Below are 113,521 nucleotides of genomic sequence, written 5' to 3' on the forward strand. Positions count from 1 at the left end.
ATCGCCCAGCGGCGCGACGCCCGCGGCGAGCGCTATCTGCTCGCCGCCGGCAACGGCGCGCGGCTCGACCCGGCCGATGCGCTCACCGCCAGCCCCTATCTGGTCGTCGCCGAGCTCGACGCCCAGGGTCGCGACGGGCGCATCCGTCACGCCCTGGCGATCGACGCCGACACCCTGCACGCGGTCTGCGCGCAGCGCATCCACACCGAGACCCGCTGCGACTGGGACGCCGAGCACGAGGCGGTGCGCGCGCGCGCGCTCACCCGGCTCGATGCCCTCACCCTCGAGGCGCGCCCGCTGCCGCTGCCCGACGACCCGGCGGTGCTCGAACTGCTGCGCGAACAGGTGCTCGCCGACCCCGAGCGGGCGCTGCGCTGGGACGATGGCGCCACGCAGTTGCGCGCCCGCATCGCCCTGCTGCGCGCCCACGACCCCCAGGGCGGCTGGCCCGATCCCGGCCCCGAGGGACTGCACGCGCGCGCCGCCGACTGGCTCGATCCCTGGCTGATCGGCAAGTCGCGACTGAGCGAGACCCGGCGCCTGGAGGCGGCCGAGCTGCTGCTCGGCCTGCTCGACTGGGACCAACGCCAGCGGCTCGACCGGGCCGCACCGACCCATCTGCGCACCCCGGCGGGCAACCAGCGCCGTCTCGACTACGCCAGCGACGGACCACCGGTGCTCGCCGTGCCGCTGCAGGAGCTGTTCGGGCTGTGCGAGACCCCGCGGGTGTGCGACGGCCGGGTGGCGGTGCTGCTCCATCTGCTCTCCCCGGCGCGACGCCCGATCCAGGTCACCCAGGACCTCGCGAGCTTCTGGGCCCAGGGCTATACGGACGTGCGCAAGGAGTTGCGCGGGCGCTACCCCAAGCACCACTGGCCCGAGGACCCCACCGCCGCCGACGCCGTCACCGGCGGACTGCAGCGCCGGCGGCGGTAGCGGGCACGGCGGACCAGCGAGCAGCCCTCGGGCACCAGCGTCGTAGGTTGGGTAGCTGCCGCCCACGCGGACCTTCCTCGGGGATCGGCGTCAATCCCGAGACCTTGGCGCAGCTGTCGGGTTGCCGCGCAGCGGCAGCCCAACCGACGGGGCTGGAAGCGCGTTATCCCTTTGGGTCTTTGCACTCCGACAATCCCCGGCGATCATCTCGCTGGAGGCTGGAGGCTGGAGGCTGGAGGCTGGAGGCTGGAGGCTGGAGGCTGGAGGCTGGAGGCTGGAGGCTGGAGGCTGGAGGCTGGAGGCTGGAGGCTGGAGGCTGGTTCAAACCGCAAAGACGCCAAGCACGCAAAGTTGATCGAGGGTTCTCGGTCGCCAGCCCCAGAGCGGTCGAAGACAACGGCTGACTGACCGCTGAGGACCGAAACCGAAATCCTTTTTCCTTCGCGTCCTTCGCGTCTTGGCGGTTCACCCTCCTCCCGCGGAACCCCGCTCGGCGAGGCGCTCGAAGGCGAGCACGGAGAGGACGCCGAGGAGACAGGCGACGAGGGTGCCGATCAGCAGCGGGTCGCCGTGGTAGGCGCCGGGGAGGACGTTGCTCTCGGCGATGATCTTGTGCGGGGTGAGACCGTCGGCGCTCAACACCACCTGGCCGTCGGCGCCGCGCAGCCAGTCGACCGGGTTGCGCCAGGGGTAGATCTTGTTGAGCGAGCCGACGAGAAAGCCGGTGAGCAGCGCCAGGGTCTGGGCGTGGAAACGATGGAAGGTCCAGGAGAGCAGTCGAGAGAGGGTCATCAGCCCGACCGCGCAGCCGAGCGCGAACACCCCGAGCACCAGCAGCCGCTCGGGACTGTAGTCGACCAGCAGCCCCTTGAGGGTGTCGTGAATGATGAACTGGTACATGCCGAGCAGGAGCAGCATGAAGCTCCCCGAGATCCCCGGCAGGATCAGCGCCGAGATGGCGATGACGCCGCAGCAGAAGACGAACCACAGCGCCTCCGAGCCCTGCGCCGGGGTGAGCACGGTGAGCGCGTAGGCGAACGCCGCGCCGAGCACGAGCAACCCCAGCCCGGTGGCATCCCAGCGCTCGATGCGTCGGGCCATGTGCAGGATGGAGGCGAGGATCAAGCCGAAGAAGAATCCCCACACCAGCGGCGGATGGTGCTCGAGCAGCCAGGAGACGGTGAACAGCCCGGTGAGCAGGCCGACGACCATGCCGGCGAGCAGGAGCGTCAAGAAGTTGCCGTCGATCGCCCGCCATACACCCGCCACCCCTTCGCGGCGAGCAACCCCGATCAGTCCCGGACCGACGGCCCGGATCGCCTCGATCAACCGTTCGTAGATCCCGCTGACGAAGGCGATGGTGCCGCCAGAGACCCCGGGGATGATCTCGGCCACCCCCATCGCCGCGCCACGCAGCACCACCCCGGCGCGCCCGATGTCGGTCGCCGGCGGATTGCGCATCGCCCCGCTCACAGCTTGAAGCGCTCCAGCCGTTCCTGGAGCTGCGCGGCGAGTCGCGCCAGCTCGGTGCTTGCCGCCGCGACCTGCGTCGATCCGGTGGCGCTCTCCTCGACCACGTCGGAGATGGTGTGGACGTTGCGGTTGATCTCCTCGGCCACGGTCGCCTGTTGCTCGGCGGCGCTGGCGATCTGGGTGTTCATGTCGTTGATGGTGGTGATCGAGCCGTTGATGGTGCGCAGCGACTCACCGGCGCGGCGTGCCTGCTCGACGGTCTGCTGGGCCATCGCGCGCCCCTTGTCCATCACCTCGACGGCGCCGTTGGCGCCGCTCTGCACCCGCTCGATCTTCTGCTGGATGTCCTCGGTGGAGCGCTGGGTGCGGTTGGCGAGGGTGCGCACCTCGTCGGCGACCACCGCGAAGCCGCGCCCGGCCTCGCCGGCACGCGCCGCCTCGATCGCGGCGTTGAGCGCAAGCAGGTTGGTCTGCTCGGCGACGCCGCGAATGACATCGAGGACATCGCCGATCTCGCGACTGTCCTGGGAGAGTCGACCGACCACCTGGGCCGAGGATTCGAGCTCCTGGGCCATGGCCTCGACCGCGGCGATCGCCTGCTCGACCACCTCGCCGCCGGTATCGGCCTCGCGGTTGGTCGCGCGCGCTGCATCGGCGGCCTCGCCGGCATGACGCGCGACCTGCTCGACGGTGGTGGTCATCTGGTTGATCGCCGCGGCCACCTGCCCGGTCTCGGTCTGCTGGCGGGCGATCTGCTCGCGCGCCTGGGCGCTGGCGGCCGACAGCTCCTCGGCGGAGGTCGCCACCTGATTGCCCACCGAGGCGACCTCGCGCAGCAGGCGACGCATGTTCTCGACCATCACCGAGAAGGCGGCGAGGAGGCTGGTGGTATCGCCCTTGCGCAGGGTGATGCGGGCACCGAGATCGCCCTCGGCGACCTGGTTGACGACGGCGAGCGCATAGGCCGGCTCACCACCGAGACGGCGCAACACGTCGCGGGTGATGAACAGCCCGAGAGCGATCGACAGCACCAGCCCGATGCTCATCAGGATAGAGCTCACCATCACGGTATGCTCCGAGGCATCGATCGCCTCGGTGACGGCATCGTTGGCGAAGCGGTTGTTGATCATCACCATGGACTCGACCATGGCACCGAGCCGGTCGGAGATCGGGATCATCTCCTGGACCTGATGCATGTACGCGTCGCGCACCTCGTCATAGACCGCCTGCGCGTCGACACCTTGACGCTGTGGCGCCTCGAGCATCCGCCGCATCAGCGTGTCGAGCTTGCGGTAGATCGCCCGCCAGGCATCGTACTCGGCGTTGAAGGCGGCAAAGATGGCAACCTCGTCCTCGGTCTTCTCGAGCGCGGCGTAGCGCTCGAGGACCGTCTCGACCTCACGCCAGGAGGCCTCGCGCTGGCGCAGCACCTGCTCGAGCAGCTTGCGCGTGCCCTCTGTCCAGTCGGCGTGCATCTGCGCCTCCAGCGACTGGCCACGGATCTGCACCCGCTGATAGTTGAGATGATTGAGCGCGATGATCGCTGGCAGTCGCACCTGACCGATGCGCACCACATCGGTCCGCATGGTGTGCTCACCCTGGATGGCCCTGAGTCCGATGGTCAGGACGATTGCTGCCACCAGCAGGAAGCCGACGAGTAGCTTGGTCTTGAGTGAGATCTTGTCCAGCATGCACGCTCCGGGTCGGGAAGACTGGCCGCTTATTGTGACACATCTCAGGTGTGTGTCATTCAGCCAATTTACAGCACAAAACGCTGATCCCTTTCGCTATTTCCCCGCACGGTCAACGCAACCGCGCCCCGAAGCGGCGAATCAACACAGCGGCAGCTGCTGCTGAGTGGTCTCACGCACCATCGCGCAACCGCACCCCGCCCCCGCCAGGGTGCGATTGCGACCGGCACGTTTGGCGGCATAGAGGGCCTCGTCGGCCTGGGTGTAGAGTTGGTCGAGATCCATCCCCGGGCGGTGGGTCGCCACACCGATACTGGCACAGACCCCGACACGCACCCCCTCGGCGGTCTCGGACGAGCAGTGCTCGATGGCCAGGCGGACGCGCTCGGCACACTCCATGGCATGCGTCAGGTCGGTCCCCGGGAGCAGGATCACGAACTCGTCGCCCCCCATGCGCACGCACAGGTCGGAGGCACGTGTCGCCGAACGCAGCCCCTTGGCCACGGCCTGGAGCAGCCGATCCCCCTCGGGATGACCGAACTGGTCATTGATACGCTTGAAGCCGTCGAGATCGAGCACCAGCATCGACAGCGGTCGCGACTGGCGCACCGCATCGGCCAACCAATGCGCCCCTTCACGAAACAGTGCGATCCGGTTGCCCAGCCCGGTGAGCGGGTCGGACTCGAGCTGGGTGAGCACGGTCTGATAGGCCAGGGCATTCTTCAACGCCGGGGCGGCGAGCCCGAGCAGCGCCTCGATCCGCTCCTGCTCGAGCTCCGAGAACCGTCGTCCGCGCATCAGCACCAGCCGGCCCATCTCGCCCCCCCCCAGGGAGAGGTCATATTCCAGGCGGTGACGGTCCGGCTGTCCACCCTCGAAGGCCAGCCCCTCGGCGGCATTGAGATACTCCCAGCCGCTGTGACAGACCAGATCGAAGAGGAAGCGGTTGAGTATCGTCAGCACCCGATCGAGATCGAGCGAGGCGGTGATCGCCTGCAGGAATGCAACCGGATCGACACTCTTCGGCTCCGGCTGGGTGACCGTCTCGGACGAGGAGACAAGGGTGAGATGCGGCGTATCGGCTTGACTGATCGAACTCACGGTGGCGCGCCCCTGTAATCGTTGTTTGTCTAGTAGCTAGCGAAAATCACGCCACAAAATAATCGCCTTGAAAAACAACAACTAAAGCAAACCACCTAATAGACCTCAAGCAGCAAGACAAAATCTTGACGCCCATTGACCGCAGCGCATCCGGATGCCCTGACGCGGATTCGTCGAAAAATCGACACCCGTTCTCGGCGGCGCGCATGGACACCGCAAGCGTGTCTTCTATCGATATGGGGAAGGTCCGGAAAGGACGCCCGCCGCACCGGGGAAGCGAACGAGCGTCCTGAAATCCGGCAAGGCGTTATTACTGGCCGAGACGCTCGGGGATTTCGTCCCAACCCGACTTGATGGTGCGGAGCAGCCCCGAAACCTCGTCGAGCGCCTCGGGTTCGTTGCGCGCGTTGCCCTCGAGCAGGCGACGCGACATGTAGCTGTAGAGGGCATCGAGGTTCTCGGCCAGCTCGCCGCCCTTGTCTTGATCGAGAGCGGCGCGCAACGACTCGATGATGTTGATCGCCTTGCTCAGCTGTTCGCCCTTGGTCTGCAGATTGCCGTGCGTCATCGCGCCGCGGGCCACGGCGATCCGCTCGATCGCGCCCTCGAACAGCATCTGGATCAGACGATGCGGACTGGCAACCGCAACCTCTGCCAAAGGTCCAGCCTGACGGTACTGGTTGAGTTCCTTACGCATCGCATACATGGTATCGGCCACTCCCGACGAATAGTTGCAATTTTTAGAGAGTGATCAGCGAATCGGGTCAGGCCTCTTCGGTCAACCCGATGCCGCTGATGCCGGTGCCATCGCGCATCTGCGCCATCAGCTTCAAGGCATGTTCCGGCGGTATCTGGCGAATCACTTCGTTGCGCTCGGCATCCTTCACCGTGACCACGACCTGACCGGAGCCATCGTCGAGGCTGAATTCCAGCGCACGCTGGTTCGCCTGCAGGTAGTCGTTGATCGACTCGACCACCTGCTCGAGCATCAGGGTCGAACTCTTTTCCTCCCCCTCTGCCGGTTGGCGTTGCGCCTCGGCCTGGCCGGTCCGCTGCTGTTCCTCCAGCGGGTTGCCGCCCGTCACGGTCTCCACACCACCCGACGACGCCTTCTGCTCACTGGCCTTTGCCGCCTGTTGACGGTCACCGCGAGCCGCCGTCCCGACCTCATCCTGCGGATGCGTCGGCTGTGAGCGGATCATCACGCCTGCTGGAGCTTGGGTCGATTCAATCATCACTGTCTCCCCGGTTCCCTGCAGCAGGACGCAGCAATCGTAGATGCCTGCCCGGTACGGCTTCCCCTGCCTTCCGGTCGCGTCGCGGGTGCCACCCTAAAGGGTCTGACTCCCGTTGCAGACCTTCGCCAAAGGTCTGCTTAGCTGACACCATGGATAACGGCACCCCTGCTGTTTTCTTTAACCTGACCATGCAATCTTTTCTCACCGTCAGTTCTGCGCCGTATTGGGCAAGCGGTCGACAAGCCCCTCGAGCTGGCTGCCAGTGGACTGGAAGGTACTGACGATGGACTCCATTGCGATGAACTGCGACAGCAGCCTGGCCTCGACACCCTCCATGCGTCGATCGAGTGTCTCGCGCTCTTCCCCGAGCTCGGTCAGTTGATCCTGGATGTTCTCCTTGCGCATCTCGATCGTCCCGGAGCTGCTGAGGAACCCATCGACCAGCCGGCTCAGTTCGCCGGCGAAACCGCGCGAGAAGGAGATATCGAAGGCGCCCTGGCTGCTCGCACCGGCGGCCACGCTGAAGTTCAGACCGTAGGCGGGCGAATCGAGCGCGGGCAGCAACTGATTGCCGGCACCGAAGCCCTCCACGCCATTGATGGTGCCGGCGACATCGATCCCGGCGGTCCCGGTCAAGCCGGTGTGCACACCGAGATCGGCCATCGACGCACTGGCCTCGGTGAAGGCCACCGTGGAGACCGAGCCGTACTCGCGGGAGACGAAGCTGAAGCTGTCGGTGGCGTCGTCGTAGAGCACATCGACCTTGGTGCCGGTCGCCTTGAGTCTCTCGTCGCTGTTGATCAGCGACTGCAGATCGCTGCGCAGCTGCTCGGTGGAGTCGTAGGTGCCGCTGAGGGCGATCGTTCCGGACTCGATACCGTCGACCGCCACCTTGAAGCTGTAGCCGCCGCCGGAGGTGTCGAGCGCGGTGGTGAAGGTCTCGGTGGCGCCGTCGAAATCGGCCTGGGTGATGGCATCGGCGAGCAGCTCGCCGCGGGTCGGGTCCTGGGTGATCTCGACCTCGAAGCTGCCGGCATCGACCCGCCCGGCGAAGGAACCCAGGTTGACCGAGACGGCGCTGTTCATCGAGGCCGTCTTCAGCGCGAAGAGGTCCTCCACCAGCTGGAAGTTGTTGCTGAAGGCTGCGCTGAACTCGGCTTCCTTGCCGAACTCGTCTTTCGCGATCGACAGCGACCCATCGCGTTCGGTGCGGATCCCCAGGTTGGTCAGCGCGGTGAAGCCGCCCTCGAGTCCCTGTACCTCGCCGCCGACGAGTTTGCGCAGACGATCAATCATGGCGCGCGCCGTGCCGTCGCTGGCAAGGTCGCCACGCGACAGCGCGCCGTTCTCGTCGCGCACCAGCTCGCCGGCGTCGTCACGGGCATAGCCGATCAGGCCCTGGGCGGTCGTCTGGAAGTTGTTGTAGGCATCGACGAAGTCGCGCACGGCCTGCTCGGCGAGGCTCTTGTCCTCGCTGATCGAGAAGGTCAGCGACTCGCCGGGACTCGCCTTGTTGAGGGTGAAGTTGAAGCCCTCGATGACATCATCGATGTCGTTGCTCTCGCGCGAGACCTGCAAGCCGTTGATGCGCAGCAGCGCATCACTGCCCTGCTGGACCTCGGTGACATTGGCATGGTTGGCGGCGTTGAAGGCGAAGTCGTCGAGGCTGGCGTCATCGCCGCTGATCTCCAGCGCGTTGGCCGCGCCCGAGGGGGCGGTCAGCATCAGCTGGTACTGGTCGTCGACCTTGAGTACCGAGGCCTGGATGCCGCTGTTCTGCTCGTTGATCTTGGCGGCGATGGCGTCGAGCGAGTCGCTCGCATCGATACTGACGGTCAGCGCCTCGCGCTCGTCGTTGGCGGTGAAGCCCGAGGGCGCGTCGCTGCCGTCATAGGTCCATTCACCGAAGCGGATGGTCAGCTCGCCCGACTTGCCGAGCGCGCTGTCGCGCTCGCTCTGGGCGCCCATGGTCAACGACTGGGCGCGGGCGATGTCCTCGACCTCGATCTGGTAGCTACCGGTCTGGGCACCGACGGCAACGCTGTTGGCGGTGATGACATTGGTGTCGGGGATGGCGACCGAGCGGGCGTTGAACAGGTCGTTGCCCGCCAGCGAGCCGAGGCTGTCCTGCAATTCGCTGAGCGCGCTGCTGAGCTTGCCATAGCCCGAGATCTCGGCCTGCAGCCGCTCCTCGCGCGAGGAGATGCGCTGCTCGACCGGGGCGCGCTCGACCTCGACGAGCTGTGAGACCAGGCTGGTGATATCGATCCCCGAACCGGCCCCCAGACTGGAAATGATGTTGTCGGCCATGTTCGTCGCTCCTCACACGCTCACGCCTGGTCGTTGAAGATCAGCCCCGCCAACCCCTCGACATACTGCGCGAACTTCAGGGTCTCCTCGCTGGGGATCTGCCGGATCAACTCCTCGGTCTCGGCATCCACGACTCGGATCACGGTGCGATCGGCCTCTTTGTCGAGTTCGAAGTTGAGCATCCGGCGCGAGCCGCCAAACATCTCGTTGAGTCGCTCGACGGCCTGATCGAGCTGCTCCCTGGAGGCCTCCTCACGCTCGGCAGAGGTCTCTGCGCCGGCGGGGTCCTGGGCTCGCGTCCGCGTCTGCTGTTCGGTCGCGAGCGCGCCGGGGGCGCGCTCGAGCCGTTCGTTGGATTGCCGCTCCGCGGCGCTCGTCCCGGTGTCGCGCTCGGAGCGCGATGGCGCCGGTGAGGGCTGCTGGATCGGAGTGATATTGCTTAGAGTATAGGATTCACTGGCCATCGGTCTTGCCTCCCTCGGCTCGACCGGGTCGCCCCCCGGTCAGGGGGCGACCCGTTTCCTAGCGGCCGGGACCGGCGGTTACTGCAGCAGCGAGAGGACCTGCTGCGGCGCCGAGTTGGCCTGGGCCAGCATCGCCGTACCTGCCTGCTGCAGCACCTGGGCCCGGGACAGTGCCGCGGTCTCCGCCGCGAAGTCGGCATCCTGGATTCGCGACCGCGAGGCCGAGGCGTTCTGCGAGATGCTGCTCAGGTTGCTGATGGTGAAGTCCAGCCGGTTGTTCACCGCACCGAGGTCAGAGCGCACGTCGTCGACCCGCTCGAGGGCGTTGTCGATCGCCGTCAGCGCCTTGTTGGCCCCCTCGACCGTCGAGATGTCGATGTTCGAGAGCGCCTGACCGTCCTCGCCACCACCGAACTCGCCGACACTCAGACCGGAGAAGCTCAGGTTGGTGTTGGTCCCGCGAGTGATCTCGATCTCCTTGTCCGAGTTCAGAGTGAACTCACCGACATAGGTGCTGGCACCCGTGTTGAAGCCGGCGTTGGCGCCATTTGCAATGTTGGCGACGATGTTCCGCCCATCCGCGGCGACCAGTTGCACACCACCACCGTTGGCGGTCCCGTCCTCACCGGTGTCGACCGCGGTCACGCCGGTCTGATCGGAGATGGCGTTGATCGCATTCACCAGGGACTGGCGGTTGGCGCTGGTGTTATCGGCGCCGGCCACGGTGGTGAAGCCGGTGATGCTGACGCCATTGATCGTCCCAGCGACCGCGGCGGAGGCCGTCAGCTGAGCCGTGCTGTTGTCGGCCCGGTTCTGGTTCACCGTCGCGGTCACGCCGGTCTGGTCGGAGACCAGGTTGACGGCCGCGGCCTTGGAGATGGCGCTGTAGGCATTGCCTGCCGAGGAGGCGGTGTCGTCGTTCGCGTAGGACGGACCCACGGAGACGCCGTTGATGAACACGTTACCCGCGGTCATCGCATCGGTACTGTTGTTCAAGTTCGAGGATAACTGAGTCTGGGTCCCGGTGTAGTCGCCCTCCATGAAGCCAGCATCAGCAGCCGAACCGGTCGCGCCCGACTCGATCTTGATCGGATCGCTCCCATCGGAGACCAGAGTCACGGTCCCCGTGGTGATCGACCCGGTATCCGAAGCGCCGGACAGGCCCAGACCGGTGTTGGCCGCGGTCAGGGCGCCGCCAGTATTGTGCAGCGCGATGTTGCGACCGTCCTCGGCCACCAGGGTGATGCCACCGTTGTCGGTCCCGGTGTCGAGCGCGGTGACCCCCGTCTGCTCGGCCTTGAGGTTGATGGCCTCGACGATCGAGGAGCGCGTGGTGGCCGCGTCTGCGGTCGTGTTCAGGTCGATAGACACGCCGTTGAGGGTAATGGTGCCACTGGTCGCACCGGCGGTCATCGAAGTACCACCGAGCTGGGTCTCACCAACGATGGCGGTCACACCCGTCTGATCGCTCTTTTCGTTGATGGCCGCAGCCGTCGCGAGCGCGCTCGCGCTCTTGGCGTGCGACGAGGCGGTATCGGCAGCGGCGGTCGCGCCGCCGATCGAGATGCCGTTGATCACCAGGTCTCCAGTACCGAGCGCCTTGACGGCGGTCGTCGCAAGCGGGAAGGCGTCGGTAGCAGCACCAGCGCCAGTCCCCGTGCGACTAAAGGAACCGACGCCAGCCGACTCGGCCACGCCGAGCGAGTCGGCGTCGATCTGACCGATGTTGACACTGATCGTCTGACCACCCTCGGAGCCAATCTGCAGATTGACCTCGCCGAGCGACCCGTCCATCAGGTTCAGGCCGTTGAAGTTGGTGCTGGTGGAGATACGGTCGAGCTCCTGGACGAGCTGCTGGACTTCGTTGTTGAGCGTCGAGCGGTTGCCGCTGGTGTAGGTGCCGTTGGCCGACTGTACCGACAGCTCGCGCATACGCTGGAGGATGTTGCTGCTCTCGTTGAGCGCGCCCTCGGCGGTCTGCACCAGGGAGATACCGTCGTTGGCGTTACGCACGGCTTGGTCGAGACCACGCACCTGCGAGGTCAGACGGCTGACGATTGCCGAACCGGCGGCGTCGTCCTTGGCGGAGTTGATGCGCAGACCGCTGCTCAGTCGCTCCATCGCCTGGCTCTGTTCGGCCTGGGACTTCGACAGATTCTGCTGTGCGTTCAGCGACATGATGTTGGAATTGATGACCATTGCCATGGCTGCTCTCCTGTTGGTCTCGAACCGGCGGGCTGTTCAGCAACAGCGGTCTGCCGTCAATGTTAACTGTGCTTCGTTGAGGTTAACGGCCGGGCATGGCGATCGCTTTAATCCTATTTCGACAATCCTCGGGCCCCGGCCCGCACGCAGGTCCCTGAATCCCCGACATGCCTGCGACACCATGGATAACGGTGGGCTGCCGGAAAATTGAAATCCCCAGCGAGCCGAAGCGAGAACCCCATCACACAATCTCTCGCGCAGGAAGACATCTGGACACGCCCCCCTCGCACCAGCGCCGCCACATCGCCCGGTAGGCGTCCTCGATCCGTGCCACCTGCCCCTGCTCGTCACGCCAGGGGCTGGCCTCCATCTGCGCACGCAACCCGGCGCGGGTCGTCGCCAGGGCCTCGGGATCCGCGGCCAGCGCGACCACGCGCTCGACGTAGTCGGCCTCGTCCGTGGCGATCCATTCCTCCCGACCCAGCCCCGAGAGGATCATCGCCCCGATCCGGCCCACACTCGGCCGGTCGGCCAGAGTCACGAAGGGCACCCCCATGTAGAGCGATTCGAGCAGCGTCGTCCCCGAGTTGTGCGGGAAGCAGTCGAGTCCGATGTCCATGCCCCGCAACACGTCCCACGGCGGGGAGTGATAGCCGATCTCCAGGCGCTCGCCGCCGATCCCGTGCGCGGCAAAGCGCTCGGCCAGCGCCTCCTGCTCGGCCTCGGTGGAGAAGTCCCTGCTGTTGACCACCAGCCGCGAACCCGGCACCCGCTCGAGGATCTCGGACCACACCCGGATGGTGCGGTGGTTGACACGCACCCCGCGGGTCAGCGTACCGAAGGTGATGTATCCCCGCTCCAGCGCCGGCAACACGTTCACCGCCCCCATCCCCTCGCTCGGGCGATACATGCCGGCGGGCGCGGCAATCCGCCAGGGCCGCTCGCTGAACAACTCCTCCGCACCCTCCGGCACCAGGACCTCGTCACACAGGAAGTAGTCGATCGCGCTCAACCCCGAGGTGTAGCCATAACCGACCCAGAGACTCACCGACACCGGCACCGGCTTGCGCGCAAACGCCCCCAGCCGATTGCCCGCCGTATGACCGGCCAGGTCGACCAGGATGTCGATGCCGTCGGCACGGATACGTTCGGCAAGTTGGGCGTCGCTCAGCCCCCGGGTCGGCACCCAATGATCGACCAGTGAGCGATAACGTGCGGTCTGGGTATCCTCGCACGTCAACTCGGCATAGGCGTACAGCTCGAATTGCGCATGGTCATGGCATTCGAGCAGTGGTTCGAGCATGTAGCGGATCGCGTGGGAGCGGAAGTCTGGTGAGAGATAGCCGAGGCGTAACCGCCGCTCTGGCACACGCGTGTTATCGGACGGACGCCAATACGCGCTCGCCGGCTCACCGTAGCGACGGTCGTAATCCCGGTAGACGGTGAAGATCTCCTGCGCCGTACGGTCCGGGTGATAGTTCAGGGTGAACAGCAGGTTGGACCGGGCCTGTGTCAACCCGGGATCGAGCATGCATGCGTGCTCGAATGCATCGATCGCCTCCTCCAATCGCCCCTGATCCTTGAGCACATTGGCGCGGTTGGTATGAGCGTTCACATCCTCCTCGTCAAGCGTCAGCGCTTGATCCAGACACTGCAGGGCCTCGCCCCGCCGTCCGAGTTCATGAAGCAGGATTCCCAGATTGTTGAGTGCTTCGATGCTGCACGGATTCAAGGCCAGGGCACGGCGATAGCTGATCTCAGCGGCCTCCGGCATCCCCAACGCATGCAAGACCAACCCTCGATTGCCGTGCGCCTCGACCTTCCCCGGCACCCGTTCCAATGCCCGATCGAAGCAACGTAACGCCTCGCGCTGATGACCAAGGTCGTTGAGGGTAGCGCCGAGGTTCAGCAACAGATCGGCATCATCAGGCCGCAGCCGCACCGCCTCGCGCTGGCTCACCAACGCCGCATCGACCCGTCCCAGCGCCTTGAGCGCCAGCCCTTGATTGCTCAACGCCTCGACGAAGCCTGGTTGGAGTTCGAGGGCGCGTTCATGGGCGCGCAAGGCTGCCTCGGGACGTCCAAGTTCACGCAGCAGCAGACCGCGGTTATCGTGAGCCCGGGCATAGTCCGGGGTGAGCGCGACTGCCCGGTCACAGCACTCCAGGGCCGCATCCAAGGCCCCTTGCTCACGTAGGCTCATCGCCAGATTGTTCCAGACCTCGGCACGATCCGGGGCGATCCCGAGGGCCAGTCGGTAGTGCGCGACGGCGTCCTCGATCAATCCAAGCCGCTGACAGACATGCCCCAGATTATTCAATAGCTCCGGATCATCTGGCGTGAGTCGCCGTGCGCGCTCGAGTACCGCGCGCGCCTCGTGCACCTCACCGCGGCGGGCCAACAAGGCGCCCAACACCTTCAACCCGAAGGCATCGTCACCGCTCAGCGCGCGCGCGTACCCCTCGGCCTCTTCCAAGCGCCCGGCCTGCAATGCAGCCAGCACAGGGGCATGCCCGCCGGTCGTGGCGGCAGGCGCCGCCGCACGACAGGTCTCGGCCTGTCCCGAAGACCGCTGCCGCCCCTCTCTCCCCCGTGCTTCATGCAAGCGACCGAGCGCCTCCTGCGCCTCGGCGGCGGCGGGATCGAGCGCAAGCACGGCGCGATAGACGGACTCGGCCACGTCCAGACGACCGGCACGGTGATGTGCTGCGGCCGCTTGGAGCAGCAATCGCTTATCCTCGTTCTGGCTCACACCAATGCTCCCACATCGCCCGGTAGGCGGCCTCGATCCGTGCCACCTGCCCCTGCTCGTCACGCCAGGGGCTGGCCTCCATCTGTGCGCGCAACCCGGCGCGGGTCGTCGCCAGCGCCTCGGGATCCGCGGCCAGCGCGACCACGCGCTCGACGTAGTCGGCCTCGTCCGTGGCGATCCATTCCTCCCGACCCAGCCCCGAGAGGATCATCGCCCCGATCCGGCCCACACTCGGCCGGTCGGCCAGGGTCACGAAGGGCACCCCCATGTAGAGCGATTCGAGCAGCGTCGTCCCCGAGTTGTGCGGGAAGCAGTCGAGTCCGATGTCCATGCCCCGCAACACGTCCCACGGCGGGGAGTGATAGCCGATCTCCAGGCGCTCGCCGCCGATCCCGTGCGCGGCGAAGCGCTCGGCCAGCGCCTCCTGCTCGGCCTCGGTGGAGAAGTCCCTGCTGTTGACCACCAGCCGCGCGCCCGGCACCCGCTCGAGGATCTCGGACCACACCCGGATGGTACGGTGGTTGACACGCACCCCGCGGGTCAGCGTACCGAAGGTGATGTATCCCCGCTCCAGCGCCGGCAACACGTTCACCGCCCCCATCCCCTCGCTCGGGCGATACATGCCGGCGGGCGCGGCAATCCGCCAGGGCCGCTCGCTGAACAACTCCTCCGCACCCTCCGGCACCAGGACCTCGTCACACAGGAAGTAGTCGATCGCGCTCAACCCCGAGGTGTAGCCGTAACCGACCCAGAGACTCACCGACACCGGCGCCGGCTTGCGCGCAAACGCCCCCAGCCGATTGCCCGCCGTATGACCGGCCAGATCGACCAGGATGTCGATGCCGTCGGCACGGATACGTTCGGCGAGCTGGGCATCGCTCAGCCCCCGGGTCGGCACCCAGTGATCGATCAATCCCTGGTAGCGCGCCGTCTGGGCGTCCTCGCACGTCAGCTCGGCATAGGCGAAAAGCTCGAAGTCGAGCCGATTGCGATGCATCAGCAAGGGTTCGAGCATATGACGGGTCGAGTGGTGGCGAAAATCCGGCGAGACATACCCGAGGCGCAAGCGACGCCCGGGGTCGCGATCATTGTCGTGCGCAGACCAGTGCGCACGCGCGGATTCACCGTGACGGCGATCGAACTCACGATAATCGGTGAAGATGGCCTTGGCCGAAAGCTCGGGGTGATAATTGAGCGTGAACAAGAGCTTGCTGTGGACCCGGGCATCCGTCGGGTGTTTCGACAGCGCCTGGCGATAGGTCGTGACTGCCTCGTCAACTCGCCCCATCAGCTGCAGGATGTTCCCCAGGTTGGAGAGCATTTCCGCCTGCCCCGGCCGGACTCGAACCGCATGCTGCTGCAACGCCAGCGCCTCGTCGAAACGCCCTTGCTCAGCCAGCGCATTGCCAAGATTGGTCAGGGTCTCGGGATGATCGGGATCGACATCCAGGGCCTGCTGATAGTCGGCCAGCGCCTCATCCGTACGCCCGAGTCGGCGTAGCGCGGAGCCACGGTTGTTATAGCTCTTCAAATGCCGGGGATTGATCGCCAGCACCGCATCGAAATAGCCGATGGCCTCCTCAGCTCGTCCGATCGTCAGCAACAGACTGGCAAGATTGTAGAGTGCGGCGACGAAATCAGGCGAAAGCTTGGCCGCCTGGGCATAGGCGAGACCCGCCTCTTCGAGCCTCCCGACCTGTTCGAGTGCAACCCCAAGGGTATTGAGGATCTGGGGATCCTGATCATCACGCCGCAGCGCCTCTTCGAGCACCGGCACGGCAGCCTCGCCACATGAGCACTGTGCCAGCACCGTGCCCAACATCTTCCAGCCGAAGGCATCCCAGGGTCGGCGCTCGGTCCAGTCACGGGCAAGCTGCTCGACCTCGTCGAACCGATGACGCTCGAACAGCGTGATCAGTGCGTCTTCGTCGCTCGGAGTCGGGGTCGCGAGCATGCGCTGGAGCATTTCTCTGAGGGCATGTGCCTCGGCGCTATCGAGGCCGCAGTCGATCGCCCGCTCGATCACCGCCAACCCCTCCTGCGGGCGATAGGCCAGCATCAGCCCCTGCGCATAAGACTCCCAGTGACGCCCATTCTCGGGATCGAGCTCCAGCGCTCGCAGTAACAAGCCGAGGCCGGAATCGAGATGTCCACGCTCGACCTCGAGTACCCCGAGACCATGATGGGCCGTAGCCTCGTCTGGCTCGGCAGTGAGGCGGGCGCGATACAGTGACTCCGCCTCGTCCAGCCTGCCCGCGGCATGATGGGCGCGTGCCAGTTCAAGCGATTCATCGTTGGAGACCATGGATAGTCGACCCCTTTGTCCTGATCATTGCGATTAGTCGAGGAACGGCCGCCAGCGCTCAACATTCATCCGACACGCAAGTCGCCAATAAATTGACGCGCCCTTCAGCATGCCCCTCACTCGCATGGCAGCAACGATGCAGTGTGGTCATCGGCCGCGAGTCCAGTAACGCGTTCCCCTATCGATGGGGCTGGAAGCAAATAGTAAGCCAGCGTTTGCGAAGCAGGCTGAGTAGGATCTGCGTGGACGCCACTCCGAGCTCTCGCTCCCTGACGCAAACAGCTCGGGGCTGCTGCACGCGCCCCTTTACCAAAGACACAACTTCAGGCAGGGGCGGACGTCGAGTCGCACCAGCGCCGCCACATCGCCCGGTAGGCGGCCTCGATCCGTGCCACCTGCCCCTGCTCGTCACGCCAGGGGCTGGCCTCCATCTGCGCGCGCAACCCGGCGCGGGTCGTCGCCAGCGCCTCGGGATCCGCGGCCAGCGCGACCACGCGCTCGACGTAGTCGGCCTCGTCCGTGGCGATCCATTCCTCCCGCCCCAGCCCCGAGAGGATCATCGCCCCGATCCGGCCCACACTCGGCCGGTCGGCCAGGGTCACGAAGGGCACCCCCATGTAGAGCGATTCGAGCAGCGTCGTCCCCGAGTTGTGCGGGAAGCAGTCGAGTCCGATGTCCATGCCCCGCAACACGTCCCACGGCGGGGAGTGATAGCCGATCTCCAGGCGCTCGCCGCCGATCCCGTGCGCGGCAAAGCGCTCGGCCAGCGCCTCCTGCTCGGCCTCGGTGGAGAAGTCCCTGCTGTTGACCACCAGCCGCGCGCCCGGCACCCGCTCGAGGATCTCGGACCACACCCGAATGGTGCGGTGGTTGACACGCACCCCACGGGTCAGCGTACCGAAGGTGATGTATCCCCGCTCCAGCGCCGGCAACACGTTCACCGCCCCCATCCCCTCGCTCGGGCGATACATGCCGGCGGGCGCGGCAATCCGCCAGGGCCGCTCGCTGAACAACTCCTCAGCACCCTCCGGCACCAGGACCTCGTCACACAGGAAGTAGTCGATCGCGCTCAACCCCGAGGTGTAGCCATAACCGACCCAGAGACTCACCGACACCGGCGCCGGCTTGCGCGCGAACGCCCCCAGCCGGTTATTTGCTGTATGTCCGGCCAGGTCGACCAGGATGTCGATGCCGTCGGCACGGATACGTTCGGCGAGCTGGACGTCGCTCAGCCCTCGGGTCGGCACCCAGTGATCGACCAGTGAGCGATAACGTGCGGTCTGGGCATCCTCGCGCACCAACTGAGCATAGGCAAAAACCTCAAACCGCTCATGATCATGGCATTCGAGCAACGGTTCGAGCATGTAGCGAATTGCGTGGGAGAAAAAGTCCGGAGAGACATAGCCCAGGCGCAAGCGTCGCTCTGGCTCACGCCCGTTACTGTGCGATCGCCAATTCACCCTGAGCGATTGCCAATAGCGGATATCGTAATCCCGGTAGGCGGCAAAAATGTCCTGACCGGACCAGTCAGGATGGTAGTTGATCGTAAACAGCTGATTGGATTCAGCGACAGCAAATTGAGGCTTATCTTTTAGCGCCAGCGAGTAGTAACGAAGCGATTCATCGTGGCGACCAAGATCCTGAAAGATACCGGCAATATTGTTTTTGGCATTGCAGTTACCGGGATCTTTGGCCAAGGCATTCTGATAGTAAGCCAAGGCTTGATGGAGGTGTCCGCGCTCCTTGCAGACAACCCCGATATTCGAGTAAGCCTCGGAAAGACCTGGCTTCAGCGAAAGCGCCTGCTTACAACAGACAATCGACTCATCAAGCTTCCCAAGCGATTTCAAAACAACCCCAAGGCTGTTGTATGCCTCGGCATAATATGGCGAAATCTCTATGGCGCGACGAAAACAACGTTCAGCCTGCGAGTATCTTCCTAGCTCAACAAGGATGTTGCCCAAGGTGTTTAGCAGCTCTGAATCTACAGAATCTATTGCCAGAGCTTGCTGCATGACTGTCAGTGCGGCTTGATATTTTCCAGAATGGAAAAGGGCGGTGCCCATGGCCTTCCACAAAAAGGGATCTCGAGGAAATCTATCACATAGATCACGCGCCTTTGCCAAGGCTTCATCAAAGCGTTTTACCTCTATCAAACCTTTGATCTCAGAGGCATCCGCAGTCGAAATCCGAGGCGTTTCAGTTGTCGCCAACGCCTCCTTCACCTCCACGCCACGATTGACATCAGAAAAGCTTTCTTGATCAATCCCCAAGCGCTTGCAGAGCTGGGCAAAAACGCCCGCACCATCCTCCATGGCGCGCACTTCGCTCAACACGAGACCAGCATCCTTGTGGTGGCCTTTGGCCAGTAGCACGTCGATCAGCAAAGCCAACGCGTTTAGATCCAGTGGCTTGAGCCTCAGGGCTTTCCTGATCAGCTCGGCACTGGCATCGAGATTCCCTTTGAGCTTCGCAATCGAGGCCAGATCAAAAAGCGCAGAGAAGTGGTCAGGATCGACCTCAAGCACGGCACGATAAATCGGCTCAGCCACCTCAATACGCCCGTCACGATAATGACCCAGGGCTATCTCGTAAAGATTGTCATCACCATTCAAAACCGCACCTTTTTAGTAGTGGAGCCGCTGCTGGGCGCCAGCGCCGGGACGACAGCCTGATGCTCAACGGCATCTCTCTGGATTCTGTTCCGAGCTGGAATCACAGCATCAATGCTGAACAACTATCGCACTAAAGGGCTGCAAGCACCTCTTCCGATGTGCCCGAGACGCACCACCGTCGCCACATCGCCCGGTAGGCGGCCTCGATCCGCGCCACCTGCCCCTGCTCGTCACGCCAGGGGCTGGCCTCCATCTGCGCGCGCAACCCGGCGCGGATCGTCGCCAGCGCCTCGGGATCCGCGGCCAGCGCGACCACGCGCTCGACGTAGTCGGCCTCGTCCGTGGCGATCCATTCCTCCCGACCCAGCCCCGAGAGGATCATCGCCCCGATCCGGCCCACACTCGGCCGGTCGGCCAGGGTCACGAAGGGCACCCCCATGTAGAGCGACTCGAGCAGCGTCGTCCCCGAGTTGTGCGGGAAGCAGTCGAGTCCGATGTCCATGCCCCGCAACACGTCCCACGGCGGGGAGTGATAGCCGATCTCCAGGCGCTCGCCGCCGATCCCGTGCGCGGCAAAGCGCTCGGCCAGGCTCTCGACACTCAATGGATCGGCATAGGTTCGGCTGTCGACGACCAGGCGCGAACCCGGCACCCGCTCGAGGATCTCGGACCACACCCGGATGGTGCGGTGGTTGACACGCACCCCACGGGTCAGCGTACCGAAGGTGATGTATCCCCGCTCCAGCGCCGGCAACACGTTCACCGCCCCCATCCCCTCGCTCGGGCGATACATGCCGGCGGGCGCGGCAATCCGCCAGGGCCGCTCGCTGAACAATTCCTCCGCACCCTCGGGCACCAGGACCTCGTCGCACAGGAAGTAGTCGATCGCGCTCAATCCCGAGGTGTAGCCATAACCGACCCAGAGACTCACCGACACCGGCGCCGGCTTGCGCGTGAAGACCCTCAGCCGATTGCCCGCCGTATGTCCGGCTAGGTCCACCAGGATATCGATACCATCGGCACGGATGCGCGTATCGAGTTCGGCATCGCTCAGACCACGGGTCGGCACCCAATGATCGACCAACCCCTGGTAGCGCGCCGTCTGCGCGTCCTGACGCGTCAACTCGGCATAGGCGTACAGCTCGAATTGCGTCTGGTCATGGCATTCGAGCAGTGGCTCGAGCATGTAGCGGATCGCATGTGATCGAAAGTCCGGGGAGACATAGCCCACACGTAAACGACGTTCGGGGTCAGGAGGGTTGGCATATGCACGCCGATGCACACGTGCAGGAGCGGCATGACGGTATTCGAAGTCCTGATAGGCCGCACGGATCGCCTCGACCGACCGATCCGGATGATAGTTCAGGGTGAAGAGCAGACTACTGTCAGCCCCGAAGGGATCCTCGGCCAGTTCCCGGGCCCGAAGGCGCACGGCGATCGAGGCATCGAGATCGCCTAGATCCTGGAGCACACACCCCAGATTGTGCAGGGCGCCGGGGTAGTCTGGCTGAAGCTCAAGGGCCCGCTCGTAGCAGGCGCGCGCCTCACCGAGACGATCGAGATCACGCAAGCTGTTACCCAGATTCAGATGGGCCTCGATCAGGTCGGGCTTGAGGACGAGCGCCTGCCGATAACAGTCGATCGCCTGCTGGGGCTTGCGCTCCAGTTCAAAGGTGTTGCCCAGGTTGCAATAGGCCTCGGCATAATCCGGACGGATCCGAATCGCGGCAAGATAGCTCTGCTGCGCGGCGCCGAGTCGATCCAAGGCCGCAAACGCGTTGCCGCGATTGTTCAACGCCTCGACGTGATCCGGATCGAGCGCCAGGACACGCTCCAGGGTTTCCAGCGCGGTCTCGAACAGGCGGGCGCGGAGCTGGACGCTGGCGAGGTTGTTGAGACTCTGTACGTTGCAAGGGTCTCGTGCCAGCACCCGATTGAACCAATCGGTGGCCTGCGGCAACCGACCGAGCTGGAGACAGGCATTGCCGGCGTTGTTACACGCCAGGAGGAGCCCGGGGTCGATCGCATGGGCGCGGGCATAACACGCCAGAGCCTCGTCGAGCTGGCCAAGCTCGTGCAATGCGAGCCCGAGGTTGTAATGAATCTTGGCTTGGTCCGGGGCGATCTCCAGGGCACGTCGGTAGTGTCTCAGCGCATCCTCGACCCGCCCCAGACGCAACAATGCTGTCGCAATACCGTCATGGATCTCGGGATCGGCGGCATCGAATACCAACGCCCGTTCGAGTACGGCGAGCGCCTCGGCATGGTGCCGACGCCGCACCAGAATCAGGCCCAGCGCCTTGTGGGCGAAGACATCGCCCGGGTAGCAGACGACGAACCGCCGCGCCTCGCGCTCCGCTCCCTCGAGGTCGGCACCAGCCGCCCGCGCGACCCATGCTTCGCGCAAGGACGGTGGTACCCGTTCGTCAAGACGGGGACCAGTCTCGCCCAACTGGCGCAAGATCGCCCGGGCCTCGGTCTGATCGGGGTCGATCGCAAGCACGGCGCGACAGAGCGCCACGGCCACATCGTGCCGTCCGGCGACGAGGTGTTCGTGAGCTTGAGTGAGCAGACTTTCGTTCATACCGAGGTCAGGGTCCCCACATCGTCATCGAGCACCCCGGCGACAGACCGGGTCGTACAGGGTCGCATCACTCAAGCAACGCGCTTGAGAAAACCTCCCCGCGCAACCGTCAGCAACAGCTTGTCGGAGATCGATGCGTCGATCTCGAAACGTGAGTCCCTTGCAAGGAAATCGCGAACGGCCGTCATCGGGTTGTTCCCCTGACTCCAGGGCCGCCCGGGAAAGACCGCGGTCTCGAATTCCTCGATCACCGTATCGAAGACGGCGCAGTAACACCCCGGGGTCACCAAGGGCGCATACAGATCCAACTCCTTCACGACATGGTCATGGGTGTGGCTCGAATCCAGACAGACCATCACCCGCTGCTCGCTGCGGATGGAACGGCGGACCTCGTCGAGGACGGCCGGATCCGTACTGTCGCCCTCGACCATCTCGATCCGCCCGGCCAGCGGATGGCTCTCGACGGCCTGGCGATTGTGCGCGCGGATATCGAGATCGATGCCGACGACCCGTCGCCGATCGGCGACCGGGACGCCCGCACGCTCGGCATCGGTCAGATCGAGCAGCGCCAGCATGGAGGCGCTGAAGATCAGTGAGCCGCCGCGCGCGATCCCGGTCTCGATGATGACATCCGGCCGCGTCGTCCAGATGATCTCCTGCAGCGCGAAGACGTCCTGGGGATACTGGATGATCGGCAGACCGAGCCAGTCGAATTGATACGAGTAACGCGCCCGCAGACTCTCGCGCATGAACCCCTCGGCGGCCTCCTGCAGGGGGCCATCGTCACGATAGTCCTCGACCCGGGCGGTACGTTCGGCAATGAAACTCTCGCGGTCATCTTTCATAGTGAAGTGGCCATAGCAGCAAAACTCCGTGGATTTTGGTGAGAACGGGCGCGAACCCTGCTCACGTCTCGTCCAGCACCCCGATGATGCACGGCGGATCCTGCGGATTATCGGGCCGCGACCCGAAGCGCAAGAGATCGCGACGACCATAACCGTCGGCGACCCGCTCGGCGATCTGGCGTACGCTCTGGCCCCTGCCGGAGCAGATGTTGAACGCACCGCATCGCCCGCCCAGCGCGACCTCGGCGATCATCTCGCCGGCCCGCTCGACATCGAGATAGTCGCGGACCTGCTCGCCACTGCCGAGATCGACAGGCTCTCCGGCGGCAAGCCGGGTATGGAGGTGGGCCACCAGTCGACGTGGATCCTCCCCCTCGCCATACAGATAGAAGGGACGGCACCAGGCGAACTCGACGCCCGCCACTCGCAGCAACTGCTCGAGGACCTGATAGGTCGATGCCTTGCATGCGCCATAGAGTGTCTGCGGCCTCAGTGGCGTGTGGATATCGAGAGACCCCGGCGTCGGGTCGTACTCGGCACAGCTGCCGACACCGACGAAGCGCCGACCGCCAGCGGCGACGAACGCCTCGGCCAGATGCAATGATCCGGTCAGACAGACAAGATTGCGCGTGGAGTCCAGATACCGACCAGGTTCGGCATACCAGGCCGCATGCACCAACATCTCCCCCCCGGCCAGCACGGTCTGCAGCGTTTCCACCGAAGCGGTGAAGAGATCCTCGATCTCGACCAGCTCGACACCGCGGGCCGGGAACAAGACCGCGGCACGCGCAGGATCACGCACCAGCAGGCGCACCCCGATACCTCGGTCGAGCAACGCCTGGACGATGCGGCGTCCGACAAACCCGCTCGCCCCCGTCACGATGACCCGTTCATTCATGGTGTGTCGCCTCAACACTCGCAGAGTCGGGGCACCGCGACGACGAAGCGCGCGCCCCACTCGCGGACATAGCCGAGCTGCGCGGTGAGTTCATCGCGCAGGTTCCAGGGCAGCAGCAGCACCCGGTCGGGGCGGGTCTCACGCAGACGCGACTCGGCGACGATGGGGATGCGGCTGCCGGGGAGATGGCGCCCCAGCTTGCCGGGGCTGCGGTCGACCACATAGTGCAGCAGATCGGGCCGCACCCCGGCGAAGTTGAGCAGGGTGTTGCCCTTGGCCGCGGCGCCGTAGCCGACCACCTGGAGCCCCTGGCGCCGCGCCTGGATGAGATAGTCGATCAGCTCGAGACGCAACCGCTCGGCGCGCGCCTGCAGCCCCCGGTAGGTCGCCGCCCGCTCCAGCCCGGCGGCCAGCTCCTCGGCGCGCAGCGCCGCCACCCGGGGCGTGGTCGGACGCGCGCCGTGGTCGGCACGCTGGGCGAACACCCGCAGGCTGCCGCCGTGGGTCGGCAGGGTCTCGACATCGAACACCGCCAGGCCGTTGGCTGCGCACACCCGCCCCACCGCGCCCAGCGACAGATAGGAGTAGTGCTCGTGATAGAGGGTATCGAACTGGTTGCCCGCGATCAGCCGCAGCAGGTGCGGGAACTCGAAGGTCGCCACCCCGTCCGGGCGCAGCAGCAGGGCGATGCCGGCGACGAAATCGTTGATCGCCGGGACATGGGCGAGGACGTTGTTGGCGACCACCAGATCCGCACCCCAGCCCTCGGCGAGCAGCCGCGCGGCGAGCGCGCGGTCGAAGAAGGCCTCGACGATCTCCAGCCCGCGCTCGCGCGCCGCGGCGGCGACCGCCGCGGTCGGCTCGACCCCCAGACAGGGGATGGCGCGCGCCTGCAGGTGCTGGAGCAGATAGCCGTCGTTGGCCGCCAGCTCCACCACCCGCGAGTCGCCGTCGAGCCCGAGACGCTCGACCATGGTCGCGACATAGCGCTTGGCATGGGCCACCCAACTCGTCGAGACGCTGCTGAAATAGGCGTAGTCGGCGTCGAACAGGGTCTCGGGGCGGGCGAAGTCCTCGGTCTGCACCAACCAGCAGCGCTCGCACACCAGCACCCGCAGCGGGTACCAGGACTCGGGGCGGTGCAGCGCCGCGGCGCTCAGATAGGCGTTGGAGGGCGGCGCGCTGCCGAGGTCGACGAAGGGCAGGCGCAGCGGCGCGCCGCAGTGACGGCAGTTCACGGCGCAATCCCCCGAAACTCGTCGTCGAGCAACGCCAAGGCGCGATCGCGCGCCGAGCGCTCGCCGAGCGGCAGCGGCCAGGGGATGGCCAGACGCGGATCGTCGACGCGCACCCCGCCCTCGGCCTCGGGGACATGGGGCGCGGTGTGCAGATAGAGCAGCTCGCAGTCCTCCGTCAGCGTCTGAAAGCCGTGGGCGCAACCCTCGGGGATCACCAGCGTGGTCGGGCGCTCGGCCTCCAGCCGCTCGGCGTGCCACTGCAGGAAGGTCGGCGAGCCGGCGCGCAGATCGAGCGCCAGGTCCCAGACCGCGCCGCGCAGACAGGTGACGAACTTGGTCTCGGCGTGCGGCGGGCGCTGGTAGTGGAGCCCGCGCACCGTGCCGCGCGCGCGGGTCAGCGAGCGGTTGATCTGGACGATCGGACGCCCGCCGCCGAGCGCTGCCAGATCCATCGCGCAATAGAGCCGCTCGAAGACGCCGCGCGCATCGGCGAGCGGCGTCCGCGCGATCACCTCGACCCCGGCGATCGCGGTCGGGTGACGCACCAGGCGCGCGCTCATCGCGGTGGCTCCGTGGCCATGTAGTCGGCGATCTGCGCCAGGGTGCGCACCTGCATGTCCTCCCCGGCGCGCCAGGCGCGGTGCCAGTCGAGGGTGCGCGCCAGCGCCTGCTCCAGCGGCCAGCGCGGACGCCAACCGAGCGCGGCGCGCGCCTTGCTGCTGTCGAGTCGCAGCACCGATGCCTCGCGCGGCTGAGGACTGTCATCGAGCCGCCACTGCGCCCCCGGCACGGCGGCACACAGCCACTCGACCAGCCAGCGCACCGGGCGCGCGTCCGCAGCCTCGGGACCGAAGTTCCAGGCGCCGATGTACTCGCCATCGTCCGCGCACAGCCGCTCGGCGAGATCGAGATAACCGGCGAGCGGTTCGAGCACGTGCTGCCAGGGCCGGATCGCCCCGGGCGCGCGCAGCACCACCGGCTCGCCGGCGTCGATCGCGCGCAACACGTCGGGGACCAGCCGTTCGGCGGCCCAGTCGCCGCCACCGATGACGTTGCCCGCACGCACGGTGGCGAGCGCCGTCCCGGCCTCCTCGAGGAAGGCGCGACGATAGCTCGCGCTGACCAGCTCGGCGCAGGCCTTGCTGCTCGAATAGGGGTCGTGACCGCCGAGGGCGTCGTCCTCGCGATAGGGCCAGATCCAGTCGTGGTTCTCGTAGCACTTGTCGCTGGTCACCACCACCACGGCGCGCACCCCGGGGTGCTGACGCACGGTCTCGAGCAGGTCGACGGTGCCCATCAGGTTGACCGCGTAGGTCTCGACCGGGTCGCGATAGGCCGCGCGCACCAGCGGCTGGGCGGCGAGATGGAACACCACCTCGGGCGCGGCGGCATCGAAGGCGGCGGCGAGCGCGGCGCGATCGCGCAGGTCGGCGATGTGCTCGCCGGCGAGGCGCTCGCCGACCCGCACCGCCCGGTACAGGCTCGGCGTGGTCGGCGGCGCCAGCGCATAGCCGTGCACCCGGGCGCCGAGCCGTGCCAGCCAGAGCGCGAGCCAGCCGCCCTTGAATCCGGTGTGGCCGGTGATGAATACCCGCCGTTCTCTCCAGAACTGCTGTTCCATCGTCGTCACCAGGTCTTCCAGGGCGCCGCCCCGGAGCGCCACAGCGCCTCGAGCTGGGTGCGGTCGCGCAGCGTGTCCATCGGCCGCCAGAAGCCCTGGTGCTCGAAGGCCATCAGCTCGCCCATGGCGCTGAGCCGCGCCAGCGGCTCGCCCTCCCAGCCGGTCTCGTCACCGGCGATCAACTCCAGACAGGCCGGCGAGAGCACGAAGAAGCCGCCGTTGATCAGCCCGCCGTCGCCGCGCGGCTTCTCGGTGAAGGCGGCCACCCGCGCGCCCTCGCGCTTGATCGCGCCATAGCGCCCGGGGGCCTGCACCGCGGTGACCGTGGCGAGATGGCCGTGGTCGCGATGGAAGGCGACCAGCGCGCCGATGTCGACATCACTCAGGCCGTCGCCATAGGTGAAGCAGAAGGGCGCCTCGGCGTCGAGATAGTCGGCCACGCGCTTGAGTCGGCCGCCGGTCTGGGTGTGCAGCCCGGTGTCGACCAGGGTCACGCGCCAGGGCTCGGCCTTGCGCTCGTGGACCTCCATGCGGTTGTTGGCGATGTCGAAGGTGACGTCGGACATGTGCAGGAAGTAGTTGGCGAAGTACTCCTTGATGACATAGCCCTTGTAGCCGCAGCAGATCACGAAGTCGTTGATGCCGTGAACGGAGTAGTGCTTCATGATGTGCCAGATGATCGGCATGCCGCCGATCTCGATCATCGGCTTGGGGCGCAGGTGCGACTCCTCCGAGATCCGCGTCCCGAAACCGCCTGCCAGAATGACCGCCTTCATCAGTGCTCCTCAATCAGGGTGTCGACCGCAACCGACGCATGCTGCGAATAACGGCACGACCGGCGACGAGATGAGCGATCGCCTCGGACGCCCGCCTCTATCTGGCCCCCATGATAACCAGCACGACGGGGATCGCACAGCATCGCGCGCGCGATACATCACTCCAGCCGCAGCAGTTGCTCGCGGTAATAGCGCAGCTCCTCGATCGACTCGCGAATGTCGTCGAGGGCGAGATGGCGCGAGGCCTTGCGCACCCCGGCGGCGACCTCCGGGGCCCAGCGCTGGGCGAGGATCTTGAGGGTGCTGACATCGAGATTGCGATAGTGACAGAACCCCTCGAGCCGGGGCATCCAGCGGGCGAGGAAGCGACGGTCCTGACAGATGCTGTTGCCGCACAGCGGCGAGGCACCGGCCGGCACCAGGTCGGCGAGGAACTCGAGGGTGGCGCGCTCGGCGGCGGCCTCGTCCTGTGCGCTCAGCCGCACCCGCTCGATCAGCCCGGAGGCGCCGTGGTGTTCGCGATTCCATTCATCCATGCCGGCGAGCTGCGCCTCGGACTGGTGGATCGCGATCACCGGCCCCTCGGCCAGCACCTTGAGCTGGGTGTCGGTGACGATGGTGGCGATCTCGAGGATGCGATCGGTGTCGGGGTCGAGTCCGGTCATCTCCAGGTCGATCCAGATCAGGTTCTGCGGGCTCTTGGTCATGAGCGTTCCTTGAGCAATGGGGCCTGTCGCAAGGCCGGGTGACGGAATCAAGCCGCAGTGTACTGCAAGGAGCGGCATCGTGCGGAGCGCCGGCGCTTTCCCTAGAATAGCCCCACCCCAGCCAGGAGCCCGAGCATGCACACCGACCACCCGCAGCCTCCCCGCCCCACCCCGCGCCAGCCGCGCCGGGTCGCCCGATGACACGGCGGCGGCTGTCGAAGCGACAGATCGAGCGCATCCGCGCGATCCAGGAACGGCGCCGCGAGCGCCTTGCCAACCGTCCCGAGCAGGCGCTCGCCGACTGCGAGGCCGAGATCCCGCCCGAGGAGGGGCTGGTGGTGGTGCGCCACGGCGCGAGCCTGGTGGTCGAGGACCATGCGGGCGAGCTGCACCTCTGTGTCGCGCGCCAGCACCTCGGCCACCCGGTGTGCGGCGATCGGGTGGTGTGGCAGCGCGGCGAGCCCGGTCGTGGGCTGGTCAGTGCCATCCTCGAGCGCCAGACGGTGCTCAGCCGCCCCGACTACAGTGGTCGCGACAAGCCGATCGCGGCCAACCTCACCCGACTGGCGGTACTGATCGCCCCCGAGCCCGAACCGAGCGGCTATCTGGTCGACCAGTACCTGGTCGCCGCCGAGGGCATCGGCGTCGAGCCGATGCTGGTGGCCACCAAGATGGACCTGCTCGACGCCCCGGCGCGCGCGGCCTTCGAGCAGCGCTATGCCCATTATTGCGCGATCGGCTACCGCACCCTGTGGATCAGCCTGGAGCAGCCCGAAACGCTGGCCCCGCTGGTCGAGGCGCTGCGCGACCAGACCAGCATCCTCGTCGGTCAGTCCGGGGTGGGCAAGTCCTCGCTGGTCAAGGCGCTGCTGCCCGATCGCGACATCCAGGTCGGGCGCCTCTCGGCGGCCACCGGGCTGGGGCGTCACACCACCTCGGCGGCGAGCTGCTACCGCCTGCCCGGCGGCGGCGTGCTGATCGACTCGCCCGGGGTGCGCAGCTTCCGCCTCGGCGCCATCGGTCTGGCCGAGCTGCAGTGGGGCTTTCGCGAGTTCCGCCCGCACCTCGGCGGCTGTCGCTTCGCCAACTGTCGTCACGATCAGGAGCCGGGCTGCGCCATCCGCGCCGCGGTCGAGCGCGGCGAGATCGCAGCCGCGCGGCTGGACAACTTCCATCATCTGGCGCGGGGGGTGAGCGCATGACCCACTGGCTGTTCAAGTCCGAGCCCGGGGTCTTCGGCATCGACGACTTGGCCGCGCGCGGGGTCGAGCCCTGGGACGGGGTACGCAACTATCAGGCGCGCAACCTGCTGCGCGATCGCACCGCCGTCGGCGATCCGGTGTTCTTCTATCACTCCAACTGTGCCCACCCGGCGATCGTCGGACTGGCCGAGGTCGCCAGCAGCCCGCGCCCCGACCCTACCGCCTTCGATCCCGCCTCGCCCCATCACGACCCCAAGGGCGACCCGGCGACACCGCGCTGGTATCTGGTCGACGTACGCTATCGCCGTCATCTCGCCCGCCCGATCACGCTGGCCGAACTCAAGACCCACGCCGAGGGCGCACTCGCCGGGCTGGCGCTGGTGCACCGCGGCAACCGCCTCTCGGTGATGCCGTTGAGCCCGGCGCAGTTCGACTTCATCCTCGCGCTCGAACACCGCCCGGCGCCCTGAGCCCGGGCGCCGGGGGCGGCGGCTCAGATCACCCCGCGCGCGGCGAGCAGCTCGACGACCTGCTCGGCCAGGGTCTCGGGGTCGGAGCCGTTGGCATCGAGGCGCAGCTCCGGGGCCTCGGGCGGCTCGTAGGGGCTGCCGATCCCGGTGAAGTTGGGGATCTCGCCGGCGCGCGCCTTCTTGTAGAGGCCCTTGGGGTCGCGCGCCTCGCAGGTGTCGAGATCGGCATCGACGAAGACCTCCAGGAACTCGCCGTCATCGAGTCGCTCGCGCGCCAGCCGCCGCTCGCTGCGAAACGGCGAGATGAAGCTGACACAGACGATCAGCCCGGCCTCGACCATCAGCCGCGCCACCTCGGCCACCCGACGGATGTTCTCCACCCGGTCCTCGGCGGTGAAGCCGAGATCGCGGTTGAGCCCGTGGCGGACGTTGTCGCCGTCGAGCGTCATGGTGTGACGGCCCATGGCGTGGAGGCGCTGCTCGACGAGATCGGCCACGGTCGACTTGCCCGCGCCCGACAGCCCGGTGAACCAGAGCACGCAGGGCTTCTGTCCCTTGGCCGCGGCGCGCGCGCTCTTGTCGATCTCCATCGCATGGTGGTGGATGTTGGCCGCGCGGCGCAGCGCGAAGTCGATCATGCCGCAGCCGACGGTGGCGTTGCTGATGCGATCGACGAGGACGAAGGCGCCGGTCTCGCGGTTGTCGACATAGGGGTCGAAGGGCACCGCGCGATCGAGCGCGAGGTTGCACACCGCAACATCGTTGAGCGCGAGGTGCTTGGCCGCGGTCTGCTCCAGGGTGTTGACGTTGACCTTGTGCTTGATCTCGGTGACCTGGGCGTTGAGCGCGGCGGTGGCGGTGCGCAGCAGATAGGGCCGACCGGGCAGCAGCGGCTGCTCGTCCATCCACACCAGGTGGGCGGCGAACTGGTCGGCGACCTCGGGGCGCGCCTCGGCGCCGGCGATCAGGTCGCCGCGCGAGACGTCGATCTCGTCGTCGAGCACCAGGGTCACCGCCTCGCCGGCACCGGCCCGCTCGCGCTCCCCGTCCATGGTGACGATGCGCGCGAGCGTCGAGCGCTTGCCCGCCGGCAGCACCACCAACGGCTCGCCGACGCGCACCTCGCCGCCGGCGACGGTGCCGCTGAAGCCGCGGAAGTCGAGGTTCGGCCGGTTGACCCACTGTACCGGCATGCGGAAGGGCCCGGCGCGCAGGTCGCGCTCGACATCGACCCCTTCCAGATAACCGAGCAGGGTCGGCCCGTCGTACCAGGGCATGCGTTCGGAGGCGGCGGTGACATTGTCGCCGGTGAGCGCCGAGACCGGGATGCAGGTGACCGCATCGATCCCGAGCCGCGCGGCGAAGGCGCGATAATCGGCGCTGATGCGCTCGAAGGTCTCGCGGTCCCAGTCGACCAGATCCATCTTGTTGACCGCCAGCACCAGATGGCGGATGCCGAGCAGCGAGACGATATAGCTGTGGCGCCGGGTCTGGGTGAGCACCCCCTTGCGCGCGTCGGCGAGCAGCACCGCGGCCTCGGCGGTGGAGGCGCCGGTGGCCATGTTGCGGGTGTACTGCTCGTGCCCGGGGGTGTCGGCGACGATGAACTTGCGCCGATCGGTGGTGAAGAAGCGGTAGGCGACATCGATGGTGATGCCCTGCTCGCGCTCGGCGGCCAGACCGTCGACGAGCAGCGCCAGATCGAGGTTGCCGCTGCCGGTGGTGCCGAAGCGCGCCGAGTCGTTCTCGAGACTGGCGAGCTGGTCCTCGAACAACAGCTGGCAGTCGTAGAGCAGCCGTCCGAGCAGGGTCGACTTGCCGTCGTCGACCGAGCCGCAGGTGATGAAGCGCAGCAGCGTCTTGTCTTCCTGGGCGCGCAGATAGGCCTCGACCTCGGCGGTGGCGCCGGCGTGTTCGGGTGTCTGGGTCATCAGAAGTAGCCCTCCTGCTTCTTGGCTTCCATGGAGGCGCCGGCGTCCTGGTCGATGACCCGGCCCTGTCGCTCGCTGGTGCGCGCCAGCAGCATCTCGCGGATGATCTCGGGGAGCGTCTGCGCGCTGCTCTCCACCGCGCCGGTGAGCGGGTAGCAGCCGAGGGTACGAAAGCGCACCATGCGCGCCTCGGGCCTCTCGCCCGGGGCCAGCGGCATGCGCTCATCGTCGACCATGATCAGGGCGCCGTCGCGCTCGACCACCGGGCGCGGCGCGGCGAAATAGAGCGGCACCACCGGGATCTCCTCCTGATAGATGTACTGCCAGATGTCGAGCTCGGTCCAGTTCGACAGCGGGAAGACGCGGATGCTCTCGCCCTTGTTGATGCGGCCGTTGTAGAGGTTCCACAGCTCCGGGCGCTGGTTCTTGGGGTCCCAGCGGTGGCTGCGGGTACGGAAGGAGAACACCCGCTCCTTGGCCCGGCTCTTCTCCTCGTCGCGCCGCGCGCCGCCGAAGGCGGCATCGAAGCCGTAGAGATCGAGCGCCTGCTTGAGCGACTGGGTCTTCATCACGTCGGTGTGCACCGCCGAGCCGTGGGTGAAGGGGCCGATGCCCTGCGCCACCCCCTCCTGGTTGATGTGCACCAGCAGGTCGAGCCCGAGTTCGGCGGCACGCCGGTCGCGGAAGGCGACCATCTCGCGGAACTTCCAGGTGGTGTCGACATGCAGCAGCGGAAACGGCGGCTTGGAGGGATAGAAGGCCTTGAGGGCCAGGTGCAGCATCACGCTGCTGTCCTTCCCGATGGAGTAGAGCATCACCGGGTTGCGGAACTGGGCCGCGACCTCGCGCATGATGTGGATGCTCTCGGCTTCGAGGCGTTGCAGATGCGTCTGATATGACATGGCTTCCCTGATCTCGTGCACGGATCGTGAGCGCCGACGGCGCACACAGGGCCCAATGGTAACGGTTCGGTGTGAACTGGAGAAAACCGTGACCGATTTCAAATCCCGCAAGGCACCGCTAGAGCAGCCGCTGCGCCGCGCCGCCGCGCAGCCCGAGCACCTGGCGCCCGAGCGTCAGCGCCTGCTCGGCGAAGGCGTCCGGGCCGTCCCAGGCCAGCCCCTCGGCCATCACCTCGTCGAGCAGCGCGCTGACCACCCGCAGCCGGTCGCCCTCACCACCGCGCTCGGCGCAGACATAGAGGCTCGGCTCGCCCTCACCGGCGGGGACGAAGGCGAGGATGAAGCGATAGGGACGCGGATCGGCGCTATCGATCTCGCCGAGCAGGGTCGCCTCGCAGCCGTCGAGGCGGTAGCGACGCTTGGGAATCGCGGTACGGATATGGGGTCGGTGCTCCATCGCCGGTGCTCCTCTCTTGGGTGACGGGGCTCAGCGCCCCCGGTAGAAGCGATTGGGGCGGACCATCACGGTTTCGATCCGGCGGCTGATATCGCGCAGGCTCAACCGACGCACCGGCTGGCGACTGGCGGTACGCGCCGCCTCGGCGGTGTCGAGACGCGCCTTGACCACCCCGGCGAGGCGCTCGGCCAGCTCCGGGCGCGCAGCGACGATACGACGCACGCAGTCGAGATCGACACGGATCAGACTGACATCGCTCTTGGCGGTGAATTCGAGGAAGGAGGGGTCGTTGGTCAACATCGAGGTGATGCCGAAGTGCTTGCCCGGCCCCAGCGTCTCGGTGACCTTGCGGCTGCGGTCCGGGAGGGTGACCACCGCCTCCACCAGACCACCGGCGACGACGTAGAAGGCATCGCTCTGGGCGCCGTCGGCGAGGATCACGTGACCGCTGTCGTAGTGACAGTAGACCCCGCGCGCGGCGACCTCCTCGAGTTCGTCGGCGGTGAGCAGACCACTCACATCCAGCCCCTTGAGCGCGAGCAGGATGCTCGGCGGCTCGGCGTGACTGACATGGGCGCGACGGGTGCGCATCTCGCGCACCTCCGGGGCCATCTCGATGCCCGCGTCCTGGAGGCTGCGATGGATCTCGCGAAACAGCTCCTCGCGGGCGCGGAACATCGCCGGATAGTTCTTCAGATGCACCCAGACCATGTAGACGTAGGGCACCGTGGTGGCCTCGCTCAAGCGCACCACCGGATAGGGGAACTTGAGCACGCTCTCGCAGCGCATCGCCGCCTCGAGCATCAGCGCGGTGGCAAAGCGCGGATCGATCTCGGCGGGCAGCTTGACGAAGTACCAGGGGGCGTAGAGGTGCTGGTCGTCGTGCAGGTTCTTGATCGGCTGCCCGGCCATCTGCGAGTTGGGGATGATGTGGGTGGAGTTGTCCCAGCCGCGCAGCCGGGTCGAGCGCCAGTTGAGATCGATCACCTGACCGACGATGCCGTTGTTGAGCTCGACCCAGTCGCCGAGCCGGAAGGGCCGCTCGACGCCGAGGGCGATGCCCGAGAACAGGTCGCCCAGGGTCTTCTGCAGCGCCAGACCGAGCACCGCCGCGGCAACGCCGGTCGAGACCCAGATGCCGGTGAAGGAATAGCCGCGCTGCCACAGATAGATCGCCAGCCCGAAGAGCATCATCGCCACATAGATCAGACCGACCACCAGCTTGGGTACGCGCTCGGAGAGATCGTCGTCGGCGCGCACCAGCAGCACCACCTCGATCAGCCGCGCCACCGCCCAGCCGGCGGCCAGATGTGCTACCAGCAGGGTCAGCGAGCGGATGCCGGCATCGACGTCGGGCACCTCGAGCACCGCCGCGCCGAGCCTCAGCAGGGTACCGGCGACGATCACCATCCCCGGCAGCACCAGCAGGTCGAGCAGCGCCACCAGCGCGGGGAAGCGGCTGGCCACCGGGCGGTTGTCGACCCGCCAGGTGACGAAGCGGATCACCAGGAAGGCGAGCAGCACGCCGAGGAAGAGGTGCCAGTTGTCCTGCGCCAGGGAGTCGAACAGTGCGGTCATGTCGTGGGTCAGCCTGGATCTTGCGTGGGCTCGGGTCGGTCCGCCCGCCGCCGGGCGAGCCCGGCAACCGACGGCGCATCCGACCGGCGGGATCGTGCATGCGCACGGCGCCGCCGCCCGAGGGCGGCGCCGTCGCGAGCGCCCCGGAGCGGGCGCTCGCCTGGGCCGTTCAGCCCTTGCGCGCCTTGGCGAAGGCCTCGGCCATGGCGCCGCCGAGCGCGGCAGCGCCCTGCCCGGCGCCGCGCTGACGCCGCTCGCCGCCCTGGCGGCGCTCTCCACCCTGACGCGGCTTGTCCGGCTTCGCCTTGGGCCGGGCCGGGCGCTGGCCCGACCTGGCCGCCTCGCCCGCGGCACGCGCCGGCGCCTTGCCGCGCCCGCTCGCCCCGCCCTTGGTGCCATCCTCGTCGCCGAGGCGCCGGGTGAGGGCGATGCGCTTGCGCTCGAGATCGACCTCGAGCACCTTGACCTTGACCAGATCGCCCGACTTGACCACCGCATGCGGGTCCTTGACGAAGCGATCGGCGAGCGCCGAGATGTGCACCAGACCGTCCTGGTGCACGCCGATGTCGACGAAGGCACCGAAGTTGGTGACATTGGTCACCGTGCCCTCGAGCACCATCCCCGGCTTGAGATCGGCCAGGGTCTCGACGCCCTCCTTGAACTGCGCGGTCTTGAACTCCGGGCGCGGGTCGCGACCGGGCTTCTCCAGCTCGGCGAGGATGTCGCGCACCGTCGGCAGGCCGAAACGCTCGTCGGTGAACGCGGCCGGGTCGAGCGCGCGCAGCGTTGCGGTGTCGCCGATCAGCGCGCCGATCTCCTTGCCGGTGTGCGCGACGATGCGCCGCACCACCGGATAGGCCTCGGGATGCACCGCCGAGGCATCGAGCGGCTCGTCGCCGTCGGGCACCCGGAGGAAGCCGGCGCTCTGCTGGAAGGTCTTGTCGCCGAAGCGCGACACCGCCATCAGCGCCTTGCGGTTGGCGAAGGCGCCGTGGTCCTCGCGGAACTGGACGATGTTCTCGGCCAGCCCGCGGTTGAGCCCCGAGACCTGGGCGAGCAGCGGCACCGAGGCGGTGTTGAGATCGACGCCGACGGCGTTGACGCAGTCCTCCACCACCGCGTCCAGGGTGCGCGCGAGCTGACCCTGGTTGACGTCGTGCTGGTACTGGCCGACGCCGATCGCCTTGGGCTCGATCTTGACCAGCTCGGCGAGCGGGTCCTGCAGCCGCCGCGCGATCGACACCGCGCCGCGCAGCGAGACGTCGAGGAGCGGCAGCTCCTTGGAGGCGAACTCCGAGGCCGAGTAGACCGAGGCGCCGGCCTCGCTGACCACCAGCGAGCGCAGCCCCAGCTCGGGGTGACGCTCGATCAGCTCGCGCACCAGCCGGTCGGTCTCGCGCGAGGCGGTACCGTTGCCGATGCTCACCAGCTTGACCGCGTTCTGTCGCGCCAGCTCGGCGAGCCGGGCGATGGCGTCGTCCCACTGCTTGCGCGGCGCGTGCGGATAGATGGTGTCGGTGTCGACCACTCGCCCGGTGGCGTCGACCACCGCCACCTTGACCCCGGTGCGCAGCCCCGGGTCGAGCCCGAGGGTCGGCAGCCGCCCGGCCGGCGCGGCCAACAGCAGCGCCTTGAGGTTGAGACCGAAGACGCGGATCGCCTCGCCCTCGGCGGCCTCCAGCAGCCGCCCCTTGAGCTCCAGATCGAGTCGGGTGAGGAGCTTGACGCGCCAGCACTTGCGCACCGTCTCGACCAGCCAGTCGTCGGCGGCGCGGCCCTGCTGGGCGATGCCGAAGCGCGCGGCGATGCGCGCGCGGCAGGGGGCGTCGGGGTCCTCGCCGGGACCCGACAGCAGCTCCAGCGCGAGCACCCCCTGGTTGCGACCGCGAAACAGCGCCAGGGCGCGGTGCGAGGGGATCTTGGCGATCGCCTCGCGATAGTCGAAGTAGTCGGCGAACTTGTTGCCCTCCTGCTCCTTGCCCTCGAGCACCCGCGAGACCAGGATGCCCTGCTCCCACAACCGGTCGCGCAGCTCGCCGGCGAGTTCGGCGTCCTCGGCGAAGCGCTCCATGAGGATCTGGCGCGCGCCCTCGAGTGCGGCCTCGGCATCGGCCACCCCGCGCTCGGCCTCGACATAGGCCGCGGCGCACTGCTCGGGCACCTGGGTGGGATCGGCGAGCAGCGCCTCGGCCAGCGGCTCGAGCCCGGCCTCGCGGGCGATCTGCGCCTTGGTGCGACGCTTCGGCTTGTGCGGCAGATAGAGGTCCTCGAGCCGCTGCTTGGTCTCGGCCGCGACGATCTCGGCGTGCAGCTCGGCGGTGAGCTTGCCCTGCTCCTCGATGCTCTTGAGCACGGTGACGCGGCGCTCGTCGAGCTCGCGCAGATAGACCAGCCGCTCCTGCAGATGACGCAGCTGGACGTCATCGAGACCGCCGGTGACCTCCTTGCGATAGCGCGCGATGAAGGGCACGGTGGCGCCCTCGTCGAGCAGCCGCACGGCCGCCTCCACCTGCTCCGGTCGGACCGCGAGTTCCTGGCTGATGGTCTCGGTGATGCTGATCATTGACTCTCGTTCATCGTTGCGAAAAGGGAAAACCGGGCGCGGCGTCACGACCACGCCGGCGTCGCGCCCGTGGCATCATACCCGAGCACAGCGGCGGCGATCTCCCGGCGCCGCGCGACAGGACCCGAACGATGACCGACGAAGACCTCCACTGGCAACCGGCGAGCACCGCGCCCGCACTCGGCGACGACGAGATCCATCTGTGGCGGATCGATACCGGCGAGCACCACGGCCAGGCGCTCGAGACGGCGCGCGCCGTGCTCGAGACGGCGCAGCTGGCGCGGCTCGCGCGCATCCGCGACCCGGCCCAGCACGCCCGCGCCGTTCGCGCCCAGGCCGGGCTGAGACGGGTGCTCGGGCACTATCTGGGCGAGCCGCCGCAACTGGTCAAGGGCGCCAACGGCAAGCCCTATCTCGACGCGAGGCAGGCGGCGCTCGCCTTCAATCTCACCACCAGCGGCGAGCTGGCGCTGCTCGGGGTGCGCCGCGGCAGCGGGCCACGGGCCGAGCTCGGCGTCGACTGCGAGTGGATCCGCCCGCGCGCGCGGCTCGCGGCGGTGGCGCGGCGGATGTTCGACCCCGCCACCTGCGCGGCGGTGCTCGCCCACCCCGAGGAGGCGCGGCTGGTGCCCTTCTGTCGCGCCTGGACCGCGCTCGAGGCCGATGCCAAGTGCGACGGGCGCGGGCTGATGCGCCCGCGCGCGGCGGCAAGCCCACTGCCGCGCATCGCCCACTGCCGCCCCGCCCCCGGCTACATCGCCGCGCTGGCCAGCCCGACCTTGCCGCCGCGCGCGCGCTGGCGCGCGCTGGCGCTCGTCGATGACTGATCGGCAGTATACTGCCGCCCCCGTATCCAGGAGTTACCCTTGGTGGACACCCTAGAGATCATCCTCCTCGCCCTGGTCCAGGGCATCACCGAATTTCTCCCCATCTCCAGCTCCGGGCACCTGATCCTCACCCCGCTGCTGTTCGGCTTCGAGCTGCAGGAGCTGGCCTTCGACGTCGCCCTGCACCTCGGCACCCTCGGCGCCGTGACCCTCTACTTCCGCCGCGAGATCGCGCGCATGACGGTCGCCGTGCTCGGCTCGCTGCGTCACCGTCGGTTCGATGATCCCGACGCCCGGCTCGGCTGGATGATCGTGCTCGCCACCGTGCCGGTGGTGGTGCTCGGGCTGCCGCTCAAGCTGGTGCTGGAGTTCCTCCGCGACGACCCGACGCTGATCGCCACGGTGATCGCCGCCACCAGCATCGGCTTCGGCCTGCTGCTGTGGTGGAGCGACTGGCGCGGCGCGCGGCGGCGCGACGAATACAGCCTGGGCTGGCGCGGGGCGCTGGTGGTGGGGGTGATGCAGGCGCTGGCGATCATCCCCGGCACCTCGCGCTCGGGCATCACCATCACCGCCGGGCTGCTGCTCGGGCTGACCCGGCGCGCCGCCTCGCGCTTCTCCTTCCTGCTGGCGATCCCCACCATCCTCATGGCGGGCACGGTCGAGGGTATCGAGCTGGCCGGACAGGGCGCGGCGGTCGACTGGATGGGGTTGGCGCTCGGCGCGGTGTGGTCGATGCTCTTTGCCTATCTCACCATCCATCTGTTCCTGCGCTTCATCGAGCGCGTCAGCATGCTGCCCTTCGTGCTCTACCGCGTGGCGCTCGGCGGGCTCATCCTGCTGCTGGTGTGGTAGCGTCGGGGAGCGGGCCACCATCCGGTGACCACGCGCCAACCGCCCCGAGGAGAAGGCATGACCCGACCCGAGCCCCGCTCGCTGCTCGAGCATCACCGTCCCGACTACGCCGGCGGCGGCATCGTCAACCTGATGAGCACGCTGATCGCTGCGCGCGGCGGCCAGCCGGAGACGCCGACGCTCACCGCCCTGCCCCCGGCGCGACTGGCCGACACCCGCAACCTGGTGCTGCTGGTGATCGACGGGCTGGGCGCCGACTGGCTGCGGCGCCACGCCCCCGAGGGGCTGCTCGCGCGTCATCACATCGCCACCCTGAGCACGGTGTTCCCGGCGACCACCGCCGCGGCCATCACCACCTATCTCACCGGCGACGCGCCGCTGCGTCACGGGCTGACCGGCTGGCACACCTATCTGCGCGAACTCGGCTGCGTGATGGCGGTGCTGCCCGGCACCCCGCGCTACGGCGGGGTCTCCTACGCGCGCGCCGGGATCGACCCGGCGCGGCTGTTCGGCACCCGCCCGGTGTTCGACCGCATCGCCACCCGTTCGAGCGTGATCGCGCCGCAGTTCATCATCGACTCCGACTTCAACCGCGCCCACAGCGGGCAGGCCGAGCGGCTCGGCTTCCAGGGGCTCGACGACATGTTCGGCCAGGCCGCGCGGGTGATCCGCGCCGCCCCCTGGCGTCCCGGTCGGCGCCGTCACGACACCGCCCCGCGCTATCTCTATCTCTACTGGCCGAGGCTCGACACCATCGGTCACCAGCAGGGTATCGAGAGCGCGGCGGCGGTCGGTCATCTGGCGCAGATCGAGGCCGCGCTCGCGCGCTTTCTCGAACAGATCACGGGGACCGACACCCAGGTGCTGGTGTGCGCCGACCACGGCCAGGTCGACAGCACCCCCGAGACCCGGGTCGATCTCGACGACCACCCGGAGCTGGCCGAGTGTCTGGCGCTGCCGCTGTGCGGCGAGCCGCGCGCGGCCTTCTGCTATCTGCGCCCGGGGCGCGAGCGCCAGTTCCTCGACTACTGCGAGGCGCATCTGGCCGAGCGGGTGGAGGTGGTGCCGAGCAACCGGCTGATCGAGCTGGGGATGTTCGGCAGCGGCGAGCGCAACCCGCGACTGGCCGAGCGGATCGGCGACTACTGTCTGCTCGCGCGCGACAACGCGATCGTCGTCGATCGCCTGCCGAACGAGCGCCCCCACCCGGTGGTCGGGGTGCACGGCGGGCTGAGTCGCGCCGAGCTGGAGGTGCCGCTGGCGCTGCTGCGCCCGGACTGAGCGCCGGGCGCGGGCGGGATCACATCAGCCCGAGCTGGAGCCGGGCCTCGTCGCTCATCCGCTCCTGGGTCCAGGGCGGATCCCACACCAGCGCGACATCGACCTCGCCGACGCCCTCGACCCGCGCCACCGCCTGTTTGACCATCAAGGGCATCATCCCGGCGACCGGACAACCGGGGGCGGTGAGGGTCATCTCCACGGCCACCGCGCCGTCGGCGGCGATGTCGATGGTGTAGATCAGGCCGAGGTCATAGATGTTGACCGGGATCTCCGGGTCGTGGACGCCGCGCAGGGCGGTGACGATCGACTCGCGCAGGGCCTCGGCGTCGACGACCGCCGGCGGTGCGTCCTCGACCTCGGTGGCGTCACGCCCGGCGTCGGCGGCGAGCGCCGCCACCTCGTCCTCGTGGTCCTGCTCGCGTTTGCCGAATCCGGCGAGGCGGGCCAGTCTGTTCATGGATGCGAACCTCTTCGACTGCAGATGATGCCGACGGGCCGGCGCCCGCGCGGGCGCCGACACCGCTCAGTCCAGGGGCGCGGCCTCGAGCCGGTCGCCGACCAGGGCCGCGATCTCGGCGCGCAGCGCCTCGTCGCCGAGCCGCCCGATGATCTCCTCGGCGAAACCGAGACAGAGCATGCGCCGGGCGCTGGCCTCGGGGATGCCGCGGGCGCGCAGATAGAACAGCATCTGCGGGTCGATCTGACCGACCGTGGTGCCGTGGCTGCACTTGACGTCGTCGGCGTTGATCTCGAGCTGCGGCTTGGTGTCGATCTCGGCGCGCTCGGAGAGCATCAGGTTGCGGTTGGACATCGCCGCGTCGGTGCGCTGGGCGTCCTGGGCGACGAACACCCGACCGTCGAACACCGCGCGTCCCTGACCGTAGAGGATGCCCTTGAACAGCTCGACGCTGGTGCAGTCGGGCACCGCGTGGTCGACATCGAGGTGATAGTCGATGAGCTGACCGTCGCCCGAGAGATAGAGCCCGTGGAGCACGCACTCGGCCCCCGGCCCGGCGAAACGGGTGTTGATGTCGGTGCGCGCCCAGCGCCCGCCGAGACCGATGTTGAGCCCCTGATAGCGGCTGCGCGCCTGCTGGTGCAGATAGAGCGTGCTGAGATGGAACGACTCGGCCGAGTCGTGCTGGATGCGCTCATGATCGAGCCGCGCCTCGGCCGCGAGGTCGATCTCGAGCACGGCGTTGGTGGCGTGCGCGATGCTCGGCTCGGCCCCGACATAGCGCTCGACGAGCCGTGCCTCGGCGCCCTCGCCGAGCACGATCAGGTGGCGCGGCTGGGCCAGCGTCGGGCGCTCGCCGGTGGTGACGTGGAGCAGTTCGAGCGGGCGCTCGAGCCGCGCGCCGGGCGCAAGCAGCACCACCAGCCCGTCGGCGCCGCCGGCGGCGTTGAGTGCCGGGAAGAGCGCGGCGGGATCGTCGGCGAGCGCACCGAGATGGGGGCGCACGGCCTCCGGATCCTCGGCGATCAAGCGCGCCAGCGAGTCGATCCGCACGCCCTCGGGGAGCGCGCCGAGCCGGCCGTGCTCGGGGGCATACCGGCCATTGACCAGCACCACCCGATCGGCCTCGAGGCCCTCGACCAGCAGCGGCGCCAGCGCCTCGGCGGCGAGCACCGCCGCGCCCTCGTCGAACGCCTGCTCGAACAGTCGGCGCGGGTTGGTGTAGCGCCACGCCTCCTGCTTGCTCCCCGGAACACCGAGCGCCGTCGCCCGCTCGCGCGCACTCGTGCGCCAGGCCTCGAGCCACGCCGGGCCGCCGCTCGGGGTGGCGGCCCCGAGCCAGGTCGCCAGCTCGCCACTCATGCCGCCGCGCCCTCGTCGGTGATCCAGCCGTAGCCGTGCTGCTCGAGTTCGAGCGCCAGCTCCTTGCCGCCGGAGCGGATGATCCGGCCCTTGTAGAGGACGTGGACGAAATCGGGCTCGATGTAGTCGAGCAGACGCTGGTAGTGGGTGACCACGATCATCGAGCGCTCGGGGCTGCGCAGCGCGTTGACGCCCTCCGAGACCACCCGCAGGGCGTCGATGTCGAGTCCGGAGTCGGTCTCGTCGAGGATCGCCAGCTTGGGCTCGAGCAGCGCCATCTGGAAGATCTCGTTGCGCTTCTTCTCGCCGCCGGAGAAGCCGGCGTTGACCGCGCGCTTGAGCAGCGAGTCGTCGAGGTGCAGCACCTTCAGCTTCTCCTTGATCAGGCGCATGAAGGAGACCGCATCGAGCTCGTCCTCGCCACGCGCCTTGCGGATGCTGTTGAGCGCGGACTTGAGGAAGTAGGTGTTGTTCACCCCCGGCAGCTCGACCGGGTACTGGAAGGCGAGAAACAGCCCGAGCTGGGCGCGCTCCTCGGGCTCGAGCGCGAGCAGGTCGCGCCCCTCGAAGCTCGCCGTGCCGCCGGTGACGGCATAGCCCTCGCGGCCCGAGAGCACATGCGCGAGCGTGCTCTTGCCCGAGCCGTTGGGGCCCATGATGGCGTGCACCTCGCCGGGGCCGATGCGCAGGTCCAGCCCGCGCAGGATCTCTTTGTCGCCGACGTTGGCCCGCAGGCCAGTGACAGATAGCATCGTCCTCTCCCAATCGTCCGGAACCCGCGCGGGTTCCCTGTCCGAATCTTGCGTGTTGTTTCGCCGAGCCCGCGCGGCGCTAGCCGACCGCACCTTCCAGGCTGATGCTGAGCAGCTTCTGCGCCTCGACCGCGAACTCCATCGGGAGCTCGTTGAAGACTTCCTTGCAGAACCCGTTGACGATCATCGACACCGCATCCTCCTCGCTGAGCCCGCGGGCGCGGCAGTAGAAGAGCTGGTCGTCGCTGATCTTGGAGGTGGTCGCCTCGTGCTCCATGTTCGCCGAGGGGTGTTTGACCTCGATGTAGGGCACGGTGTTGGCGGTGCAACGATCGCCGATCAGCAGCGAGTCGCACTGGGTGTGGTTGCGCGCGTTGGCCGCGCGCTGACCGATCCGCACCAGCCCGCGATAGGTCTGGCGCCCCTCGCCCGCCGAGATGCCCTTGGAGACGATGGTCGAGCGGGTGTTGGGACCGATGTGGATCATCTTGGTGCCGGTGTCGGCCTGCTGGCGACCCTTGGTCACCGCCACCGAGTAGAACTCGCCGACCGCGTCGGCGCCGCGCAGCAGGCAGCTCGGATACTTCCAGGTGATCGCCGAACCGGTCTCGACCTGGGTCCAGGAGATCTTCGAGCGCGCGCCGCGGCAGTCGCCGCGCTTGGTGACGAAGTTGTAGATACCGCCGCGTCCCTGGGCGTCGCCCGGATACCAGTTCTGCACCGTCGAGTACTTGATCTCGGCGTCATCGAGCGCGATCAGCTCGACGACGGCGGCGTGGAGCTGGTTCTCGTCGCGCTGCGGTGCGGTACAGCCCTCCAGATAGCTGACGTAGCTGCCCGCCTCGGCGACGATCAGGGTGCGCTCGAACTGCCCGGTGTTGCGGGCGTTGATGCGGAAGTAGGTGCTCAGCTCCATCGGGCAGCGCACCCCCTCGGGGATGTAGACGAAGGTGCCGTCGCTGAACACCGCCGCGTTGAGACAGGCGAAGTAGTTGTCGGTGTGCGGCACCACCGAGCCGAGGTACTGCTTGACCAGCTCGGGGTAGGCGTGCACCGCCTCGGAGATCGAGCAGAAGATCACTCCGGCCTCGGCCAGGGTCTCGCGGAAGGTGGTGGCCACCGAGACGCTGTCGAACACCGCATCGACCGCCACCCCGGCGAGCGCCTTCTGCTCCTCGATGGGGATGCCGAGCTTCTCGTAGGTCTCGAGCAGCGCGGGATCGACCTCGTCGAGGCTCTTGGGGCCGTCCTCGGGGCGCTTGGGCGCGGAGTAGTAGGAGATCGCCTGGAAGTCGATCGGCGGGTGATCGACATCGGCCCAGTTCGGCGGCGTCATGGTCAGCCAGTGGCGATAGGCCTTGAGCCGCCACTCGGTCATGAACTCGGGCTCGCCCTTGCGTGCCGAGATCGCGCGCACCACGTCCTCGTCCAGCCCCGGCGGCAGGGTATCGGACTCGATCTCGGTGGTGAAACCGTGCTCGTACTCGGATCCGACGATGTCTTCGACGGCTGGGGTTGAGGTCATCGCTCCAGGCTCCGCTTATTCTCAGTAATTTGCTCAGTTATTAATATACGCCGCCAAGGGCACGAATCAACACCCCGCGCAACGCGGCAGTTCGTCTCGTCGACCTCGGGGGGCTGGACGGTGCCGGACATCGGCCCGCGTGCGGTGATGTCCACCGGATATTGCAGATAAACGGCGATTATATTCCAACTCGACGGCTGCTTTCACATCGAACTTGCAAATGCGAGGCGTTCACGTGGCAGCGGCTTCCCCGGCGGGGGTGCTCGAACCGGGTCGGGGACCCAACCATACAGCGACGCGCACCGGCCTGTCTCGTCCGCCATGCACCGGCATCGACCAGGCTCCGCCCGATCCGTGGGCAAGGACGCCTCCCCCGAGCGCACCGCAGCGCGCACGGTGCGTTCGCACTGTTATCCGAAGCAAGCGACGGGCCAGCGCCGGAGACGAGGGTCAGTCGGTGCCGAGCAGCCGCTCCAGGTGGGCGACGATGCGCTCGCCGGCGCGCCCGTCCCAGCGCTCGGGAATCTCGCCGCGCGGCCAGCGACCATCGAACAGTCGCGCCAGCGCCGGGCCGAGACGCTCGGGATCGGTGCCGACGAGCAGGTTGGTGCCGATCTCCACCGTCTCCGGGCGCTCGGTGGTGTCGCGCAGGGTCAGGCAGGGCACCCCGAGCACCGTGGTCTCCTCGGTGATGCCGCCGGAGTCGGTGATCACCGCGCGGGCGTGACGCACCAGATGGTTGAACTCCAGATAGGGCTGGGGCTCGATCAGGTGCAGGGTCTCGGGCACCGCGTCGAGCCGCTCCAGGGTGCGCGCGGTGCGCGGATGCACCGGGAAGACCACCGGCTGCCCGCGGGTGTGCTCGGCCACCGCGCGGAGCATGCGCGCGAAGGCGCCGTCGGCGTCGACGTTGGCCGGGCGGTGCAGGGTGAGCACGAAATACTCGCCCGGCCTCAGCCCCAGGTCGTCCCAACACGGCGGCGGACGCAGCCGGTCGAGATTGGCCAGCAGGGTGTCGATCATGGTGTTGCCGACGAAGAAGATCCGCTCCTCGCCCACCCCGGCGGCGCGCAGATTGGCGTTGGCGTGCGCGCTGGTGGTGAAGAACCAGTTGGTGATCGCATCGGTCACCATGCGGTTGATCTCCTCGGGCATCCCCCAGTCGCCGGAGCGGATGCCGCCCTCGACGTGCGCCACCCGCACCCCGAGCTTCTGCGCGGCGATGGCGCAGGCCATGGTCGAGGTGACGTCCCCCACCACCAGACAGAGCGCGGCGGGGTGCTCGAGCAGCAGCCGCTCGTAGCGGGTCATGATCGCCGCGGTCTGCTCGGCCTGGGTACCGGAGCCGACCTCGAGATTGATATCCGGCGCGGGGATCCCGAGTTGTTCGAAGAAGTCGCCCGACATCCGCCGGTCGTAATGCTGTCCGGTGTGCACCAGACGATACTCGAGCCCGCCGCCGTCCGCGCGCCGCTGCTCCAGGGCGCGGATGATGGGCGCGATCTTCATGAAGTTCGGGCGTGCACCGGCGATGATGTCGATCAGGGGCATGGATCCGGTCCCTCGTTGGCGATGAGGCGCGACAGTACGGGCCGCGCGCACAGAGCCTAACGCGCCGCTCGCGGCCCGTCACCCGCCGCCGCCCGCGCCTCTCGCCACGCGCTACCGGGCAAAGCTTGTCCACTCCAAAAAGACTTCAACATCGGCGGACACTTAAGCGCGTCGCGCACAGGTTATCCACAGATGGAACCACAGCAACTGTGGATAACCGAATCGTCATCCACACCCGGCCCCCGACCGTGACAGGAGCGAGCCATGCGCCCAGACCCATCCACCGCCCTGCTGATCGACATGGACGGCGTGCTCTACCAGGGCGAGCAGGCCATCGCCGGCGCCGCCGAGACCCTCGACTGGCTGCGCGCCAACGCGGTGGCCCACCGCTTCGTCACCAACGCCAGCTCGCGCCCGCGCGCGCAGCTTGTCGCGCGCCTCGCCGGTCACGGCATCACGGTCGAGGAGACGCACATCCTCACCCCGCTGGTGGCCGCCGCCGACTGGCTGCGCGAGCAGGTCGACGGCCCGGTCGCGGCCTTCGTCCCCAAGCCGACCCTGGCCGACCTCGACGGGCTCGCCCTCGCCCGCGACCCCGAGCACGACCGCGCCGGCGCCGTGGTCGTCGGCGATCTCGGCGCCGCCTGGGACTTCGCCACCCTCAACCGCGCCTTCCGCTTCCTCATGCAGCCCGACGCCCCGCCCCTGCTCGCCCTCGGCATGACCCGCTACTGGCGCGCCGAGGACGGGCTGCGACTCGACACCGCGCCCTTCGTGATGGCGCTGGCGCATGCCAGCGGGCGCGAGCCCCAGGTCTTCGGCAAGCCCGCCGCGGCCTTCTTCGAACGCGCCCTCGCGGCGCTCGGCGCCAGCCCCGCGACCACCTGGATGATCGGCGACGACCTGCGCGGCGACGTCGGCGGCGCCCAGGCCGCCGGGATGCGCGGCCTGCTGGTGCGCACTGGCAAGTTCCGCGCCGCCGAACTGGAGACGAGCGACATCCGCCCCGAGGCGGTGCTCGACTCCATCGCCGAGCTGCCGCGCTGGTGGAGCGGCGGCGACTGAAGCGGTTTGCCCGGGGACGATTTTGTGCGATGGTCGGGGTAACAGCGGGCTCCGGCCCCATCGTCAGATCATCGAGTCAGACCCCATGAAACCGGCTCCATCGCCACAGGTCCTGGCCAACCCGCGCTTCCGTCGGCTGTTCACCGCCCAGGTGATCGCCCTGGTCGGCACCGGGATGAGCACGGTGGCGCTCAGCCTGCTCGCCTTCGCCCTCGGCGGCGCCCAGGCCGCGGTCATCCTCGGCGCCGCGCTGGCGTTGAAGATGGTCGCCTATGTCTTCTTCGCCCCGGTGTTCGGGGGGCTGGCGCACCGCCTGCCGCGCCGCCCCTTGCTGGTGACCATGGACCTGATCCGCGCCGCGGTGCTGCTCGCCCTGCCCTGGGTCGACGCGTTGTGGCAGGTGCTCGCGCTGATCTTCCTGCTCAACCTCTGCGCCGCGGGCTTCAAGCCGGTGTTCTCCGCGACCATCGCCGACCTGCTCCCCGACGAGGCCGAGTACACCCGCGCCCTGGCGCTCTCGCGTCTGGCCTACGATCTCGAGGCGCTGCTCAGCCCGCTGCTCGCCGGTGCGGCGCTGCTGTTGATCAGCGACGACGGGCTGTTCGCGCTCAACGCCCTCGCCTTCCTCGTCTCGGCGGTGCTGGTCGCGCGCACCCTGCTGCCCGCGGCCAGAGCGCCGGAGCGCACCGGCACGCTCGGCGCCGAGATCCTCTTCGGCGTGCGCGCCTATCTCGCCACCCCACGGCTGCGCGGACTGCTCGCGCTCTATCTCGCGGTGGCCGGTGCCAGCGCCATGGTGATCGTCAACACCGTGGTCTATGTGCGCGACACCCTCGGTGCCGGCGAGTCGATGGTGGCCATCGCCCTGGGCGCGACCGGCGCCGGCTCGATGCTCACCGCGCTGGCGGTGCCGCGACTGCTCGAGCACATCAGTGAGCGGCGGTTGATGCTCGGCGGCGCGGCGCTGCTCGGCGCCGGGCTGCTGCTCGTCGCCAGCGGCCCCGGCCTCGGCGGGCTGCTCGCCATCTGGGTGCTGGTCGGCGCAGGTCTCTCACTGGTGCAGACCCCCGCCGGTCGGGTGATCAACCGCTCGGCCGCCGCCGGTGATCGCGCCGCCTACTTCTCGGCGCACTTCTCGCTCTCGCACGCCTGCTGGCTGGTGTTCTATCTGCTTGCCGGCGCGCTCGGCGCCGCGCTCGGCACGCCCGCCACCGCGCTCCTGCTGGGACTGGCCGCGCTCGCCTGCACCGTGCTCGCCGCCCGGCTGTGGCCGCGCGACGATCGCGCGGTGCTCGAACACCACCACCGGGCGCTCGACCACGACCACCTCCATACCCACGACAGCCACCACGACCACCCGCACGCGGGCTGGGAGGGGCCGGAGCCGCACCGCCACCGGCACCACCACCGGGCGCTGCGCCACGCCCACGACTTCGTCATCGACACCCATCACCCGGTCTGGCCCGACGCGCGCCCGGCCTGACCCACACCGGAGAGACCATCATGCTTCACCCTCACACCATCGGCATCGTCGGCACCGGCCAGGTCGGCATGGCCGCCGCCTTCTCGCTGTTCCAGCAACGCATCGCCAACGAGCTGATCCTGGTCGACCGCGACCAGGCGCGCGCCGAGGGCGAGGCGATGGACCTGATGCACGCCCAGGGCTATGTCGGACGGCGCCGGGTGCGCGCCGGCGACTATGCCGATCTGGCGCGGGCGCAGATCGTCATCGTCACCGCCGGGGTCGCCCAGCGCCCCGGCGAGAGCCGACTGGAGCTGCTGCAACGCAATGTCGCGGTGTTCCGCGAGATCGCCGAGCAGCTCGACCGCCACGCCCCGGAGGCGCTGCTGCTGATCGCCTCCAACCCGGTCGACCTGCTCACCTACGCCATGGAGCAGCTCTCCAGCCGTCCGCGTCACCGTGTCATCGGCACCGGCACCATGCTCGACACCACCCGGCTGCGCACCCTGCTCGCCGAGCACTTCCAGGTCGACCCCCGCTCGGTCCACGCGCTGATCCTCGGCGAACACGGCGATTCCGAGTTCGCGGTGTGGAGCCAGGCCAACATCGGCGGCACCCCGATCCGCGGTCACGACATCCTCGGCAAGCGCTGCGACCGCTCCTGCCGCGACGCCCTGCTCGCCAAGGTGCGCGGCGCCGCCGGCTCAATCATCGAGCGCAAGGGCTACACCAACTGGGCCATCGGCCTGGTCATCGCCCACCTGGTGCGCACCATCCAGGAGGACCAGGGCAGCGTGCTCCCGGTCACCACCCGACTCGACGGCGCCTACGGTCTCCACGACATCTGTCTGAGCATCCCGGTGCGGGTCGGCATCGAGGGCGCCGGCGCGCCCCTGCCGCTCCCGCTCGACGACGAAGAACGGGCGGCGCTGGCGCATTCGGCGGAGGTGTTGCGGGGGTTCATTGATGGGCTGGGGTTGGGGTGAGATCGCTCCAGCCCTCCGCCGACGCGCACCCAGTCGTGAGGCCGAGAGGCAGGCGTTCCAGGGCTCACCCGAACACCTCCGGCAACTCGCCCAGATCCGCCACCACCCGATCAGGCTTGTCGCCCCAGGGATCGAAGGGCTGCTCGGGGTCGCGCCGGACCCAGGCCGCGCGCATGCCCGTCGCGCGGGCGCCGATGATGTCGAAGGGGTTGCTCGAGACCAGCCAGGCGTGCTCGGGCCGCGCCCCGGTGGTGGCGAGGAAGTGGGCGTAGACGGCGGGATCGGGCTTGAACGCGCGCACCGCGTCGACACTGACCACGCCGCTGAACCGGCCCCTGATCCCGGCATGATCGAGCAGCGTCTCGACCGCCTCGGCGGTGCCGTTGGAGAAGGCGTAGAGCCGGTGTCCGGCGCGCGCCAGCGCGGCCAGCCCGGGGGCGACGTCGGCGAAGGCCGGCAACCGCCGGTAGCCCTCGATCAGGGCATCGAGCAGCGCCGCGTCGGGGGCGATCCCGTAGACCCGGCAGGTCTGCTCCAGGGCGTCGCGGGTGCAGCGCTCGAAGGTGTCGTATCGTCGCATCAGCCCGCGCCGGAAGGCGTATTCGAGCTGGCGGGCACGCCAGTCGCGGGAGAAGGCCGGGGCGGCCTCGCCCACCAGCGGGGTCAGCGCCGGGATCAGCCCGTGGGTGTCGATCAGGGTGCCGTAGACGTCGAAGGCGAGGGTCTGGGTCATGGTCGTCTCCTGCTGGTGTGGTTCAGCGCGCGCCGGCCTCCAGGTCGATCAACGCCTGCTTGATGCGCAAGCCGTGGGCGAAACCGGCGAGCCCGCCGTCGGCGCCGATCACCCGGTGACAGGGGATGATCAACGGGATCGGGTTGCGGCCGATGGCCGCGCCCACCGCGCGGGCCGCGCCCGCCCGTCCGATCGCGCGCGCGATCTCGCCATAGGTGGTCAGCGTGCCGTAGGGGATCTCGCCGAGCCGGGCCCAGACCCGACGCTGGAAGTCCGTGCCGGTGGGGTGGATGGGCACCGTGAACGCCTTTCTATCGCCGTCGAGATAGGCCCTCACCTCGGCCCGGGCGGCGGCGAAGCGCTCGGGGCGATGATGCCTGTCGGGCTCGATGCTGAACGCGCGCGCGCCGCGCGCGCCGCTGTCGAGGTGCAGCTGTGTCAGTCCGCGCGCGTCGCCGACGAGGACGACGGCGCAGAGTCGGGTGTCGAATCGGGTGTAGTCCATGGTTCGGCTCCAGGGTGAGCGGGTGCGCGCGGGCGCGGCGCCGGGTCAAGGCTCGGCGGGCGCGGCACGCACCGCGTTGGTGTTCCACAGGCAGAGCGCGGCATAGGCCCGGTAGGGCCGCCAGCGCTCGGCGTGACGCAGCGCCTCGGCGCGTGTCATCGGGCGCTCGCGCGTCAGCGCCTTGACGATCCCCAGATCGGTGACCGGAAAGCTGTCGACCAGCCCCAGACCGCGCATCGCCACATAGTCGGCGGTCCACTCGCCGATGCCCTTGACCGACAGGATGTCGCGCTTGAAGGAGTCGGCCGGCTGGTGGGGCGAGAGCGAGAACACCCCCGCCTCCAGCGCCCGACAGAGCGCGTGGACGGCGGCCTGACGCGCCCTGGCGAGCCCGATCGTGGAGAGATCCAACCCCGCCAGCCGGGCGCGATCGGGGAAGAACCAGTCGAGCCCCTCGGGATAGTCCGCCGGGGTCGGCTGCGCGGCGCACGCCGCCAACCGCGCGGCCAGCTCCCCGGCGAAGCGCACCGAGACCTGCTGACCGAGGATCGCCCGCACCGCGAACTCGAACGGATCGAAGGCGACCGACAGCCGGGGCACGGCGCCGTCCTCCAGTCCCGGGCGCAGCAGGTCGTCGGCGGCGAAGCGCGCCTGGATCTCGGCGAAACGGGTCTCGAGATCGAACATCCGCCTGACCCGCGCGGCGATCTCCATCGCGCAGGCGATGTGTGCGGAGTGGATACGCAGCGCCAGCGCCGAGCGCGCCGGGTCGTCGGTGACCACGAAATAGCCCTCGGCGACCTCCGCGCGCCCGAGCAGGGCGACGCGGAAGGTGCGCGCGTACTGTGTCGCGGTGACGACCTCGACGCCGCGGATGGCGCGGCGGCGGAGGAAATCGAGGACGCGACCGAAGTCGAATCCGGGGTCGTAGTCGAGGGCATAGGACAGACAGCCGTCCTCGAGCCCCTGATGGCGTCTCATCTCGCGTAATGCTCCTGGTGTCTGACCGAAGACCTTCCTGAACACCTCGTTGAACTGCCGCACCGAGCCGAACCCCGAAGCGAAGGCGATGTCGGTGATCGGAAAGGTCGAGTCGAGCAGCAGCCCCTTGGCCAGCACCGCCTTCTGCAAGGCCCCGACCTTGACCGGCGGGACGCCGAGAAAACGCACGAACAGGGCACGGAGCTGGCGGGCCGAGAGCAGCAGCTCGGCGGCCAGGTCGTCGACGCCGTGGTGGTGCAGATAGCCGCGCTGGATCAGGTCCAGCGCCATGGCGACGAGCTGTCCGCCCTCGACGTGGGCGTGGCGCGTCCACGAACGCATGTCCGGGCGGCAGCGCAGACAGGGCCGGAAGCCCTGCTCGACGGCCTCGAACAGGGTCGCGAAATAGGCCACGTTCTCCTCCCGCGCCCGCGGCGCGGGACAGGAGGGGCGACAGAAGACGCCGGTGGTCCTGACCCCGAAGTAGAAGCGACCGTCGAAATCGGCATCCCGGCGCAACCGCGCGCTGCGGTAGAGTGCGAGATCATCGGGGGCAATGGTCGAGGTCATGTTCGCTCCGAGCGCGGATGTGCTGGTGCTCGGCGAGAATTCTCCGACCGGGCGGCGACGACGGACAAGCGATTTTCGGAACTCGCTCTCTCCCCCGCGCCCGCGACGGCGCGACACGACAACCACCCGGCAACCCACGGCGATGAATCATCAGACCACCCCCCACGGCGCCTTCATCATGGTGCTGCTCGCCAACGCCGGCTTCGCCTTCAAGGGCATCTTCGCCAAGCTCGCGCTGGCCAGCGGGATCACCCTCGGCGGGATGCTGATGCTGCGCATCGCGCTGGCCATGCCGCTCTACTGGATCGCCGCGCGCACGCTCTCGCCCGTCGCCGCCCCGCTCACCGGGCGCGACTGGCGCGACGGGCTGCTCATCGGGCTGCTGTTCACCCTGGCGACGGTGGCCGACTTCGTCGCCATCGACCGACTCGGCGCGGGCCCCTCGCGGATGCTGCTGTTCACCTATCCGCTGATGGTGCAACTGCTCGTCGCCTGGCGCGCGCGGCGCTGGCCCACCCGGCGCGAGCTGGCGGTGTTCGTGGTCTGCTACGGCGGACTGGCGCTGCTGTTCGCCCCCCGGGGCCTCGCCGGCGATCTCGGCCCGGCCGGGTGGATCGGCATCGCCTGCGGGCTCGTCTCGGCGGCGAGCTATGCCTGCTTCCTGGTGTGGGTCCAGGACACCGCCCGACGCATCGGCTCGGCGCGCTGCACCGCGCTCACCAACACCAGCACCTTCCTGGTGTTCTGCGGCTATGCGCTGCTCGGCGCCTCGCCCGCGGACTTCGCCATCCCGGCCGAGGGCCTCGGCTGGGTGGCGCTGATGGTGGTGATCGCCACCGTGCTCCCCTTCCTGCTGCTGTTCGAGGGCATCCGCCACACCGGCGCGGCGCGCGCCAGCCTGATCGCGCTGAGCGGCCCGGTGATCACCCTGGTCGCCGCCTGGGCGATCCTCGACGAACGCCTGCTGCCGCTCCAGGGTCTCGGTCTGGTACTGATCATCGGCGCCATCGGCTCTCTCCAGCTCGGCGGCGACGCGCTCGCGTGGCTCGTCCGTCGCCTGCGACCGTCGTCGCGCCCTGACGGCGGGCGAGCGATACGATAGGGACGCACCCGATCAGCCGGACCACACCGAGGACGACAGCCATGAAGGCGCTCGCGACACCCATCAGACAGGCAGCGGCCAGCGACCGCGAGGACCTCGCAAGGCTGCACATCGCATCCATCCAGGGTCTGTGCGCCGGGCACTACGAGGCCGAGGCGCTGCGCGCCTGGACCGCCCTGCTCACCCCGTCCGTCTATGATCAAGCGCTGGCGGAAAAACTGGTGCTGGTCGCCGAGCAGCCCGGACACGGAGCGGTCGGGCTGGCGATCCTCGATCCCGAGGCGGCGGAGATCAGTGCCCTCTACGTCCACCCCGAGGCCGTCGGCAAGGGGGTCGGCACGGCACTGCTCGACGCGATGGAGCAGCGCGCCGGGGCGGCCGGCATCCTCACCCTGACGACCCGTGCGACGCTGAACGCACGGGGCTTCTACGCCGCGCGCGGCTATCTCGACGTCGGCCCCGGCCACCATCGACTACCGGGCGGCGTGCGACTCCCCTGTGTCGCCATGACCAAGACGCTCGGCTGAAACCGGACCGTGCCCGGGCGGCGAGGCCGGACGCATCTGCTAAGGTTCAGGGGCGTGCCCCTGCATTCCATACCCATTGAACCGGCACGCGCGTCCATCGCCCGCCAATTCAGGAGCAGGAATCCAGCCATGATGAGCCAGATGAAGATGCTTGCCGTTGCACTCACCCTGTCGCTGAGCGCGCCGACGCTGGTCGCGGCCGACGATCAGGCGCTGCGCGTCAAGGCGCAGACGGCGAGGTTGCAGCCCATCCCCGAGGTCATCGAGGATCCGGTGGACAACCCGGTGACGCCGGAGAAGGTCGCGCTGGGCAAGCTGCTGTTCTTCGATCCGCGGCTCTCGGCGAGCGGGCTGATCAGCTGCAACACCTGTCACAACCTGGGGATGGGCGGCGACGACAACCTGCCGACCTCGGTCGGTCACGGCTGGCAGCGCGGGCCGCGCAACGCGCCGACGGTGTTCAACGCCATCTTCAACGTCGCGCAGTTCTGGGACGGACGCGCCGCCGACCTCAAGGCCCAGGCCAAGGGACCGATCCAGGCCGCCGTCGAGATGGCCAACGAACCCGCACAGGTGGTCGCCACGCTGCAGAGCATGCCCGAGTACGTCGAGCACTTCGCCGCCGCCTTCCCGGACGCGCCCGAGCCGGTCACCTTCGACAACACCGCCAAGGCGATCGAGGCGTTCGAGACCACGCTGGTGACGCCCAACGCCCCCTTCGACCGCTTCATGCGCGGCGAGGACGACGCGCTGAGCGCCGAGCAGAAGGAGGGGCTGGCGCTCTTCATCAACCGCGGCTGCACCGCCTGTCACGGCGGCGTCAACCTCGGCGGTCAGGGCTACTTCCCGTTCGGTCTGCTCAAGCGCCCGGGGGCCGACATCCTGCCGCCGACGGACAAGGGACGCTTCGAGGTCACCCGCTCGGCGACCGATGAATACGTCTTCCGCGCCGCGCCGCTGCGCAACATCGCGCTCACCGCGCCCTACTTCCACTCCGGCGCGATCTGGGACCTGAAACAGGCCGTCGCGGTGATGGGCACGGCGCAGCTCGGCAGCGAGATCGGCGAGGGCGAGGCGACCAAGATCGCCGCCTTCCTCGAGGCCCTGACCGGCGAGGTCCCCACGATCACCTATCCGATCCTGCCGGCCGAGACCGAGACCACGCCCAAGCCCCAGCCCTGAGCACCACCCAGCGCCGCGCCCCTCCGCTGCGAGGGGCACGCGCCGACCCACCCCGCCCGGCGGCGGCCGATTTGACCCGCATCAAGGCCGCCGCCGCGCCGTCCTCGCTAGCCTGATCGACGCTGCCTGCGGCCCCGCGCCGCGCCCAGCCGACAACCGCCGCCGCGCGGCGGCTCATCCAGCGATCGAGATCCCCCATGCCCACACCCGCCGTCCTCGGACAGGGCTTCCGCCCCTTCTTCCTCGCCGCCACCCTCGCGGCGATCGCCGACATCGTGCTCTGGCTGGCGATGCTCCACGGGTACTGGCCCTGGCCGCACCACCTCGGCGGGGTCGGCTGGCACGCCCACGAGATGCTCTTCGGCTATTTCGCCGCGGTGATGGCCGGCTTCCTGCTCACCGCCGCGCGCAACTGGACCGGGGTCGCCACCCCCACCGGGGCCACGCTCGCCGCGCTGCTCGCGCTCTGGCTCGCCGGACGGGTCGCGCCCTGGCTGGGCGGGCCGCCGCTGCTCGCCGCCGCGCTCGATCTGGCCTTCCTGCCGGCGCTCGCCGTGGCGCTGCGCGACGCGCTGTGGCACGGGCCCAACCGCGCCAACCGTGCCTTCATGGCGCTGCTCGCGGCGATGTCCCTGGCCGGGGCGATGGCGCACCTCGGCGCGCTGGGCTGGCTCGCCGGGGGCGAGACGCGCGGTCACCGGCTGATGCTCGATCTGGTGGTGATCCTGCTGGTGCTGATCTCCGCGCGGGTGATGCCCTTCTTCATCGAGCGCGGGCTCGCCGGGGCGCGACCGCGCACCTGGCCCGCGCTCGAGCGCGCGCTCCCGGCGCTCGGCCTCGCCCTGGCGCTGACCGACCTGATCGCGCCGCTCGGCGTGCTCGCCGGGGCGCTCGCCATCGCCCTCGGCGGCGCGCTGCTGGTGCGTCTCGCCGGCTGGCACGACCGACGCCTCTGGCGTACGCCGATGCTCGCGGTGCTCTATGTCGGGCTGCTGTGGCTGGCGCTGGGGCTGGTGCTCGACGGACTCTCGGCGCTTAGCGCACTCGCCCCGCGCGGCGCGCTGCACGCGCTGACCGTCGGCGCGATCGGGGTGGTGACGCTGGGGATGATGGCGCGGGTCACGCTCGGGCACAGTGGTCGGCCGATGCGCGCCGGGCGGACGACGCGCGTCGCCTTCGCGCTGATCAACCTCGCGGCGCTCGCGCGCGGGCTGGGGCCGGTGGTGGTGCCGGAGGGCTACAGGCTCTGGCTGGTCGTCGGCGGCGCGTGCTGGATCGGCGCCTTCGCGCTCTTTCTGTGGATCTACGCGCCGATGCTGGTCAGACCGCGGGCCGATGGTCTCATCGGCTGTCGCGCCGGCGCGAAGGACGCCCCGAGGCAGCCATCGGCCGGCGCGCGCGCACCCCTCACACCCGGAACTTCTGCATGATCCGCGTCATCGCGCCGTGAGAGGACTCCAGATCGGCGATCAGCGAGCGCAGATCGGCCATGGCGCTGGCGATCTCGCCCGACTCGCCCTTGACCGTCGCGACCTCGGCGGCGATCTCCTCGGCGGCGGCGTGCTGACGCTGCGCGGCCTCGGCGACCAGCTCGATCTGCTCGCGGATGCCCTCGATCTGGGCATGAAGGTTGTCGATGTTGCCGAGCGAGCGCGCGCTGCGCTCCGAGGTGCGCTGGCTGGTGTCGCGGATCTCTTCCATGATCTGGCGCAGCGCCTCGGCCTCGCTCCTGATCGCGGCGAGCACCCCGCCGATCTCACCGGTGGCGGTCTGGCTGCGGATGGCCAGTTGCCGCACCTCGTCGGCGACCACCGCGAAACCGCGCCCGCTCTCGCCGGCGCGCGCGGCCTCGATCGCGGCGTTGAGCGCGAGCAGGTTGGTCTGCTCGGAGATGGCGTTGACGCTGTCGAGGATCCGCGCGATCGACTGGCTCTTGTCGTTGAGGCTCGCCGTCGAACCGAAGGCGCGCTCGTTCATCCCCGCCAGCGCCTCGATCGCCTGCTGGGTGCCCTGGGTCATCTCTCGCGCCTCCCGCGACAGCTCGGTGAACCGCACCGTGCTGTCGAGCGCGCCCTCGGCGGCCTCGGTGATCCGCCCGGAGGTCTCGTTGAGCGACTGCGTCACCCCGGAGATGCCATGCACCGCGCCATCGGCACTGGCCACCTGGGCCACCACCTGGTCGGAGACGCTCTCGACCTTGTGGATGCTCGCGCTGGTGGAACGGTCGCTGACCACCAGCTGCTCGACCACCTCGCGCAGGTTGGCCACCATGCGATCGACCGCGCGCAGGATCAGCCCCAGCTCGTCGCGCGAGTCGTCGGCCAGACGCAGCGACAGATCGCCGGTCGAGGTGATGCGATCGAGCGCCTGTCTGACACGATCGATCTTGCCGGTGAGCTTGCGCGCCACCGCCACCGAGACCAGCGCGACCAGCGCCAGCAGCACGCCGAAGACGACGAAGGAGACCGCCACGGTCAGCTGCGCCCGCGACTGGCGCTGCTCCATGGCGGCGAGGATGCCTGTCCTGACCGCGTCCATCAGCGCCTTGACCTCGCCGATATAGCGCGTCGCCGCAGCAAACCAGTCCCCCGGCGACGGGTACTCGCCGGTGAGCGTGCCCGACTCGGCGAGCAGGCGATTCTGCACCCGATCCATCATCTGCGCGGTGTCGGAGTCGACCACGACGTTGAACTGGCGCTGCAACCCAGGGTCGGTCTCCGTGCTGAACTGCCCCACCGCGCGGCGCAGATCGGCGACATAGAAGCGCAGCGCCTGCTGCGCGGCCGGGGTGATCTCGCCGACCGAGAGCACGCCGTTGACCTTGCCGCGGAGCTGACCGAGCTTCTCCTTGACCCAGGCGAGGTGCCAGGACATCAACAGCTGGCGACGGGCCAGATCGTCACCGATATGACCGATGCACTTGACGAAGAGATCGAGGGCGTTGGCGTTGATATCGGAGTAGAAGCCGAAGGCCTCGGCGCCGCTGCGCGCGTCGACCTGGGTGCGGATACGCGAGCGCCCGGCGGCAAGCTCCACCAGCCGGCGCAGGCCATCGACCAGATCGCCGTAGCCGAGCCGCGCGGGGTCGATCAGCGCCTCGACCCGGGCGAGCGCCGCGTCGGCACGCTCGCGCTGGGCGAGGATCTTCCGGTGCAGCGCGGCGTCGCCCGAGCCGATATAGCCGGCCGAGAGTCCACGCTCGACGGCGAGGTTATGGGCGACCGCCTCCACCGCATAGGCGACGTCGACGAGATGACGGTTGTGCCGGGCCTGCGCCACCTGATCGAACTGACGCGAGATCACCAGCCCGGAGAGCGACAGCAACGACAACAGCGCGATGGCGAGGATGACGGCGAGCGCGACCTTCAGGCTCAGATGCTTGAACATGGAGCGATTCATCCCTTGACTGATGAGGCAGGCGCGCGCGCCACACCAGTGACCCCGGAGGCGGAGACGGCGGCCAATTCATCATCGGCGGGAGGGGCCTGGCACGCGACTCGGTGAGACCTATCTGTGTACGGATGCTCGCAGTCACAAGGTCGTGCCGGACGGCGGCGGACGACTGACCTTCGCCCTCCCGATCATTGATCAAGGGGGGGGGCAAAGGCGGGACGACGGTCTCGGCCCCGCGCCTGGGCGGCGCGGCGAACCACACGAAAAGGACACGAAAAGTCAATCCATCGCGCGTCTGTCCGTGCGGACGGCGCCGCACGGACAGCGCGGGCGAGGTCAGTCGGGCCTAGTCGGTCGCGGCCAGCTCCAGCATGACCTCGTTGCGACGCAGGAAACCCGGGGTGAGGGGGTCGTTGTAGTAGGCATAGGTCGGCGCGCCGGTGACGGCGAGGCCGCGCGTCTCGAGCCAGGCGCGCAGCCTCGACTCCTGCTCGGCGATCAACGTATCGGTGGCGCGACCGGAGAAGCGGATCGCGGCCACGCGGCGCGGTTCCAGCGCGCGCAGCCGCACCGCCTCGCCCGCCGGCGCCGGCAGGCTGTCGAGGTCGTAGCGCGCCGGCATGATGAAGCGCACCGCCCACTGACCCGCCGCGTCGGTCGGGGTCTGGGTGACCGGAACCGTCATCGCGATCGGCTCGTCGGCGGGCGTCTGGGTCACCGGGGCGGTCATCGACACCGACTCGCCCTCGCGCTCCTTAGCGAAGATATAGCCGGCCAGCGGCCCGAAACCCGCGCTCAGCGCCGCGCGCCGGTCGCCGTCGCGGCGCACCTCGGCGACGATCAGCGCCGGGTAGTCACGGATCTCGATCGTCTCGTCGCGCTCGACCACCCGGTAATCCGGGGTCTCGACGTTCTGCACCACGAACACGAACACCGCCATGGCGACCACGCCGAGCACGGCCATGGCGCCGATCAGGATCAGCACGAACTTCATTGATCAAACCTCCGGGGTCGGAAACAGGGGGGATTCAACGCTCGCCGGACTCGGGACCCAGCCCGCCGATGCGCAACAACTGGCTGACCAGCTCGCCGGTGTCGTCGTCCGCACCGAGCTGCTCGGCGGGGGTCCAGGAATAGTCGGTCTCGAGCCGGTAGGAGCCGACGAACGCGTGCGGCACCGCGCCGCCCCAGTCCTCCGGCGAGAGCATCGAGAAGAAGGTGCGACCATCGGCGCGACGATAGAGGTGATAGGTCTTGCCGGGGATACGCTTGAAGGCGCACTGGGCCTGGTTGAGCGCCTGCTCGACCTGGGCGTCGGCCAGCACCTTGCGCGCCTCCTGCTGGAGCAGCTTGATCTGATCGGCAATGACGCGCAGCTTGGCCCCGGTGCGGGCACCGAGCATCGCCTCGGCCCGCTCGACCTCGGCGGTGAGCTCGCGGGTATCGAAGGCCGGGGCCAGCCGGCTGACCGGATAGGGGGCGCTGCGCTCGTCTCCGGTGTGCAGCACCGGCTTGTGGTCGTCGCTCATGCAATCTCCTGAATCACTGATCTCACCGGCAACAGATGGCGCTGGCGGACGAAGAACTCCAGCCACATCCGAGGCCCGGTGGTGCACATCGAGGGTCGATGCCGGGTATTCTACCCACCAATCCAGCCCCATCGCTTCGAGCCGGCCATACCATGCACGCCCCTGAAGAGACCCGCCACGCCCAACGCATCAGCACCGCGCTCAGCGCGCGCATCGACGCGGAGATCGCCGCCAGCGCCGACGCCCTGCTGCCCTTCGACCGCTTCATGGAGCTGGCGCTCTACGCCCCCGGGCTCGGCTACTATGTCGCCGGCGCGCCCAAGTTCGGCCGCGGCGGCGACTTCATCACCGCCCCCGAGTACTCGCCGCTGTTCGGCCAGTGTCTTGCCGCGCAGTGCGCCGAGGCGCTGGCGCGGCTCGGCGGCGGCGACGTGCTGGAGTTCGGCGCCGGCAGCGGCGCGCTCGCCAGCCAGGTCATCACACAACTCGCCGCGCTCGACCGGCTGCCCGAACGCTATCTCATCCTCGAGCCCAGCCCCGATCTGCAGGCCGCCCAGCGCGAGCGCCTCGCCACCCTGCCCGCGCCGCTGGCCGCGCGCTGCCACTGGCTCGAACGGCTGCCCGAGGGGTTCAACGGGGTGGTCATCGGCAACGAGGTGCTCGACGCCATGCCGGTGCACCGCTTCGCCATCGGCGCCGCGGGCGAGGTGCTCGAGGTCTTCGTCACCGGCGAGGACGGGCAGTTCCGCGAGGTCCAGGCCGCGGCGCGATCGCCGGGGCTGGTCGAGGCGGTCGAGGCGCTGCAGGCGGCGGGGCTGGCCCGCGCCCCCGGCTACGGCTCCGAGATCAACCTCCGGCTCGGTCCCTGGTTCGCCGCGCTCGACGGCGCGCTCGAACACGCCCTGGTGCTGCTCGCCGACTACGGCTATCCGCGTCCGCTCTACTACCACCCCGAGCGCGACATGGGCACGCTGATGTGTCACCACCGCCATCGCGCCCATGACGACCCCTACCGTCACCCCGGGCTGCAGGACATCACCGCCCATGTCGACTTCAGCGCCGTGGCCGAGGCCGCGACGCGCGCCGGCTTCGGGCTGGCCGGGTTCACCACCCAGGCGCATTTTCTCATCGGTTGCGGCATCGACACCCTGCTCGCCGCCGCCCCCGACCCGCTCGATCTCGCCCAGCAGGCCAAGCAATTATTGCTGCCCGACGCCATGGGCGAACGCTTCAAGGTGATCGGGCTGACGCGCGGACTCGACGGTCCGTGGCGCGGCTTCGGCGAGCGCGATCTCGGCGATCGACTCTGACCGGTGCGGCCACGGCGGGCTATGATGGCGGCTTTGTCGCCGTCACAGGACCCGCACCATGCCGCTCGTCGAAGTCATCGCGCTGATCGCCCTCGGTCTCTGCTCCGGCCTGCTCGCCGGGCTCTTCGGGGTCGGCGGCGGGGCGGTGATCGTCCCCGCGCTGATGCTGCTCTTCCCGCTGTTCGACCTCGGCGGCCCCTGGCTCGCGCACCTGGCCGTCGGCACCTCGCTGGCGACCATCATCGGCACCGGGATCGCCTCCACCCTCGCCCACCACGGTCGCGGCGGGGTGCGCTGGGAGCTGGTCGCGCGTCTGGCCCCGGGGATCGTGCTCGGCGCCTGGATCGGCGCGGCGCTCGCCGGGGTGCTGCCCGAGGTCTGGCTGCGGCGGCTGTTCGCCGTCTTCCTCGCGGTGATGGGGCTGCGCATGGTGCTGCGCGCACGCGCCCCGGCGGGCGATCGCCCGCTGCCGGGCTGGCGCGGCATGCTCGGCGCCGGCGGCGGCATCGGCGGGCTCTCGGCGCTGGTCGGGATCGGCGGCGGCACCCTCACCGTGCCCTTTCTCGGCGCCCACGGGGTGGAGATGCGCCAGGCCGTGGGCACCTCGGCCGCCTGCGGACTGCCGATCGCCATCGCCGGGATGATCGGCTTCGTGGTGGTGGGCTGGGGACGCGAGGGCCTGCCGGTCGGCAGCACCGGCTTCGTCTACTGGCCGGCGGTGCTCGCCATCCTGCTGGCGAGCATCCCCAGCGCCCCGCTCGGTGCGCGGCTCGCCCACACGCTGCCGGTGGCGCTGCTCAAGCGGCTGTTCGGCGCGCTGCTGCTGTTGATCGCCACCCGGCTCGCGCTCGGCGGCTGAGTCCCGCTCAGCGCTCGGCGCCGAGCACCAGACGACGGTAGAGAAAGATCTGGCCGCTGGCGTCGCGCAGCGCCAGCCGGCCACGGTCGAGCGCGAACTCGAAGCGATGATCGAACTGGGCGCGCGGGTTGGTCAGCTCCAGCCAGCGCTCGGCGATGCGCAGCTCGCCGTCGATATAGCCGCCGTGGGCCGAGTAGAGCCGGTAACGATCGCCCTGCACGATCAACAGACTGCCGTCGCTGCCCTCCCACTCGCCATCGAGCGAGGTCACCCCGGCCGCCTCCCCGAGCGAGCGCGCAAACCGCTCCATGCCTCCGGCGCCGGGCATCCCCAAGGTATCGAAGGCCGAGGGCCAGCCCGGCACACCGGCCTGCCCCGACCAGCCGCCGCGCTGCGGCGCGAACAACCCCATCGCCTCCATCATCTGCGCCATGGCATCGGCCATCGCCTCGCGCGAGATCCCCCCCGAGGCCAGCGCCAGCGGCGCGACGGCCAACGACGCGCACAGCGCGCAGACCCACGAGGAACGACGGAGGGACAGCATGGACATGGACAGGGAACGACAACGGTGACCACGGAAGGCGCGCTAGTGTAGCAGACGGGACCGGCGCGGCGGACGCCAGGAGATTGAACCGCAAAGGCCCAAAGGACGCGAAGAAAGCGACCAGCCTTCAGCAAACAGCCTCCGGTATCGGTGTGCAGTCAACCGCGACGCGACGAGACAACCCAGCCCCCTCACTGGAGGCTGACAGCTGGAAGCCTTTCTTATCTTCGCGCTCTTGGCGGCTTGTATCTTGCCACCCCGTGGTGGTTAGCTCCCACCGCGCGAGATTGAGGCAGCTCGATTGCGACTGAAGGCCTGGACCTTGCCGCAAAGATTCAGCCCTCGATCTCTCTTCTCATGCCAGTCTCGACACTGAACGGTATCCAAGGGGCGAACCCTGCATGGACAAGGCGAGTGGGTATGAGGACTGGCCCAGGATCAAGGAGTGGACGACGATGATGTCTCTCGGAATCGATGTCTCGAAGGCGAAGCTGCACACCGCGCTGGAGCTGAGCGAGCAGGAGCGGGTTAAGCTCAAGACCAAGACGGTGCCCAATACCGCCGCGGGGGTGGAGGCGCTGATCGACTGGCTGGGGCGTCAGGGGGCGAGGCCGGAGGCGGTCCATGTGGTGTTGGAGGCCACCGGCCCTTACCACGAGACGGCCGCCGAGCTGCTCCACGGGCGTGGCCTGACGGTCTCGATCGTCAACCCGGCCCAGGCCCGGGACTTTGCGCGCGGCCTGGCGGTGCGCACCAAGACCGACGCGGTCGATGCCAAGGTGCTGGCGCGCTTCGGCGCGCTCCTCAAGCCCGCGCCCTGGACGCCGCCCTCGCCCGAGGTGCGCTTCCTGCGGGCGCTGCTGGCCCGTCAGCGCGCCCTCATCGAGGACCTGCGACGCGAGCGCAACCGCCTGGAGAAGGTCGAGGCGACCCACACCCCGGCGCTGGTGCGCGACTCGGTGCGCGAGAGCATCGCCTTCCTCGAAGAAGCCCTCGCCAAGCTCCAGCAACAGATCGACGACCACCTCGACGGCCATCCTCAGCTACGCGAGGACGTCGACCTCCTCACCTCGATCCCCGCCGTCGGCCTCAAGGTCGCTCAGCGCTTCGTGGCGTTGCTGCAAAGCCGCCCCTTCACCTCGGCCCAACAGTTCGCCGCCTACCTCGGGCTCGTGCCCGTCGAGCGACAGTCGGGCACCTCCGTGCAGGGGCGCGCCAGACTCTCCAAGGCCGGGCCTGCCCATGCACGCGCCACCCTCTACATGGCCGCCGTCACCGCCATTCGCTACAACCCTCACGTCAAGGACCTCTACGAACGCCTCCTGGCGCGCGGCAAGCCCAAGATGGTCGCCCTCGGCGCCGCCATGCGGAAACTCGCCCACATCTGCTTCGGCGTGTTCAAGAACCGTCGTCCCTACCAGCCCGATTACGCTTCTGCGGCTTGACGGGAAAGACGGTATCTTAGCGGTTCAAGCTTTTCAGCTGGCGGCTGGTCGCTGACGCCCCGCCTCACTCCCCCGCCGGCGCGACCCGGGGTGCCAGCCAGTCGCGGACCCGGGGGCGGTCGCTGTCGAGTCGGGCGGCGTAGATGGCGCGGTAGGTGAGCACCCGCTCGACATAGCCGCGGGTCTCGACGAAGGGGATGGTGGCGATCCAGCGGTCGGTGGCGAGCGCGCGCGTCGGGCGCCACCGCGCGACCCGCGCGGGGCCGGCGTTGTAGGCGGCGGTGGCCAGGGCGACATGCTCGAAACGCCCCTGCATCCGCGCCAGATAGGCGCTGCCGAGACCGATGTTGCGCCCCGGGTCGAGCAGCGCCCAGCGCGACTCGAGCGGCGTGCCGAGCGCTTCGGCCATGTCGCGCGCGGTGCTCGGCAACAGCTGCATCAGCCCGACGGCGCCGGCGTGCGAGGCGAGCGTGCGCGCGAACACGCTCTCCTGGCGGATCACCGCGAACACCCACGCCGGGGCGAGCCCCTGGGCGCGCGCGGCGGCCTCGACCTCGGCGCGATGGGCGAGCGGGAAGCGCAGCGCCAGATCGTCCCAGTAATCGGTGCGCGCCAGGGTGCGGATCGCCTGATCGTGCCAGCCGAAGACGTCGGCGACATAGGCCGCGGCGAGCAGGTCGGCGCGGTCGAGGTCGCGGGTCAGCGCGCGCCACTCGCGGCGCATCTCGGTGTCGCGCCCGAGGGCGTCGAGTTCGCGCATCCGCCGCACCGGCGCCAGCGCGGTGAGGCGGGCGATGCGCGCGGGCTCGGCCGGGGTCACCCGGTGGTGCATGCGATAGGGCAGGTCGAGTCGGTCGGCGGCCATGAAACCCCACAGGCTGCGCGCGCGGGCGGCGCGCGCGAACAGCGCCCGCGCCGCCTCCGGGTGCCCCAGCTCGGCCTCGGCGCGGGCCTGCCAGTAGAGCCAGCGATCGGTCTTGACCTCGCCCTCGGGCATGCGCTCGACCCAGCGCGCCACCCAGTCCCACTCGCCTCGCGCGAGCGCCGCGCGCAGCCGTCTCTCCTGCGCATCGAGCGTCTCGGGCAGGGCGCGCAGCCCGTCCCACAGGGCGAACCCGCCGGCGGCATCGCCGCGCTCCACCAGCGCCTCGCCGAGCGCGGCGCGGACCCGGTCGGCGGCCTCGGCGTCGAGGTCGAGCGCCGCGCGCCACCGCGCGAAGGCAGTACGCGCGCGCTCGGCATCGCGCGCGGCAAGCCGTGTCAGCACGTCGGCGAGGAGCACCGCGCGCAGCGGCTGCGGGGGCAGCGCGGCGCCGGTGTCAGGCAGCCGCTCGGGGGCGGCGCGCAGCGCCAGCCAGCGTTCGAGCCAGGGGCGCTCGCGCGCCGGCAGATCGGCGCCGAGATGACGCGCGAGTCCGTCCTGGCCGGCCTCGAGCGCAAGCCGGATGCGCGCCCACACCCGCTCGGGGGTCAGTCCCCCGGCGGCGCGCCAGGCATCGAACACCGGGTCGCAGGCATCCGGCTGAGAACGCCCGCTGCGCCACAGCGGCTCGACCTCGGCGAGGGCGCGCGCGCTCGCGCCGGTCTCGATCAGCGCGCGCAGATAGAGACAACGCCGCTCGACATCCTCCTCGGGCCGATAGAGCCTGCGGTAATCGGCCCAGCGCCCGGCCGCGGCGAGGCGTTCGAGATAGGCGCGGCGCAACCGCCAGGCGAGCTGGCTCTCGGGCTCGACGGCGAGGAAACGCTCGATGGCCGCGTCCGGCGTGTTGTCGAGGTCGGCGGTGAGCTCGGCGAAGCGCAGATAGGGATGGAGCGGATAGTCGCGCAATGCGCGCTCGAGCCGGGCGAAGGTCTCGCCATCGCCCCGCGCGAGCGCGCGCTCGGCGGCGAGGAAATCGGCGCGTGCCTGGAGCGTGTCGAGACCACGCGCCTGCGCCGCGCCCACCGCCAGCATCAGCACCAGCAAGGGCGCGCGCCAGAGACGACGAGGCCAGCGACGGGCAAACGGCGCCACCACGCTCACCCGCGCATCCGGGAGGGCGCGACGGCGCGGGCGTTGCCCTCTCGCCGACAACGACGATAATGGAACAGGGGATGCGGTCGCGCATCACGATCGATTCGCACGGTAACGGACTCCCGCGCCAGCGCATCAGTCAACGGGCATGGTCCCGGGCGACGGCGCCCGGAGTCGCTAGCATAACCAAGCCCGACCAGCAGCGTCGATGGGTCCCGATCGGGAGAAACCGACATGCCACAGACTCGACCACCCGCCGTTGCCGGGCGCTTCTACCCGGCCAGCCCCGAGGCGCTCGGCGCCGAGATCGACGGCTATCTCGCCGTCGCCGCCACCGGCCCGACGCCCAAGGCGATCGTCGTCCCCCACGCCGGCTATCGCTACAGCGGCGCGATCGCCGGACACGCCTATGCGGCGCTCGGCGAGGCGCGCGCGCGCATCCGCCGGGTGGTGCTGCTCGGCCCGGCGCACCGGGTGGCGGTGCGCGGCATCGCCACCAGCGCGGCGACGGCCTTCGCCACCCCGCTCGGCGAGGTCGCGCTCGATCAGGTCGCCATCGCCCAGGCGCTGGCCTTCGACTGGGTGCACACCCTCGAGGCCGCGCATGCCGAGGAGCACAGCCTGGAGGTCCAGCTGCCCTTCCTGCAGCGCGCGCTCGACGACTTCTCGCTGGTCCCGCTGGTCGTCGGCGAGACCCCGACGGCCGAACTCGTCGCCCTGCTCGAGGCGCTGTGGGGCGGCGCGGAGACGCTGATCGTGGTCAGCTCCGATCTCAGCCACTACCAGCTGCGCGCCGAGGCCCAGGCACTCGATCGCGCCACCTCGACGGCGATCGAGCGGCTCGACGCCGCGGCCATCACCCCGGATCACGCCTGCGGCTGCTATCCGCTGCGCGGCCTGCTGGCGCTCGCCCGACGCCACGGGCTGGCCGCGCACACCCTGGCGCTCGGCGACTCGGGCGCGGTCTCGGGGACCCCGCAACAGGTCGTCGGCTATGGCGCCTATGCCTTCCACTGAACGCGCACTCGACGCCGAGGCCCGCGCCCTGCTGCTGCGCGTGGCGCTGCAGGCCATCGACCACGGGCTCGCGGGCGGCGCGCGGCTCGACCCCGACCCCGCGCGCTACCCGCCGCCGCTGCGCGCCGAGGGCGCCTGCTTCGTCACCCTCGAGCACGCCGGTGCGCTGCGCGGCTGTGTCGGCAGCCTCGAACCGCGACGGGCGCTGGTGCGTGATGTCGCCGCCAACGCCCACGCCGCCGCCTTCGCCGACCCGCGCTTCGCGCCGCTGGACGGCGCCGAGCTGGACGGGCTGCACCTGGAGATCTCGGTGCTCTCCCTGCCGGTCGCGATCGACTGCACCGACGAGGCCGGGTGCCGCGCCGCGCTGCGCCCCGGTGTCGACGGCGTGGTGCTGCGCGCGGGACGGCGCCGCGCGACCTTCCTGCCCGCGGTCTGGGCGCAACTGCCCGAGCCCGCCGCCTTCCTCGCCGCGCTGCGTCTCAAGGCCGGGCTCGGCGCCGATGACTGGCCGCCCGAGCTGCGTCTGGAGCGCTACACCACCGAGCACTTCGGTGCCACCGTCGCAGCACTGCGCGAGACCCCGGCCCCACCGTCCTAGCCCGTCTCAGTGCCCGGCGGTGCGCGAGAACAGGTTGATCACCAGTACCCCGGCGAGGATCAGCCCCATGCCGAGGATCGCCGGCCAGTCCGGGACCTGACCGAACACCAGGGCGCCGATCACCGCGATCAGCACGATCCCCATCCCCGCCCAGATCGCATAGGCGACACCGATGGGGATGGTACGCAGCACCAGCGCCAGACAGTAGAAGGCGGCGGCATAGCCGATCACCACCACCAGACTCGGCACCAGCCGGGTGAAGCCGTCGGAGAACTTCAGCGCCGAGGTCGCGATCACCTCGGCAATGATCGCCAGCCCGAGATACACATAACCCATACGTAGACTCAAGCATCACAGTGCCGCGCCGGCCCCGCCGTGCGGCGGCCCGGTCGAGCATCGGTTCAATGGATCGGGGTCCGGTCGAGGACCCCGGAGAGCATGCCCGTGCGAGCGCGCGCTCAGCCCGGCAGCAGCGTCTGCAGCCGCATGCGGTCTTCGAGCAGGATCGGACGCGCGGCGCCATCGGGGCCGAGCAGCGCATCGATGCGCGCCACCGCCGTCGGGTCCTCGGGCAGCGCATAATGATCGAACACCGAGCCGATCAGCTCGCTGCGATCCTCGAAGCGCCAGCAGCCACTGAACCCGGCGTCGTAGGCGAGGCGCAACGGACAGCGCGCCACCGCGCGCTGCGCCGCGGCGACCTCGGCACCCTCGTCGACGAGTTGGGCGAACACCCGCTCGAGCCGCCCGCTCTCGTCGGGCTCGATCACCAGCACCCGCCCGCCCGGGGCCAGCACCCGCGCCGCCTCGGCGAGCGCCCGCGCGGGATCGCGATGATGGTGCAGCGACAGGGTGAAGACCACCAGATCGAAGCGCGCCGGGGCGAACGGCAGGCGCTCGCCGCTCGCCGCCACCAGCGCCTGAGCGGGCAGGCGCGCGCGCGCCGCATGCAGCGCCGACTGTACCGGATCGAGCGCCACCAGCGCACCGGCACGCGCGGCCAGGCGCGCGCTGACCCGGCCACTGCCGCAACCGATCTCCAGTACCCGCGCAGTCGCGAGATCGGCCTGCTGTTCGATCTGCTCGAGCATCCGTCGGTCGGTATCTCTCTGCATCACCCCTCCACGCTCGAAGTCGTTCAACCGCCCGCCACCCGCGTCTCGATCCACTGTCGCGCCTGCTCGCGCAACGCCACCGCGGCGCCCCAACCGGCGCCCTCGGGGACCAGCGGCGGCCCAATATACACCCTCACCCGCCCGCGTCGCGGTGAGAAAAGGCGGGCGCCGGCGAGCAGCTCGCGGGTGCCGTCGAGCGCCACCGGCACCAGCGGCGCCGCCGTCTCGGCGGCCAGCGCGAAGGCGCCCATGCGGAAGGGCAGCAGGCCGGGGCGAACGCGGAAGGTCGCCTCGGGAAAGAGCGCCAGCGGACACCCGGCGGCGAGCCGCGCGTGCAGCGCAGCGAGCGCCGCGCCGCCGGCGCGGACATCGAAGCGATCGACCAGCACGCAGTCGAGCCGCTGCAGGAAGTAGGCGGCGAGCCGGTTGCGTCCCAGCTCGCGTTTGGCGACGAAGCACAACGGCCGACCGATCGCCTCGGCCAGCACCAGGGCATCGACATAGCTCTGGTGGTTGGCCACCAGCACCCAGGGCGCGCCCGGCGGCGGCAGCCGCTCGCGCCCCGCGACCTCCAGGCGCACGCCGACGAGCCGGCGCAGCAACCCGGCGGCACGCCGCGCCACCGCCCAGCGCAGCCCCCGCCCCGGCAGCAGCGCCACCGCCAGCCAGCACGGCGGCGCGATCAGCGCCAGCATCAGCCAGACATGGACGGCGTAGAGCCGCTGCGGCAGCGTGCCGAGGTCGGCCAGCATGCGCACCCGCAGCCCGGCGAGGGTGACCCGCGCGAGCTGCCACCAGGGCGAGGCCGGCGTCGTCTGGATGCGCCCGGCGAGATAGCGCGCGCGGGTGTCGCCGCGCCGCAGCTTGCCGCTGGAGGTCTTGAGCACCGCGCGCGGCGGCGCGAGCACGATCTCGTCCGGCGGCGCGCCGAGCACCTCGCCGGCGCGCGCGAGGATGCGCTGGCGCAGCAGCGCGCGCCGCCCGGGGTCGCGCTCCTTGGTCTCGGCGACCACCACCAGGCGCTCGCTGCCCTGCCCCGAATCGCGCGCGGCGAAGGCCACCACGCAGCCCTGGCGCACCCCGCGCAGGGCGCCGATGGCCTGCTCCAGCTCGTAGGGGTAGAGGTTGCGCCCGCCGCGGATGATCAGATCCTTGACCCGGCCGGTGAGATGGATCTCGCCGTCGGCGAGATAGCCGCGATCGCCGGTCTCGTGCCAGCCGTCATGAATCAGCGCGGCGCTCGCCTCGGGGTTGCGGTAATAGCCCCGGGTCGCCGAGGGCCCCTGGAACTGCACCAGCCCCTCGTGACGCTCGGGCAAGGGCACGCGCCGGGCGTCGACCACCCGCAGCCGATACCCCGGCAGCGGCCGACCGCAGCCGACCACGCGCTGCGCGCCGGGGTCGTCACAGTCGACGCGCAGCGCATAGCCGCTCTCGGCGAGGCGCTCGCGATCGATGCAGTCAATCCTCGGCCCCCGGGTCGGCGGCGGGAAGCACAGCCCCACCGCCGCCTCGGCCAGCCCATAGACCGGGGCGAGCGTCTCGGCGCGCAGCCCGCAGCGGGCGAAGCGCGCGGCGAAGCGCTCCAGGGTCTCGGCGCTCACCGGCTCGGCGCCGTTGAAGGCGCGGCGCCAGCTGCCGAGGTCGAGTCCGGCGAGCTGCTGCTCGCCGATGCGACTGAGACAGAGCTCGTAGGCGAAGTTGGGCGCCGCCGAGAGGGTGGCGCGATGATCGGCGATCGCCTGCAGCCAGCGCCGGGGCCGGGCGAGAAAGGCCAGCGGCGAGAGCGAGACCAGCGGGATGGCGAAATAGAGGCTGCCGAGCCAGGCGCCGATCAGCCCCATGTCGTGATAGAGCGGCAGCCAGCTGACGAAGCGGTCCTCGGGGGTGATCGCCACCGCCTCACCCATGGCGCGGATGTTGGCGAGCAGCTCGGCGTGGCTGAGCATCACCCCCTTGGGCGCGCCGGTGCTGCCCGAGGTGTATTGCAGGAAGGCGAGGTCGTCGGCCGTCGCCGCCGGCGCCTCGATCACGCTCGGCTCGCGCTCGAGTCCGTCGAGGGTGAGCACCGCGCCGAGCGCCGGCAGCTGCAGCCGCAGCACCGCCGCGACCCGCGCCGCCGCGCCCTCGGTGAGCATCGCCACGCAGCCGGCGTTGGCGAGGATGCGGGCATGCCGGCGCAGATGATCCTCGATGAGCTGGGGACGCGCCGGCGGGTAGATCGGCACCGGCACGGCACCGGCGCGCAGCACGCCGAAGAAGCTGAAGAAGTAATCCGGCCCGCTCGGCAGCATCAGCGCCACCGTCTCACCAGGACGCACCCCGGCGCCGCGCAGCCGGTTGGCCACCCGTGCCGCGCCCTCGGCAAGCTCGCGATAGCGGATCGGGTGGACGCGGTCCTCGGCGTCGTACCAGTGGATGTGCACCCGCTCGCCCTGACGCGCGCAGTGCCAGTCGAGCACCTCGAGCAGGGTTTCGGCCTCCGCCGGGGTGCCGGCGTGGGCGTCGGGGTCGGGCACCAGGCGCAGGGTCGGCCCCGGCCCCACCGCGCCGCGCGCGCGCGCCAGCGCCTGCAGTTCGGCGACGGTGGCGGCGAGCAGCGCGCGCTCGGGCAGCTCGATCCCGAGTCCCTGCTCGATGCGGGCGTTGAGCTCGGCGCGGCTGAGGCTGTCGAGCCCGAGATCGGTCTCGAGCCGGGTGTCGGGCCCGATGGTCTCGGGGGCGATGGCCAGGCGCGAATCGCGGGCGAAGGCGCGCACCAGCGCCAGCAGCGGGTCGGCGGGGTCGGACATGAGGCTTTTCGCTCCTGGCGCCGCGCGCGGCGCCCGGCATCAGTCGTGGATGGGCTCGGCGGGCGCCGCCAGCAGTCCCTCGCGCACCAGCACCGCGTGCACCCGGCGGGCGCTGCGCGCGAGCGCCGAGAGCTCGGCAAGCCCCGGGCGGGCACCGGCGGCCAGGCGCCACTCCCAGTCGTCGAGCTGTTGCTCGATGAACTCCAGCAGCTTGGGCGCGCAGCCACCGGCGCAGGCGCCGTGACAGACCCGGGCTGCGGGGTCGTCGAGCGGCAGCTCGCGGCGGATGCGCGCGATCAGCGCGCGCATCGCCGTGGGGCTATCGGGTGGCATCGGCGCGGCGGCGCCAACCGGCGCCCTTGAGCCACTCGCGCAGGGACTGCATGACGAAATAGGTCACCGGGATCAGCAGGATACCGACCACGGTGGCGGCGAGCATGCCGCCGAACACCGCCGTGCCCAGCGCCACCCGCGAGCCCGCCCCGGCCCCCGAGGCGAACACCAGCGGGAGGATGCCGAGGAGGAAGGAGAGCGCGGTCATCATCACCGCGCGAAAGCGCAGCCGCGCGGCCTTGACCGCAGCATCGTAGATCGACAGCCCCTCGACCTCGCGCTGTTCCTTGGCGAACTCGACGATGAGGATGGCGTTCTTCGCCGCCAGCCCGATCAGCATCACCAGCCCGATCTGGGTGTAGAGGTTGACGTCGAGCCCGGCGGCGCCGACCGTGGCGAGGGCGCCGAACACCGCCACCGGTACCGCCAGCAGCACCGCCAGCGGGATCGCCCAGCTCTCGTACTGGGCGACGAGGAAGAGATAGACGAACAGCAGCGCCAGACCGAAGATCAGCGGCGCCTGCCCGGCGGCCTCGATCTCCTGGTAGGACATGCTCGTCCACTCGTAGCCGAAGCCGCTCGGCAGGGTCTCGTCGGCGGTGCGCTCCATCGCCGCGATCGCCTGCCCCGAGCTGTAGCCGGGGGCGGCCGCGCCGGAGATATCGGCCGAGCGGAAGAGGTTGTAGCGGGCCATGATCTGCGGCCCGGTGATGGTCTCGACCTCGGCCAGGGTGGCCACCGGCACCATCTCGCCGTCGCTGCTGCGCACGAACAGACGGAGGATGTCGCTCGGGGTGTCGCGGAACTCCCCTTCGGCCTGGGCCATCACCCGCCAGGTGCGGCCGAACTTGTTGAAGTCGTTGATGTAGACCGAGCCGAGCTGGGCCTGGAGGGTGGCGAACAGCTCGTTGAGCGGCACCTGCAGGGTCTCGACCTTGTCGCGATTGACCTGGAGGAAGAGCATCGGCACGTCGGCGCGGAAGGTACTGAAGGCACTGCCGATCTCGGGCTGGCTGTTGGCTGCGACGATGAAGCCGCGCATCGCCGCGGCGAACGTCTGCAGGTCGCCGCCGCTGTAGTCCTGGAGCACGAAGGAGAAGCCGCCGGAGTTGCCAAGGCCGGGGATCGCCGGCGGCACGAAGGGGATGACGTTGGCATCGATGGTGCGCGCGGCCACGCCCTGGGCGGCGGCGACGATCGCCGGCAGGCGCAGCCCGGTGTCCTGGCGCTCGTCCCAGGGCGCGAGCACCGGGATCACCAGCGCGCTGTTGGAACCGAAGGCGCCGTTGAGCATCGAGTAGCCGGACACCGAGATGACGTTGGTCACCCCGGGGATCTCCAGCAGTTGCTGCTCGACACGCCCGAGCACGGTCTCGGTACGGGTGAGCGAGGCGGCGTCGGGGAGCTGCACCTCGATGAAGAAGTAGCCCTGATCCTCCTCGGGCAGGAAGCCGCTGGGCAGGTGGGTGAACAGCCAGCCGGTGGCGGCGATCAGCCCGACATAGAGCAACGAGATCAGCGCGGCGCGGCGCACCGTCATCTTCACCGCGGCGGTATAGCCCGCGGTGAGCCGGCCGAACAGCCGCTCGAACCAGTTGAGCCAGCGCAGCGGCTTGCGCCCCGGGCGCAGCAGCACCGAGCACAGCGCCGGGCTCAGGGTCAGGGCGTTGATCGAGGAGATCGACACCGCCACCGCGATGGTCACCGCGAACTGCTGGTAGAGCTGGCCGGTGATCCCGGGCATGAAGCCGACCGGCACGAACACCGCGAGCAGCACCAGGGTGGTGGCGATCACCGCGCCGCCGACCTGATCCATCGCCTTGGCCGTCGCCGCCTTCTGGTCGAGCCCCTCCTCGGCCATCAGCCGCTGCACGTTCTCGACCACGATGATGGCATCATCGACGACGATGCCGATGGCCAGGATCAGCGCGAACAGCACGATGGTGTTGAGGGTGAAGCCCAGGACGGCGAGCACCGCGAAGGTGCCGATCAGCGACACCGGGATGGCGATGCCGGGGATCAGCGTGGTGCGCCAGTCGCCGAGGAACAGGAACACCACCAGCACCACCAGGCCGACGGCCTGATAGAGCGTCACCTTGACCTCGTCGATCGAGGCCGAGATGAAGTTGGTGGTGTCGTAGAGGATGGCCTGCTCCATGCCATCGGGGAAGCGCTCGGCGAGTTCGGCAAGCTGCGCGCGCACCGCCGCGGCGGTGGCCAGGGCGTTGGCGTCCGGGGTCTGGTAGACGGCGAGCACCACCGAGGGGCGCCCGTCGAGCCGCCCCGAGGCCGAATAGGCCTGGGCGCCGAGCTCCACCCGGGCGACGTCGCCGACGCGGATCGCCGAGCCGTCGGGATTCATGCGGATGATGATGTCGGCGAACTCCTCGGGCTCGGTCAGCCGCCCCTTGGTGGTCACCGTGTACTGGAACTGCTGATCGACCGGCGCCGGCGGCGCGCCGATCTGACCGGCCGGCACCTGCACGTTCTGCGTCGCCACCGCGTTCTGGAGATCGGCGACGCTCACCCCCAGCGCGGTCATGCGATCGGGCTTGAGCCAGAAGCGCATGCCGTAATCCATCACCCCGAGGATCTCGGCCTTGCCGACCCCGTTGACGCGCCCGAGCGCATCCTTGATGTTGATGGTGGCGTAGTTGTTGAGATAGAGCGCGTCGAGGCTCAGATCGGGCGAGTAGAGGTTGACGATCAGCAGCATGTTGGTCGACTGCTTCTCGGTCTTCACCCCCTGGCGGCGCACCTCCTCGGGCAGCTTGGGCTCGGCCTGGGCGACGCGGTTCTGCACCTTGACCTGGGCCATGTCGGCGTCGGTGCCGATCTCGAAGGTGACGGTGAGGCTGTAGCGCCCGTCGTTGTCGGACTTCGAGGACATGTAGATCATGCCCTCGATGCCGTTGACCTCCTGCTCGATGGGGGCGGCAACCGTCTCCTCGACGACCTCGGCGCTGGCCCCGGCGTACTGGGTGCTGACGCTCACCGTCGGCGGGGTGATCTCGGGGAACTGCGCCACCGGCAGCCCGAGCAGCGCCAGCACCCCGGCCAGCGAGATCACGATGGAGATGACGAAGGCGAACTTCGGCCGGTTGATGAAGAACTTGGACAGCGTCATCGCAATGCTCCGGTCGGTTCGCCCATGGGCTCAGTCGCGCGCGGCGGGCGCGGCGTCGTCACCATCGCCGCCACCGTTCTCGCCGCTCGAACCCGGCCCGGTCGCGGCGAGCGGGTCGCCGGGCGGCGTGGTGGTCTCCGGGCGCACCTGGATACCCGGGCGCACCTTCTGGATGCCGTAGAGCACGATGCGCTCGCCGGACTCGAGCCCCTCCTCGATCACCTGACGGGTACCGAAGCGCTGCCCGGTCTTGACCCGGCGGCGCTCGACCTTGTCGTCGTCGCCGACCACCAGCACATAACTGCCGCCCTGGTCGGTGAGCAGCGCCGCCTGCGGCACCACCACCGCCGAGACCGCCTCGCGCCGTTCGATCACCACGGTGACGAACTGCCCGGGCAGCAGCAGCTGGTCGGGGTTGGGGAACTGGGCGCGGATCAGCACCGTGCCGGTGGTCTCGTCGACCTTGTTGTCGAAGAAGTCGAACCAGCCGTCGTGGGGATAGAGCGAGCCGTCGGGCAGGCGGATCTGCGGCACGAAATGCTGCTTGCCGGGGGCGGCCAGCTCATCCGGGTCCTGTCCCTGACGTGCCCGCGCCCCGGCCTGCGCCAGCTCCAGGTACCAGGTCTCGGCGATCGAGAAGGCGACCTTGATCGGGTCCATGCGGTTGATGGTGGCCAGCACCCCGGAGGCGGGTTCGACCAGGTTGCCGACATCGAAGGCGGCCAGGTCGATGCGCCCGGCGATCGGCGCGCGGATCTCGGTGTAGTCGACGTTGAGCTGGGCCTTCTGGATGTCGGCCTGGGCGGTCTCGACCGCCGCCTCCTGCACCAACACCTCGGCCTGGGCCTCGTCGACCTTCTGCTGGCTGACGTTCTTGGCCTTGGCCAGCTCCTGATAGCGCGCGAGATCGACCTGGGCGCGGTTGAGCGAGGCCTCGGCGGCACTCAGTTGCGCCTCGGCCTGGGCGAGGCTTGCCTGATACTGCTCGGGCTCGATGCGAAAGAGCAGATCATCGGTCTCGACCTGGCCGCCCTCCTGGAAGGCGCGCTCGAGCAGGAAGCCGGTCACCCGCGCGCGCAACGCCACGGTATCGGCCGCGCGGGTCTTGCCGACGAACTCGAAATAGGGATTGACCCGCTCCTCGGTGACGGCGATCACCCCGACCGAGGGCGGCTCGGCGGCGGGCGGCGCATCACCGCCGGGGACACAGCCAAGGATCAGCAGCGAACACAACGACAACACCGCCCCCGAGCGACGGGCAGACCGGAGCGGCACGGCGCCGCGCGGCATCGAAACCATGGAACATCCTCCGCGCGAGGTGGCATGGGGGCGCCGGGCAAGGCGCCGGGTGCAACCGACCGAGCCAGACCGGACCGGGGAAGTCGCACACTCACTGGGGACAAGGTTAGCCCGCCACCGCAGCAACGCAATAACCTTTATTTTCGCGCATGACGCGATCGCACATCGCGCCCTTATGAAAACAACCGCTTAGCCTCATGACGGCATGCGCCGGGCTCGGACGAACGCGCTCAGCCCGTCTCGGCAGCGCCGAGAGCGCTAACCACTCGCCCCATGCAACCCACAAGATCGGGGCGGTTTTGCTAGACTGACGCGACCCAAAATCCAACCTGCCCAGACCACCGAGACCATGCGCCTGCTGACCCTGCTGCTCGTCGCCCTGTTCGCGCTCTCGACCACTGCCTGCGGTGGCGCCGCGCGGGCCCAGAAACGCGCCTACAAGGCGCAGGAGACCGTCGCCAAGGAACGCCTGCGACTGATCGATGAGTATCAGCGCTGTGTCGACAAGGCCGGCACCGACGCGCTCAAGCGCGAGGGCTGCGAGAGCCATCTCAAGGCCGCCCAGGCGCTCGACTGAGCGCGACGTCGAGACCGACCGCGGACACCCGGCGGCGGCGCCCCGGCGCGGCGGTGTTTGCCGTCCGACAACTTCGGTTGTAGGCTTGTACGGATGCGTTGGCGCAACCGGCTTGGCCAGCGGCGCTGCGCGCAGTCGCCGACCCGGCGCGAGCCGGTCGCACGCGGCGGCACATCGCGGCAGATGACCTCGCGGCCCGTGCCGACACCGCCCGGGCGCTAGCCCTTGGTGGCGCATCACTGCCGAGCGGCGAAGAGCCGGCAGGCCCCGCAGCGACCACGCCGCCCTCCCCGTCGTCGTCCACCGCCGACGCGCCGCCCAGGCACCACCGGGCGCGCGCCGCGTCCGTGCGCAGTGCGACGGTGCTCGACGGCGGGCGGTCGGGCGCGGCCGATCTCGAACTACTGAACCAGATTGCGGACCCCCTGGCCCGCAAGGAGTGAGCCCCCTCATGCAGGGACGCCTGTGGCCCTTGGAAATCGTGCGTCTCGACCCCGTCGATCTGGGCGAGAACGACCTGCGCGCGATCGGCGTCGGCATCGACGGCCTGACCTACGCCATCAAGCGCAGCAGCGACGCCGCGCTGCTCCCCGCCACCGAGCTGATCTGCACCCGCCTGGCGCTGGCCTGCGACCTGCCGGTGCTCGGCGGCGAGATCGCGCAACTGCCCGACGGCACCATGGCCTTCGCCTCGCCCTGGGAGGGCGGCACCCTCGCCACCCAGGAGGCGCGGGTGTTGCTGATGACCAAGGGCGGGGTGTCGAGCCAGGTGCTCTCGGCGATCCTCGCCTTCGACCTCTTCGTCGGCAACCAGAACCGCCATCTCGGCAACTTCCTGGTGCGGCGCGACCCCAACCACAGCGTCGCCGCGGTGGTCGCCACCGACTTCAGCCGCGCCCTGCTGATGGCCGGCTGGCCGGTACCGATGCTCTCGCCGACCTGCAACACCCTGGTGGTGGCGCACGCCCTGATGCGCCTGCACGGCTTCGATCGCGACGCCGCGCTGCGCGTCACCGGCCGGCTCTACTCACTCCCCAACGATACCCTCGAACGCTGCTGTCGCGACCTGCCGCCGCACTGGCTGCCGCACGGCATCGCGGTCAAGCTCGACGACTGGTGGCGCAACCAGCGCATCGCCCGGCTCGAGCAGGTCGCCACGGTGATCGATCATGCCTTCTGAACGTCTCAAGTACGCCGTCATCCGCGTCGTCCCCGACACCCGCCGCGGCGAGACCGTCAACATCGGCGTGGTGGTGTTCCGCCCCGCGGGACTCGACGTGCGCCTGCTGCCCTCGCTGCACAAGGTGCGCGCGCTCGACCCCAGGTTCGACGAGCAGATGCTGCGCGACTACCCGCCCTACTTCTCTGCCCTGATCGAGGGCATCGAGCGCCCCGAGCAACAGCACCAGGTGCTCGCCAACCTCGGCAGCATCCGTCTCTCGGCGCTCGGCGAGTTCCATCTCGAACAGGGCCAGGACTACGAGCAGCAGGTGCAGTCGATCCTCTCCGACCTGGTCAAGCCGCCGCTCAAGCACAAGCGCGTCGAGCCCGTCACCCGGCTCGAGACCGTCATCCGCCAGCAGTTCGAGGTGCTGCAGCTGCTCGCCAAGCAGGAGGACGACATCGACCGCGGCATGGTGGTGCCCAAGTACCCGATCGAGGGCCACGGCAACCTCTATGTCGACTTCGCGCTGCGCAAGGAGCGCTGGATCGTCACCGAGACGATCGACTTCAGCGGCTCGCCGAGCACCCTGCGCGGGGCCAAGTTCAAGGCCTCGGCGCTCAAGGCGCTGACCCTCGACGCCGCCGCGCGCAAGCTCAAGGGCGAGACCGTGCCGCTGGTCGTCTACCAGGCGGCCACCGACGAGATCCTCGAGGCGGTGCAGCCGAGCATCGACCTGCTCTCGGACTACGCCCAGCAGCTCTACAACTACGCCGACGCCGACGAGCGCGCCGCCTACTTCGACCGCATCGCCTACGCCGCCGGCCAGATCAAGGCCCCGCCCTACTGAGCGCGGCGCTAGTCCGCCCCGCCGACCTCGGCCCGCGCCCGCTGCTGCTCGCGCAGCAGATGGGCCAGCTCGTCGTCGATCGCCGCCTTGCGCCGCGCCTGCTGCACCGCACCCTCGCGCCGCACCGACTGCTCCAGCGCCACCGCCATCTCCATCGGCGAGCGATGGTCCAGCGCGCGCGACTGCGCGATCAAGCGATCGAGCGACAGATCCCCGGTCTCCGGCACCCGCAACAGGATGCAGGCCAGCTCGTGCCGGGTGAAAAGCTCATTCATACCTCTACCTCGTTAGCAACCGCGCCGTCCCATGCGCCACCGTCGATGGGCATCGAACGACACCCGAGCGGGGCATTCTAACCGCTGGCGCCGGGGGGGGAATGCAATCGGCTTCCAGCCACCAGCCATCAGCGACCAGCGACCAGCGACCAGCGACCAGGCGGCAGGCGGCAGGCGGCAGGCGGCAGGCGGCAGGCGGCAGGCGGCAGGGATTGAACCGCAAGGGACCGTCTTGCCCGTCAACCACCGGTCATGTGCGTCAGCCCTCCCTACTGGCGGCTGATCGCTGGCGGCTGACTCGAACCGCAAAGACCCAAAGGGCACAAAGGGTGATGACCGATCAGCGGTCAGCCGGAGGGCGGGCTCGGCGCTCATCACTGGAGGCCGGTAGCTGATCGCTGGTGGCTGATTCGAACCGCAACAGAGGGTCTTGCCCGTCAACCGCCGGTCATGTGCGTCGGCCCTCCCTACTGGCGGCTGGAGGCTGATCGCTGGCAGCTGACTTGAACCGCAAAGACCCAAAGGACACGAAGGGTGATGGCCGATCAGCGATCAGCCGGAGGGCAGGCTCGGCGCTCATCACTGGAGGCCGGTGGCTGATCGCTGGTGGCTGATTCGAACCGCAACAGAGGGACCTTGCCCGTCAACCGCCCGTCCGTCATATGCGTCAGCCCTCCTTATATGCGTCAGCCCTCCTTACTGGCCGCTGGCGGCTCTGACCGCTGGAAGCTGGTCGCTCGTCCGCTCCGCGGATGCCGGATCGCGGTGCCCGGTACTTTACCCCGGCAGGGGTAAGCTGCGATCCTTGATCGCCGGTTCCCGTGGAACAGCCCCAGCCTCATGGACGACCCGACCGCGCTGATCGAACACTTCTCGCAACTCGCCCCGCTGCTGCGTCATCCGCTGGTACTGGCCGGGTTCGCGCTGCTCCTGTTCTTCGGGCTGGGTCACGCGCTGCTCAAGCGCGGGATCATTCCGCCATTACCCGCCAACACGGCCGGGACCATCCTGCAACGGCTGCTGCAATACGGCTTCGTGCTCGCGCTGGTGACGATCGTCTTCGGCCTCGCACTGCAACTCGTCCGCCCCGACCAACAGCCCTGGGTCTATGGCTTCTTTCTCGCAACCCTGGTGATCGTGCTCGGCTTCGTCCTGCTGCTGCACAAGGACCGTCGCACCACCGCCCCTGTCCCCTTCCCCAAAAATAGGTCCAGCGAAAAGTAGAGACCGACGGCATGATGGTGGCCGAGCAGAGGAGAGCCCACATGCGCAAGAGCAAGTACAGCGAGCAGCAGATCGTTGACGCACTGCGTCGTGCTGAGTCTGGAGTAGCCGTCAAGGACGTGTGCCGGGAGCTGGGGGTCAGCGCGGCGACCTTCTATCAATGGCGCTCGAAGTACGGGGGATGGAGGCTTCGGACCTGAAGCGGCTGCGCGCGCTGGAGGAGGAGAATCGCCGGCTCAAGCACATGTACGCGGATCTGAGCCTGGATCACAAGATCCTGAAGGAGATCGTCGAAAAAAGCGCTGAGCGCCAGGGCGCGGCGCGCCCTGGCGGGTGAGTCCATGGCCGAGGGCGTGAGCAAGCGGCGCGTCTGTCGACTGCTCGGGCTGAGTCGCTCGGTGTTCGACGATCACGCCCGCCCGCGTGACGACGGGCCGCTAATCAAGGCGCTGAGCGCGCTGGCCGAGCGCCATCCATACGCCGGTTTCCGCAAGCTCCATGCGCGGCTGCGCCGCGCCGGACATCCCTGGAACCACAAGCGGGTCTGGCGGGTGTATTGCGCGCTCAAGCTCAATCTGCGGCGTCGGCGCAAGCGACTCCGGGCGCTCCGCCCGCCGCAACCGCTGGTGCAACCGATCCGTCCCAACCTGCAATGGTCGGCCGATTTCATGAGCGATGCGCTGAGCAGCGGCATGAGTTATCGCACCTTCAACCTCATCGACGACTTCAACCGCGAGGCGCTGCGTATCGAGGTCGACGTCTCGCTGACCTCGGCGCGCGTCATCCGCGTGCTCGAACAGGTCATCAGCGTCCGGGGGCGCCCCGAGCGTCTGCGTCTCGACAACGGACCGGAGTTCACCAGCACCGCCTTCCAACGTTGGGCCGCCGAACGTGGCATCGCCCTCGACTTCATCAGCCCCGGGAAACCGACCCAGAACGGCTTCATCGAGCGCTTCAACGGCAGCTTCCGCCGCGAGGTCCTCGATGCCTGGCTCTTCAACACCCTCGAGGAGGTTCGCCAACAGGCAGAAGACTGGCTCGACGAATACAACCTGCGCCGATCGCACGAATCGCTCGGCGATCTTTCACCCATCGAGTTTCTTACTACTACAGCCGCACATTTTTTGTGTTGTGATATGTGGACTCAACGGCTTTGTTTTCAAACAACATGAAGTACAGCGAGGTCTCTGGCTGGGAGACGGAACTGGACGCGGTCCATCAGCGCCTGGCGGACTGCTTTCGTCGTCCTGAGCCGCGCGCCCGGGCGCGGGGTTATCTGCAAGGGCTGCTGACGACGGTACCGCGCAAGAACGGTTGGCAGCTGGCCGAGACCTTGGGCGAGCGGCGCCCGGACGGGGTGCAGCGGTTGCTCAACACGGCGCGCTGGGACGCCGAGGCGGCGCGTGAAGTGCTGCGTGCCTATGTCGTCGAGGCGCTGGGCGACGACGAGGCGGTGCTGATCGTCGATGAGACCGGTTTCTTGAAGAAGGGCACGCACTCGGTGGGGGTGCAGCGCCAGTACAGCGGCACGGCGGGCCGGGTCGAGAACAGTCAAGTCGGGGTGTTCCTGTGTTACGCCAGCCGGCACGGCGCGGCCTTCATCGATCGGGCGCTGTACCTGCCCAAATGTTGGGCGAATGACCCCGCACGCTGCGCCGAGGCCAGTGTCCCGGAGCAGGCTCGCCGCTTCCAGACCAAACCAGCCCTGGCGCGTACGATGCTCGAGCGCGCGCTCGATGCGGGGGTGCCTTGTGGCTGGGTGACGGGCGATGCCGTCTACGGCAAGGATCGCAAGCTGCGCCTGTGGCTCGAGGCGCGCCAACAGCCCTTCGTGCTCGCTGTGGCGGGCAATGAGCCGGTGTGGTTCGATGGTCCGCAGACCCATCGCGTCGCGGCACTGGCCAAGGCGCTGCCAGAGACGGCCTGGCAACGCCACGCCGTCGGCGCCGGCAGCAAGGGCGCGCGCACCTTCGAGTGGGCCTAGGTGCCGCTGTGGCGCCTGCAGCTCAGCGCCGAGGAGCGCGCCTGGGGGCATTGGCTGGTGGTACGGCGCAACTGCAACCGCCCCGAGGAGCGGGCCTACTACATCGCCTTCGCGCCCCGCGCCGAGGCCACGCTTGAGCGCCTGGCCAAGGTCGCCGGGCAGCGCTGGGCGATCGAGGTCGGCTTCGAGCTGGCCAAGCAGCAGTGCGGGCTCGACGAGTATGAGATGCGCCGCTGGCCGGCTTGGCATCGCCATATCACCCTTGCGCTGCTGGCCCATGCCTGCCTCGTCGTGCTGCAACGACGGGCGAAAAAGGGGGCGCTGTCGCCGGGCGGATCGCACTGACTGCCCCTGAGATCCGGCATCTGCTCGAGGCGCTGTTGTGGCGCGAACGCGCCCCGCCGGATGCCGTCATCGCCTGGTCGGATTGGCGACGACGACATCAGGCGCGGGCCAGGGTCTGTCATTATCGAGCGCAAGGGGCTGGGCCGCCGTGAAGATGTGCGGCTGTAGTAGTAACCGCCGCGGAATGGCGTAGCGGCGCAAGCGTTGCTGGATGGCGTGGCTGGCGTACTGGTTGCCCCAGTCGGAGTGGTGCAGCAGCCCCGGTGGCGGACGGCGCCGGGCATGCATGGGCCATGTCGAGGGCGCTGATGACCAGCTCGGCGTCCATGCGGGCGTGCATCGACCAACCAACGACCTCGCGGTTGAACAGGTCGAAGACGACGGCCAGATAGAGCCAGCCCTCGTCGGTCCAGAGGTAGGTGATATCGGCGCTCCATACCTGATTCGGAGCGCTGGGCCGGAAGTCCCGGGCGAGCAGGTTCTCGGCGACGGCGAGGCGGTGGCTCGAGTCGGTCGTGACGCGATAGCGGCGCCGGTGACGGCCGCAGGCCGTGCGCACGCATCAGCCGCTCCACGCGCGCTTTGCCGGCGCTCAGGCCACGGGCGCGCAGCGCTCGCACCATCCGCGGACTGCCGTAGGCGCCACCGGTCTCGGCGTGGAGGGTCTGTAGCAGCAGCGTTAACTGCGCGTCACTCAGCCCCTGGCGCTGGCCGTCGCGCTGCCAGGCCCGATAGCCGCTGGCACTTACGCCCAGCAGCGCGCACAGCCGACGCAGGCCGTGCGCGCCGCGATGCGCATCGATCCAGGCGTACTTCACAGCGCATCCTTCGCGAAGTACGCCGTCGCTTTTCGCAGGATCGTGTTCTCCTCGCGAAGCTCGGCAACCTCGGCGCGCAACCGCGATAGCTCCATCTCCTCGGGCGTCACTGCCTTACCCGCGCTCGACTCCAACTTCCCCACCTCGCTGCGCCGCACCCAGTTGCGTACCGTCTGCTCCACCAAGCCCATCTCGCGCGCCACCGAGGCGATACTGCGCCCCGACTGCACCCGCTTGACCGCCTGCCCCTTGAACTCCAGCGTGTATACCCGCTTCGGGATCTTCTGCATCGCGCCCTCCAAGATTTGATCGTCAGTCTACGTCAATCCTTGGGGGACGAAATTCGGGGGGGAACCTCACGCGACGGGGAACCCGGCGCCAAGACCCTCTGGGTCGACCTCCAACAGGTCAGAGAGTTCTGCGAGGCGATGCAGTTCGTTCAAGCGCTTGAAGGCTTGGAGTGAGTTGTGTGTAAGGAGATGGTTTGAGGCGGAAAACAGAAAACCGCCCCAAAGGGCGGTTTTTTGAATTAAAGCTAGGACTTATAGGCCACCAAGGACAGTTTGGCGGCAGTTCGCGGGGAAATATTTGTATGCGGTGGCTGCTGCATCTGTGCCACAAGACCAGCCTTGAATCGCGTCAGTGGCTGCTGCCATGGCGGCTGTGCGAGCGGCATCGGTCGTCGGCTGGAGGATCAGGTTGTTTCCATCAGCTCCGGTCGCAATACCCTGAACACCAACCGAAATAGCCCCTGTCGTATTGTTGACGGTCAAGCCGGAAACGTACTTTGTTGCCCCGGTGCTGCAGCCCGCAGCATTCGCGTCAGTAGGGAACGAGCCATTCGCTTGAATGAATTCACTCACACCACTTTTGCACGCGCTCGCAGCCATCATGACTTCGCTCATTTTAGCTCGGGCCGTATAGTCCTGATACGCTGGCAACGCGATCGCCGCCAGGATGCCGATGATGGCCACCACGATCATGAGTTCGATCAGGGTGAAGCCGGCCTGTAGTTGCTTCTTCATGGAGTGGTTCTCCGGTTTTGGGATGAACTGAGCCTGTCTCGTCGGGAGACGGGGCCGACATGGCGGTGCCGGTCCTGGTGCCCCTGTTATCAAGTTCCGGGCCAACCATGCGAGGTCTGTGCAAGCCCTTGTTTTTGCGATCAGGGGATGAGCGCGGCAGTGGCTGTCACCCGAACCCCCGCGACAATCCACAGGCCCGTGTCCAGCCAGTAGGGGTGACAGTCCACAGACTGACATGCCAAGGGGGTGACAGTCGCGTCACCAGCCATCAGCCGCCAGTGGGTGCGGGCCGGGGGCGGTGGCGCGGGACCGATCGGAGGGCGTGGGCGGTGACGGGGGACAGGGTCGAACCACAAAGGCGCGAAGCACACCGCCAAGCGTCGGCCGGGCAAAACGCAGCGTGCCCGGCGATCAGTCGCCAGCCACCCGTGAGGAGACCGGTTGACTGGCTCCCGCGCCACAGCTGGTCGCAACCGTCCGCTGCGGGGAGGCTGACCGCCGACGGCTGCTCCGCTCGCCTCTTGGCATGCTGCGCGACCTTGCGGTCCAATCCCCTGGCGACCGGCGACCGGCGACCGGCGACCGGCGACCGGCGACCGGCGACCGGCGACTGACAGCTGGCAGCTGGCGGCTTTTCCGCCTTGTCTCTTCGCGTCCTTCGCGGCGTTGCGGTTCTCCCCCCTGGCAACTGATCGCCGAAGGGGTCTCATCCTCGCCCTCGCGCCTTTGCGCGCCTTGACGCTTTGCGGTTCAATCCGGTCGGGGGGACGAGGAGGCGTCGCAGCGAGCGATGGCTCGGGCAGGGAGTGCCGACCACCACACGCAAACAACCCAACCTTGCCAATCAAACAGTGACCACTCGCCGGCGCGATGGTCGGCGACGCGTTGGGCGGTGTCGCGCCAACCCCAACCTTTAGGACCACGACCACGGACGGGCCAGCGTCGAGCAACCGGGAGAACACTGGAGATGCCATCGATCTGTCTGAACACCGCGAGCGCCGTCACCGGACTGAGCCGACGCACGCTGCAGCGCTACATCCAGGAGAGACGGCTGATGGCGATCCGTGACGGTGACGATGGCAAGACCCGGGTGGAGTTGAGCGCGCTGCTGACGCTGACCGGCACCAGGCTCACCGAGCCGGAGCGGACGCTGGCGCTCGCCGCCGACCAGGGCGACCCCGGCGCGCAGTACGAGTTCGGCGTGTGGCTGCTCGAACGCGCGCGCCCGCCCCAGGCGCGCGACTGGTTCCAGCAGGCCGCGCGCGCCGGACACGCCGATGCGATGTGTTGGCTGGGGCGCGATCTGGTGCTCGGTGAAGGCGGCACGCGCGACGAGGCGGCGGGCAGCGCCTGGCTGGGGCGCGCGGCGGCGCGCGGCTCGGCGCTGGCGCAGGCGCTGACTGCGGAGTTGGGCAGCCCGAGCGGGCTGCAGGCGCGTGCGCGCGAGGACCTGGGCGCACTCGAACAGCTGCTCGACGCCGCCGAGCGACGGGTGCTGCTCGAGGCGCTGCAGGCGACCGCCGGGTAGCTCTCTCGCGCGGACCGAAGTCAGGCCGCCGGCTGACGCCGCACCGGGTCGCGGCTCAGCGCACGTGATGCTCGATGATGGCCTCGATGTCCGCCGGCGCCCAGCGCGCGCGCCGATCGGCGGGGTGCATGCCCTTGCGGTTCATCTCCTCGGCGATCGCCGCCGGCGCGCGCGACGCCGCATAGCGATCGGCGATCAGCGCGACCTGTGAGCGGGCCGGTTCCTGGAGGTAGGGATAGCGCGTGCCGCAGTGCTTGCAGCGCCTGGCGTCGAAGGCGATCGGCTCACGGCACTGGCTGCAGGCGATCGACCTTGGCGCGAGCGCGCCCCGCGCGGGCCGGGGCGCGAGCGACGGCAACAACCCGACGACCAGACCGAAGGGCCCGAACAGCAGCCCGACCAACCCCCAGCCCAACACGTCCCGCCCGCGGGCACTCGCGATCACGCCGCTGAAGACCGGGAACAGGACCCACAGCATCAGCAGTGCCATTGTTCAGCCCCTCGCCGTCGAGGCCGGATCGTTCACCCCGGCTTCGGTCGCCCGATCGCGATTGTCCTCGGTGAAGGCCCAGACCAGCGCCCCGACCCAACCGAGGAAGGTCCAGCCGAGGAACAGATCGAGCACGAAGATGGCCACGGCCTTGGTGTGACGTCGCTCTTGCGCGACCAGAGCGGGGAGGAAGTACAGGACGAGCGCGAACACCATGACGCCCAGGTTGAGCAGCGCGGCCCAGGAGACGGATTCCACGGCCGTCAGCCCGATCAGCGTGACGACGAGCAGACCGACCAGAAGGATCAGCACCCCTCGGACGGCCATGTCAAAGACCTTGCCGACGGACAGCGTGCCGCCCCCGCCGCCCCTGGCGCGACGCCCCCGTCGCGCCTCGTCCGCACGCGACGAGGGCTCTGCCCGGAACGGGCGGGCGCCTGGGGGCGGTGGCCCGGATGCCCGCCGTTCTCCGCCCCACAGTTGCGACAGACCCAGGTCGACGCGTCTCTCGCGACCATCGTCTGACACTGGCACGCGCGGCAACGCCGCCATTCGCTATCGTCGAGTGTATCGCCCATGCCCGCGCTCCTTTGCAAATCATCGGTTGAGCCACCCGAGAGACCCGCCCGGCAACGCGAACAGCACGGTCATCGGCCAAGCAAGGCATCCACTCGGCAATATATAGCGCACGGTTCCATGCGGGGCGGGCGCGTCCGTCGCCGCAGCGCCGACGGATCGACGCCCGAGCGTGTCGCGGCACGCTCGCGCCGAGCAGCAAAGAGGGTGGATGCCGAGACGGCATTGGGTGTCCAGCAGACGCCTGGTAGTGGATCGCCGAGCGGTGTTCCCGGTCGTTGCGCGCCTTGCAGCGGCAAACCCTGCAGACACTGACCTTTCGTACAAACGGCAAGGCCGTTGCGCGGCACGATCAGACGATCGTGCCGCAGCGGCCGCTACCGCGCGACGACCATGAACACCTGATTGCTTGCGCGACTGAGGTAGCAGTCGTACCAGGTCGCACCGCCGTATCCACCGTAGCCGTTGCGCGCGTTCACCTTGATCGGCAGCCGTTGCGCAACGATCTCGCGATTGGCGGTAGTGCCCTGACCGATAGGGTTTTGAATCTCTCGATGTGTTTGGCTTCCCACAATGAATCACACGCACATCTTGGCGTTGTAGTGATGAATGAAGTTCCAGAGTGCACCAAGATGGTTTTCCTGGTTCTTCGAGAACGCGAGCGACTTTCTCACCAAGCGGGAGATACGCTGCCGGAGTGTACCGTTAAACCGTTCGATATGGTTGGTTTCCCCTTGTGACTTCGCACTGGGATAATGTCGGTGTGCCGGGATGATCCGCGCATAGGCGCTCCAAAAATCTGTGTAGACGGGAGCGGAAGTCTGATATTGCGCTGGGATGGAATCCCACAGAGCCTGTGCGGAGCGCTCCGTACGATCGCCAACATGGACCCCGACGATACGCCGGGGCAGGCGATCCATAGCGAGCCAGATCCATTGTTTGTTCAGGCGTTTTCCGACAAAGGACCACAGTTCGTCGCACTCCAGGATTACTCCGTAGGATGTGGTGTTTTTTTTTAGCGCGACCTGACGAGGAACCTTCTTGTACTTCTCGTTCACGTAGTTCTGCAGCCAAGCCTCGGAGACCTTCACCGCACGGGCAATTCCGGCCAGGGAGATTTTTTCCAGCAGCAACCGATCGATCAGTTCGCGGGTTTCCTGAGAAACCTGCCCCTTGGCAGGATGGATAACGAACTGGCGACCGCAATCTTGACACTTGTATAACTGCTTTTTCAGCCGGTTGAATCCATTTTTGGTCACATGGTTGGAGTGACACTGCGGACATGTCAGATACATTTTCTTCAACCTTAAAGAAATGGATTCTGATCTTATCGAAACCTATCGGTCAGGGCACTACCCGATTGGCATAGGTGATGATCTTTGAGCCCATATCACCGATCTCGACGATTTCGGCGCTCGCAGGATCCTTGAAACGGGCCTCTTTGACGCAGTGCTCGGCAAGCGCCTCCATGCTCGGGCGAGACGTGTCGCGGGCCGAAGCGGCCCAGACCTTGACGCGCTCGGACTCGCCAGCACATGGCACCTGCGAAAACGTCACCGCCCCGGTGTCGGGGTCCGTGCACGTGTAGACGCCCGCCCACACCGCCGCTCACCAGAGCGTGGCGACGACGGCCAAGGTCATTGCTGTCCCGTGCATGATTCACCTCCCTTGCGATTGACCTGAGAGGCGTGTGGATCTACACCACCAGCAGCATCAAGGTCATCCGCCAATACGGCGTCTGATCCGCGGCATAGAGCACGGGTTCGGCGAGGATGGCGCGACCGTCGCCGTCGTAGCGCCAGCGGACCTGATGGCTGTGGCCGTGGCGTTCGAGGGTCATCGCCAGCTCGGGGAGCGCGGCCCAGGCGCTGAGGGTGTCGAGCCGGTCGCGGTCGATCCAGGCGGCGTCCTCGGCCCAGGGGCGGAGGGTGAGGGCGCGATACTGCAGGGTGGCGACCTGCACCAGGGCCGCGCCGCCGAGGCTGGGGGTGATGCTCTGGCGCACGCCGGTGCGGGCGTGCTCGTCCTCCCAGTAGAGATCGTCCGGGAGGTCGACCCAGGCACCGCTGTCGAGCCGGGTGAGGCGCATCAGACCATCTGCACGCGGAAGTACCTGGAGCGGCCCGCGCCGGTCTTGGTCGGGTCGAGCAGCACCTTGCCGATGACCTCAAGCGCGGCGAACTCGGCACCGAGCATCGACTGGAGGGCTCTCGGCTGGTCGATGCGTGCACGCATGAACGCCGAGCTGGTCATCCGTGCCCTCGACATGGCCCATGCCCCGCGCCGTCCGCTGCACCATTCCGAGCAAGGTCGGCCAAGCGGCTGGCGGCTGGAAATCGCAAGCAATAAAAAAGGCCCTCCGCGAACGGAGGGCCTTTTTTCGTATTTGGTGGGCCGTCTAGGATTCGAACCTAGGACCAATGGATTAAGAGTCCACTGCTCTACCAGCTGAGCTAACGGCCCGTTTTTCTAGAGTCGTTAAGCTTAAAGGACTTTTGCTGCCTTGTCAACTTACGTACTCTTTAATTTGGGGTGGACGATGGGGATCGAACCCACGACCACAGGAATCACAATCCTGCGCTCTACCAACTGAGCTACGTCCACCATAGCTACTTCGCATTCGTCGATATCGCCGATGCGATGAGCTGTGCATTATACCCAATCCTTGGAGAGATGCAAGCTCTTTTTTCGCCAAGCCCGATCTTCGTTGCCGTGGCTTGCGATTGGCACGCCCGGCAGGATTCGAACCTGCGACCCACGGCTTAGAAGGCCGTTGCTCTATCCGACTGAGCTACGGGCGCTCGTGGCGGCGCAGCGGCGGGCAGGACATCTGTCCGTGCTCGCGACCTGGCGGCTGACCTTGGTCGGGGTAGAGGGATTCGAACCCCCGACATCCTGCTCCCAAAGCAGGCGCGCTACCAGACTGCGCTATACCCCGGTTTCGATCGAATCAGTTCGACCCGAAATCGAAGAGCGCTTAATTTACGCAGCCGCCTCCCCGCTGTCAAGCACCAATGATCGTCCGATTCGCCGACGACGGATTCCATCGCCACCGTCGCGCACGATATCATGCGCCATTGACCCCGTATCATTAGGAAGACCATGACCGCACAACTCCTCGACGGCAAGTCGATCGCCGCAGACATCCGCCAGCAGATCAAGACCCGGGTCGACGCCCTGCTCGCCGCCGGCCAGCGCGCCCCCGGCCTGGCGGTGGTGCTGGTCGGCGAGAACCCCGCCTCTCAGGTCTATGTCCGCAACAAGCGCAAGGCCTGCGCCGAGGTCGGCTTCCGCTCCGAGCTGCACGAGCTGCCGGCCTCGACCACCCAGGACGAGTTGCTGGCGCTGATCGACCGGCTCAACGCCGATGCGTCCATCGACGGCATCCTGGTGCAGCTGCCGCTGCCCGAGCAGATCGACGAGGCGCTGGTGACCGAGCGCATCCTGCCGACCAAGGACGTCGACGGCTTCCATCCCTATAACGTCGGTCGCCTGGTGCTGCGCATGCCGCTGCTGCGCCCGTGCACGCCCAAGGGGGTGATGACCATGCTCGCGCGCACCGGCCAGTCGCTCGCCGGGCTCGACGCGGTGGTGATCGGCCAGTCGAACATCGTCGGTCGGCCGATGGCCCTGGAGCTGCTCGCCGCGCGCTGCACCGTGACCATCTGTCACAGCCGCACCAAGGACCTCGCCGAGAAGGTGCGCGGGGCCGATATCCTGGTCGCCGCCGTCGGTCGGCCGGGCTTCGTGCCGGGGGAGTGGATCAAGGCGGGGGCGACGGTGATCGATGTCGGCATCAACCGCACCGATGAGGGCAAGCTGGTCGGCGACGTCGACTTCGCCGGTTGCGCCGAGCGCGCCGCCTGGATCACCCCGGTGCCCGGCGGGGTCGGTCCGATGACCATCGCCAGCCTGCTCGAGAACACCCTCCAGGCCGCCGAGCTGCACGCCGCCGGCTGAGGCCGCGCGCCGGGCGCCGTCGCGCCCGGCGCCCGTTCAGGATCCCCGTCACCATGATCGAAACCGCACTGCACTGGGTGGAGGTCCACCAGGCGCTGAGCGCCTGGATCGCCGGCCTGTCCGTCGCCGTGTTCCTGCTCTCGCTGCTCTCGCTGCCCTTCCTGGTGGCGCTGATCCCGGTCGATTACTTCGCCGCCCCGGCGCACCGCCCCGACCGGCTGCGCCGTCATCACCCGCTGGTCCACGCCGTGCTGCGCCTGGTCAAGAACCTCAGCGGCGCGTTGCTGCTGCTCTGCGGCTTGCTGATGCTGGTGCTGCCGGGCCAGGGGTTGCTGACCATGCTGATGGGGCTGATCCTCCTCGACTTCCCCGGCAAGTATCGGCTCGAGCGCCGGCTCGCGGCCAACCCCCAGCTGCTCGGCGCGATCAACTGGCTGCGCCGCAGCCGGGGTCTGGCGCCGGTGCTGCCACCGGCCCCGGACGAACACGCCGGGCGCTGAGCCGCCCCGCCCGGCACGGTCCCCGTTCCCGTCCGGGCACCCCCGATCCGCGCCCCATTCCGGGGCATGCCGCACGCGCGACGCCCCTCAGCGTGCGGCGCGTTGTATACAAAACGACATAACGCTCCCTCGTCGAGCGCCGCGACGCCGCCTGTCGCTCACCCAAAAACTCCTACCAGACAATGCGATAGCACCTCATCGACCGCCGATGCCCGATGGTTGGCACCGATCCTGCCTCAAGCCCCTCGCACGACGACCGCAGCCGAGGGGTGGCCACGTCTAGCGTTATATAACAACGAATATAGCGACCCTCCCCGGCCCTGATCCCCGGGCGCCCCGGCGCCCCGACCGGAGGAACGACAGTGAACGCGTGGACGCAACGCCTCTCCCTGGGCGGACTGCTGGGCCTCGGCCTCGGCGTCCAGGCCACCCCCGCCGAGCAGGTCTACACCCTGGGCACCATCACGGTGAGCGCACCGACACCGGCGCTCGGCGCGCTCGACAGCGGCCAGGTCGCCTCGGTGCTGACCAGCGAGACCCTGCGCCGCTTCGACCGCGACACCCTCGGCGAGGCCCTCGACCTGCTCTCGGGGGTGAGCGTCACCACCAACAGCCGCAACGAGCAGACCCTCGACCTGCGCGGCTTCGACGCCCGTCAGGTGCCGATCTTCATCGACGGCATCCCGGTCTCCGTCCCCTATGACGGCTATCTCGATCTCGGCCGTTTCACCACCACCGATCTCTCGGCGATCCAGGTCGCCAAGGGCTTCAGCGCCATGGCCTATGGCGCCAACACCCTCGGCGGCGCCATCAACCTGGTCTCGCGCCGCCCCGAGCGGGCGCTCGAGGGCGATCTCTCCGTCGGTCTCGCCGCCGACCACACCCGTACCGGCACGCTCAACCTCGGCACCAACCAGGGCCAGTGGTACCTGCAGTTCGGCGCGAGTTGGCGCGACAGCGACGGCTTCCCGCTCTCCGACGACTTCCAGCCGACCGCCACCGAGGACGGCGGACGACGCGACAACTCGGATCAGCGCGACGCGCACCTCTCGCTCAAGCTCGGCTGGACACCCCGGGGCGACGACGAGTACGCCATCAGCTACTACCGCCAGCACGCCACCAAGGGACAACCGCCGTCGACCGACGCGCGCTCGGCGCGCTACTGGCGCTGGCCCTATTGGGACAAGGAGGGGGCCTACTTCCTCTCGCGCACCGCGCTCGGCGAGCACGAACGGCTGCGCCTGCGCCTCTATCTCGACGACTACGACAACGCCGTCGACGCCTACACCGACGCCAGCTACACCACCCGCAAGACCTCCGGGCGCGGCAGCCTCGGCCCGAGCGGGCGCAGCATCTACGACGACCGGGTGTTCGGCGGCAGCATCACCCTCGAGAGCACCCGTCTCGACCACCACCAACTGCAACTGGCGCTGCACCACAAGCACCAGCGCCACCACGCCGACGACACCATCGAGCGCACCGAGGCCTTCGAGGACGCGCTGAACTCGATCAGCCTCGAGGACAGCATCACCCTCGGCCCACGGCTGCGTCTCGCCCTCGGCCTCGCCCACCACCGCATGCGCCCGCTGCGCGTCGACAAGATCAGCGACCCGGTCGCGCTGCCCGACGCGCAATCGGCCACCGACGCCCAGGCCGGGCTGTTCTGGTCGCTCGACGCCGACGGCGACGACCTGCTCTATGCCACCGTGGCGCGCAAAAGCCGCTTCCCCACGCTCAAGGACCGCTATTCGCTGCGCCTCGACACCGCCATCCCCAACCCCGACCTGCGCACCGAGCACGCCCTCAACTACGAACTCGGCTATCGCGGCAGCCCGCGCCCGGGGCTCGAACTCGAGGCGGCGCTGTTCGCCAGCAGCATCACCGACCTGATCCAGCGCGTCGACGACGTCGAGCCCGACCGCTACCAGATGCAGAACGTCGGCGAGGTCCAGGTGTTCGGGATGGAGTTCGGCGCCAACGCCGACCTCGGCGCGCGCTGGCAGCTCGGCGCCCACCTCACCCTGATCGACCGCGACAACCGCAGCGACCCCGACCGGCGCCTCACCGGGGTGCCCTCGCACAAGCTCACCGCCCACGCCCGCTTCATCCCCGCCGAGCGCTGGGAGACGCTGCTCTATCTGCGTCACGAAGGCGCGCGCTGGAGCTCCGACAGCGAGCGCCTCGACGCCTTCACCACCCTCGACCTCAAGCTCGCCGTACACCCCGCCAGCGCGGTGACGCTCGCCGCCGGGGTGCGCAACCTCGCCGACAGCAACTACGCGCCGAGCGCCGGCTACCCCGCCGCCGGGCGCACCTGGTTCGTCGAGGCCAACTACCGATTCTGACCCCAACGCCCACGGAGGACTCCCCCATGCGCCCATCACCCCGTCTCATCGCCCTGCTGCTCGCCCTCGCCGCCGCCCCGGCGCAGGCCGTCAACCCCTTCGTCTCGCACCGTCTGGCGATCAACGGCGCGGTCGAGCAGCCACAGCAGCTCACCGTCGCCGACCTCGCCAAGCTGCCGCTGCACCGCATCGAGCGGGTGCCGGTGATCTGCCACACCGGCGCGCACATCGCCGACAAGCACCACCTCGAGGGGGTGCTGCTGCGCGACCTGGTCGCGCGCGCCCACCCCAAGGTCGACACCCCGCGCGGGCTGCGCACCCTCGCCGTCACCGCCGGGGCCAGCGACGGCTATCAGGTGGTGTTCTCCTGGGGCGAGCTGTTCAACACCCCGATCGGCGAGCAGGTGCTGGTGTACTTCCGACACGACGGCCAACCGCTCGACGACACCGAGGGGCGCATCGCGCTGATCTCCAGCGCCGACCAGCAGACCGGCGCACGCCACGTGCGCTGGCTCGACCACATCGAGGTGCGCCAGTTGGCGCGCTGAGGCGACGGAGACCGACCATGCCATCGCTCGATACCCTCGCGCGCCTCGCCGCGCACACCGGCGGCCTGCTCTACCCGCTGGCGCTGCTGCTCACCCTCACCCTGGCGGTGAGCCTGGAGCGCGGCTGGGCGTTGCGCAGCCTCGATCGGCGCGGCGAGCGCCTCGCCCGCGCCCTCGCCGGGCTCGACGCGGCCGATCGCGGCGGGCTCGCCGGGCTGCTCGAGGCCCGCCCCCACGCCGTCCACGCCGCGCTGCTGCGCTGCGCGCTGACGCCGCCGGAGACGGCGGCGCCAGCCGGCGCCCTCGCCGCCCGGCTCGACGAGCACATCCTCGCCATCCAGCCACAGCTCGATCGGCGCCTGTGGGTGCTCGACACAGCCGTCACCCTGGCCCCCCTGCTCGGCCTGCTCGGCACCATCGTCGGCATGTTCCACGCCTTCGCCGCGCTCGGCGGCGAGGCCAGCGGGCGCGCCCAGGCGGTCACCGGCGGGGTCGCCGAGGCGCTGGTCGCCACCGCCGCCGGGCTGCTGATCGCGGTGCTCGGGCTGGTCGCCTTCAACGCCCTCGGCGAGCGCGCGCGCCGCGCCGGGCACCAGCTCGAGGTCATCAAGGTGATGCTGGTCAACCGCTTCGCCGGCGCCGCATGCGGCGCGGGGGCGGGCTGATGGCCTATCCCCCCCGCCGGCGCGCGCGCATCGAGGTGGTGGCGATGATCGACATCATCTTCTTCCTGCTCGCCTTCTTCATCCTCGCCACCCTCGAGACCCTCCCCGCGCGCGGGCTCGACGGCCAGCTCCCGGCGAGCGCCACGGCCTCCCGCCTCGACCCCGCCGACGTGGTGATCGTGCTCGCCCGCAACGGCGCGATCAGCGTCGCCGGCGCGCCGCTCGACCACCAGCGGCTCACCGCGCTGCTCCGCGACAAGGGCCCGCGGACCCAGGTGACCATCACCGGCGCCGGCGCCGCCGCGCTCGCCGACCTGGTGGCGGTGATGGACGCCTGTCGCGCCGCCGGGATCACCGCCATCGCCCTGGCCACCCGCGAGGTCGGGGCATGACTCCCCCCGCGCCGCGCTTGCCCGAGATGCCCTGGTGGCTCGCCGGCACCCTCGCCCTGGTCCTCCAGGGCGCGCTGCTCGCGCTCGCCGCCGGGCGGGTACCGATGGCCGAGGGCGGCGAACGCGCCGCGGACACCCCGCTACGCCTGCGGCTCGCCGCCGCCGCGCCCGCCCCGGAGAGCGCGCCAGCCGCGCCCGCGCCGACGGCGGACGCGACGCCCGAACCGCCCCCGGCCGCAGCGCCGCAACCGCAATCCGAGCCCGAATCCGAACTCGAACCGGAAGCGCCGACATCGACTACCGCCCCCGCGCCGAGGCCGAACCCGAGGCCGACGCCGGAACCGGAACCGGAACCACAGCCCACCCCGAAACCGCCGCCGAGGCCCGCGTCGCAGCCGACGCCGCCCAAACCCCAAGCCAAGCCGGCCCCGAGCCCCCAGGCGCCCGCCCAGGCCCCCGCGCCGACACCGTCACGGCCACGCCACGCCGCGCCCCCGGCGACGCGCGACGCCGCGCCGGCGCGCGAGACGGGCGCCGGGCGCGCCGCGGGTGGCCGGGCGACACAGACCACCCCGGATCAGCCGGTGGCCTATCTGCACACCCCCAGACCGGCCTACCCGGCGCGCGCGCGAAGGCTCGGCCAGCACGGCGAGGTGACGCTGGAGGTCCTGGTCGGGCGCGACGGGCGCGCCGAGGAGATCCGCCTCGCCCACTCCTCCGGGGTCGAGAGCCTCGACCGCGCCGCCCGCGAGACGGTCGCGCACTGGCGCTTCCGCCCGGCGCGGGTCGACGGCGCCGCGCGGGCGAGCTGGGTGCGCATCCCGGTCCGCTTCACCCTGAACCACTGAGAGGCGAGGAGATCCCGATGCACCGCATGCCACGCTTCACCCTGTTGCTGGTCGCCCTGATCACCACCCAGACGCACGCCGCGCCCGCACCGACGGTGCCGGTCGCCGTGGTCGGCGGGCTGGTGATGTGCGGGGTGTGGCCGGCGCTGGCCGAACGGGCCGAGCGGGCCACCGGGCTGGCGATCGCCACCGTCGCCGCCGCACCCAAGGACCAGGTGGTGCCGCGCTTTGCCGGCGGCGAGGCCGACCTGCTGCTGATCCACGGCGGCGAGGCGGCCTTCGACCTGGTCGCGCGCGGGCTGGCCGCGCCGCTCACCACCTGGGCGCACAACCGCTACGTCATCCTCGGCCCCGAGGCCGATCCGGCGGGGGTGCGCGAGGCGCCCGACGGCATCGAGGCGCTGCGCCGCATCGCCCGCGCCGACGCGCCGATGATCGGCTACCGCGACCCCGGCAGCTATCTCGTCGCCGCGCGGCTGTGGCGCGCCGGCGGACTGCGCCCCGGGGTGCGCCAGCAACTCCCGAGCGGCGCCGAGGTACGCCACGGCGCGCTGATCGACGCCGGCGCGCGCGGCGCCTATGTGATCGCCGGCGAGATCCCGGTGGCCTTCGGCCGTCTCCCCCACCCCGGGCTCGCCGTGCTGCTCGACGACGATCCGCAGATGCGCCGGCACTTCGTCCTCGCCCTCCCCGGCCCGGCCCACCCCGCCGATGACGCGCGGCGCGCGCGCGCCCGCCGGCTCGCCGACTACCTGCTCGGCGCCGAGGGCCAGGCGGCGCTGCGCGCGGCCAACCGCGACGGCCCCTGGATCCACCCCAACCCGACATCGCCCCACTGAGGCGCGCACACCATGGACGAGACCCCAAGAATGCGAACCCTCGGATGCTGCCTCGCCCCGCTGTGCTGGCCGCTCGCCGCCGGCGCCGAGCCCGCCCAACCGCTACCCGCGATCGAGATCAGCGCGACCCGGATCGCATCGGACGCGGGCGACTACGCCACCACCGAGCTCGACGGCGCCACCCTGGAGGCGCGCGGCGGCGCCGCCCAGGTCAATCCCTACCGCGCGCTCGACCTCACCCCCTCGGTCAACCGCGCCGAGGCCGACCCCAACGCGCTCAGCACCGAGCAACAAACGCTGCGACTGCGCGCCATCGCCGCCTCCACCGCCACCGGGCTGGCGGTGACGATCGAGGGCACCCCCTCCTCGACCAGCGCCGGGCGCGGCGGCGTCGGCAACCTCTACGACCTGGAGAACCTCGAACGACTCACCCTGTGGCGCGGCCCGCAACCGGCCGGGGTCGGCCTCGGGGTCGGCAACCTCGCCGGCAGCCTGGCGCTGGGGCTGCGCGCGCCGCGCCAGCAGCCGGGGGTGATGGCGCGGGTGGCACGCGCCGATCACGACTTCCACCGACTGTTCGCGCGGCTCGACAGCGGCACCATCGGCGCCGCCGCGAGCCGGCTGTTCCTCTCCGCCTCCAGCGCCGCCGGCGAGCAGTGGCGCGGCCCCGGCGGGCAGAGCCGCGACACCCTCAACCTCGGCTGGGCGCAACCGCTCGGCGCCGACCTGTCGCTCAGCCTCTACGGCGCCCACAACCGCTTCCACAGCAACGCCTATCGCCCGCTGACCCATGCCGAGAGCCAGGACCTCGAGCGCTACGGCACGCTCGGCTACCACGCCACGCTCACCGGCTCGGCGCGCGAGGACGCCAACTATTACGCCTACAACACCCAGCACTACACCGAGGACAACCTGCTCGCCACCCTGAGCTGGCAGCTCGGACCACGCGCCCGCCTGCAACTGCGCCCCTACTGGCTGGAGACCCGGGGCGAGCGGCTCACCGGCAAGCGCACCGGCATCACTCGCGTCGAGGTCAACCAGCGCCAGTATGGCGCCGTCGCCGAGCTGCAGCTCGAACTCGACGCCGCCACCCTGACCCTCGGTCACTGGAGCCAGCGCCTCAGCTCGATGCCGCCGCCGCTGAGCCAGCGCCTCTACACCGTCGATGCCGAGGGCGCGCTGCGCTTCTCGCGCTGGGGCATCCTCGCCGAGCAGGGCGAGCGCGCCTACGAGAGCCCCTTTGCCATGATCGAGGGCGAGCGGCGCGGCTGGCGCTACACCCTGGGGACGCGCTATCTGCGCCTGCGCCTGCCGGCGATCACCGGTTACGACGCCAGCGCCCTGCCCGATCTCGACCACGGCGCGGCGCTCGACCTCGACCCGCCGGTCGACCCGGCGCTCGGCACCGCGCCCGTCACCCTCGCGGCCTGGCTGCCGAGCCTCAGTCTGAGCCGTGAACTCACCCCGGGGCTGGAGGCCCGGCTCGCCCTCGGACGCACCATCGGCAACCCCTGGCTCGGCCCGCTCTACAGCGGCTACATGAACGCGCGCGAGCGGTTCGAGGCCGCCGGGATCGACCTCCAGTCGCTGTGGCAGCGGCTGCGCTTCGAGCGCGCCGAGACCATCGAGGCCGGGCTGCGCTGGCGCCACGGCAACCTCACCCTGGCGCCGACGCTCTACTGGGGTCGGCTGCGCGACAAGCAGGTGATGGCCTACGACCCGGCGCTCGATCTCAGCTATCTCCAGGGCGGGGTGCGCGCCCACACCCAGGGCGCCGAGCTCGAGGCGCGCTGGCGCGCCGACGCGCACTGGAACCTGGTGGCCAGCCTGTCGTGGAACCGCAGCCGTCTCGACACCGACATCCGCACCGCCGCCGACAGCCTGCTCGCCACCCGGGGCAACCAGGTCCCGGACGCCCCCGAGTGGCTCGCCAGCCTCGCCCTGGAGTACCGCCACGGTCCCTGGACCCTGACCCCGGTGGTGCGTCACGTCGGACGACGCTACGGCGACGCGGCCAATACCGAGCCGGTCGACGCCCACACCCTGTTCGATCTCGGCCTCGGCTACCGCCACCGCGCCATGAGCCTCTCGCTGGCCGTCGACAACCTCTTCGACACCCGCTATGTCGCCGTCATCGACGCCGGGCGCGACGACGCCCAGCCCGGCACCATCGGCTACTACCCGGGTGCGCCGCGCACCCTCTCGCTCACCCTGACGATGCAACTCTGACCCCGTGGACAAGGAGACTCCATCATGCCCCTGCTCATCGCCCTGCTGATGCTCTGCTGCGCCCTGCCGGCGCACGCGGCCACCGACGACGACGGTCTGCTGATCGCCGCCGGGGCCGGCTACAAGCGCCCGCTGCTCGCGCTCTACCAGGCCTTCGAGCGCGACAGCGGCATCGGCGTCGAGGCCGCCTTCGGCAACATGCGCCAGGTGCTCGCCCAGACCCGCGCCAGCGCGCGCGTGGCGCTGGTCGTCGGCGAGCGGCGCTTCCTCGCCGAGAGCGGGCTGTTCGCCCGCACCCAGCCCTTCGGTCGCGGCCGGCTGGTGCTGGTGCGCACCGCCGCGCTGGCCGGTCGACCGCTCACCGACCCGGCCTTTCGCCGCATCGCCCTGCCCGATCCGGCGCGGGCGATCTATGGCCGCGCCGCGCTCCAGTCACTCGAACACGACGGGCTGCGCAAGCCGCTCGCCGAGCGCCTGACCGTGCTCGCCACCGTCCCCCAGGTCGCCGCGCACCTGCGCGCCGGCAGCGTCGAGGCCGGCTTCATCAATGCCACCGAGGCGCGCGCGCTCGACCCCGAGCGGCTGGTGGTCGAGACCATCGACCCGAGCCACTACGCGCCGCTCGAGATCGTCATCGGCGTGCCCACGCACCGCGCCCCCGGAGCGGCGGCAGAGCGCTTCCTCGACTTCGTCGCCACCCCCGCCGCCCGCGACCTGCTCGCCGGATACGGGCTGTGAGGCCCGGTCACCACCGGGGCGCGCGCCTCGCCCCAAGGATCTTTGCCATGACCGACTCGACCAGGATGCGCGCGCTCGCGCTGGGCGCCGCGCTGCTCGCCCCCGGACTCGCCCCCGGACTCGCCCAGGCGGCCAACTGGCTGCTTCTCCAGGGCAGCGAACCCGAGCAGGGGACGCGCGCGCTGCGCCCCTGGGGCTTCGCCCAGCTCGCCTATCAACAGGGCGAGGACACCCCGATCCCGGTCGGCGGCTGGGCCGGCCAGGGGATGGCGGCCAACCGCCTGGGGCCGGACAAGCGCGCCGCCGAACGCTGGCAGTTGCGCCGGCTACGCCTCGGCGTGCGCGGGCGGGTGCCGGGCGGCGCGCCGCTCGATTATCTGGTCGCGGTGGAGGCCGGCGACAACGGCGCGACCCGCGAGGGCGACGAACTGCAGCTGATCGACGCCAGCCTCAGCTATCGCATCGACCCGGCGCTGCGTCTGCGTCTCGGCCAGTTCAAGCCGCCGGGCAGCGAGGAGGCGCTGCGCCCGGCCCCGCGCCAGCCCTATTTCGCCGTCTCGACCGCGGTCGATCAGTTGCTCAACGAGACCTTTCTCGACCACGACGGCAGCGACCCGCTCGATGCCAACACGCCGCGCGGCCCGCGCTCGCTCTATCACGACATCGGCGCGCAGCTCTTCGGCGTGCTCCCCGGCGGCGGGCCCTGGGCGCACAGCTACGCGCTGATGCTCGGCAACGGCAACGGCGTCGCGCGACTCGACAACGACAGCCACAAGGATCTCTATCTCTACTGGTCGAGCGAGTACGTCGAGGGCGGGCGCGGCGCCGCGCGCCAGGGCACCAAGCTGTTCGGCTGGTGGCAGCAGGGACGGCGCGAGCTCGACGGCGCCGACCCCGGCAGCCACCTGCGCACCCGCGCCGGCGCCGGGGTCATCCACCAGGCGGCGCGCTGGCGGCTGAGCGGCGAGTACCTCGTCGGGCGCGGCATGATCCTCGCCGGCAGCGACGGCGGCGCGGTGCCCGGCAGTTGGAACAACGCCGCCACCCGCATCGCCGGGCGCAACCTGTTGCCCGAGGGCGAGGCCGACGGCTGGTACCTCGAGGGCGGCTGGCGGCTGGCCCCGCGCACCTGGCTCGATCTGCGCTACGACCGTTACGACCGCGGCACCGAGTCGGCCGCCGACCATCGTCGCTTCACCACCTGGACGCTGGGATTGCGCTACCGCATCGACCGTCACTGGCAGGTAATGGCCAACTATCAGTGGCGCGAGGCCGAGGCCCCGGGGCTCGATGCGCGGGCCGACGCCAACCGGCTGCTCGCCGCGCTCGACGACCGGCTCGCGCTGCAGCTCCAGTTCGTCTACTGACGGGATCGGGGGATCATCGATGTCCGCGCTGCTCGCCTGCTCGCCCGACGCCCTGCTGCTGAGCCTGCGGGTGGTGGCGGTGACCCTGGCGCTGTTGCTCGTCGCCGGGGTCGGGCTGGGCTATCTGCTCAGCCTGTCGTTCCCGCTGCGCTGGCTGCTCGATGCGCTGGTGTCGCTGCCGCTGGTGTTCCCGCCGATCGCCATCGGCTTCTTCCTGCTGATGCTGTTCGGGCGCCACGGCGTGCTCGGCGCACCGCTCCACGCGCAGCTCGGCTGGGAGCTGGTGTTCTCCTTCCCGGCGCTGGTGCTCGCCGCCTTCATCGCCGGGCTGCCGCTGGTGGTCAAGCCGGTGCAGTCGGCGATCGAGGGCAGCGCGCGGGTGCTGGTCGAGGCCTCCTACACCCTCGGCAAGGGGCGACTGGAGACGCTGTGGCGGGTGGTGATCCCGGCGGTGCGCCCGAGCCTCGCGGCGGGGCTGACGCTCGGCGCCGGGCGCGCCTTCGGCGAGGTCGGCATCACCCTGATGCTCGGCGGCAACCTCATCGGCTCGACCGAGACGCTGTCGCTGGCGATCTACAACCATGTGCTCGACGGCGACTTCACCTGCGCCACCCGGCTCTCGCTGCTGCTCGGGGGGATCTCGCTGGTGTTGTTCCTGCTCCTGCGCCGACTCGGACGACTGTGATGACCGAACTCTCCGCCCACCTCGCCTTCCGTCGCCCCGGCTTCGACCTGCGCCTGCGTCTGGCGCTGCCCGGCGCCGGGATCACCGCGCTGCTCGGTCCCTCGGGCGGCGGCAAGAGCACCCTGCTGCGGCTGCTCGCCGGGCTCGAGCGCCCGCGCGCCGGGCACATCCGTCACCGCCAGCGGCTGTGGTACGCGCGCGCCGCCGGCATCGACCTGGCGCCGCGCCGGCGCGACCTCGGCTTCATGTTCCAGGACCACGCCCTGTTCCCCCACCTCAGCGTCGCCGAGAACATCGGCTACGGGCTCGCGCGCGCGCCCGATCGCGCCGCGCGGGTGGCGCGCTGGATCGAGCGGGTCGGACTCGGCGGGCTGGCGCAGCGACGCCCCGGGCAACTCTCCGGCGGTCAGCGCCAGCGCGTCGCCCTGGCGCGCGCGCTCGCCCCGGCGCCGGCGCTGCTGCTGCTCGACGAGCCCTTCTCGGCGCTCGACGCCAGTCTGCGCCAGTCGCTGCGGCTGCTGTTGCAGGAGCTGATCGCCGAGACCGCCACCTGCGCCCTGCTGGTCAGCCACGACCTGGAGGACGCGCGCCAGTGCGCCGACCGGGTCGGGGTGATGATCGACGGGCGGCTGCGCCGGCTCGACGAGGCCGAGGCGGTGTTCGCCGCACCGGGCGATGCCGAGGTCGCGCGGGTGCTCGGCTGGCCCAACACCCTGGCGGTGACGCGCTGGGAGGAGCGCGCGGCCTGCGGCCCCTGGGGCCGGGTCGAGTTGGCGCGCGCACCCCGGCGCGAGGACAGCGTGGTCGCGCTGCTGCCCGACGGCCCGCGCCCCGGCGCCCGCGCCGGGCTCGCCGTCGAGATCGCGCGGGTGATCGACATGGGCCCCTATCGCGCGCTGAGCTGTCGCCTGCCCGACCGCACGGCGCTGCGCATCCACCTGCCGCGCGCCCTGCCCTGTCCGGCGCGCGGCGAGCGCACCCTGCTCGACGTCCCCCCGGGCTGCGCCATCGCGCTCCCGGCGGGGACGGCTAAAACCATCCAATCCACGAGGTATTGACCATGATCCGACCCCAACCCCTGGCGCTCGACGACCACCGCCTGCAGCAGCTGCTCGCCGAGGACGTGCCCTACGGCGACCTCACCACCGAGGCGCTGGAGATCGACGCCCGCCCCGGCCAGATCCGCCTGTTCGCCCGCGACCCCATGGTGGTGTGCGGGATCGAGGAGGCGGCGCGGATGTTCGAGCTGTGCGGCGCGCGCGCCACCCTCCACGCCGCCTCCGGCCAACAGGCCGCGCCCGAGACCCTGCTGCTCGAGGCCAGCGCCGAGGCAGGCATCCTGCACCGCGCGTGGAAGAGCGCGCAGACCCTGGTCGAGTGGTGCTCGGGGGTGGCCAGCCGCGCCGCCGAGATCCAGGAGGCGGCGCGCCGCGGCCGCCCCGAGGCGCTGGTCGCACTCACCCGCAAGAACGTCCCCGGCACCCGGCGTCTGGCGGTCAAGGCGGCGCGCGCCGCCGGCGCGGCGATGCACCGCACCGGGCTCTCCGAGACCCTGCTGGTGTTCGCCGAGCACCGTCTGTTCCTCGACGAGGAGCCCGCCGCGGCGATCGCGCGACTGCGCCGCCGCTGTCCGGAGAAGCGGGTGGTGGTCGAGGTCGAGGACGGCGCCGAGGCGCTCGTCTGGGCCGCGGCCGACGTCATCCAGCTGGAGAAGTTCAGCCCCGCGGCGGTCGCCGAGACGGTCGCCGCGCTCGCCGCCGCAGGCTCGACGGCACTGGTCGCCGCCGCCGGCGGGGTCAACGCCGCCAACGCCGAGGACTATGCGCGCGCCGGGGCGCGGCTGCTGGTGACCAGCGCGCCGCATCTGGCGCCGCCGCGCGACGTTCAGGTCCGCTTCGCGCGCGGGGTCTGACCCCCGGGGCGCGCATCGCTCAACACCAGCGGGAGGACTCGCCATGCGGGCATCATCCACCATCGAGCTCGACCACCCCGATCACCCCTGTCTCGCGCCCTGGCGGGCGCTGCTCGGGCACCACTGGCGCGCGCGCCTGATCGCGCCGCGCCGGTTGCGGATCTATCGCGAGTACGAGGTGACGGCGCGGCGCATCATCGGCAACGATGCCGCCGGCGCGCCCTGTCTCTGCGTCTGCGACTACCGCCGCTTCGAGCCGCGCTCGGACGACGGCGAGACCTTCTACGCCGTGCTGGTCCACGCCGAGTCGCACCTGGCCTGGCGGCTCGACGACGGGCGCTGGCTGTCGCTGCGGCGGATCGCGCCCCAGGGCGAGGACGGCGCGCTGCTCGAACAGCGCGCGCTGCGCGCCGAGATGCCGCGCTGAACACACCCGCGGCGGCGCTGGCAAGGACATCGGTCGTTGCGTCCAAGGCCCCGTTCTGGGCGCTCCCGGCGCCCGCCGAGACGGCTGGTCAGGGCCCGACGCGGGTTGGTATAACTAGCCCGGAGCCGACCGGCGCAACCGGCTCAGGGACACGTATGCGCCCGCGTCGCGCACCGCCGTCGGGCGGCGACGCGCGCCCCCGAGCCCCGGCCAGCTCCCGACCCTGTCGTCACCACGACAGACCCAGCATCCCGATCGCGAGGTAACAACCCTTGGCCCAACCGCGTTACACCTTCACCCAACGCCTGCTGCACTGGCTGGTCGCCCTGCTGGTGCTCGGCCTGCTCTGCTCCGGCACCCTGTTCTGGGCGCTCGGCTACGAGGGCATCGCCAATCTCTTCGGCGAGGACTTCGCCGCCACCCTGGTGACCATCCACAAGAGCGTCGGCGCCACCGTGCTGCTGCTGACCCTGCTGCGTCTGGTGCTGCGTCGCCGCTCGCCGGCCCCGGCCTACGAGCCGCCGCTCGGCAAGGGTGAGCAGTTCGTCGGCGGCGCGCTGCACGTGCTGCTCTATCTCGGTCTGCTCGCCATCACCATCGGCGGCGCCGTCGCCGTGGTCAGCGCCGGCTACCCGCTGGAGTTCTTCGGTCTCAGCATCGAGCTGCCGCTGGCCGAGAACCCGGAGCTTGCCAAGACGCTGTTCTTCTATCACGGGCTGGGCGCGCTGGCGATCTTCGTGCTGGTGCTGATCCACACCGCCGCCGGGCTCAAGCACTGGCGGTTGAAGGACGGGGTGATGACCCGCATCAGCCTGCCCTGAGGCAACGGGCGCCCGGGGCAGCCCGGGCGCGCGGCGGGGCGCAACGCCCCGCCCTCACCCCTCACCCCTCACCCGCCCCCGACGATGATCCTGCTCACCCTGCTGCTGCTGCCCGCGACCCTGCTCGGCCTGCTCGCGCTCGCCGTGCAGCTCGGTTTCCGCGCCCCGCGTCGACGCGCCCGCCACGACCCGGCGGCGCTCGGGCTCGACTTCGAGACCTGCGTCATCCCCACCCGGCGCGGTCGCCGGCTGTTCGCCTGGCTGCTGCCCGCGCCCGACGCCGAGGCGACCCTGGTGGTGCTCCACGGCTGGGGCAGCAGCGCCGAGTTGATGCTGCCGCTGGCCGCGCCCTTCCGCCGCGCCGGGCTCAACGTGCTGTTGTTCGACGCGCGCAGCCACGGCAACAGCGATGGCGACACCTTCTCCTCGCTGCCGCGCTTCGCCGAGGACCTGGAGGCGGCGGTCGACTGGTTGCGCCGCGTCCATCCCACGCGCTGTCGCCGTCTCGCCCTGCTCGGGCACTCGGTGGGGGCCGGCGCGACCCTGTTCTACGCCGCCGACAACCCGCTGCCCGACGCGGTGATCAGCATCGCCGCCTTCGCCGACCCGGCCGAGGTCACCGAGGGCTATCTGCGCACGCTGCGCCTGCCGCGCTGGCTGGCGCGGCTGGCCACCCGGCACGTCGAGTGGCGCATCGGCCACCGCTTCGCCGAGATCGCCCCGCTGCACACCGCCGCGCGCATCGGCTGTCCGCTGCTGCTGGTCCACGGCACCGCCGACACCAGCGTGTCGCCGCGCGACGCCCGACGCATCCTCGAACGTGCCCCCACCGGTCGGGCGCGGCTGTACGAGGTGCCCGGCGCCGGGCATGATTCGGTCGAGCACATCGAGCGTCATGTCGGTGCCCTGATCGACTTCCTCGCCGAGCACGGGGTCGGGGGGACCTCCCATCCTGGTGCAGGGGCGACCGAGGATGCCTCGATGCGGTGCACCGCCACCCGCCGTTCGCCACCCGTCGCTTCCTAAGCATCCGGATCACGGGGACTTCCTTTTTTGGCATCGGTATTGCTTGGCTAGGCCCGTCGTTATATCGCCCTCGATATAACCCTTGTCACCGAGTCAACAGAGGCCGCGATCATGCCCCATGCCGCAGAGACCCACGCCCGACTCAAGACCTCGGGCGCCCTACGGCTCGATCTCGACACCAGCCGCTTCGCCGGGCACGAGCGCATCGCACTGCTGCGCCGCATCGACGAGACCGGCTCGATCTCGCAGGCGGCGCGCGCCCTGGGCATCTCCTACAAACAGGCCTGGGACGCGGTCGATGCGATGAACAACCTCTCGGCCGCGCCCCTGGTGCAACGTCGCACCGGCGGACGCCACGGCGGCGGCACCGAGCTCACCGCCGAGGGGCGACGGCTGATCACGGTGTTCGAGACCGCCGAGCGCGAGCATCGGCGCTTTCTCGAACGACTCGGCGAGGGCGTGCGCGACTTCGACCATTTCCATCGTCTGTTAGGAGTCATCAACATGAAGGTCAGCGCAAGGAATCATCTGCACGGCGTGGTCACCGCGGTGCGTCGCGGGGCGGTCAACGCCGAGGTGGTGCTCGACCTCAAGGGCACGCCGCTGGTGGCGATCGTCACCAACGAGAGCGTCGAGGCGCTCGGCCTCGAACCCGGGCGCGAGGCCTACGCCCTGGTCAAGGCCTCCTTCGTGCTCATCACCACCGAGGACGGCGGGCTGCGCACCTCGGCGCGCAACCGTCTGTGCGGCACCGTCGAGCGGATGATCGAGGGGCCGGTGAACACCGAGGTGGTGCTCGCGCTCGACGGCGGCGCACGCGTCACCGCGATGATCACCGCCGAGAGCGCGCATCAACTCGAACTGGCCGAGGGCAAGCGCGCCTGCGCGCTGATCAAGGCCCCGCACATCATCCTCGCGGTCAGCGACTGAGCCACCACGCCACCCATCCCCGTCAGCGACAAGGAGTATCGAAGGATGTCGACCCCATTGCGCTCACTCACCGCCGCCGTGCTGCTGCTCGGCTCCACCACCCTAGTCCAGGCCGAGGAGGTCCGGGTCGCGGTCGCGGCCAACTTCACCGCGGCGATGAAGGAGATCGCCACCGCATTCGAGCAAGCCACCGGACACAGCACCCGGATCAGCTACGGCTCGACCGGCAAGCTCTATACCCAGATCGTCAACGGCGCGCCCTTCGACGTCTTCCTCGCCGCCGACCAGCGCCGCCCGGCGCTGCTCGTCGAGGAGGGCCGCGCCAACGCACCCTTCACCTACGCCATCGGCGAGCTGGCGCTGTGGAGCGCCGACCCCGCGCTGATCACGGACGGCGCGGCACTGCTCGAATCGGGCGCGTTCGACCGCCTGGCGATCGCCAACCCCAAGACCGCGCCCTATGGCGCCGCGGCGATGGAGGTGCTGGAGTCGCTGGGGCTGGCCGAGACCCTCGCGCCCAAGCTGGTGCGCGGCGACAACATCGCCCAGACCTACCAGTTCGTCGCCACCGGCAACGCCGAACTCGGCTTCGTCGCCCTGGCGCAGATCGCCCTCGACCCCAGCGGCTCGCGCTGGGAGGTGGAGCAGTCGCACTACAGCCCGATCCGTCAGGACGCGGTGCTGCTCGAGGGCGCCGAGGCCAACCCCGCCGCCCAGGCGCTGCTCGACTACCTCCAGGGTGAGGCGGCGCGCGCGGTGATCACCCGCTACGGCTACGCCACCGACTGAGCGTGACGAGGCCCGGCAAGCGCCGGGCCTCACCGCCTCCGCCCCATCCCCGCCCGGAGCACCGCCGTGTCACTCGATCTCACCCCGGTCTGGCTGACCCTCAAGCTCGCCACCCTCACCACCGCCGTGCTGCTGGTGGTGGGCACGCCGCTGGCCTGGTGGCTGTCGCAGACGCGCTCACGCTTCAAGCAGATCGTCGCTACCCTGGTGGCGCTGCCGCTGGTGCTGCCGCCGACGGTGCTCGGCTTCTATCTGTTGCTGCTGCTCGGCCCGCACGGCCCGATCGGCACACTCACCGAGCGGCTCGGGCTCGGCACCCTGCCCTTCACCTTCGCCGGGCTGGTGGTCGGCTCGGTGCTCTACTCGCTGCCCTTCATGGTGCAGCCGGTACACAATGCCTTCGAGGCGATCGGCCGGCGCCCGCTGGAGGTCGCCGCCACCCTGCGCGCCTCGCCGCTGGCGCGCTTTTTCGACGTCGCCCTGCCGCTGGCGCTGCCCGGGCTGCTCACCGGCGCGGTGCTCGCCTTCGCCCACACCGTCGGCGAGTTCGGGGTGATCCTGATGATCGGCGGCAACATCCCCGGCGAGACCAAGGTGCTCTCGGTGGCGATCTACGACCACGTCGAGTCGCTGGAGTGGGCCCAGGCGCACTGGCTCGCCGGCGGCATGGTGCTGTTCTCCTTCCTGGTGGTGCTGACGATGAACCTGCTCGGCCAACGCATGCGGCGGATCGGTCATGGCTGACGTGCTCGACCTCGCCTTCCGTCTCGATCGCGGCGACTTCAGCCTCGATCTTGCCTGTCGCGTCCCGGCGCGCGGCGTCAGCGCCCTGTTCGGGCGCTCCGGCTGCGGCAAGACCACGGTGCTGCGCTGCGTCGCCGGGCTGGAGCGCGCCGCCGGTCACTGCCGACTCGCCGAGGCCTGCTGGCAGGACGACGCCAGCGAGCGCTTCCTGCCCACCCATCGCCGCCCGATCGGCTACGTCTTCCAGGAGCCGAGCCTGTTCCCGCACCGCTCGGTGCGCGCCAACCTCGACTACGGACGCCGCCGCATCCCGGCGCGCGAGCGGCGCGTCGACCTCGACGAGGTAGTCGAGCTGCTCGGCATCGCCCCGCTGTTCGGGCGCGACCCGGCGGGGCTCTCCGGCGGCGAGCGTCAACGCGTGGCGATCGCCCGCGCCCTGCTCACCAGCCCCCGGCTATTGCTGATGGACGAGCCGCTGGCCGCGCTCGACCACACCAGCAAGCGCGACATCCTGCCCTATCTCGAACGTCTCCACGATCACCTGCAGATCCCCGTGCTCTACGTCAGCCACGACCCCGACGAGGTCGCGCGGCTGGCCGATCACATCCTGCTGATCGAGGCCGGACGGCTGCGCGCCGCCGGTCCGGCGCAGCAGATGCTCACCCGTCTCGACCTGCCGCTGGCGCGCGAGGAGACCGCCAGCGCCCTGCTCAGCGGGCGGGTGCGCGCCCATGATGCGCGCTACGGCCTCACCCGCGTCGCCATCCCCGGCGCCTCGCTGATGCTCGAACGGCTCGACCGCGCGGTGGACGAGACCGTGCGCGTACGCATCCACGCCCGCGACGTCAGCATCGCCCTCGACGACCCCGGCACCTCCAGCATCCTCAACGTCCTGCCCGCGCACATCGTCGAGATGCACCCGCTCAGCGAGTCCCAGGTCCTCGTCGGCCTCGCCGTCGGCGACACCCCCGAGAGCCGCCTGCTCGCGCGCATCACCCGCCACTCCTGGGAACGCCTCCGCCTCCATCCCGGTCAGCAGGTGCATGCGCAGGTCAAGGCGGTGGCGGTGATGGATTGAGCCCCGCCGCTCGACTCGTCACACTGTTGTCGCCGTCTTACCAGCGACCTCGATGGGTGAAAACGGGAGGCACGCATGCAACGCGTCAAGATCTGCTGCATCAGCTCCAGCGAAGAGGCCGCACTGGCGATCCGCTGCGGCGCATCGGCGCTCGGGCTGGTTTCGGAGATGCCCAGCGGGCCCGGCGTCATCTCCGAGGCGGAGATCGCCGAGATCGCCGCGCGAATCCCGCCGCCGATCGCCACCGTCCTCCTCACCAGCCGCACCGATCCGGCCGAGATCATCGCCCAGCAGAGGCGTTGCGGCGTCAATACGCTGCAGTTGTGCGACCGGCTGCCACGCGGCGCGCACCAGACGATCCGCCGGGCGCTCCCCGGCGTGTCGCTGATCCAGGTCGTCCACGTCAAGGGCGCGGCGTCGGTCGAAGAGGCCGAGGCCCTCAGCCGCGAGGTCGATGCCATCCTGCTCGACTCCGGGAACCCATCGCTGCGGGTCAAGGAACTCGGCGGAACAGGCCGCACCCATGACTGGTCGCTGAGCGCCGAGATCGTCAAGAGATCCCACGCCCCCGTGTTCCTGGCGGGCGGCCTGAACGCCGAGAACGTGCGTCGGGCAATCGCCCAGGTTCGGCCCTTCGGCCTCGACATCTGCACCGGTGTGCGCACCGCCGGCGCATTGGACGAGGCGCGGCTTGTTGCGTTTATGGAGGCTGTCGGGGGATAGGCCCGCTGGGCGCGGGCGTATCCCATTAGACGCGCGGGGCGCTCGACAATGTCCCCGTTGACACGACGACGGTGCGCTCTCTCCGCCTACATCGTCGAGAAGCACCCACACGGAGTGTCCCAGGCACTCGTCGGCCTCGACGCCGGCGCCATCCCCGAGCCCCCCGTCCCTTGAACTCCAGCATGTCTGCCCGCTCCGGGAGCTTCTGCATTGTGCTCTCCAAGATTTGATCGTCAGTCTACGTCAATCCTTGGGGGCGAAATTCGGGCGGGACCCCCACCTCGGATTGCGTAGCATTGTTGAACGCACAATGCCAATATACGCGCGATAGTTGGCGACCCGGACGTCAGCGCAAGCAATAACCAACATACAAGGTGGTCGCGAGATGATCCTGGCCGACAATGAGACCAAGGTCGACCTCCTCAACAACGAGGCGATCGCTACGACGATCATCAAGCTTCTTCGCGACCGGCCGGATCAGCCAGTGACAGTCGGTGTCCATGGCGATTGGGGCGCCGGCAAATCAAGCGTGCTGGAGATGATCGAGGCCGGTTTCGAAGGCGAAGAGAAAGTCCTGTGCCTCAAATTCAACGGGTGGCGTTTCCAAGGTTTCGAAGACGCGAAGATCGCGCTTATCGAGGGCATTGTCACTGGCTTGATCGAGAAGCGTCCCGCGCTGACCAACGCGGGCGAAGCGGTGAAGGATGTCTTCCGTCGGATCGATTGGCTCAAAGTGGCGAAAAAGGCAGGCGGTTTGGCGCTCACCGCGTTCACCGGCATCCCGACACCTGAGCAGATCCAAGTCATCGTCGGCAAGCTCGAAGGGTTTCTCACCGATCCGGCAGAGCTTGCGAACAAAGACTATGTCGAGGCCGCCATCGACGACGTTAAGGGGCTGTTGAACCCAGCGAGTGAAAGCGCCTCGACCAACGTGCCGGAGGAGATCAACGCCTTCCGCAAGGCTTTTGACGATCTTTTGGAAAAGGCTGGCGTGGAACAGTTGGTCGTCCTCATCGACGACCTCGACCGTTGCCTTCCCGACACGGCGATCGAGACACTCGAAGCCATCCGTCTCTTCGTATTCACGTCGCGCACCGCGTTCGTCGTCGCTGCCGACGAAGCGATGATCGAGTATGCGGTGCGTAAGCATTTTCCCGATCTGCCGGACACAACCGGACCCCAGACTTATGCCCGAAACTACCTGGAAAAACTGATCCAGGTGCCCTTCCGTATCCCGGCCCTCGGCGACACAGAAACGCGTATCTATGTTGCGCTCCTTCTCGTTGGCGCAGATCTTGGCGACAACGATCCAGCGTTCAACAACTTGATCAATGTTGCCCGCCTGCGGCTGAAGCGACCATGGACTTCTGGCGCGCTCGATGCGGCGACAGTGAGAGACGCACTCGGAGACAAGGCATCAAAAGCTAATAATGCGCTGACGCTCAGCGATCAGATTGGGCCGATCCTTGCCAGCGGAACCAGAGGAAACCCTCGCCAAATCAAGAGATTCCTCAACACGCTCGTTCTGCGGCAACAAACAGCCGAAGCACGCGGCTTCGGAGATGATGTCAAGCTGCCCGTTCTCGCTAAGCTGATGCTCGCCGAGCGATTCATCCCGCGCCTGTTTGAGCAGATCGCAGCTGCAGCCGCCGCCGCGCCGGATGGGAAGTGTCTCGATCTGTCCGCGCTCGAGGCCGCCGCGACCGTGCAGGAAGCCGACAATGCCGCACCCGAGACTGCCCTGTTAGAAGAGTGGCTCTCGTCGCCCACCACAAAGGCTTGGGCCGCAGTACCGACCAAGATAGGCGACGACGATCTTCGCCCCTATCTGTTCGTCGCCAAGGACCGGAAAGACTATTTCGGGGTGGCTTCGGTGCTCGGGCATCTGGCCACCGTCGTCGAGCAGCTCTTTGGCGGGAAGCTCTCGGTCCAGGGTCTCGAAAGCGATCTGAAGCGTCTCGCTCCGCCTGAAGCTGCCCAGGTCTTCGAAGCGGTGCGTGGCCGTATCGTCGGTAGCGACAGCTTCGGCAGCGAGCCGCCCGGTGCGGCTGGCTTGACGGTCCTGGTCAAGGCGCATCCCGCCCTTCAGGGAAATCTCCTCGACTTCCTCGAAGCCCTCCCTCGAGACCGCTTGGGTCCATGGGTGTGCGGTGGCTGGGAAGGCGTCCTCAAGGATGCTGACCTGGAGCGGCGGTTTGACCGCCTCCTCGAGCAATGGGGAAAAGACGGTGACACCATGCTGAAGGCTGCTGCGAAAAGTGTGTTGCGCACGCGCCAAGTGGCACGCTGATGGGTACGTCCAGCGCATTCGGTGGCCAAGGAGGCGACACACCGCTCGTGCCAAGTTGGTTGGGTAAGGAAGGCTCGCCGCCGGCTGCGCCGGACGGAGCGGTGTCTCCCGACGGAGCACCGCCGGCTGGACCGCCAGAACCTCCGGCAAGGTCACCCATTCCCCCAACGGCGGATCCGACACGTTTCTCAGCGGCCCGCAACAACTTCTCCCGCTTCGCTGGCTCGGGCGGAGACGATCGCCGAGCCCTCGGCCGAGCCGTGTCGAACTACGTGGGCTCGTCGTCAGGCGGCGCGAGCACGGCGGCGGCCAGGATGGGGTCGGCGCGCGGAGCGGGCAGCCGTCTCCTCGGTTTTTTATCGGACGCGGCGACGCGTGGTGCGACCGAAGCGCTACGCGCGCTCAATCTCGGTGCTTTCGCTGGCCGACCGATCGAGGAGATCTTCCTGGGATTGGCAGATTATGTTTGCCCGGACGGTGGCAGTATCGACGAAGGCATCGCTCGGGATGCCTTTATCGAGACGATTGCCGACCTGGCCGCCGCGGGTATAACCGACCTCGACGGGCTCACCTCCGACCAGATGCAGACGGTCTTCGAACTTTATGCGACGAACGCGATCGAGGCCCGGCTCTGCAATGACATCGGCGCAAAAATCGTGGTCCTCCCCTCCGACAGCCGGCAAGCCGCACGAGTTCAGGCGCAGCTGAACGATTTCATCCGGCGCGGCGTCGCCGATGCCTTGACAGCGGCAAGCGTGGTGGCAGCCGCGCTGACACCCGATCACGTGCTCGCTTTCGTCGAAAGCGTCTACGAACAGGCGTTCGGCATCCTGCAGATCATGGGC

The 113,521-nt window shown here is 69.3% G+C and carries 98 protein-coding genes, 4 tRNA genes and 3 pseudogenes (2 of these 105 running past the window's edge); 49 read left to right on the forward strand and 56 right to left on the reverse strand.

All coding sequences use genetic code 11. The annotated features are described in order from the left end of the window. Nucleotides 1-936, forward strand: partial view of an ATP-dependent helicase HrpB gene (gene hrpB / locus ACAM26_RS11295; protein WP_369613677.1) — the end only. It extends 1,584 nt beyond the left edge of the window; only the last 936 of its 2,520 coding nucleotides appear in the window; its start codon lies off the left edge, out of view; its stop codon occupies nt 934-936. Between the two features lie 465 nt (nt 937-1,401). On the opposite strand, the gene ACAM26_RS11300 is transcribed toward hrpB, so the two are convergent. The 19 genes from ACAM26_RS11300 to orn form a co-directional block, all read right to left on the reverse strand. Then, nucleotides 1,402-2,397, reverse strand: coding sequence for a DUF368 domain-containing protein (locus ACAM26_RS11300; RefSeq protein WP_369613678.1), 996 nt, complete (start codon nt 2,395-2,397; stop codon nt 1,402-1,404). A gap of 8 nt (nt 2,398-2,405) precedes the next feature. Then, the gene (locus ACAM26_RS11305) at nt 2,406-4,100 is read right to left on the reverse strand and encodes a methyl-accepting chemotaxis protein (RefSeq protein ID WP_123141073.1); all 1,695 of its coding nucleotides are present in this window, start codon (nt 4,098-4,100) and stop codon (nt 2,406-2,408) included. A 141-nt stretch (nt 4,101-4,241) separates the two neighbouring features. After that, nucleotides 4,242-5,201 (reverse strand): GGDEF domain-containing protein, encoded by a 960-nt coding sequence (locus ACAM26_RS11310; protein WP_123141074.1) that lies wholly within the window; start codon nt 5,199-5,201, stop codon nt 4,242-4,244. Between the two features lie 310 nt (nt 5,202-5,511). Then, nucleotides 5,512-5,907 (reverse strand): flagellar export chaperone FliS, encoded by a 396-nt coding sequence (fliS, locus tag ACAM26_RS11315; protein WP_123141075.1) that lies wholly within the window; start codon nt 5,905-5,907, stop codon nt 5,512-5,514. A gap of 58 nt (nt 5,908-5,965) precedes the next feature. After that, nucleotides 5,966-6,436 carry a flagellar protein FlaG gene (locus tag ACAM26_RS11320; protein ID WP_223806114.1) on the reverse strand — a complete coding sequence of 157 codons (471 nt, stop codon included), beginning with the start codon at nt 6,434-6,436 and terminating at the stop codon, nt 5,966-5,968. 210 nt (nt 6,437-6,646) lie between these two features. Further along, on the reverse strand, nt 6,647-8,749 hold the full coding sequence (gene fliD / locus ACAM26_RS11325) for a flagellar filament capping protein FliD (RefSeq protein ID WP_369613679.1): 2,103 nt from the start codon (nt 8,747-8,749) through the stop codon (nt 6,647-6,649). A gap of 20 nt (nt 8,750-8,769) precedes the next feature. Next, on the reverse strand, nt 8,770-9,213 hold the full coding sequence (locus tag ACAM26_RS11330; RefSeq protein WP_123141078.1) for a flagellar protein FlaG: 444 nt from the start codon (nt 9,211-9,213) through the stop codon (nt 8,770-8,772). A 78-nt stretch (nt 9,214-9,291) separates the two neighbouring features. Further along, complete coding sequence (locus tag ACAM26_RS11335; RefSeq protein WP_369613680.1) at nt 9,292-11,418, reverse strand: flagellin; 2,127 nt, start codon at nt 11,416-11,418, stop codon at nt 9,292-9,294. 241 nt (nt 11,419-11,659) lie between these two features. Next, nucleotides 11,660-14,170: a tetratricopeptide repeat protein gene (locus ACAM26_RS11340; RefSeq protein WP_369613681.1), complete on the reverse strand. Its 2,511-nt coding sequence runs from the start codon at nt 14,168-14,170 to the stop codon at nt 11,660-11,662. Further along, nucleotides 14,151-16,475, reverse strand: coding sequence for a tetratricopeptide repeat protein (locus ACAM26_RS11345; RefSeq protein WP_369613682.1), 2,325 nt, complete (start codon nt 16,473-16,475; stop codon nt 14,151-14,153). Before ACAM26_RS11345 ends, ACAM26_RS11340 begins: the two co-directional genes overlap by 20 nt. A 323-nt stretch (nt 16,476-16,798) precedes the next feature. Continuing rightward, entirely contained in the window at nt 16,799-19,090 is a 2,292-nt protein-coding gene (locus ACAM26_RS11350) for a tetratricopeptide repeat protein (RefSeq protein ID WP_369613683.1), read from the reverse strand. 130 nt (nt 19,091-19,220) lie between these two features. Next, nucleotides 19,221-21,497 (reverse strand): tetratricopeptide repeat protein, encoded by a 2,277-nt coding sequence (locus ACAM26_RS11355; RefSeq protein WP_369613684.1) that lies wholly within the window; start codon nt 21,495-21,497, stop codon nt 19,221-19,223. A 248-nt stretch (nt 21,498-21,745) separates the two neighbouring features. After that, nucleotides 21,746-22,669, reverse strand: a complete 924-nt coding sequence (locus ACAM26_RS11360; RefSeq protein WP_369613685.1) for a cephalosporin hydroxylase family protein — start codon at nt 22,667-22,669, stop codon at nt 21,746-21,748. Further along, nucleotides 22,581-23,417: an NAD-dependent epimerase/dehydratase family protein gene (locus tag ACAM26_RS11365; RefSeq protein WP_369613686.1), complete on the reverse strand. Its 837-nt coding sequence runs from the start codon at nt 23,415-23,417 to the stop codon at nt 22,581-22,583. Before ACAM26_RS11365 ends, ACAM26_RS11360 begins: the two co-directional genes overlap by 89 nt. Nucleotides 23,418-23,428: 11 nt before the next feature. Further along, on the reverse strand, nt 23,429-24,655 hold the full coding sequence (locus ACAM26_RS11370; protein WP_369613687.1) for a methyltransferase domain-containing protein: 1,227 nt from the start codon (nt 24,653-24,655) through the stop codon (nt 23,429-23,431). Beyond that, complete coding sequence (locus ACAM26_RS11375) at nt 24,652-25,215, reverse strand: dTDP-4-dehydrorhamnose 3,5-epimerase family protein (protein ID WP_123142658.1); 564 nt, start codon at nt 25,213-25,215, stop codon at nt 24,652-24,654. The genes ACAM26_RS11370 and ACAM26_RS11375 overlap by 4 nt, the downstream gene beginning before the upstream one ends. Further along, nucleotides 25,212-26,276 carry a CDP-glucose 4,6-dehydratase gene (gene rfbG / locus ACAM26_RS11380; RefSeq protein WP_369613688.1) on the reverse strand — a complete coding sequence of 355 codons (1,065 nt, stop codon included), beginning with the start codon at nt 26,274-26,276 and terminating at the stop codon, nt 25,212-25,214. Before rfbG ends, ACAM26_RS11375 begins: the two co-directional genes overlap by 4 nt. Nucleotides 26,277-26,281: 5 nt before the next feature. Next, complete coding sequence (gene rfbF, locus ACAM26_RS11385; protein ID WP_123141669.1) at nt 26,282-27,052, reverse strand: glucose-1-phosphate cytidylyltransferase; 771 nt, start codon at nt 27,050-27,052, stop codon at nt 26,282-26,284. Nucleotides 27,053-27,210: 158 nt separating this feature from the next. Next, nucleotides 27,211-27,759: an oligoribonuclease gene (orn, locus tag ACAM26_RS11390; RefSeq protein ID WP_005224831.1), complete on the reverse strand. Its 549-nt coding sequence runs from the start codon at nt 27,757-27,759 to the stop codon at nt 27,211-27,213. 197 nt (nt 27,760-27,956) lie between these two features. On the opposite strand from orn, the gene rsgA reads away from it, so the two are divergent. After that, nucleotides 27,957-28,961 (forward strand): ribosome small subunit-dependent GTPase A, encoded by a 1,005-nt coding sequence (gene rsgA / locus ACAM26_RS11395; protein ID WP_123141670.1) that lies wholly within the window; start codon nt 27,957-27,959, stop codon nt 28,959-28,961. Then, a complete protein-coding gene (locus ACAM26_RS11400; RefSeq protein ID WP_369613689.1) occupies nt 28,958-29,431 on the forward strand; it encodes an EVE domain-containing protein in 474 nt (157 codons plus the stop codon). The genes rsgA and ACAM26_RS11400 overlap by 4 nt, the downstream gene beginning before the upstream one ends. A gap of 23 nt (nt 29,432-29,454) precedes the next feature. Here the strand turns inward: ACAM26_RS11400 and cysN are convergent, their stop codons facing one another. The 5 genes from cysN to ACAM26_RS11425 form a co-directional block, all read right to left on the reverse strand. After that, nucleotides 29,455-31,362, reverse strand: a complete 1,908-nt coding sequence (cysN, locus tag ACAM26_RS11405; RefSeq protein ID WP_123142654.1) for a sulfate adenylyltransferase subunit CysN — start codon at nt 31,360-31,362, stop codon at nt 29,455-29,457. After that, nucleotides 31,362-32,264 (reverse strand): sulfate adenylyltransferase subunit CysD, encoded by a 903-nt coding sequence (gene cysD / locus ACAM26_RS11410; RefSeq protein WP_062273774.1) that lies wholly within the window; start codon nt 32,262-32,264, stop codon nt 31,362-31,364. The genes cysN and cysD overlap by 1 nt, the downstream gene beginning before the upstream one ends. A gap of 118 nt (nt 32,265-32,382) precedes the next feature. Then, the gene (locus ACAM26_RS11415) at nt 32,383-32,721 is read right to left on the reverse strand and encodes a hypothetical protein (protein WP_369613690.1); all 339 of its coding nucleotides are present in this window, start codon (nt 32,719-32,721) and stop codon (nt 32,383-32,385) included. Nucleotides 32,722-32,751: 30 nt separating this feature from the next. After that, nucleotides 32,752-34,299: a mechanosensitive ion channel family protein gene (locus ACAM26_RS11420; protein ID WP_132229236.1), complete on the reverse strand. Its 1,548-nt coding sequence runs from the start codon at nt 34,297-34,299 to the stop codon at nt 32,752-32,754. A 169-nt stretch (nt 34,300-34,468) separates the two neighbouring features. Continuing rightward, a complete protein-coding gene (locus ACAM26_RS11425; protein WP_369613691.1) occupies nt 34,469-36,862 on the reverse strand; it encodes a Tex family protein in 2,394 nt (797 codons plus the stop codon). A gap of 131 nt (nt 36,863-36,993) precedes the next feature. Between ACAM26_RS11425 and ACAM26_RS11430 the strand changes: the two genes are divergently transcribed. The 3 genes from ACAM26_RS11430 to ACAM26_RS11440 are packed head-to-tail and all read left to right on the forward strand — an operon-like array spanning nt 36,994 to nt 39,825. After that, nucleotides 36,994-37,689, forward strand: coding sequence for a 4'-phosphopantetheinyl transferase superfamily protein (locus tag ACAM26_RS11430; RefSeq protein ID WP_123141676.1), 696 nt, complete (start codon nt 36,994-36,996; stop codon nt 37,687-37,689). Nucleotides 37,690-37,731: 42 nt separating this feature from the next. Further along, nucleotides 37,732-38,544: an undecaprenyl-diphosphate phosphatase gene (locus tag ACAM26_RS11435; protein WP_123141686.1), complete on the forward strand. Its 813-nt coding sequence runs from the start codon at nt 37,732-37,734 to the stop codon at nt 38,542-38,544. Between the two features lie 57 nt (nt 38,545-38,601). Further along, entirely contained in the window at nt 38,602-39,825 is a 1,224-nt protein-coding gene (locus ACAM26_RS11440; RefSeq protein WP_369613692.1) for an alkaline phosphatase family protein, read from the forward strand. A gap of 19 nt (nt 39,826-39,844) precedes the next feature. Here ACAM26_RS11440 and ACAM26_RS11445 read toward each other — a convergent pair whose 3' ends face one another. The 5 genes from ACAM26_RS11445 to wecB form a co-directional block, all read right to left on the reverse strand. Further along, on the reverse strand, nt 39,845-40,282 hold the full coding sequence (locus tag ACAM26_RS11445; protein WP_123141678.1) for an SUF system Fe-S cluster assembly protein: 438 nt from the start codon (nt 40,280-40,282) through the stop codon (nt 39,845-39,847). Nucleotides 40,283-40,348: 66 nt separating this feature from the next. Further along, a complete protein-coding gene (gene sufD, locus ACAM26_RS11450) occupies nt 40,349-41,644 on the reverse strand; it encodes a Fe-S cluster assembly protein SufD (RefSeq protein WP_369613693.1) in 1,296 nt (431 codons plus the stop codon). Then, nucleotides 41,641-42,396, reverse strand: coding sequence for a Fe-S cluster assembly ATPase SufC (gene sufC, locus ACAM26_RS11455; RefSeq protein WP_123141680.1), 756 nt, complete (start codon nt 42,394-42,396; stop codon nt 41,641-41,643). The genes sufD and sufC overlap by 4 nt, the downstream gene beginning before the upstream one ends. A gap of 79 nt (nt 42,397-42,475) precedes the next feature. Then, the gene (gene sufB, locus ACAM26_RS11460; RefSeq protein WP_369613694.1) at nt 42,476-43,921 is read right to left on the reverse strand and encodes a Fe-S cluster assembly protein SufB; all 1,446 of its coding nucleotides are present in this window, start codon (nt 43,919-43,921) and stop codon (nt 42,476-42,478) included. Between the two features lie 450 nt (nt 43,922-44,371). Continuing rightward, complete coding sequence (gene wecB, locus ACAM26_RS11465) at nt 44,372-45,472, reverse strand: non-hydrolyzing UDP-N-acetylglucosamine 2-epimerase (RefSeq protein ID WP_123142649.1); 1,101 nt, start codon at nt 45,470-45,472, stop codon at nt 44,372-44,374. A 264-nt stretch (nt 45,473-45,736) separates the two neighbouring features. Here wecB and ACAM26_RS11470 point away from each other — a divergent pair, with 264 nt between their 5' ends. The 3 genes from ACAM26_RS11470 to ACAM26_RS11480 all read left to right on the forward strand — a co-directional run bounded on the left by ACAM26_RS11470 (nt 45,737) and on the right by ACAM26_RS11480 (nt 48,985). Beyond that, nucleotides 45,737-46,537 carry a TIGR01458 family HAD-type hydrolase gene (locus tag ACAM26_RS11470; protein ID WP_369613695.1) on the forward strand — a complete coding sequence of 267 codons (801 nt, stop codon included), beginning with the start codon at nt 45,737-45,739 and terminating at the stop codon, nt 46,535-46,537. Nucleotides 46,538-46,622: 85 nt separating this feature from the next. Continuing rightward, nucleotides 46,623-48,020 carry an MFS transporter gene (locus ACAM26_RS11475; RefSeq protein WP_369613696.1) on the forward strand — a complete coding sequence of 466 codons (1,398 nt, stop codon included), beginning with the start codon at nt 46,623-46,625 and terminating at the stop codon, nt 48,018-48,020. Nucleotides 48,021-48,040: 20 nt separating this feature from the next. After that, nucleotides 48,041-48,985, forward strand: a complete 945-nt coding sequence (locus ACAM26_RS11480; protein ID WP_369613697.1) for an L-lactate dehydrogenase — start codon at nt 48,041-48,043, stop codon at nt 48,983-48,985. Between the two features lie 64 nt (nt 48,986-49,049). Here ACAM26_RS11480 and ACAM26_RS11485 read toward each other — a convergent pair whose 3' ends face one another. Genes ACAM26_RS11485 through ACAM26_RS11495 form a run of 3 tightly spaced genes read right to left on the reverse strand, consistent with a single transcriptional unit; the run spans nt 49,050 to nt 51,774 of the window. Next, nucleotides 49,050-49,718 carry a haloacid dehalogenase type II gene (locus ACAM26_RS11485; RefSeq protein ID WP_369613698.1) on the reverse strand — a complete coding sequence of 223 codons (669 nt, stop codon included), beginning with the start codon at nt 49,716-49,718 and terminating at the stop codon, nt 49,050-49,052. 22 nt (nt 49,719-49,740) lie between these two features. Then, on the reverse strand, nt 49,741-50,223 hold the full coding sequence (locus ACAM26_RS11490; protein ID WP_369613699.1) for a methylated-DNA--[protein]-cysteine S-methyltransferase: 483 nt from the start codon (nt 50,221-50,223) through the stop codon (nt 49,741-49,743). Between the two features lie 45 nt (nt 50,224-50,268). Next, nucleotides 50,269-51,774, reverse strand: coding sequence for a DNA-3-methyladenine glycosylase 2 family protein (locus tag ACAM26_RS11495; RefSeq protein ID WP_369613700.1), 1,506 nt, complete (start codon nt 51,772-51,774; stop codon nt 50,269-50,271). 142 nt (nt 51,775-51,916) lie between these two features. Here ACAM26_RS11495 and ACAM26_RS11500 point away from each other — a divergent pair, with 142 nt between their 5' ends. The 4 genes from ACAM26_RS11500 to ACAM26_RS11515 all read left to right on the forward strand — a co-directional run bounded on the left by ACAM26_RS11500 (nt 51,917) and on the right by ACAM26_RS11515 (nt 56,015). Then, nucleotides 51,917-52,876 (forward strand): DMT family transporter, encoded by a 960-nt coding sequence (locus ACAM26_RS11500; protein WP_369613701.1) that lies wholly within the window; start codon nt 51,917-51,919, stop codon nt 52,874-52,876. Between the two features lie 41 nt (nt 52,877-52,917). Then, nucleotides 52,918-53,403 (forward strand): GNAT family N-acetyltransferase, encoded by a 486-nt coding sequence (locus ACAM26_RS11505; RefSeq protein ID WP_369613702.1) that lies wholly within the window; start codon nt 52,918-52,920, stop codon nt 53,401-53,403. Between the two features lie 129 nt (nt 53,404-53,532). Next, the gene (locus ACAM26_RS11510) at nt 53,533-54,585 is read left to right on the forward strand and encodes a cytochrome-c peroxidase (RefSeq protein ID WP_132229263.1); all 1,053 of its coding nucleotides are present in this window, start codon (nt 53,533-53,535) and stop codon (nt 54,583-54,585) included. Between the two features lie 197 nt (nt 54,586-54,782). Continuing rightward, a complete protein-coding gene (locus ACAM26_RS11515) occupies nt 54,783-56,015 on the forward strand; it encodes an NnrS family protein (protein WP_369613703.1) in 1,233 nt (410 codons plus the stop codon). On the opposite strand, the gene ACAM26_RS11520 is transcribed toward ACAM26_RS11515, so the two are convergent. From ACAM26_RS11520 to ACAM26_RS11530, 3 genes are all read right to left on the reverse strand, one after another. Then, entirely contained in the window at nt 55,993-57,972 is a 1,980-nt protein-coding gene (locus ACAM26_RS11520) for a methyl-accepting chemotaxis protein (RefSeq protein ID WP_369613704.1), read from the reverse strand. The genes ACAM26_RS11515 and ACAM26_RS11520 overlap by 23 nt on opposite strands. 352 nt (nt 57,973-58,324) lie before the next feature. Beyond that, nucleotides 58,325-58,972, reverse strand: a complete 648-nt coding sequence (locus ACAM26_RS11525) for a heme-binding protein (RefSeq protein WP_369613705.1) — start codon at nt 58,970-58,972, stop codon at nt 58,325-58,327. A 34-nt stretch (nt 58,973-59,006) separates the two neighbouring features. After that, complete coding sequence (locus ACAM26_RS11530; protein WP_123141514.1) at nt 59,007-59,507, reverse strand: DUF2452 domain-containing protein; 501 nt, start codon at nt 59,505-59,507, stop codon at nt 59,007-59,009. Nucleotides 59,508-59,659: 152 nt separating this feature from the next. Here ACAM26_RS11530 and ACAM26_RS11535 point away from each other — a divergent pair, with 152 nt between their 5' ends. Both ACAM26_RS11535 and ACAM26_RS11540 read left to right on the forward strand, forming a co-directional pair. Then, nucleotides 59,660-60,817 carry a class I SAM-dependent methyltransferase gene (locus ACAM26_RS11535; RefSeq protein WP_123142637.1) on the forward strand — a complete coding sequence of 386 codons (1,158 nt, stop codon included), beginning with the start codon at nt 59,660-59,662 and terminating at the stop codon, nt 60,815-60,817. A gap of 58 nt (nt 60,818-60,875) precedes the next feature. Further along, nucleotides 60,876-61,676: a sulfite exporter TauE/SafE family protein gene (locus ACAM26_RS11540; RefSeq protein WP_123141512.1), complete on the forward strand. Its 801-nt coding sequence runs from the start codon at nt 60,876-60,878 to the stop codon at nt 61,674-61,676. A gap of 7 nt (nt 61,677-61,683) precedes the next feature. On the opposite strand, the gene ACAM26_RS11545 is transcribed toward ACAM26_RS11540, so the two are convergent. After that, nucleotides 61,684-62,226, reverse strand: coding sequence for a hypothetical protein (locus ACAM26_RS11545; RefSeq protein ID WP_132229271.1), 543 nt, complete (start codon nt 62,224-62,226; stop codon nt 61,684-61,686). A 449-nt stretch (nt 62,227-62,675) separates the two neighbouring features. Between ACAM26_RS11545 and ACAM26_RS11550 the strand changes: the two genes are divergently transcribed. Beyond that, nucleotides 62,676-63,665, forward strand: coding sequence for an IS110 family transposase (locus ACAM26_RS11550; protein WP_369613706.1), 990 nt, complete (start codon nt 62,676-62,678; stop codon nt 63,663-63,665). Between the two features lie 64 nt (nt 63,666-63,729). Here ACAM26_RS11550 and ACAM26_RS11555 read toward each other — a convergent pair whose 3' ends face one another. After that, nucleotides 63,730-65,691, reverse strand: coding sequence for a transglycosylase SLT domain-containing protein (locus ACAM26_RS11555; protein WP_369613707.1), 1,962 nt, complete (start codon nt 65,689-65,691; stop codon nt 63,730-63,732). Between the two features lie 225 nt (nt 65,692-65,916). On the opposite strand from ACAM26_RS11555, the gene amrB reads away from it, so the two are divergent. Both amrB and amrA read left to right on the forward strand, forming a co-directional pair. Further along, a complete protein-coding gene (gene amrB / locus ACAM26_RS11560; RefSeq protein WP_369613708.1) occupies nt 65,917-66,699 on the forward strand; it encodes an AmmeMemoRadiSam system protein B in 783 nt (260 codons plus the stop codon). Beyond that, on the forward strand, nt 66,686-67,300 hold the full coding sequence (gene amrA, locus ACAM26_RS11565) for an AmmeMemoRadiSam system protein A (RefSeq protein ID WP_369613709.1): 615 nt from the start codon (nt 66,686-66,688) through the stop codon (nt 67,298-67,300). The genes amrB and amrA overlap by 14 nt, the downstream gene beginning before the upstream one ends. Nucleotides 67,301-67,306: 6 nt before the next feature. Here the strand turns inward: amrA and ACAM26_RS11570 are convergent, their stop codons facing one another. The 6 genes from ACAM26_RS11570 to ACAM26_RS11595 all read right to left on the reverse strand — a co-directional run bounded on the left by ACAM26_RS11570 (nt 67,307) and on the right by ACAM26_RS11595 (nt 75,966). Then, a complete protein-coding gene (locus ACAM26_RS11570; protein WP_123141507.1) occupies nt 67,307-67,636 on the reverse strand; it encodes an SMR family transporter in 330 nt (109 codons plus the stop codon). Between the two features lie 122 nt (nt 67,637-67,758). Beyond that, nucleotides 67,759-68,415 carry a class I SAM-dependent methyltransferase gene (locus ACAM26_RS11575; RefSeq protein ID WP_369613710.1) on the reverse strand — a complete coding sequence of 219 codons (657 nt, stop codon included), beginning with the start codon at nt 68,413-68,415 and terminating at the stop codon, nt 67,759-67,761. Between the two features lie 23 nt (nt 68,416-68,438). Continuing rightward, entirely contained in the window at nt 68,439-71,207 is a 2,769-nt protein-coding gene (locus tag ACAM26_RS11580) for an AMP-binding protein (RefSeq protein WP_369613711.1), read from the reverse strand. A gap of 39 nt (nt 71,208-71,246) precedes the next feature. Next, nucleotides 71,247-71,516, reverse strand: a complete 270-nt coding sequence (locus ACAM26_RS11585; protein WP_223806097.1) for a hypothetical protein — start codon at nt 71,514-71,516, stop codon at nt 71,247-71,249. A gap of 10 nt (nt 71,517-71,526) precedes the next feature. Next, nucleotides 71,527-74,667: an efflux RND transporter permease subunit gene (locus ACAM26_RS11590; protein WP_369613712.1), complete on the reverse strand. Its 3,141-nt coding sequence runs from the start codon at nt 74,665-74,667 to the stop codon at nt 71,527-71,529. Between the two features lie 30 nt (nt 74,668-74,697). Further along, a complete protein-coding gene (locus tag ACAM26_RS11595; RefSeq protein ID WP_223806096.1) occupies nt 74,698-75,966 on the reverse strand; it encodes an efflux RND transporter periplasmic adaptor subunit in 1,269 nt (422 codons plus the stop codon). A 349-nt stretch (nt 75,967-76,315) separates the two neighbouring features. On the opposite strand from ACAM26_RS11595, the gene ACAM26_RS11600 reads away from it, so the two are divergent. The 3 genes from ACAM26_RS11600 (at nt 76,316) to ACAM26_RS11610 (ending at nt 78,555) form a co-directional block, all read left to right on the forward strand. Next, nucleotides 76,316-76,543, forward strand: a complete 228-nt coding sequence (locus ACAM26_RS11600) for a hypothetical protein (protein ID WP_123141501.1) — start codon at nt 76,316-76,318, stop codon at nt 76,541-76,543. Between the two features lie 451 nt (nt 76,544-76,994). Then, entirely contained in the window at nt 76,995-77,723 is a 729-nt protein-coding gene (locus ACAM26_RS11605) for a hypothetical protein (RefSeq protein ID WP_123141500.1), read from the forward strand. Further along, the gene (locus ACAM26_RS11610) at nt 77,713-78,555 is read left to right on the forward strand and encodes a DUF3037 domain-containing protein (protein WP_123141499.1); all 843 of its coding nucleotides are present in this window, start codon (nt 77,713-77,715) and stop codon (nt 78,553-78,555) included. The genes ACAM26_RS11605 and ACAM26_RS11610 overlap by 11 nt, the downstream gene beginning before the upstream one ends. A gap of 8 nt (nt 78,556-78,563) precedes the next feature. On the opposite strand, the gene ACAM26_RS11615 is transcribed toward ACAM26_RS11610, so the two are convergent. Next, entirely contained in the window at nt 78,564-78,830 is a 267-nt protein-coding gene (locus ACAM26_RS11615; protein WP_062273843.1) for a hypothetical protein, read from the reverse strand. Nucleotides 78,831-79,670: 840 nt separating this feature from the next. Here ACAM26_RS11615 and ACAM26_RS11620 point away from each other — a divergent pair. From ACAM26_RS11620 to ACAM26_RS11630, 3 genes and pseudogenes are all read left to right on the forward strand, one after another. Next, nucleotides 79,671-80,054, forward strand: a complete 384-nt coding sequence (locus tag ACAM26_RS11620) for a hypothetical protein (protein WP_369613713.1) — start codon at nt 79,671-79,673, stop codon at nt 80,052-80,054. Between the two features lie 41 nt (nt 80,055-80,095). Next, nucleotides 80,096-81,226: pseudogene (locus ACAM26_RS11625) on the forward strand (IS3 family transposase). Beyond that, nucleotides 81,223-82,383 (forward strand): annotated as a pseudogene (locus ACAM26_RS11630) (IS701 family transposase). Before ACAM26_RS11625 ends, ACAM26_RS11630 begins: the two co-directional pseudogenes overlap by 4 nt. A gap of 198 nt (nt 82,384-82,581) precedes the next feature. On the opposite strand, the pseudogene ACAM26_RS11635 reads toward ACAM26_RS11630, so the two are convergent. Both ACAM26_RS11635 and ACAM26_RS11640 read right to left on the reverse strand, forming a co-directional pair. Further along, nucleotides 82,582-83,491, reverse strand: a pseudogene (locus ACAM26_RS11635) (IS3 family transposase); the annotation flags it as partial. Nucleotides 83,492-83,743: 252 nt separating this feature from the next. After that, a complete protein-coding gene (locus ACAM26_RS11640; protein ID WP_369613714.1) occupies nt 83,744-84,226 on the reverse strand; it encodes a pilin in 483 nt (160 codons plus the stop codon). A 967-nt stretch (nt 84,227-85,193) separates the two neighbouring features. Between ACAM26_RS11640 and ACAM26_RS11645 the strand changes: the two genes are divergently transcribed. Beyond that, nucleotides 85,194-85,754 carry a tetratricopeptide repeat protein gene (locus ACAM26_RS11645; protein ID WP_369613715.1) on the forward strand — a complete coding sequence of 187 codons (561 nt, stop codon included), beginning with the start codon at nt 85,194-85,196 and terminating at the stop codon, nt 85,752-85,754. Between the two features lie 55 nt (nt 85,755-85,809). On the opposite strand, the gene ACAM26_RS11650 is transcribed toward ACAM26_RS11645, so the two are convergent. The 10 genes from ACAM26_RS11650 to ACAM26_RS11695 all read right to left on the reverse strand — a co-directional run bounded on the left by ACAM26_RS11650 (nt 85,810) and on the right by ACAM26_RS11695 (nt 89,758). Beyond that, nucleotides 85,810-86,244: a zinc ribbon domain-containing protein gene (locus ACAM26_RS11650; RefSeq protein ID WP_123141495.1), complete on the reverse strand. Its 435-nt coding sequence runs from the start codon at nt 86,242-86,244 to the stop codon at nt 85,810-85,812. A gap of 3 nt (nt 86,245-86,247) precedes the next feature. After that, on the reverse strand, nt 86,248-86,556 hold the full coding sequence (locus tag ACAM26_RS11655; protein WP_369613716.1) for a superinfection immunity protein: 309 nt from the start codon (nt 86,554-86,556) through the stop codon (nt 86,248-86,250). 842 nt (nt 86,557-87,398) lie between these two features. Beyond that, nucleotides 87,399-88,109, reverse strand: coding sequence for an IS1 family transposase (locus tag ACAM26_RS11660; RefSeq protein ID WP_369613787.1), 711 nt, complete (start codon nt 88,107-88,109; stop codon nt 87,399-87,401). Nucleotides 88,110-88,164: 55 nt separating this feature from the next. After that, complete coding sequence (locus ACAM26_RS11665; protein WP_369613717.1) at nt 88,165-88,422, reverse strand: DUF4124 domain-containing protein; 258 nt, start codon at nt 88,420-88,422, stop codon at nt 88,165-88,167. Between the two features lie 94 nt (nt 88,423-88,516). After that, nucleotides 88,517-88,909, reverse strand: coding sequence for a hypothetical protein (locus tag ACAM26_RS11670; protein ID WP_369613718.1), 393 nt, complete (start codon nt 88,907-88,909; stop codon nt 88,517-88,519). Beyond that, nucleotides 88,909-89,073 carry a hypothetical protein gene (locus ACAM26_RS11675; protein WP_190287981.1) on the reverse strand — a complete coding sequence of 55 codons (165 nt, stop codon included), beginning with the start codon at nt 89,071-89,073 and terminating at the stop codon, nt 88,909-88,911. The genes ACAM26_RS11670 and ACAM26_RS11675 overlap by 1 nt, the downstream gene beginning before the upstream one ends. 134 nt (nt 89,074-89,207) lie before the next feature. Further along, nucleotides 89,208-89,283, reverse strand: a tRNA-Lys gene (locus tag ACAM26_RS11680). A 65-nt stretch (nt 89,284-89,348) separates the two neighbouring features. Further along, nucleotides 89,349-89,424 (reverse strand) — tRNA-His (locus tag ACAM26_RS11685). A 120-nt stretch (nt 89,425-89,544) separates the two neighbouring features. Beyond that, a tRNA-Arg gene (locus tag ACAM26_RS11690) sits at nt 89,545-89,621 on the reverse strand. 60 nt (nt 89,622-89,681) lie between these two features. Beyond that, a tRNA-Pro gene (locus ACAM26_RS11695) sits at nt 89,682-89,758 on the reverse strand. Between the two features lie 164 nt (nt 89,759-89,922). Here ACAM26_RS11695 and folD point away from each other — a divergent pair. The 24 genes from folD to qatB all read left to right on the forward strand — a co-directional run. Continuing rightward, nucleotides 89,923-90,780, forward strand: a complete 858-nt coding sequence (gene folD, locus ACAM26_RS11700) for a bifunctional methylenetetrahydrofolate dehydrogenase/methenyltetrahydrofolate cyclohydrolase FolD (RefSeq protein ID WP_369613719.1) — start codon at nt 89,923-89,925, stop codon at nt 90,778-90,780. Nucleotides 90,781-90,833: 53 nt separating this feature from the next. Then, nucleotides 90,834-91,280: a PGPGW domain-containing protein gene (locus ACAM26_RS11705; protein WP_123141491.1), complete on the forward strand. Its 447-nt coding sequence runs from the start codon at nt 90,834-90,836 to the stop codon at nt 91,278-91,280. 362 nt (nt 91,281-91,642) lie between these two features. After that, entirely contained in the window at nt 91,643-93,625 is a 1,983-nt protein-coding gene (locus ACAM26_RS11710; protein ID WP_369613720.1) for a TonB-dependent receptor plug domain-containing protein, read from the forward strand. A gap of 26 nt (nt 93,626-93,651) precedes the next feature. Next, nucleotides 93,652-94,173 carry a molybdopterin-dependent oxidoreductase gene (locus ACAM26_RS11715; RefSeq protein ID WP_369613721.1) on the forward strand — a complete coding sequence of 174 codons (522 nt, stop codon included), beginning with the start codon at nt 93,652-93,654 and terminating at the stop codon, nt 94,171-94,173. Nucleotides 94,174-94,190: 17 nt separating this feature from the next. After that, nucleotides 94,191-94,838 (forward strand): MotA/TolQ/ExbB proton channel family protein, encoded by a 648-nt coding sequence (locus ACAM26_RS11720; protein ID WP_123143382.1) that lies wholly within the window; start codon nt 94,191-94,193, stop codon nt 94,836-94,838. Continuing rightward, nucleotides 94,838-95,230, forward strand: a complete 393-nt coding sequence (locus ACAM26_RS11725) for a biopolymer transporter ExbD (RefSeq protein ID WP_123141487.1) — start codon at nt 94,838-94,840, stop codon at nt 95,228-95,230. The genes ACAM26_RS11720 and ACAM26_RS11725 overlap by 1 nt, the downstream gene beginning before the upstream one ends. After that, nucleotides 95,227-96,078, forward strand: a complete 852-nt coding sequence (locus tag ACAM26_RS11730) for an energy transducer TonB (protein WP_369613722.1) — start codon at nt 95,227-95,229, stop codon at nt 96,076-96,078. Before ACAM26_RS11725 ends, ACAM26_RS11730 begins: the two co-directional genes overlap by 4 nt. A 17-nt stretch (nt 96,079-96,095) precedes the next feature. Then, nucleotides 96,096-96,917, forward strand: coding sequence for a substrate-binding domain-containing protein (locus ACAM26_RS11735; RefSeq protein ID WP_369613723.1), 822 nt, complete (start codon nt 96,096-96,098; stop codon nt 96,915-96,917). Between the two features lie 30 nt (nt 96,918-96,947). After that, nucleotides 96,948-99,146, forward strand: coding sequence for a TonB-dependent receptor (locus tag ACAM26_RS11740; protein ID WP_369613724.1), 2,199 nt, complete (start codon nt 96,948-96,950; stop codon nt 99,144-99,146). Nucleotides 99,147-99,170: 24 nt separating this feature from the next. Then, nucleotides 99,171-99,884, forward strand: a complete 714-nt coding sequence (gene modA, locus ACAM26_RS11745) for a molybdate ABC transporter substrate-binding protein (RefSeq protein WP_132229343.1) — start codon at nt 99,171-99,173, stop codon at nt 99,882-99,884. A gap of 47 nt (nt 99,885-99,931) precedes the next feature. Beyond that, nucleotides 99,932-101,251: a porin gene (locus tag ACAM26_RS11750; RefSeq protein WP_369613725.1), complete on the forward strand. Its 1,320-nt coding sequence runs from the start codon at nt 99,932-99,934 to the stop codon at nt 101,249-101,251. Nucleotides 101,252-101,270: 19 nt separating this feature from the next. Then, a complete protein-coding gene (locus ACAM26_RS11755; RefSeq protein ID WP_123141743.1) occupies nt 101,271-101,936 on the forward strand; it encodes a molybdenum ABC transporter permease in 666 nt (221 codons plus the stop codon). Next, nucleotides 101,936-102,994, forward strand: coding sequence for a sulfate/molybdate ABC transporter ATP-binding protein (locus ACAM26_RS11760; RefSeq protein WP_369613726.1), 1,059 nt, complete (start codon nt 101,936-101,938; stop codon nt 102,992-102,994). The genes ACAM26_RS11755 and ACAM26_RS11760 overlap by 1 nt, the downstream gene beginning before the upstream one ends. A 2-nt stretch (nt 102,995-102,996) precedes the next feature. After that, nucleotides 102,997-103,848 carry a ModD protein gene (gene modD / locus ACAM26_RS11765; protein ID WP_369613727.1) on the forward strand — a complete coding sequence of 284 codons (852 nt, stop codon included), beginning with the start codon at nt 102,997-102,999 and terminating at the stop codon, nt 103,846-103,848. 43 nt (nt 103,849-103,891) lie between these two features. Continuing rightward, a complete protein-coding gene (locus ACAM26_RS11770) occupies nt 103,892-104,275 on the forward strand; it encodes a hypothetical protein (RefSeq protein ID WP_123143295.1) in 384 nt (127 codons plus the stop codon). Between the two features lie 272 nt (nt 104,276-104,547). Next, the gene (locus tag ACAM26_RS11775) at nt 104,548-105,096 is read left to right on the forward strand and encodes a cytochrome b (protein ID WP_123141739.1); all 549 of its coding nucleotides are present in this window, start codon (nt 104,548-104,550) and stop codon (nt 105,094-105,096) included. An 84-nt stretch (nt 105,097-105,180) separates the two neighbouring features. Next, a complete protein-coding gene (locus tag ACAM26_RS11780) occupies nt 105,181-106,122 on the forward strand; it encodes an alpha/beta hydrolase (protein WP_223807044.1) in 942 nt (313 codons plus the stop codon). A 111-nt stretch (nt 106,123-106,233) separates the two neighbouring features. Beyond that, the gene (locus ACAM26_RS11785) at nt 106,234-107,052 is read left to right on the forward strand and encodes a TOBE domain-containing protein (protein ID WP_123141738.1); all 819 of its coding nucleotides are present in this window, start codon (nt 106,234-106,236) and stop codon (nt 107,050-107,052) included. Between the two features lie 45 nt (nt 107,053-107,097). Then, nucleotides 107,098-107,841, forward strand: coding sequence for a molybdate ABC transporter substrate-binding protein (gene modA, locus ACAM26_RS11790; RefSeq protein ID WP_123141737.1), 744 nt, complete (start codon nt 107,098-107,100; stop codon nt 107,839-107,841). Between the two features lie 66 nt (nt 107,842-107,907). Then, nucleotides 107,908-108,585: a molybdate ABC transporter permease subunit gene (gene modB, locus ACAM26_RS11795; RefSeq protein ID WP_123141736.1), complete on the forward strand. Its 678-nt coding sequence runs from the start codon at nt 107,908-107,910 to the stop codon at nt 108,583-108,585. Further along, nucleotides 108,578-109,663 (forward strand): molybdenum ABC transporter ATP-binding protein, encoded by a 1,086-nt coding sequence (gene modC, locus ACAM26_RS11800; RefSeq protein ID WP_369613728.1) that lies wholly within the window; start codon nt 108,578-108,580, stop codon nt 109,661-109,663. Before modB ends, modC begins: the two co-directional genes overlap by 8 nt. A 75-nt stretch (nt 109,664-109,738) precedes the next feature. Then, nucleotides 109,739-110,386: a hypothetical protein gene (locus ACAM26_RS11805; protein ID WP_369613729.1), complete on the forward strand. Its 648-nt coding sequence runs from the start codon at nt 109,739-109,741 to the stop codon at nt 110,384-110,386. Between the two features lie 385 nt (nt 110,387-110,771). Further along, nucleotides 110,772-112,676 carry a Qat anti-phage system ATPase QatA gene (gene qatA, locus ACAM26_RS11810; protein WP_369613730.1) on the forward strand — a complete coding sequence of 635 codons (1,905 nt, stop codon included), beginning with the start codon at nt 110,772-110,774 and terminating at the stop codon, nt 112,674-112,676. Nucleotides 112,677-112,936: 260 nt separating this feature from the next. Continuing rightward, nucleotides 112,937-113,521, forward strand: partial view of a Qat anti-phage system associated protein QatB gene (gene qatB / locus ACAM26_RS11815; protein WP_369613731.1) — the 5' portion only. The gene runs 24 nt beyond the window's last position; the window shows 585 of its 609 coding nt (coding positions 1-585); its start codon is at nt 112,937-112,939; the stop codon falls past the right edge of the window.

This window comes from Marichromatium sp. PS1, from assembly GCF_041155115.1.
Lineage (GTDB): Bacteria > Pseudomonadota > Gammaproteobacteria > Chromatiales > Chromatiaceae > Marichromatium > Marichromatium gracile.

Excerpts from the sequence above, each read along its gene's own strand:
- ACAM26_RS11300 (WP_369613678.1), bottom strand. The coding sequence starts at position 2,397 with ATGCGCAATCCGCCGGCGACCGACATCGGGCGCGCCGGGGTGGTGCTG.
- ACAM26_RS11305 (WP_123141073.1), bottom strand. The coding sequence starts at position 4,100 with ATGCTGGACAAGATCTCACTCAAGACCAAGCTACTCGTCGGCTTCCTG.
- fliS (WP_123141075.1), bottom strand. The coding sequence starts at position 5,907 with ATGTATGCGATGCGTAAGGAACTCAACCAGTACCGTCAGGCTGGACCT.
- ACAM26_RS11320 (WP_223806114.1), bottom strand. The coding sequence starts at position 6,436 with ATGATTGAATCGACCCAAGCTCCAGCAGGCGTGATGATCCGCTCACAG.
- fliD (WP_369613679.1), bottom strand. The coding sequence starts at position 8,749 with ATGGCCGACAACATCATTTCCAGTCTGGGGGCCGGTTCGGGGATCGAT.
- ACAM26_RS11330 (WP_123141078.1), bottom strand. The coding sequence starts at position 9,213 with ATGGCCAGTGAATCCTATACTCTAAGCAATATCACTCCGATCCAGCAG.
- ACAM26_RS11335 (WP_369613680.1), bottom strand. The coding sequence starts at position 11,418 with ATGGCAATGGTCATCAATTCCAACATCATGTCGCTGAACGCACAGCAG.
- ACAM26_RS11345 (WP_369613682.1), bottom strand. The coding sequence starts at position 16,475 with ATGGTCTCCAACGATGAATCGCTTGAACTGGCACGCGCCCATCATGCC.
- ACAM26_RS11360 (WP_369613685.1), bottom strand. The coding sequence starts at position 22,669 with ATGGTCGTCGCGATCTCTTGCGCTTCGGGTCGCGGCCCGATAATCCGC.
- ACAM26_RS11365 (WP_369613686.1), bottom strand. The coding sequence starts at position 23,417 with ATGAATGAACGGGTCATCGTGACGGGGGCGAGCGGGTTTGTCGGACGC.
- ACAM26_RS11375 (WP_123142658.1), bottom strand. The coding sequence starts at position 25,215 with ATGAGCGCGCGCCTGGTGCGTCACCCGACCGCGATCGCCGGGGTCGAG.
- rfbG (WP_369613688.1), bottom strand. The coding sequence starts at position 26,276 with ATGGAACAGCAGTTCTGGAGAGAACGGCGGGTATTCATCACCGGCCAC.
- rfbF (WP_123141669.1), bottom strand. The coding sequence starts at position 27,052 with ATGAAGGCGGTCATTCTGGCAGGCGGTTTCGGGACGCGGATCTCGGAG.
- orn (WP_005224831.1), bottom strand. The coding sequence starts at position 27,759 with ATGACCAAGAGCCCGCAGAACCTGATCTGGATCGACCTGGAGATGACC.
- rsgA (WP_123141670.1), top strand. The coding sequence starts at position 27,957 with ATGACACGGCGGCGGCTGTCGAAGCGACAGATCGAGCGCATCCGCGCG.
- ACAM26_RS11400 (WP_369613689.1), top strand. The coding sequence starts at position 28,958 with ATGACCCACTGGCTGTTCAAGTCCGAGCCCGGGGTCTTCGGCATCGAC.
- cysN (WP_123142654.1), bottom strand. The coding sequence starts at position 31,362 with ATGACCCAGACACCCGAACACGCCGGCGCCACCGCCGAGGTCGAGGCC.
- cysD (WP_062273774.1), bottom strand. The coding sequence starts at position 32,264 with ATGTCATATCAGACGCATCTGCAACGCCTCGAAGCCGAGAGCATCCAC.
- ACAM26_RS11415 (WP_369613690.1), bottom strand. The coding sequence starts at position 32,721 with ATGGAGCACCGACCCCATATCCGTACCGCGATTCCCAAGCGTCGCTAC.
- ACAM26_RS11420 (WP_132229236.1), bottom strand. The coding sequence starts at position 34,299 with ATGACCGCACTGTTCGACTCCCTGGCGCAGGACAACTGGCACCTCTTC.
- ACAM26_RS11425 (WP_369613691.1), bottom strand. The coding sequence starts at position 36,862 with ATGATCAGCATCACCGAGACCATCAGCCAGGAACTCGCGGTCCGACCG.
- ACAM26_RS11430 (WP_123141676.1), top strand. The coding sequence starts at position 36,994 with ATGACCGACGAAGACCTCCACTGGCAACCGGCGAGCACCGCGCCCGCA.
- ACAM26_RS11440 (WP_369613692.1), top strand. The coding sequence starts at position 38,602 with ATGACCCGACCCGAGCCCCGCTCGCTGCTCGAGCATCACCGTCCCGAC.
- ACAM26_RS11445 (WP_123141678.1), bottom strand. The coding sequence starts at position 40,282 with ATGAACAGACTGGCCCGCCTCGCCGGATTCGGCAAACGCGAGCAGGAC.
- sufD (WP_369613693.1), bottom strand. The coding sequence starts at position 41,644 with ATGAGTGGCGAGCTGGCGACCTGGCTCGGGGCCGCCACCCCGAGCGGC.
- sufC (WP_123141680.1), bottom strand. The coding sequence starts at position 42,396 with ATGCTATCTGTCACTGGCCTGCGGGCCAACGTCGGCGACAAAGAGATC.
- sufB (WP_369613694.1), bottom strand. The coding sequence starts at position 43,921 with ATGACCTCAACCCCAGCCGTCGAAGACATCGTCGGATCCGAGTACGAG.
- wecB (WP_123142649.1), bottom strand. The coding sequence starts at position 45,472 with ATGCCCCTGATCGACATCATCGCCGGTGCACGCCCGAACTTCATGAAG.
- ACAM26_RS11470 (WP_369613695.1), top strand. The coding sequence starts at position 45,737 with ATGCGCCCAGACCCATCCACCGCCCTGCTGATCGACATGGACGGCGTG.
- ACAM26_RS11475 (WP_369613696.1), top strand. The coding sequence starts at position 46,623 with ATGAAACCGGCTCCATCGCCACAGGTCCTGGCCAACCCGCGCTTCCGT.
- ACAM26_RS11480 (WP_369613697.1), top strand. The coding sequence starts at position 48,041 with ATGCTTCACCCTCACACCATCGGCATCGTCGGCACCGGCCAGGTCGGC.
- ACAM26_RS11485 (WP_369613698.1), bottom strand. The coding sequence starts at position 49,718 with ATGACCCAGACCCTCGCCTTCGACGTCTACGGCACCCTGATCGACACC.
- ACAM26_RS11490 (WP_369613699.1), bottom strand. The coding sequence starts at position 50,223 with ATGGACTACACCCGATTCGACACCCGACTCTGCGCCGTCGTCCTCGTC.
- ACAM26_RS11495 (WP_369613700.1), bottom strand. The coding sequence starts at position 51,774 with ATGACCTCGACCATTGCCCCCGATGATCTCGCACTCTACCGCAGCGCG.
- ACAM26_RS11500 (WP_369613701.1), top strand. The coding sequence starts at position 51,917 with ATGAATCATCAGACCACCCCCCACGGCGCCTTCATCATGGTGCTGCTC.
- ACAM26_RS11505 (WP_369613702.1), top strand. The coding sequence starts at position 52,918 with ATGAAGGCGCTCGCGACACCCATCAGACAGGCAGCGGCCAGCGACCGC.
- ACAM26_RS11510 (WP_132229263.1), top strand. The coding sequence starts at position 53,533 with ATGATGAGCCAGATGAAGATGCTTGCCGTTGCACTCACCCTGTCGCTG.
- ACAM26_RS11515 (WP_369613703.1), top strand. The coding sequence starts at position 54,783 with ATGCCCACACCCGCCGTCCTCGGACAGGGCTTCCGCCCCTTCTTCCTC.
- ACAM26_RS11520 (WP_369613704.1), bottom strand. The coding sequence starts at position 57,972 with ATGTTCAAGCATCTGAGCCTGAAGGTCGCGCTCGCCGTCATCCTCGCC.
- ACAM26_RS11525 (WP_369613705.1), bottom strand. The coding sequence starts at position 58,972 with ATGAAGTTCGTGCTGATCCTGATCGGCGCCATGGCCGTGCTCGGCGTG.
- ACAM26_RS11530 (WP_123141514.1), bottom strand. The coding sequence starts at position 59,507 with ATGAGCGACGACCACAAGCCGGTGCTGCACACCGGAGACGAGCGCAGC.
- ACAM26_RS11535 (WP_123142637.1), top strand. The coding sequence starts at position 59,660 with ATGCACGCCCCTGAAGAGACCCGCCACGCCCAACGCATCAGCACCGCG.
- ACAM26_RS11540 (WP_123141512.1), top strand. The coding sequence starts at position 60,876 with ATGCCGCTCGTCGAAGTCATCGCGCTGATCGCCCTCGGTCTCTGCTCC.
- ACAM26_RS11545 (WP_132229271.1), bottom strand. The coding sequence starts at position 62,226 with ATGTCCATGCTGTCCCTCCGTCGTTCCTCGTGGGTCTGCGCGCTGTGC.
- ACAM26_RS11550 (WP_369613706.1), top strand. The coding sequence starts at position 62,676 with ATGATGTCTCTCGGAATCGATGTCTCGAAGGCGAAGCTGCACACCGCG.
- amrB (WP_369613708.1), top strand. The coding sequence starts at position 65,917 with ATGCCACAGACTCGACCACCCGCCGTTGCCGGGCGCTTCTACCCGGCC.
- amrA (WP_369613709.1), top strand. The coding sequence starts at position 66,686 with ATGCCTTCCACTGAACGCGCACTCGACGCCGAGGCCCGCGCCCTGCTG.
- ACAM26_RS11570 (WP_123141507.1), bottom strand. The coding sequence starts at position 67,636 with ATGGGTTATGTGTATCTCGGGCTGGCGATCATTGCCGAGGTGATCGCG.
- ACAM26_RS11575 (WP_369613710.1), bottom strand. The coding sequence starts at position 68,415 with ATGCAGAGAGATACCGACCGACGGATGCTCGAGCAGATCGAACAGCAG.
- ACAM26_RS11580 (WP_369613711.1), bottom strand. The coding sequence starts at position 71,207 with ATGTCCGACCCCGCCGACCCGCTGCTGGCGCTGGTGCGCGCCTTCGCC.
- ACAM26_RS11585 (WP_223806097.1), bottom strand. The coding sequence starts at position 71,516 with ATGCGCGCGCTGATCGCGCGCATCCGCCGCGAGCTGCCGCTCGACGAC.
- ACAM26_RS11590 (WP_369613712.1), bottom strand. The coding sequence starts at position 74,667 with ATGACGCTGTCCAAGTTCTTCATCAACCGGCCGAAGTTCGCCTTCGTC.
- ACAM26_RS11595 (WP_223806096.1), bottom strand. The coding sequence starts at position 75,966 with ATGGTTTCGATGCCGCGCGGCGCCGTGCCGCTCCGGTCTGCCCGTCGC.
- ACAM26_RS11600 (WP_123141501.1), top strand. The coding sequence starts at position 76,316 with ATGCGCCTGCTGACCCTGCTGCTCGTCGCCCTGTTCGCGCTCTCGACC.
- ACAM26_RS11605 (WP_123141500.1), top strand. The coding sequence starts at position 76,995 with ATGCAGGGACGCCTGTGGCCCTTGGAAATCGTGCGTCTCGACCCCGTC.
- ACAM26_RS11610 (WP_123141499.1), top strand. The coding sequence starts at position 77,713 with ATGCCTTCTGAACGTCTCAAGTACGCCGTCATCCGCGTCGTCCCCGAC.
- ACAM26_RS11615 (WP_062273843.1), bottom strand. The coding sequence starts at position 78,830 with ATGAATGAGCTTTTCACCCGGCACGAGCTGGCCTGCATCCTGTTGCGG.
- ACAM26_RS11620 (WP_369613713.1), top strand. The coding sequence starts at position 79,671 with ATGGACGACCCGACCGCGCTGATCGAACACTTCTCGCAACTCGCCCCG.
- ACAM26_RS11640 (WP_369613714.1), bottom strand. The coding sequence starts at position 84,226 with ATGAAGAAGCAACTACAGGCCGGCTTCACCCTGATCGAACTCATGATC.
- ACAM26_RS11645 (WP_369613715.1), top strand. The coding sequence starts at position 85,194 with ATGCCATCGATCTGTCTGAACACCGCGAGCGCCGTCACCGGACTGAGC.
- ACAM26_RS11650 (WP_123141495.1), bottom strand. The coding sequence starts at position 86,244 with ATGGCACTGCTGATGCTGTGGGTCCTGTTCCCGGTCTTCAGCGGCGTG.
- ACAM26_RS11670 (WP_369613718.1), bottom strand. The coding sequence starts at position 88,909 with ATGCGCCTCACCCGGCTCGACAGCGGTGCCTGGGTCGACCTCCCGGAC.
- ACAM26_RS11675 (WP_190287981.1), bottom strand. The coding sequence starts at position 89,073 with ATGACCAGCTCGGCGTTCATGCGTGCACGCATCGACCAGCCGAGAGCC.
- folD (WP_369613719.1), top strand. The coding sequence starts at position 89,923 with ATGACCGCACAACTCCTCGACGGCAAGTCGATCGCCGCAGACATCCGC.
- ACAM26_RS11705 (WP_123141491.1), top strand. The coding sequence starts at position 90,834 with ATGATCGAAACCGCACTGCACTGGGTGGAGGTCCACCAGGCGCTGAGC.
- ACAM26_RS11715 (WP_369613721.1), top strand. The coding sequence starts at position 93,652 with ATGCGCCCATCACCCCGTCTCATCGCCCTGCTGCTCGCCCTCGCCGCC.
- ACAM26_RS11720 (WP_123143382.1), top strand. The coding sequence starts at position 94,191 with ATGCCATCGCTCGATACCCTCGCGCGCCTCGCCGCGCACACCGGCGGC.
- ACAM26_RS11725 (WP_123141487.1), top strand. The coding sequence starts at position 94,838 with ATGGCCTATCCCCCCCGCCGGCGCGCGCGCATCGAGGTGGTGGCGATG.
- ACAM26_RS11730 (WP_369613722.1), top strand. The coding sequence starts at position 95,227 with ATGACTCCCCCCGCGCCGCGCTTGCCCGAGATGCCCTGGTGGCTCGCC.
- ACAM26_RS11735 (WP_369613723.1), top strand. The coding sequence starts at position 96,096 with ATGCACCGCATGCCACGCTTCACCCTGTTGCTGGTCGCCCTGATCACC.
- ACAM26_RS11740 (WP_369613724.1), top strand. The coding sequence starts at position 96,948 with ATGCGAACCCTCGGATGCTGCCTCGCCCCGCTGTGCTGGCCGCTCGCC.
- modA (WP_132229343.1), top strand. The coding sequence starts at position 99,171 with ATGCCCCTGCTCATCGCCCTGCTGATGCTCTGCTGCGCCCTGCCGGCG.
- ACAM26_RS11750 (WP_369613725.1), top strand. The coding sequence starts at position 99,932 with ATGACCGACTCGACCAGGATGCGCGCGCTCGCGCTGGGCGCCGCGCTG.
- ACAM26_RS11755 (WP_123141743.1), top strand. The coding sequence starts at position 101,271 with ATGTCCGCGCTGCTCGCCTGCTCGCCCGACGCCCTGCTGCTGAGCCTG.
- ACAM26_RS11760 (WP_369613726.1), top strand. The coding sequence starts at position 101,936 with ATGACCGAACTCTCCGCCCACCTCGCCTTCCGTCGCCCCGGCTTCGAC.
- modD (WP_369613727.1), top strand. The coding sequence starts at position 102,997 with ATGATCCGACCCCAACCCCTGGCGCTCGACGACCACCGCCTGCAGCAG.
- ACAM26_RS11770 (WP_123143295.1), top strand. The coding sequence starts at position 103,892 with ATGCGGGCATCATCCACCATCGAGCTCGACCACCCCGATCACCCCTGT.
- ACAM26_RS11780 (WP_223807044.1), top strand. The coding sequence starts at position 105,181 with ATGATCCTGCTCACCCTGCTGCTGCTGCCCGCGACCCTGCTCGGCCTG.
- ACAM26_RS11785 (WP_123141738.1), top strand. The coding sequence starts at position 106,234 with ATGCCCCATGCCGCAGAGACCCACGCCCGACTCAAGACCTCGGGCGCC.
- modA (WP_123141737.1), top strand. The coding sequence starts at position 107,098 with ATGTCGACCCCATTGCGCTCACTCACCGCCGCCGTGCTGCTGCTCGGC.
- modC (WP_369613728.1), top strand. The coding sequence starts at position 108,578 with ATGGCTGACGTGCTCGACCTCGCCTTCCGTCTCGATCGCGGCGACTTC.
- ACAM26_RS11805 (WP_369613729.1), top strand. The coding sequence starts at position 109,739 with ATGCAACGCGTCAAGATCTGCTGCATCAGCTCCAGCGAAGAGGCCGCA.
- qatA (WP_369613730.1), top strand. The coding sequence starts at position 110,772 with ATGATCCTGGCCGACAATGAGACCAAGGTCGACCTCCTCAACAACGAG.